Genomic DNA, 115,343 nt, shown 5'->3' on the forward strand with positions numbered 1-115,343 from the left:
CGTTGATGGAGTTGGTGCCGGCTTCGGTGGTGCCCATTTCCTTGGCCATGGCGTCCATGTCGATGTTCTTGCCTTGGACGGAGAGGGCGTTGCGGGCGGCGGCGGGGCCGCAGTAGTAGAAGTTGGGTTGGGCTTCGTAGCGGACGTCGAGCTGCCGCTCGCCGTTGCCCTTGCGGTCGGCCTGCACCGAGGCGGTGACGTGCTGCGCCGGTGCGGCGTAGGCGGTGGTGATGGGGCCGGCGATGGCGCCGCCGGTGAAGGCGAGGCCGGCAGCGGTCAGGGCGGTCTTGCGCAGAATGTCGGTACGCATGATGATCTGAGCCTTTCGTTCGGGGATGCGCGGCGCGGGCCGCGATGGGGGATGCGGCCGGCCGTGCGAAAGGGGATGTGGACCAGGGGCCGGGAAGGCCACTCACGATGTCCGGGGAGATGTAACGCCGGGCGGCGCGGAGTCATTCCGGCCGGACCCGGGGTGCGGCGCCGGGGGAGGCGTCGCGCGGTCAGCCAGCGAGGCGTCGCGCGGTGAGCCATGTACAACGACCGGGGGCGAGCCGTCATTCCGGCGCCAGCGTGACCCGGGCCACCCGGCAAATCACCACATATCCGGCATGGTGTCGCACTCTCGTACCAACGTCTCTGTCCCGGACCCGTGCGGTGGCGTTTTCGGGCACCGGGAGCGGGAAGGCTCGGCGGGCAGGCAGCCGACGACCCGAGGGAGGGCCCGTGGGGCAGCAGGCCCGGTCCATCGCCATCCGCGAGCACCTGACCCCGGTCGCCGGGGCACCGCTGTGGTGCGACGCGCGGGAGTTCGGACTGCAAGGCGACGGAAGAACCAACGATCAGCCCGCGCTGGCCGCCCTGGTGGACCGCCTCGGTGAGGGGTACGTGGCCGACGGACGCGCCCGGGTCATCTACTGCCCACCCGGCATCTACTCGATCCGGGACGCGGGCACCATCTGGCGCAGCGGAGTGTCCCTGATCGGTGCGGGTTCGGGAGCGACCCGGTTCCTGTTGAGTAACGAGGGCAACCGGGCCGAGCCGACCCCGTTGGCCTACTGGACCACCCTCCAGCACGGCGCGGACCGCGACCGGCACATCGCCGACTGCACCTTCGCGGACTTCGAGATCGACGGCTCCGGCGTGGCCATGGCGCAGTACAACTACCTCGCCAAGGGCCTGGGACTGCAGTACGTGGTCCGGGGGGTGTTCCGCAACCTCTACATCCACCACACCGGCGCCACCGGCCTGGGCTGCGACTTCCTCCAGGACTGCCTGATCGACGGGGTGGTCGTGGTGGGCTGCGGCCGGCTGGACAACGGCGAGCAGATGGGCGGCGCGGGGATCGGCATCGGGATCGGCGGTTGGGGCGAGGTGGAACGCTGCACCATCACCAACTGCACCACCCTCGGCAACGGCACCAACGGCATCTTCCTGGAGTTGCAGAAGTCGTACTGGTCGTCGCCACGCGGGTACCGCATCATCGGCTGTCACAGTCAGGCCAACCGGTTCGGCATCTCCGACTGGGGAGCCGACGGGCTGATCGTGTCGGCCTGCACCATCACCGGCAACCTGGAGGCGGGCTTCGACGTGTCCGCCAACGGTACGGCCGGCGTCGCCGGACGCGGCGGCATCCTCACCGACTGTGTCATCGACCGTAACGTCCGCGACGGGATCAGCATGGGCAACACCCCCGGCCCCTACACCATCCGGGGCAACCGGATCAGCGGTAACGGACGCCACGGTTATCACCAGCACGACCTCGGTGCCGGCTACCAGGGAGCCGCCTCGGACGTCGTCATCGACGGCAACGAGTTCTGGGAAAACGGCCTGGACGCGATCCGGATCGACCGGCCGATGGTCGACGCCATGGTGGTGGACAACCGGATCCGCAACAACGGCCGGCAGTGCGCCCCGGCGGCCACCGGGTCCGGCGAGTCGGTGCGCTACGCCCGCCGCTCCATGACGGACCGGTCGGTCCAGTGGCGGACCGACGGGCACCGGGGCAAGGTGTTGCGGGTCGGCTCCCGGTACGCGGTGGTGGTCGGCAACAGCGACACCGACCTGGCCCTGGCCGACCTACGTCCCGATGCCGACAACGCGTGGAACGAGGACATCCCGGCGCCCGGCACGGCGTACGAACTACCGGCCTCGGCGCCGGTACGCGCGGGCATCACCGTCAATGCCGAACTGCACTCGGCGTCGGTGCGCGGCAACCGGATCTGGGACAACCGCGACGACCCGACGCAGACCTACGGCCTGTGGATCACCGAGCGGGGCCGCTGTGTGTCCTGCCGGGTCGAGGAGAACGATCTCGCCGGCAACGCCGAGGGCCCGCTGCGCCTGGACACTCCGCCGGTGGGTGGCCGCTGGGACCGCAACCACACCGAAGTGGACTGAGCACTCCGGTGGGCAGCGCTCACTCGTTCTCGCCGGCCGGCGAGAACGAGGTCGCCTCCGCGTGCCGGTTGCGCAACCGGTCCCGGATCTCCTCCGGGGTGTACGCGCGCCGCCGTCGCTCGGCCCGCGCGATCACCACCCCGGTGGCCGCGACACCGGCCAGACCGGCGAGACCGAGGACCTTCCACCACCGCACAGGTCGCCGCATCCGCTTAGGGTAGACCCTCATGAGCATCAGCCTGGACGAGGCGGTGGAGCTGACCCGTACCGGCGACGTGTGGGTCTTCCGTGGGCGGAGCGTGCCCGACCGGGCCATCCAGCTGACCACCAACAGCCCGGTCAACCACGTCGGCATGGCGGTCGTGCTGGACGACATGCCACCGCTGATGTGGCACGCCGAACTCGGCCGGTCGCTGCCCGACATGTGGACCGGCGGCCACCAGCGCGGTGTGCAACTGCACGACCTGCGGGACGCGGTCTGCGTCTGGGCCAACCGGTACGGGCAGCGGGCCTGGCTGCGGCAGCTCGATCCGCCGGCGGACCCGGAGATGGAACGGGCGGTGTTGCAGACCGTCGCCCGGCTGGACGGCACGCCCTTCCCGTCCACGGCCCAACTGGCCTGGCGGTGGTTGCGGGGGCGGGTGCCGACGCCGCGCCTGCCGGTGCCGCCCGCCCGGCGGCGCGCCACTGCCAACGCCGAGCGGACCCTGGAGACCGCGTACTGCGCGGAGGTCGTCGCGGTCACCTACGAGGCGATGGGGTTGCTGCCCGCCGGCCGCCGTCCGAACTGGTACGACCCCGGACGGTTCTGGAGCGGCGACGATCTCGGTCTGCACGGCGGCGCCCGGCTGGGCAGCGAGATCGAGGTACGGATGCCGGCCCGTTGAGGTTTGGTCGACCGGCCGGCCGGCAACTTCCTGCGGCGTGACTGCCTCCACCGACCTCGACACCCTGACCGACTTCTTCGACCGGTACGGCGTGGCCCTGACCGCCGGCGACCTGCCGGCCATCGCCGGCTGTTACGCCCTGCCAGGGCTGGTGGTGGCCGACACCTACAGCTTCTCGTTCACCTCGCCCGCCGCGGTGGCACTGTCCTTCGTGGGCGCCGCACCGGACTACACCGAGCGGGAGTTGATCGCCGCACACGCCGACCTCGAACAGATCCAGCAGGTCTCCGCCCTGCTCACCATGGTGGCCGTCCGGTGGGAGTTCCTGGACAGTCAGGGGCGACAGGTCGCCGGTGAGCGTTACCGTTACCTGTTGCGGGCAACCGACGACGGACCGCTGATCTGCACCGTCATCCGGACCGGCTGAGTCGGTCGCCGCGCCCCCTCTGGGCAGGCAAAAGGCGGCGATTCGGCCGCTCCGGGCGGACCGGTCGGCCGGGCCCGCACCGCCCGTTGGTCGCCGTGCCGGCGTGACTAGGCTGGCGCGTCGGTGACCATGAGGGGGGCCTCCATGCCAGTGCGACCGGCGGGCGACGAGTCCAGCGAGGAGTCCGGCCGGCCGGCGATGCCCAAGGTGATCGCGTCGGCGCCGTGGGTGGTCGTCCTGGTCGGTATCGCGGTGCTGGCCGTGTTGCTGGTGGTGGCGACGTTGTCGTTCCGCAAGCCGGAGCAGCCTGCGGCCTGGACCCCCGGTCCGTCGATGGTCCTGCCGACACTGGACGGCACCGACGCACCGCCCACGCCCACGCCCATTCCCACGCCGACACCGGCGGTGGCCCCGACGGCCTCGGCGGCCACGCCCACCGCCTCGTCGGCGCAGCCGGTGCTGCCGTCGCGAACCGCGTCGGCGGCCGGGCGGGCGGAGGCCGACCGCTCCCCGGACAATCCGGCCCCGCCCGAACCGTCGGCGACGGCCGACACCGGGCTACTGTCGGCCGACTACCGGGTCAAGACCAGCGACCCGGGCTCGTTCCAGGCGCAGTTGGTGGTCCGTAACGGCACCGGCCTCCCGGTCGGTTGGGTGGTGGAACTGCGGTTCACTGGCGACGTCACCGCGGTGCGGGCCTCCAGTGGCCCAGGCGTTTCGGTGAGCATCAAGGGCGCCGGTTGGTATCTGCTCAGTGGCGCCGGTCTGCTCGACGCCGGGGGGCAGCAGACGGTGCAGCTACGGATCAGCCGTACCGGTGACGGAGAGTACCCGGCACAGTGCACGATCAACGGTTCGCCATGCGCGTTGGTCTGACCGTACTGTTAGGACAACTGGTGATTCGGCGGGTGCTTTCCGGAATTGCTCTTGATCGTTACGCTTGCCGGGCTGCCCGCTGAGGAGAGACATGTCCGGTATGCGTCGCGCTCCGCGTCAGATCCCGCCCCCCAGTGCCACCGCCGTGGCGTCCTCGCCCTGGATCCTGGTGTCGTTCGGCGTGGGCGCGATGGTGGTGCTGCTCATCATCGCCGTGGGGGCGTACCGTGGCCCCGGGCCGAACTACGATCCGGCGCCCCCGGCGGGCGCCCTGCCGCTGCCGGAACGCGCGTCGTCGGCCGGCCGGGAGGCGTCGGCGTTGCCGTCGCAGGCGGTACCGGGGCTCTCCCCACGCCGCACCGACCCGCCCAGCCCGGCCGCCACCGGGTCGGCCGCCACCGGGTCCGCCGCCACCGGGTCGGCCACGCCGAAGCCGTCGGCGTCCGCCGCAGCTCCGACGTACGCGACCCGCCCAGCGCCGCCGGCCAGCAGTGCGCCAGCGCCCCCGCCCCCGCCTGCGCCGCCGCCACCGTTGGAGGCGCGGTACCGGGTGACGGACACCTTTCCGGGGGGCTTCATCGCCGAGGTGCTGATCCGCAACGCCTCTCGCGGAGATCTGGGCTGGGTGGCGCGGGTCGAGTACCCGGGCGGCCGGGTGGTGACGGCCTGGTTGGAGGGTGTCCCGCAGGGGACGTTCAGCGGTGCCGGTGGCACCCTGACCTATCGCAGCGGCCCGGACCTGGCGGCGGGCTCGGCCGTCGCGCTGCGCTTCCACATCGAATCCGCCTCGCCGCGCCCGGCGAACTGCGCCGTCTCCGGCCGGACCTGCACCGTTCGGTAGGGACGGTCCGCTTCGACGGGCGGCTGGTTTCCAACTTTGCGCAAGGTGTCGACAGTATTGCCGGTTCGTTTGCAAGGTATTGCAGAATGTTTCGGCAAGAGCTAGCGTGCGGGCCAATCAGCGACCAGAGGAAGGCCGTCGATGAATCCCCCGCCGATACCGCGCAAGGCCCTGCTCGCCCTCGTCTTCCTGCTCATCCTCACCCTGCTCGGCACGCCGGTCGCGGTGCAGCCGACCGCTGCCGTCGCGGCCGCCGCCGGCACCGGCCCACCGAGCCCCACCGGCGCCGTGACCTGGAACGCCGAACCCACCGCCAAGGCCCTGCTCGACGCGGGGACCAGCCGGGCCCGCGCCGAGCAGTTCTACTTCGTACTGCCCGACCGGTTCGCCAACGGCGACCCGCGTAACGACCGGGGTGGCCTGACCGGCGACCGGCTGCGCACCGGCTACGACCCCACCGACAAGGGGTTCTACCAGGGTGGCGACCTCAAAGGGCTGATCGATCGGCTCGACTACATCGAGGGCCTCGGCACCACCGCCATCTGGCTGGCTCCGGTCTTCAAGAACCGGCCCGTGCAGGGTGAGGGTGACGACGTCTCGGCCGGCTACCACGGCTACTGGATCACCGACTTCACCCAGGTGGATCCGCACTTCGGCAGCACCGCCGACCTCAAGAAGCTGGTCCAGTCGGCGCACCGGCGCGGGATCAAGGTCTACCTCGACGTGATCGTGAACCACACCGCCGACGTCATCACCTACGCCGAGGACCGGTACAACTACGTGGACAAGGCGACCGCGCCGTACCGCGACGCGCAGGGCCGGCCGTTCGAGGACCGCAACTACGCCGACGGCAGCCGCGGCTTCCCGAAGGTGAACACCGACTCCTTCCCGTACACGCCGACCTTCGCGAGCCCGGCCGACGCGAAGGTCAAGGTTCCGGCGTGGCTGAACGACCCGACCATGTACCACAACCGGGGTGACTCCACCTTCGTCGGCGAGAACAGCGAGTACGGCGACTTCTTCGGCCTCGACGACCTGTGGACCGAGCGGCCCGAAGTGGTCCGGGGGATGACGAAGATCTACGCCGACTGGGTGCAGGCCACCGGCGTGGACGGTTTCCGGCTGGACACCGTCAAGCACGTCAACATGGACTTCTGGCCGCAGTTCAGCCAGGGCATCGACCAGGCCGCCGCCCGCGCCGGCAAGCAGGACTTCTTCATGTTCGGCGAGGTCTACAGCGCCGACCCGGAGATCACCTCCGACTACGTACGCCAGGGCGCCCTGCCCGCCACCCTGGACTTCGCCTTCCAGGAGGCGGCCCGGGGCTACACCGCGAACGACGGTTCCGCCAAGGCACTGGCGAACGTGTACGCCCGCGACGACCTGTACGCCGCCCGGGACACCCACGCCGGCCGGCTGCCCACCTTCCTCGGCAACCACGACATGGGCCGGATCGGCTCCTTCATCGCCGGCGGATCCACCGATCCGGCCACCCACCTGCGCCGCGACCAGCTCGCCCACGAGCTGATGTTCCTCACCCGGGGTCAGCCGGTGATCTACTCCGGTGACGAGCAGGGCTTCACCGGTGCCGGCGGCGACAAGGACGCCCGGCAGCCGATGTTCGCCGCGCAGACCCCGGACTACCTCGACGACGACCTGCTCGGCACCGACCGCACCCACGCCCAGGACCAGTTCGACCGGACCCACCCGCTGTACCGGACCATCGCCGGGCTGGGTGAACTGCGCCAGGCCCACCCGGCGTTGCGCGACGGCGTGCAGGTGACCCGGTACGCGGCCGACGGCCCCGGCGTCTTCGCCTTCTCCCGGTTCGACCCGGACCAGCGCACCGAGTACCTGGTGGCGGTCAACAACGCCCCGACCGCGCAGACTGTCACCGTGGACACCTGGTCGCCCGGCGCCACCTTCACCGGCATCTACGGCGCCACCGGCCGTCCCGCCGCTGCCGGCGACGGCAAGCTCACCCTGACCGTGCCGCCGCTGTCGGCCGTGGTGCACCGGGCCGGCAAGCCGGTCGCCCTGCCGTCGGCCAAGCCGGGCATCACCATCACCACCCCCGACGCGCCGCCGGCCACCCGGGCCGAGGTCACCGCCCAGGTCACCGGGGATCCGCTGGCCACCGTCACGATGGCCGCCCGGGTCGCTGGCGGCCGGTGGACCCTGCTCGGCACCGCCCACCGGGCGCCGTACACCGTGCACCACGACCTGACCGGCCTGGCCGCCGGCACGAAGGTCGAGTACCTGGCGGTGGTCCGCGACGGCCGGGGCCGTACCGCCACCGCCCGCTCCGCCACCACCGTCGACACTCCCGAGCAGGCCGGTTCGTCCCGCGACTGGCTGGTGGTGCACTACCAGCGGCCCGACGGCGAGTACCCCGACTGGGGCCTCTACACCTGGGGCGACATCGACCCGGCGTACGCCACGCAGTGGCCGCAGGGGCAGCCGTTCGCCGGCACCGACGCGTACGGGCGGTTCGCCTGGGTGAAACTCAAGCCGGGCGCGAAGTCCGTCGGATTCCTGGTGGTCGACGCCGACGGGAACAAGGACGTCGAGAACGACCGGACCGTGGACGTGACGCAGACCGGCGAGGTCTGGGTCAAGCAGGGCGACCCGGCCACGTACCAGAGCCGGGAGGAGGCTGCTGGTGAGCCGGCGCCGCCGGTCGAGGAGGGTACGGCGGTGATCCACTACCGCCGCCCCGACGGCAACTACGACGGTTGGGGCCTGCACCTCTGGGACGGCGCGGCGAACCCCACCGACTGGTCCCGGCCGATGCCGCCGACCCGGATCGATTCGTTCGGCGCCGAGTTCCGGGTGCCGCTGGCCGAGGGCGCGACCGGGCTGAGCTACATCGTCCACTCCGGCGACGAGAAGGACCTGCCGCAGGATCAGCGGCTCGACTTCGCCGAGGCCGGCCGCGAGGTGTGGTTGCTCGCCGCGACGCCCGGCCGGCTGTTGCCGTCGACGGCCACCGGCACCGGTACGGACACCGACATCGGCAAGCAGCGGGCGCACTGGATCGACCGCTCCACCGTGGCCTGGCGTACCGGACCCACCGACGGCCGGGCGTACGCGCTGGTGACCGCCCCCGCCGGTGGGGTGCGCGTGGTGGACGGCGAGCTGACCGGCGCGTACACCTCGTTGCCGTTGACCGCGCAGCGCAACGGGCTCACCGAGGCCCAGCGCGCGGCCTTCCCGCACCTGTGGGACCACCGGGCCTTCACCCTGGACCGGCGGGACCTGGCAAAAGTGCCGGCGGCGCTGCGTGGGCAGCTGCTGGTGACCGAGCGGGCCGCCGACGGCACCCTGCTCGGTGCCACCGGCGTGCAGATCCCCGGCGTGCTCGACGACGTGTACGCCCCGGCCACCTCCGCCCAACTCGGGGCGACCTTCACCGGTGGCGTACCGACGCTGGCGGTCTGGGCACCGACCGCCCGGACCGTGTCGCTGGACCTGTTCGACTCGCCCACGGCCACGCCCCGCACCCTGGCCATGCGCCGCGACGACCGCACCGGCGTCTGGTCGGTACGCGGCGCGCGGGACTGGACCGGCAAGTACTACCGCTACCGGGTGCAGACCTGGCAACCGGCCGCACAGCAGATGGTCACCGCCGCGGTGACCGACCCGTACTCGGTGGCGCTCGCGGCGAACTCCACGCACAGCCAGATCGCCGACCTCACCGACCCGAAGCTGGCCCCGCCCGGTTGGGCCACGCTCCGCAAGCCGGCCGGGGTGCCGGCGGCCAAGGTGCAGATCACCGAGCTGTCGGTGCGGGACTTCTCCATCGCCGACAGCACCGTGCCGGCCGACCGGCGCGGCACCTTCCTGGCCTTCACCGACCCGGCCACCGCCGGCATGAAGCACCTCAGGGCGATCAGCGACGCCGGGGTGAACCACCTGCACCTGCTGCCCGCGTTCGACTTCGCCACCATTCCCGAGCGGCGGGCCGACCAGCGGCAGCCGGACTGCGACCTGGCCGCCCTGCCACCGGACTCCGACCGGCAACAGGAGTGCATCGCCGCGGTGCGCGACACCGACGGCTACAACTGGGGGTACGACCCGCTGCACTACACCGTCCCGGAGGGCGGGTACGCCGTCGACCCGGACGGCGCGCGGCGCACCACCGAGTTCCGGCAGATGGTCGCCGGGGTCAACGGGGCCGGCCTGCGGGTGGTCATGGACGTGGTCTACAACCACACCTCGGCGGCCGGCACCGACCCGCGCTCGGTGCTCGACCAGATCGTCCCCGGCTACTACCACCGGCTGCTCGACGACGGGGCGGTGGCCACCTCCACCTGCTGCGCCAACACCGCACCGGAACACGCGATGATGGGCAAGCTGGTGGTCGACTCGCTGGTCACCTGGGCCAAGGCGTACAAGGTGGACGGGTTCCGGTTCGACCTGATGGGCCACCACCCGAAGGCGAACATCCTGGCCGTGCGTACGGCGCTGGACAAGCTGACCGTGGCCCGCGACGGCGTGGACGGCAAGCGGATCCTGCTCTACGGCGAGGGGTGGAACTTCGGCGAGGTCGCCGACGACGCCCGGTTCGTGCAGGCCACCCAGGCCAACATGGCCGGCACCGGGATCGGCACCTTCAACGACCGGCTGCGCGACGCGGTACGCGGCGGTGGGCCGTTCGACGACAACCCGCGCCAGCAGGGCTTCGCGTCCGGGCTGTTCACCGACCCGAACGGCGACCCGGTCAACGGCTCCGCCGCCGAACAGCGGGCCCGGCTGCTGCACCAGCACGACCTGATCAAGGTCGGGTTGGCCGGCAACCTGCGTGGCTACCGGTTCACCGACTCGGCGGGCCGGACGGTGACCGGTGACCAGGTCGACTACAACGGCTCGCCCGCCGGCTACACGGACGCCCCTGGTGAGGCGATCACCTACGTCGACGCGCACGACAACGAGATCCTGTACGACGCGCTGGCCTACAAGTTGCCGCAGGCCACCTCGGCCACCGACCGCGCCCGGATGCAGGTGCTCGCGCTGAGCACGGTGGTGATGGGTCAGGGCGCCGGCTTCGTCACCACCGGCACCGAGCGGCTGCGGTCGAAGTCGCTGGACCGCAACTCGTACAACTCGGGGGACTGGTTCAACCAGATCCGCTGGGACTGCACCCAGGGCAACGGCTTCGGCATCGGCCTGCCGGCCGCCGAGGACAACCGCGACAAGTGGCCGTACGCCCGGCCGCTGCTGGCCGACCCGAAGCTGGTGCCGGACTGCGCGGCGGTCGAGTTGGCCGACGCCCGGTACGCCGAGCTGCTGCGGATCCGGGACTCCGCACCGGTGTTCGGGCTGCCCACCGCGCGCGAGGTGCAGCGGCGGGTCGGGTTCCCGCTGTCCGGCCCGGACGAGACGCCCGGGGTGCTCACCATGACCCTCGACGCGCGGGGCCTGGGCGGGGCGTGGAAGTCGGTGACGGTGGTCTTCAACAGCACCCCGGAGTCGGCGACCCAGCGGATCACCGGGCTACGTGGGGCGGACGTCGCGTTGCACCCGGTGCTGCGTTCGTCGGCCGACCCGGTGCTGCGTACGGCGGCGTTCGACGCGTCGACCGGCACGTTCACCGTACCGGCGCGCAGCGTGGCCGTCTTCGTCCAGCGGTGACGCGAAGCGGGGCTGGCCGATAATCGGCCAGCCCCGCCCGCGTGCCATGTACGGGTGATCGGTCAGCCGCCGATCGCGATCGCGAAGATGTGCATGGTGGCGACGCCGACGGCCGCCCGGGCGCTGATGTTCGGCAGGTCGACCCGGGCCACCTCCTTGTCCTCCAGTGGCAGCCCGACCACGTAGACCGTCGCCTGGGTGTTGGCCCGCTGGTTGTTGGGCCGGTTCTGGTAGGGCGCGACGATCGCCCCGACCCCGCCGGGGCGCGGCGGGCCGGCCCAGTCCGGGCAGCCGAGGGTGTGGGTCGTGCGGGTGCCGTCGGCGTAGACGACGGTGGCCGGCCCGGACACCGCGCCGTAGGTGCCGGTCAGCAGGAAGCCGAGGGTCTTACCCTTGCCGGTCACCTTGACGGACTGCCCGGAGGCGATGACGTTGTCGGGGCTGCCGATGGCGCCACCGGGCCAGGTGAAGTCCACCCCGCCGGCGTTGACCGTGGCGCCCGGGGTGACCCCGACCTGAGCCAGCGCCTGGGCGGAGATGGTGCCGCCGTTGCCGTCGAAGTTGCCGGCGTTGGTGTTGGTGTCGGCGGTGACACCAACGTTGGTGAAGCTCTCCTCGACCGGGGCCTCCCGGCCGTCCCAGACCCGGACCCGGGCCGTGGCGGACGCGGTCCAGTCCCGGCCGCTGACCTCGGCGACCAGGTCGGCGGTGCCGCTCTGCGCGGACTCGGCGGCGGTCACCGTGAACTCGACGGTGCGTTCCGAGTCGGGCGGCAGCGGACGCAGGTCGAGGTGCGCCGGTGTGACGCTCCACCCCGACGGGACCTTGAGCGAGACCCGCGCCGAGGGCGCGATCGGCATGTCCACCGCCCGGACCGTCACGGCGACCGTCGCCGCCGCCCCCCCGCCCACCTCGTACGGCGCGCTCATGCTGACCTTCTGCAGGGCGTACGCGCGGTAGGTGTGCCCGGCCCTGCCGGCGAGTTCGACCAGATCGGCCTCGATCTTTCTGGGCCTGACCACCCCGTTGCCGCGGGTGATGTCCCGCACGGTGTAGCGCCCGGCGAACAGTTGGCCGCGCAGCTTGACCCGGCCGTCGCGGTCCGCCTTGACGAGGATCTCGTCGGCCTGGCCGCCGCTCCACGTCACGCCCACGGTGTAGCCGCCGCGCCCGCGCAGACCCTTGACCTTCCCGTCCGGCCAGGCCGCCGGTAGTGCCGGTAGCAGGTGCAGTTCGTTGGCGTGGCTTTGCAGCAGCATTTCGGCGATGCCGGCGGTGGCGCCGAAGTTGCCGTCGATCTGGAACGGTGGGTGCAGGTCGAACATGTTGGGGGCGAGGCGGGCGGGGGTGGCGAGGTAGCGGATCAGGTCGTGGGCGCGGTTGCCCTCTTCCATCCGGGCCCAGAAGTTGATTTTCCAGGCCAGGGACCAGCCGGTGCCGTCGTCGCCACGGATGTCCAGGGTCCGTCGGGCCGCTTCGAACAACTCCGGGGTGCCGCGTTTGGTGATCTGGTTGCTGGGGGCCAGGCCGTAGAGGTGGGAGATGTGCCGGTGGGTGCGTTCGGTTTCCACCCAGTCGTACAGCCACTCCATGATGTTGCCGCGCGAGCCGATCTGCATCGGTGCGAGCCGGTCCCGGGTCGCCAGGACCTGGGACCGGAAGTCGGCGTCGATCCCCAACAGCCTGCTCGCCTGGGCGCAGCCGTTGAACAGGTCGACCAGGATCTGGTTGTCCATGGTCGGCCCGGCGCAGACGCTGGCGTTGGCGTGGTGGCCGATCTCCGGCGAGTTGGAGGGGTTGGTGACCAGGTAGCCGAGATTGGGTTCGGTGACGAGGGTGTCGAGGAAGAACTGGGCGGCGCCCTTCATCGCGGGGTAGTTGGCCCGGAGGAATTCGAGGTCGCCGGTGAACAGGTAGTGGTCCCAGATCATGGTGGCCAGCCAGGCGCCGCCGGTCTGCCACATCCCCCAGAACGCGCCGTCGACCACCGACGAGCCGCGCCAGGCATCGGTGTTGTGGTGGGTGACCCAGCCGCCAGCGCCGTACTGCACCTGGGCGGTGCGGGCGCCGCTGACCGTCAGATCCTGGATCATCCCGAACACCGGCTCGTAACACTCCGACAGGTTCGTGCTGTCGGCCGGCCAGTAGTTCATCGGCAGGTTGGCGTTGATGGTGTACTTCGAGTCCCAGGCCGGGGTCAGCGAGTCGTTCCAGATGCCCTGGAGGTTCGCCGGCTGGGTACCGGGCCGGGAGGACGCGATCAGCAGGTACCGGCCGAACTGGAACAACAGCGCGGAGAACTGCGGATCGTCGAGGCTGTTGTGCTGGGCGATCCGTACGTCGGTCGGCTGGTCGGCCGCCTCCGTACGCCCCAGGTCCAGCTCCAGCCGCCCGAACAGCTTCTGGTAGTCGGCCACGTGCCGGCGGCGCAGTACGTCGTAGGAGCGCTCCTCGGCCGCGTTCAGGTGGCCCCACGCGACGCCCGTGTAGTCGCCGCCGACGTTGCGGTAGTTGACGTAGCTGGAGCCGATCGAGATCAGTAGCGTCACGCTGTCGGCGGCGGTGACCTCGAGCGTGCCGGCGGAGCTGGCGACGCTACCGCCCTCGACGATCGCCCGGGCCAGGGCCAGGAACCTGACCTGACCGCTGACCCCCTCCTGGTTGCTGGAGACACCGTCGATGGCCACCGTCGCGCTGTCCGGGCTGGAGACCGTCGTCCGCTGTGGACTGTCGAACCGCGCCGTGAAGGTGATGGCGCCGGGTCGGTCGGCGGTCAGCCGCATGGCGATCACCTGGTCCGGCGCGCTCGCGAGCATTTCGCGCCGGTACCGTACGCCGTCCCGGACGAACGTGACGGACGTGGTGGCCGTGGTGAGGTCCAACTGCCGGTGGTACTCGGAGAACCCGGCGGGGCCGGGGAAGGTCAGCCGCAGATTGCCGACGGTCTGGTAGGCCAGTTGGCCGGGCGGGTTCCCCATCATCGTCTGGTTGATCAGGTTCTGGGCCTGGACCCACTGGTTCTCGAAGACCAGACGTTGGATCTCGGGCAGCGCCTCGGCGCCCCGGGGATTGCTGGAGTCGTACGGGCCGCCGGCCCAGACGGTGTCCTCGTTGAGCTGGATCCGTTCGGCGTCCACATTGCCGAACACCATGGCACCGAGCCGGCCGTTGCCAATGGGCAGCGCCCGCAGCCAGTCCGTGCCGGCCGCCTCGTCGTACCAGAGCGCGAGGTCGCCGGCGGCGCGTACCTCCGGGGGTGCGGTCGACCCGGCTCGGGCGGTCGCCGTCCAGGTGAATGGGAACAGTGTCGCGCCGGCTCCGGCGGCGCCGAACCTGAGCAGTTGCCTTCGGGAGAGATCTGGCATGTCGGTCCTCCAGTGGGGGGACGGGTTGTCCTTGCAGGAGGCCGGTCCCACTCCGGGGCGACTGGGGGTGCGGCGTCGGCGATGGGTGGCAGGGCTCGGTGCGGGGCGGCGGCGGTGAGGGGCTCGCTGCAAGATGACGGCAAGGCTACAAACATGTGATGTATCGAGTCAATGACTGTAACGAAAGATATTGATGTTGCGCTGTTGCCCAGGCTGGGCCGGGTCTGTCAGGTCCGCAACGGTCGGTGTGGAGTGGAACCGCTCACGGCTGCGTTCCGTAATCATCAGACCTTTGATGGGGGTGAGGTGAACCCGCCGGACGCGCGACGCGGACCGGCCCCCTTCCGCTTTCGGAAGAGGGCCGGTCCCGGTCGAAGCCGGTGTCAACACCGGACAACCAGATGGATCAGCCGAAGCAGCCGTCCGGAATCACCGGGCTGCCGAGGCAGTTGGTGGGGCGGTTGTCGGTGATGACGGACTTGTCGTCCAGCACCACGCCGTCGTTGGTGGTGAAGACACCACCCGGCTTGTTGGTGGCGGTGTTGTGAGCCACCTTGGTCTTGGTCAGGTAGACCCAGCCGCCCTTGTTGAAGATGCCGGCACCGGTGGCGTGCGGGCCGACGGCACGGTTGCCCGTGACCTCGGTGTTCCGCAGCGTGGTCTTGCTGTCGTCGTTGAACAGGCCGGCACCGAAGAACCCGGCGACGTTGTCCTTGATGACGCTGTCGTCGACCGTGGCGGTGCTCCAGTCGACCACCGCCAGGCCGCCGCCGACACCCGCGGTGGTGTTCTTCGCGACCGTGGTGTGTGCCAGGGTGAGCTGGCTCTTCTTGGCCGCGAGGATGCCGCCACCGGCGATCAGCGCGGTGTTGTCGGAGACCTTCGAGTGCTTGACGGAGGTCTGACCGCCGATGTCGAGGATGCCACCGCCGAAGCCGGTGGTCTCGTTCCCCTCGATCTCGGACTTCTTGACGTACAGCGTGCCGTTGTCGATGCCGGCGTGGTGCAGCTTGCCCTGGTACGGCTTGAACTTGACCAGGCCGTTGGAGATACCGGCACCGCCGATGATCGCCTGGTTGTTCTTCACCACCGACTTCTCGATCTCGAGGACGCCGACGTTGAGGATGCCGCCGCCGAAGAGGAAGGCGGTGTTGTCGGCGACCTTGCTCTCGTCGATCCTGGTCTGGCCGTAGTTGGCCACGGCACCACCGCTGGCGCCGGACTGGTTGTCGACGAACTCGGTGTCGAATACATCGGCCCGGCCGCCCGGCTGCACCAGCAGGCCCGCGCCGTCGAAGCGGCCCGGCTCCCAGTTGCCATCGGCCTCGACCTGCTCGTCGGACTGCCACTCCTGCTCGCCGTCGACCTGGGCGGTGGCCGGCGTCGCCGGCGCATCGATCTTGGCCGGCGGCTCAGCCGCTGCCGTCGGCCCGGCCTGCAGCGCGGTGGCCAGCGGCTTGCCGCCCTGGACCGCGTCCGTCGCCGCACCCGAGCCGGAGAACTGCGACCACGTCTCGCGCGGCTCCGGCGCCGACACCTTCTTGGCCGGCGCGGTCTGGCCGCCCTTGATCGTCAGGCCCTTGAGGGTGAGTTCCCCACCGGGGCCGACGTTGAGGATGCGGAACGGCTTGGCCGTGGCATCCCGCTCGATCTTGGTCTTCTCACCCTTGAGGGTGATCGGCTGGGTGATCTTCGGTAGGCCGTTGCCCCACTTGTCGTGCCGGGTCAGCTTGTAGGTGCAGTGCTCGGCCAGCTTCAGCGTGGCACCGTTCCTGTTGTTGGCGAGGGTGATCGCCTCGATCAGCTTGTCGGTGTCGCAGGGCACCTCCTTCGCCCGCTCGTCGTGTCGATCGCGGTCCTTCTTCTTGCCGTCGTGTCCCGTGTCGCCCTGGTCGCCGTCCCGGCTGACCTGCTGAGCGGTCGACCACTTCAGGCCGTCCGTACCGCCGACCGCCCCGGCGCCTGCGACGCCGACCGCAGCGATGCTCACCACGCCGGTCAATCCGGCCACGCCGCTGGCCACCCAGAGCTTGCGGCGACGCTTCGGCGCCGTCGGCCGATCATCGTTGTTCGCTAGGTAGTTGGACATCGGAGCTCTCTGCCCTCTCCTCGTACCAGACAGGGTCGTTCCGCCATAGACGGACGTCCCCTGCTACAAATCGGTTGTAGCTCCCGAAACCCACGGTATGAGAATCTTCCTCACCTCGCGGGCAAATGCGAAACAGCCCCACATTAGGTCCATTCCCCGCGCCCCCCACCCCACCCACCCACACACCCCCACCCCGCCCACACCCCGCCCTTCCACCCCACCCCACCCCACCCTCGTCCCCGCCCCACCCCGCGCCCTGGCCCCGCCCCCGGCCCCCGTCCCGGCCCGCGCCCCGCCCCCGGCCCGCGTCCTGGCCCCGTCCTGGCCCGGGTTGATCAAGAGCTTTGCGTCGCGCTCCTCGCCGTTCCAGGACGCAAACCCCTTGATCAACCCGGGCCAGGGTCCGCGCCCTGGCCCTCGTCCCGGCCCGCGCCCAAGCCCGGGTTCTGACCCGAGTTGATCAAGGGGTTTGCGTCGCGCGACTCGGTGGTTCGGGACGCAAAGCTCTTGATCAACGCGGGCGAGGGGCAGGGGGAGGGGGGAGGGGGGAAGGGGGAGGGCTCCGCCGGGGCGCCGGGGGCGGCCCGGAGGAGCCCTCCGGTTATGTGGTCTGGCTTCTGGTGTGTCAGCCGAAGCAGCGGTCCGGGATGACCGGGCTGCCGAGGCAGTTGGTGGGGCGGTTGTCGACGACCGTGGACTTGCTGTCGATGTCGACGCGGTCGTTGTTGGTGAAGATGCCGCCCGGCTTCTTGGTGGAGAAGTTGAAGGCCACCTTCGACCGGATCAGGCTGACCTCGCCGCCGTCGTTGAAGATCCCGCCGGCCTGTGCGTACTTGCCGACCGCCTGGTTGGCGAGTACGTCGGTGTCCCGCAGCACCGTGGAGCCGAAGTTGTAGATCCCGCCACCGTTGCCGTCGGAGACGTTCTCCTTGATGGTGCTGTGCTCGATGACGGCCTTGGTGCCCTCGCCGATGCCGATGCCACCGGCCCGGCCCTGGGTGCTGTTCCTCGCGACGACGACGTCCTTGAGGGTCAGTTGGCTGTCCTCGTTGGCGAGTACGCCACCGACGTCGGAACCGGCGGTGTTGTCGGTGAACTCGCTGTGGCTGGCCGAGGTGGTCCCGCGGTTGTCCGCCAGGCCGCCACCGTCACCTGCGGTCCGGTTCTGACTGATTTTGCTCTTGAAGATGTAGACGGTGCCGCCCTCGACCCCGTACGGCTTGTCGGGTGTGCCGTTGGCGACGCCGCCACCGCCGTCCTCGGCGCTGTTCTGCGACACCTTGGACCGTTCGAGGTTGAGCACCCCGGCGTTGAAGATGCCGCCGCCGACGCCGCCGGCACTGTTGCGCTCGATCAGGGTCTCGTCGATGCGCGTGGCGCCGAAGTTGGCGATGGCGCCCCCGTCGCCGGCCGCGTGGTTCTGCACGAAGGTGCTGTCCACGACGACGGCGCGACCACCCTGGTGTACCAGTAGGCCCGCGCCCTCGGTGGGCGTGTGCCCGTGCGGTCCGGTGGGTGTGGCTTGCGCGCCGGCTTCGGTGCCCGGCGTCACTGCCGTGGTGGCGGCCGGTCCGGTCGCGGCAACCGTCGCCTCGGCAGCCGCGGCATTCGACGTGACACCGGCAGCCGCGGCATTCGGCGTGGCGCCGGCAGCCGCGGCATTCGGGGCGGCCGGGGCGACCTCGGCCCCGTTCGGTGCCGACCCCCACCGCACGCGGGGCTTCGAGTAGTCCTTCTTCTTGTCGTCCTTGAGCTGACCGCCCTTGATGGTCAGGCCCTTGAGGGTGAGTTCCCCGCCGGGACCGACGTTGAGGATGCGGAACGGCTTCGCCGTCGGGTCCCGCTCGATCCTGGTCTTGTCGCCCTTGAGGGTGATCGGCTGGTTGATCCGTGGCAGACCGTTACCCCACTCGTCGTGCCGGGTCAGGGTGTAGGTGCAGTGCTCGGCCAGCTTCAGGGTCGCGCCGTCGGTCCGGTTGGCCACGGTGATCGCGTCGATCAGCTTGTCGGTGTCGCAGGGCACCTCCTTCACCCGTTCTCGGCCGCCGGAGCCCTTGCCTTTGCCGCTCCGGTCGTCCCGGTCGCTCTGGTCGCCCTTGCCGGACTCTTCGCCACCGGTCTCCTCGGCCTCGCCCGCGTCACTGACGTTCTGTTTCGGCGCCGACGCCTGCGTGTTCGACGCCTGGTGCCGCTCGCCGGACTTCTGGTTGCGGGCGGCCAGGCCGCCCACGGCGGCCAGGCCGACGACACCGGTCAAGCCGGCCACCCCGGCGGCCACCCAAAGTTTCCGTCGTCCTCGTCTCGGTGGGGCCATGGGGGCCTCACCGGAGGGAGTCGTTAGGTCATTGGACATCAGAGCTTTCCGCCCTTTCCTGCTACCAAACGGGCTCGCACCACCCGAAGGAGGCGCGGGCAGCTACAAATCGGTTGCAGCCTCCGATGACCACCGTATGAGAGGGATCCTCACGACAAGGGCGTATACGAAAAAACCCCGCATTCATTGCACTACGGGCATCCCCCGGTCAAGCCGCCGGCCCGGGCAGAAAGGGGTTGGCCAGGGCAAACACGGACGGGCCCCGCCCGGGGGTGTGCAGGACGTACGAAACGTCGCACACCGCCGGACGGGGCCCGTCGTGCGGTCGTAGCGCGGTCAGCCGGGCAGGCGCAGGCCCGCCTCGCGCTGCTCGGCCAACCAGGTCTCCACCTCGTCGGCCTGGCGGGGCAGATCCGCCGACATGTTCACCGCCCCGGAACTGGTCACCAGCACGTCGTCCTCGATCCGGATGCCGACGCCGCGCAACTCCTCGGGGACCAGCTCGTCCTCCGGCTGGAAGTACAGCCCCGGCTCGACGGTGAGCACGTATCCCTCGCCCAGGGCGCCGTCGCGGTAGGTCTCCTTGCGGGCGTTGGAGCAGTCGTGCACGTCGATGCCGAGCATGTGCCCGAACCCGTGCAGCGTCCACCGGCGGTAGACGGTGGACTTCTCGTCCATCGCCTCGTCCACGCTCACCGGCAGCAGCCCCAGCTCGGCCAGCCCTTCGGCGAGCACCCGCATGCAGGTCAGGTGGACGTCCTTGAACGTCACGCCCGGCTTGATGAACTCGATGCCGGCCTGCTGCGAGGCGTACACGATGTCGTACACCTGCCGCTGGAGGGCGGTGAACCGGCCGTTCACCGGCAGCACCCGGGTCACGTCGGCGGTGTAGAGATTCTGCCCCTCCACGCCCATGTCCATCAGCAGCAGCTCACCCGGCCGGGTGACGCCGTGGTTGTGCACCCAGTGCAGGATCGTGGCGTGCTCGCCGGCGCCGACGATCGAGCCGTAGCCGACGTCGTTGCCGTCGTGCCGGGCCCGCAACGCGAAGATCCCCTCCAGCAGCCGCTCCGAGACGCCCCGGTCGGCCGGCAGCACCCGGGCCACGTCCTCGAAGCCGCGTACGGTGGCGTCGATCGCGTCCTGCAACTGGCCGATCTCCCACTCGTCCTTGACCAGCTTCAGCTCCGACACGGCACTTGCCAACTCGCGGTCCCGGGCCGGCTGGCCCTCGTCCCGAGGGCCGTCGTACACGCGTACCGCGGCGTCCACCCGAGCGTCGAAGCCGCGTAGCACCCGGGTCCGGGCCGGGGCCAACTCGGCCAGCGCCGCGTCCAGTTCGGTCAGGTCCACGGTGGGCAGGCCCAGCTCGGTCGACTTCTCGGTCAGCGTGTGCCGCCGGCCCACCCACAGCTCACCGTGCCGGCTGCGGAAAAACTCGTCGTTCTCCCGCGAGGAACGCGGCCGCATGTACAGGATGGCGTCGTGTCCCGAACCGTTGGGCCGCAGCACCAGGACGCTGTCCGGATCATGATCACCCGTCAGGTACGCGAAGTCACTGCCGGGGCGGAACCGGTACTCGGTGTCGTTGGCGCGTACCTTCTCCCCGCCGGTGGGGATCACCAGCGTCTCGCCCGGGAAGGCGGCCGAGAGGGCGGCCCGGCGCTTGGCGTAGTTGGGCACCTCCGGTCGGGGGCCGACCGGCAGCGTCGTGTCCCGCCAGCCCTGCCGCATGAACGCCAGGAACGCCGGTGGAAAGTCCGGGTCGTGCGACTCGGTGCCGTCGGCCGGTTTGCCGTCGGTGCGTTCCTCGGTCATGCCCCGCTCCCTTCATGTCGTTGCTGGCCCCGACGGTACCGCGAAACCGGTTCGCCCCGGCGGCGGCGGTTGCCGCCACCAGCGCCGCGAACCGAGGCGAACCCCATCGAGCAGGCGCTACGCGGCGTGCCGCGCGACCGGTCCGGGCGAGCCCGCCCGTGCCGCGACGGCCGATCCGTACGCGTGGAAAGATGACCACCATGTGCGGACTCCTGGCTTTTTTCAGTGCGCGCGGCGATGCCGCCGCTCACCGCGACAGCATCGCCGGGGCGTTGGAATGCCTGCACCACCGCGGCCCGGACGAGACCGGTGTCGAGGTGGTCGGGGACGCCTCCGGCCAGTACGCGGACGGGGTGTTCGCCCACAAGCGGTTGGCGATCATCGACGTCGCGCTCAGCCACGAGCCGCTGCCCTACGCCGACGGGCGCTACCTGCTGACCTTCAACGGCGAGATCTACAACTACATCGAGCTGCGTGAGGAGCTGATCCGCGAGCACGGTGCGCGGTTCGCCACCAACGGTGACGGCGAGGTGATCGTCGCCGGCTACCACTACTGGGGCGAGCAGGTGCTCACCCGGCTGCGCGGCATGTTCGCCTTCGTCATCTGGGACCGGCAGGCACGTCGCGCGTTCGGCGCCCGCGACTACTACGGCATCAAGCCGCTGCACTACCTGGAGACCGCCGACGGGCTCTACCTCGCCTCCGAGAAGAAGGCCCTGCTGCCCTTCGCTCAGTCCGCCCACGTCGGCGACGCCGGGGTCGACACGGCGAACCTCAGCCACTACCTGACCCTGCAGTACGTCCCCGAGCCGGGCACGCTGCACCAGCAGATCAGCCGGATCGGGTCGGGGGAGTACCTCACCTGGGCGCCGGGCAGCCGGATCGACGTGCGCCGCTGGTACCGCCCGGTGTTCCGGCCCGCCCCGGTGCCCGACGAGCAGAAGCTCTACCACGAGATCCGGGAGACGCTGCGCGAGAGCGTACGCATGCACATGCGCTCGGACGTGCCGGTCGGTTCGTTCCTGTCCAGCGGGATCGACTCCACCGCCGTGGTGGCGCTGGCCCGGGAGTTCAACCCGAACATCCTCACCTTCACCGTCGGCTACGACGTGCCGGGCTACTCGGAGATCGACGTGGCCCAGGAGTCGGCCCGCCATCTCGACGTGACCACCATCCCGACCAAGATCGGGCCGCAGGACATGATCGACGCGCTGCCGAAGATCGTCTGGCACCTGGACGACCCGGTGGCCGACCCGGCGCTGGTGCCGCTCTACTTCGTCGCCAAGAAGGCCGCCGAACACGTCACCGTGGTGCTCTCCGGTGAGGGCGCCGACGAGTTCTTCGGCGGCTACACGATCTACCGGGAACCGCTCTCGCTCAGCGGCGTCAACGGGTTGCCCGGCGGCGTGCAGAAGGGCCTGCGGGCGGTCTCGAAGGCGATCCCGCAGGGGGTCAAGGGCAAGAGCTTCCTGGAGCGCGGCACCACGCCGATCGAGGAGCGCTACTACGGCAACGCGCGGATGTTCACCGAGGAGGAGAAGCAGCACCTGCTGCGCCGCTACGACCCCTCGGTGCGCTACACCGACGTCACCGCGCCGATCTACGCCGAGTGCACCGAGCTGGACGACGTCACCAAGATGCAGTACGTCGACCTCTACACCTGGCTGCGCGGCGACATCCTGGTCAAGGCCGACCGGATCTCGATGGCGCACTCGCTGGAGGTGCGGGTGCCGTTCCTCGACCGCGAGGTCTTCGAGGTGGCGGCGAAGATCCCCGTCGAGCTGAAGCTGCCGCCGCGCTCGGACGCCACCAAGTACGCCATGCGCCAGGCGTTGCAGGGCGTGGTGCCGCCGGCCATCGTCAACCGCAAGAAGCTGGGCTTCCCGACCCCGACCCGGGTCTGGCTGCGCGGCGAGATGTACGAGTGGGCCCGGCACGTGCTGACCACCTCCGGCGCCGGTGACCTGCTCGACCTGTCGTACGCGCTGCGGCTGCTGGAGGAGCACAAGCGGGAGGAGTTCGACCACTCCCGCAAGGTCTGGACGGTGCTGATCTTCTGCATCTGGCACGCCATCTTCGTGGCGAAGACGCTGGATCCGGGCATCCAGCGCAACCAGTCCGCCCTGCTCACCAAGCCCGTCGTCGGGTCGATGGTGCGCTGAGCCGCCAGCGGACAAGCGCAAGCGGAAGGGGGCCCGGTCGGGGCCCCCTTCCTGGTGCTGGTGGTCAGCTGGCGGTGCAGGTGATCGTGGGAGACGAGCTGCTGCCGCTGGCAAGGAAGCCGAAGCTCGTACTGCCGTTGGCTCCGATGTTGCCGTTGTACGACACGTTGCGGGCCGTCACCGACGATCCGGACGTGGTGTGAGTCGCGTTCCAGACCTGGCTGATCTGCTGGCCACTGGACAAGGTCCAGCTCGCGGCCCAACCGCTCAACGGCGCGGTGCCGGTGTTCCTGATCTCCACCTCGCCCTGGAATCCACCGGACCAGCTGTTGGTCACCTTGAAGGTGGCCGTGCAGCCGCCGTTGCCGGGCGGCGGGGTGGTCGGCGGCGGCGTGGTGGGCGGCGGGGTGGTCGGCGGAGGAGTGGTGGGCGGCGGGTTGGTGCCCCCACCGATACCGGTCACCTCACCGTTGCCACCGTCGAAGACCACATCGGAGCAGCCGAAGAAGTTCTCCTGGCTGTCCGAGCGGACCCACCGGGAGTAGATGATGTGCCGGCCGCTCTTGTTCGCCGGGAGGGTGCCGGTGAAGTAGTAGTGGCCGTCGTTGGTGCCCACCGCGCCGCGCTGCGGCGGGTTGGTCACCGTCAGGAACGGCTGCGCCTCCAGGTCGCTCCAGGCCAGCGCCCGGGTCGGGCTCCAGCTGTCCCTGGTCACGTAGAAGTAGAACGTGCCCGGGTGATGCGCCCAGTTGCTGTACCGGAACTCCATGCTCCGGCCCGCCGTCAGGTGGGTCAACGGCCAGTCGTTGCGGGCCAGGTCGTAGCCGCGGAAGCCGGTGGCGCCGCCGCTGCACAGCTGACCGTCGGGGATGAAGCCGGTGGTACGACCGTTGGCGTCGGAGCGCAGCACGCTGAACCAGTTGTACAGGGAGTTCGCCCCGCTCTGCGCGACCGCCGCCGCACAGGCCGGGTTCTGCGGACGGATCTCGCCGGTGGGGGAGAGCCCGTCGCGCCAACAGAGGAAGGTACGGGCACCCGGCGTCATCGCCGCGCCGTGCGCGGCGGCCGGGTCAGGGCTGGCGGTCACGGCAACGACCGCGCTCGCAGCGAGGGTGACGGCCGCGAAGAAGATCGCGGCCAGACGAGGACGGTGCACAGGTTCTCCTGACTCGCGGGGCACACCGGTCCGGTGGCCCCGCCGGAACGCGCGGGGTGGCGAGTTACGCCCGCCCCGCTGCGGTGGGCGGATGCGACGATGCGGCAACCTGCGCCCAGGGCGGATGGCCTCACGGGCAGGTGCCGTCAGCATTCGGTCGACGCGTAGATGCCCTCGCGTGCGGTGAACCCGGCGCCGGTGACGCGCAGCCCCACGTCACCTGACATCCCTATCCCAGCATGCCGGGCGCATCGGCGCAATAGTCATCTCTCGATGCCTGTCGGGGGCGCGGCTCGCGTGCTGCGCGACGGGCCCAATACCGTGGCTTCGGCGCCCGGCACGCTCGCGCTGTGCCAGCCTGGGCATCACGACGGCCGACGGAGGGAACCGGCAGATGGGATACGCGGTGGTGTTCGGCGAGGCGCTCGTCGACCTGCTCGACACGGAGTGCGACGGCGTGCCGGTCTACCGGCAGGCGATCGGCGGCGGCCCACTCAACGTCGCGGTGGGCATCGCCCGGCTCGGCGGTGCGGCGCAGTTCGTCGGCTCCCTCGGCGACGACGCGCTCGCCGACCGCGTCCGCGCCTTCCTCACCACTGCCGGCGTCGGACTGACCGGGACGGTCACCGCCGCCGTACCGACCACGTTGGCCGTGGCCACCTTCTCCGGCGCCGAGCCGGACTTCCGCTTCTACGGCGAACCGCCGTCGTACGCCCTGCTGAACCCCGAGGACCTCGACGTCACGCTGGTCGAGGGCGCGGACGTGCTCTACTGCGGCTCGATCGTGCTGCTGTCACCGGCAACTCTGGCCGCCGCGCGACGGGCCTGGTCACTGGCACCAGGTCTGCGGGTGTTCGACCCCAACGTCCGGCCCCGGCTGCTGTCCGGCCCGGCGGCGCTGGCCGGGCTGCGTGCGGTGGTCGCCGAGTTCGCCGCCGGGGCGCACCTGGTCAAGCTGAGCACCGCCGACGCGGAGCTGCTCTATCCAGGTGAGCCGGTCGAGTCGGTGGCGGCCTACCTACGGGAGTTGGGCGCGGGCACCGTCGTGGTCACCCTGGGCGCCGCCGGTGCGGTGGTCGCCGCCGCCGGCACCGATCCGGTACGGGTACCCGCGCCGAAGGTGGTCGCGGTCGACGCCACCGGCGCGGGCGACTCGGTGATGGCCGCCCTCGTCGCCGACCTGCTCGGCGCCGGTGAGCCGGCCGACCCGACGGGCTGGCACGAGCGGGTCGCCTTCGCGCTGCGCGTCGCCGGGCTGGTCTGCGAACGTGCCGGTGGCGCCGTTGCCATGCCCACCCGGGCCGAGGTGGCCGAGCGGTTCACCAGCTGACCGAGGCTGCCGGGAACGCCGCCAGATCAACACCGTTCCGGCGCGACGGAGGTGACCAGTCCCACCGGATACCGCCACCACGCCGTAACGGAGTCGATCACCGCACGGCGGCTCAGGCGGTGCCGTCCAGCTCGGCATAGCCTCGGCGGGCGGCGATCAGCGCGGGCCGGGCCGGGAACGGTGCGTCGGCGGCGACCCGCTCCGGCGGAGCCGAGCCGGTGTGCCCGGCCCGGATCAGCCAGGCCAGCTCGACCAGTTGGGCGTGCTGTGCCCGGACGAACTCGGTGTCCACCGGCTCGCCGTGACCGGGCACCACGACCGTGGCGGGAGTCGCGGAGCGCAGTAGTTCGGCCACCGCGTCGGGCCACTGCAACGGGTAGGAATCCTCGAACGCCGGTGGGCCGGCCTGCTCGACCAGGTCACCGACGATCAGCACGTCGGCGTCGGGCACCTGGACCACGAGGTCGGCGTCGGTGTGCCCGCGGCCGGGGTGGCGCAGCACCACCCGCCGGCCCCCGATGTCGAGGGTGGCCTCGGTGTGGACGGTGTGGGTGGGCGCCAGCACGGTGACGTCGGCCAGCTCGTCGGCCAGCTCGGGGTGGTCGGCGCGGAGTTCCGCGTACGCCTCCCGGCGCAGCCGTTCCGGGTCGTCGCGCAACGCCGCCGCGGCCAGTTCGTGTGCCCAGACCGGGCGCGGCGGGTCGACGGCGAGCGTGGCGTTGCCGAAGCAGTGGTCGAAGTGGTGATGGGTGTTGACCAGGGTGAGCGGATCTCCGGTGACCGCGCGTACGGCGGCAGCCAGCTCGACCGCCTGCCCGGCGGTGGACAACGTGTCGACCAGCAGCGCCTCGCCGTCGCCCAGCACCAGCGTGACGTTGACCGCGAGCAGCGGCTCCCGCAGCACCAGCACCCGGTCGGCGACCTCGACGAAACCGCCGCTCATGACGGCACGCCCGCCCGCTCGACGAACGTGTGCCGGTCGACCATCACCCGCTCCACCCGCCCCTCGGCCACGGTCTGCCCGCCCTCGGTGACGGTCACCTCGAACGTCAGCCGACGCCGGTCGACCGTGGTCAGCTGCGCCTGCGCCACCACCGTGCGGCCCACCGGCGTCGCGGCCCGGTGCGCCAACTCGACCCGGGTGCCGACGGTGGTCGTGCCGACCGGCAGGTGTCGGGCGGTCGCCGCCACCGTCGCCGCCTCGGCCAGCGCGAGCACCCGTGGGGTGCCGAGCACCGGTACGTCGCCGGACCCGACGGCCTCGGCGGTGTCGGCGTCGGTCACGGTCAACTCGACCCGGGCCGTCAAACCCGGCGTCAGGGCATGATCCGGCTGCTCCTGCATGGCCACAGCGTAGGGGTTCGCACCGGCCGGGGGCACGCAGGCGGTCACCAGCCCGCTCGATCAGGGATCGAGTGGCCGGGCCGCCGGTCCAGCCGACGCGGATGCCCGGCAGCCCGGAGTGCGACACCTGTCACTGCCCCGGCGTGGCAGGCGGTCCTGCGTGGGGCGGTCGTTGATCCGCCGTTAACCTTGTCCGCGATGTCTGCCGTGACCGACCCCCAGCCTGCCGCCCCCACCGAGTCACCCGCCCCGCCCGACGGTGGCCGCCGCCGCGTGATCGCGATGTCGGTGTGGGCTGTCGCGTTCGTGGTGGGCTGGCTCGCCATCGGCCTGCCCACCGATCCGCTGTACGCCTTCTTCTGGATCTGGGCCGGCACCATCGCCTGGAACTCCGACCGCCCGTGGCGCAGCCACCTGCGTTTCGCGCGGGACTGGGTGCCGGTGGTGCTGTTGCTGGTGATCTACAACCTCTCCCGTGGCTTCGCCTACCACGACGGGACGGTCCCGCACGCGTACGAGTTGATCCTGGCGGACCGGGTGATGTTCGGCTGGGCCACCGGCGGTGAGGTGCCGACGGTCTGGTTGCAGCAGCATCTCTACCACCCCGACGTGCGCTGGTACGACGTACTGATCAGCTGGGTGTACTTCTCCCACTTCGTGGCGGCGCTGGGCGCCGCAGCGGTGCTCTGGATGCGCGAACGCAGTCGCTGGGCGGCCTTCATGCGCCGCTGGTTCTTCCTCTGCGCGACCGGCCTGGTCACCTACTTCCTCTACCCGGCCGCGCCGCCCTGGTGGGCCGCGCAGAACGGGCTCCTGGACGAGGTGGCCCGGATCTCCACCCGGGGCTGGCGGGAGTTCGGCATGCACGGCGCCGGCAACATGCTCAACGCCGGACAGTTGGCCGCCAACCCGGTAGCCGCCATGCCGTCGCTGCACACCGCGTTCGCGTTGTTCGTGGTTGTGTTCTTCCTGCGCGGCGTGCGGCGCCGCTGGTGGCCGCTGCTGCTGGCGTACCCGCTGGCGATGACCTTCACGTTGGTCTACAGCGGCGAGCACTACGTGATCGACGTGCTGGTCGGCTGGGCGTACGTCGGGATGACCTTCCTCGTGGTCGGGCTGGCCGAACGCTGGTGGGCCCGCCGTAGGTCCCGCCGCACCCCGACCGACCCACCCGCCACCACCACCGCCGACCCATCCGCCACCCCGGCCGACCCACCCACCGTCCCGGCAACCCGCTGACCGGCCCGATCCGTCCTGATCGTCTGCGGCTCAGTGACCCGACACGCCGGTGTCGCAGTCGCTGAGCCGCAAACGATCGAGGTCTCGCGGCGGAGCTGTCACTCCTGACGACGGGCGGCGTGGCCGCGCGCGGACAACTCCGCCGCGAGCGCCCACGCCTCGGCGACATCCCGGTCCACCGCCGCCGCGCCGGCCCCACCCGCCGTGTCGGCGTGCACCGTGGCCAGCCGCAACAGCCGCTGCAACGGCCCCTGCACCACCCGGACGCTCTGCAGTCGGGCGTACGGCACGACGGTCACCTGGCGGGTGAGCAGGCCGGCGCGTACCGCGAAGACCTGCTCGGTCAGGCCGGCGCCGAGCACCTGACGGCTCAACGGACTGAGCCAGCGGGCCCGGGTCGGCGGTGCGGTCAGCGGCAGCGCCGACAGGCTGACCCCCGGCAGCACCTCGGCCACGATCATCTCGGCGGTGGGCAGGTCACCCACCGGCAGCAGGCGATCCGGCCGGTTGCGCTGGTCCGACTCGCCGGACGCGTAGCCCGCCACCTCCAGCCGCAGCCGCAGCCAGCCCTTGACCCGCCAGAGCAGCGGCCAGGTCACCCCGATGGTCTGCACCCGGTGCAGCGGTACGGTCTGCACCCTGGTCTCCAACAGCCCGTTGCGGATACGCAACCGGTCGTCGTCGCGAGCCAGCTGGAACCGCCAGTCGTCGAGGACCCGGCGCACGGGTTGCAGCAGGATCCCGGCCATCGCGGTCAGCGTGCTCGCCACCGCGATGAACGACCAGGAGCCCTCCGAGAGGAACTGGGCGGCGACGAAGACCACGCCGAACGGCAGCAGGAACGCCTGCGGAGTCAGCAACTGGCTGACCAGCAGATCGTGGTTGCGTACCGCGTGCAGTGGGCGGCCAGCCGGCGGCTCGGGCCCGATCGGCGTCGGCACCGGTCCGGGCGCGGCAGCCTGCCCGGCGGCGGGCGGTCGGCCCGCCAGCGCCAGCAGGCGCTGCCGCAGCGCCGACGCCTCCGCGACGCTGAGGAACGCCAGCGGCGCCTCGGTCTTGCCCCCGCCGACCACCTCCAGCCGCAACTCGGCCAGCCCGGTGAGCTGGGCGAGCAGCGGTCGTACGACCTCGACGGCCTGGAGCCGTTCCAGCGGGATCGCCCGGGTCCGGCGCCACAGCAGCCCTTCGTGAATCCGCAGCTCCCGGCCCACGACCTGATAGCCGGTGTTGTACCAGCTCACCACGGCCAGCACCGCGGCGCCCAGGACGATCACGATGACCATCGCCACGAACCAGCCGAACCCGACCCGGGACAGCGTCGACCAGGACAGCCCGGCGATGACCACCACCAACGACCTGGCGCTGTGCAGCACCGGACTCAGCGGGTGCAGCCGCTGCCGTACCTGCGGTGCGCCCGGCTGCCCCGGCCACCCACCGGGCGGGTACCCCGGCGGCAGCGCACCCGGCAGGTATCCGAGCGGATACCCCGCCGGCGGATAACCGGCGGGCGGATAACCGGCGGGCGGATGACCGGCGGGCGGATAACCGGGCGGTGGGTAACCGGGCGGTGGGTAACCGGGCGGTGGGTAACCGGGCGGTGGGTAACCGGGCGGTGGATACCCCGCCGGTGGATACCCCGCCGGTGGATAGCCGGGCGGTGGATGACCGGCGGGCGGATACCCCGCCGGTGGGTAACCGGGCGGTGGATAGCCGGGCGGGTGGGCGGTTGGGGAGGTGTCCGGCGCGTGGTCCGGCGGAGGCTGGCCGCCGGCCGGCGGCGGCGATCCGGGGGGTGGTGCGGCGCCGGGCGAGGGGACGGACCGCTCCGGGTCCCAGCCGGCGGGGTCGCTCACAGGCCTTCCGCCCGGTCCTCGCCCAGTGCGGTGAGTCGGTCACGTAACCGGGACGCCTCCGCCGGCCGCAGACCTGGCACCCGGGCATCGCTCGCCGCGGCGGCGGTGTGCAACTGCACGGTCGCCAGGTCGAAGGCCCGCTCCAGCGGGCCCGCGCTGACGTCGACGAACTGCATGCGGGAGTACGGCACGATGGAGAGTCGGCGGACCAGCAGCCCGTGCCGCACCAGCAGGTCGTTCTCACGTTCGGCGTACCCCCAGGCGCGGACCGCCCGGACGATGGTCACCGCGCGCCACAGGCCGAACAGCAGGACCACGCCGAGCGCCAGGCCGAAGGGCCAGGCACCGCTGAGCACCCAGCCGACACCGGTCATGATCGTGAATACGGCCACCGCGGCGGACAGTCGCAGCAACTCCACCCAGATCAGGTCGGACGAGATCGTCTGCCATCGGACGGTGTCCGGCCACGGTTCGAGCGGACCCGGCTGCCCGATGCCCGAGACCGGCGGTTCCCCGCCCAGTTCGTCACCGCTCATGGGGTGGAGGTTTCGTTGTACGCGTTCACTCTTCGAGCGTAGGCGATTCGGCCAGCGGGGCGACCTCACGCAGAAAGCCCCGAGCGGTGAGGAAATCGCCGAGATGGCTGCGGTGCGCGTCGCAGGCGAGCCAGGTCTTACGGCGTTCGGGCTGGTGCAGCCGCGGATTGTTCCACCGCAGTGACCATCCGGCCGGGGCCTGACATCCACGGGCCGAACAGACCAGGGCCTCGGTGGAGGTGTCGGGGTCGCTCATCCCGGCCAGTCTAGGGCGATGGGAGAGGGTGAGCGCCGGGCGGCCACGGGGGAAGCCGCCCGGCGACGGATGAATGGTACACACGCCGGGGCGGGATCTGTCCACTGGTGATCGGCGATTCGGTGTCGCCGGCCGGCGTGGCGAAAATCGGTCGCTCCCGCCGTCCGTACTCAGCCGGGCATGCGAGGCTTGGTAGCGCACAAGCCGCGACGACCGATTCATGCTGTGGAGGACCGGTGGCCCAGCCGACCACGCCCGACGCCCCGACGCCGAACGGGACGCAGCCGCAGGCGCCCGCCGCGCCGACCACGCCGGCGCAGGACGCCGGCCTGCTGGAGCGGGCCCTGTTCGAGATCAAACGGGTGATCGTCGGACAGGACCGGATGGTGGAGCGGATGTTCGTGGCGCTGCTCGCCCGGGGGCACTGCCTGCTGGAGGGCGTGCCGGGGGTGGCCAAGACGCTCGCGGTGGAGACCCTGGCCAAGGTCGTCGGCGGGTCGTTCGCCCGGGTCCAGTTCACCCCGGACCTGGTGCCGGCCGACATCATGGGTACCCGGATCTACCGGCAGTCCAGCGAGAAGTTCGACGTGGAGCTGGGGCCGGTCTTCGTCAACTTCCTGCTCGCCGACGAGATCAACCGGGCCCCGGCCAAGGTGCAGTCGGCGCTGCTGGAGGTGATGAGCGAGCGGCAGGTCTCCATCGGCGGGGAGAGCCACCGGGTGCCGAACCCGTTCCTGGTGATGGCGACGCAGAACCCGATCGAACAGGAGGGCGTCTACCCGTTGCCGGAGGCGCAGCGGGACCGCTTCCTGATGAAGATCGTCGTGGGTTATCCGACCGACGCCGAGGAACGCGAGATCGTCTACCGGATGGGGGTGGCCGCACCGGAGCCCACCACCGTGTTCGACACCGACGACCTGATCGCCCTGCAACACAAGGCCGATCAGGTCTTCGTACACAATGCGTTGGTCGACTACGCGGTGCGGCTGGTGCTGGCCACGCGTACCCCGGCGGAGCACGGCATGCCCGACGTGGCGCAACTGATCCAGTACGGTGCCAGCCCTCGGGCCTCGCTCGGCCTGGTCCGGGCCACCCGGGCGCTGGCGCTGCTGCGCGGCCGGGACTACGCCCTGCCGCAGGACGTGCAGGACATCGCGCCGGACATCCTGCGGCACCGGCTGGTGCTCAGCTACGACGCGCTCGCCGACGACGTGCCGGCCGACCATGTGGTGCACCGGGTGATGTCGACCATCCCGCTGCCGTCGGTGGCGCCCCGGCAGCAGGCGACCCCCACGCCCCCGGGTGCGGTGGCGCCGACCTCGGGGTGGCCCGGGCCGCGGCCGTGACCCCGAGCACCCCTGGGCATCAGCAGCCACCGAACGGGGCGGACAACCGCTCGGGCGCGGTGCTGTCCCGGTTGCAGCTGCTGGTCACCCGCAAGCTCGACGGCCTGCTCCAGGGCGACTACGCCGGTCTGCTGCCCGGACCGGGCAGCGAGGCGGGCGAGTCGCGGGAGTACCGCCCCGGTGACGACGTGCGCCGGATGGACTGGCCGGTCACCGCCCGCACCACCACCGCACACGTGCGGCGTACGGTGGCCGATCGTGAGCTGGAGACGTGGCTGGCGGTGGACCTGTCGGCGAGCCTGGACTTCGGCACCGGCCGGTGGCTCAAGCGGGACGTGGTGATCGCGGCGGCGGCGGCCGTCACGCACCTGACCGTACGCGGCGGCAACCGGATCGGGGCGGTGGTGGGCAGCGGCGGTGACCTGCCCGCGCCACGGCGGGGCCGGCGGGCGGCGCCCGCGCCGGTGGGGCCGGGGCGGCTGGTCCGGCTGCCGGCCCGGTCCGGGCGCAAGGAGGCGCAGGGCATGCTGCGCGCCATCGCCGGCACCGAGATCCGGCCCGGCCGCAGTGACCTCGGCGCGCTCGTCGACATGCTCAACCGCCCGCCCCGGCGGCGCGGCGTCGCGGTGGTCGTCTCCGACTTCCTCGCCCCGCCGGACCAGTGGGCCCGTCCGCTGCGCAAGCTGCGGGTCCGGCACGACCTGCTGGCGATCGAGGTGGTCGACCCACGGGAACTGGAGCTGCCCGACGTCGGGGTGCTCCCGGTGGTCGACCCGGAGACCGGCGAACTGCACGAGGTGCAGACCGCCGACCCGAGCCTGCGGCACCGCTACGCGGCGGCGGCCGCCGCCCAGCGCGCGGAGATCTCCGCCGCGCTGCGCGCCGCCGGTGCCGCACACCTACGACTGCGTACGGACCGAGACTGGCTGCTGGACATGGTGCGCTTCGTGGCCGCGCAACGGCACGCGCGTACCCGGGGGACGACACGATGATTCGACTGCTGCAACCGTGGTGGCTGCTGGCCGTGCTGCCGGTGCTCGCCCTCGCCGCGCTGTACGTCTGGCGGCAGCTGCGCCGCCGGGAGTACGCGATGCGGTTCACCAACGTGGACCTGCTGCGTACGGTGGCGCCGAAGGGCCTGGGCTGGCGCCGGCACGTGCCGGCGACCGCGTTCCTACTCGCCCTGCTGGTGCTGGCCGGCGCGCTGGCCCGGCCGGCGACGGACACCCGGGAACCGCTGGAACGCGCCACCATCATGCTGGCCATCGACGTCTCGCTGTCCATGCAGGCCGACGACGTGCCACCGACCCGGTTGGAGGGCGCCCAGGAGGCGGCCAAACAGTTCGTCCGGGAACTGCCCGAGACGTACAACGTGGGGCTGGTCTCGTTCGCGAAGTCGGCAAACGTGCTGGTGCCGCCGACCAAGGACCGCCCGGCGGTGACCAGCGCGATCGACGGGCTGGTGCTGGCCGAGGCCACCGCGACCGGGGAGGCGGTCTTCACCTGTTTGGAGGCGATCCGGACGGTCCCGGCCGACGGCGCGGCCGGCATTCCGCCGGCCCGGATCGTGCTGCTCTCCGACGGCTACCGTACGGCCGGCCGGTCGGTGGAGGAGGCCGCCGCGGCGGCGCAGGCGGCGAACGTACCGGTCTCCACGATCGCGTTCGGCACCGACGGCGGGCACGTCGACATCGGCGGGCAGTTGCAACGGGTGCCGGTGGACCGGTTGGCGCTGGCCGCGCTCGCCGAGACGACCGAGGGCTACTTCTACGAGGCCGCCTCGGTCAGCGAGCTGAAGCAGGTGTACCAGGACATGGGCAGCTCGATCGGCTTCCGTACCGAACCCCGTGAGATCACCCAGTGGTACGCGGGCATCGCCCTGCTGTTGGCCCTCTGCGCGGGCGCCACCAGCCTGCTCTGGTCCTCCCGGATGCTCTGAACCCGCTGCCGCGCCGGCCCACCCGCTGCCGCGCCTGTCGGCGCGGGGGCGGGGCGGGTGGTCAGTGGGTGCCGCTGGCCAGGACGAAGAGGACGGCCACCCAGACGGCGGCGAGGGTGAAGCCCAACGGGGCGACGTAGCGGCTCATGACAGGCTCCGGGGTGGGCGGCTCGCCGGTCGAGGGCACGGTGGACCGGCGAGGAGAGGATCAGGACGCACACACACGAAGTCGTGACCGGACTGCTTCCGGTTCGCACCCGCAGGCTCTGCCGCCCCGGTTGCAGGGCGGGTGGCGCAGTGGGTGCGCGGGCAGCGGTGCCAGCTCAGGCGGAGCGGGGCTCAGCGTGGCTGGCGATCGGCCCGGCCACGACTGGGAGGATCGCTATCTGGCACAGCGATCACCTCCTGCGGTCGGGGTCCGGGGCGATACGGGCCGCCGTGCGGCCCGCAAACGGGGATCAGCGTACACCGGGGGTGTGGGATCGGCGTACTCGGCCGACCGGCTGAGGACGGTCGGCACGACGGTTCCGCGTTGGCGGACCAGAACCGCCAGTACGACGGCGAGCGGGTACGACGTGGGGCTGGTTAGTGATTACCGTGCGGTAGCGCCTAGTCTCCAAGCCGCAGCGATCTTTGGAGGGGACGCACCGTGTCTCGAACTGTGCTGGTTACCGGCGGCAACCGTGGCATCGGTCTGGCCATCGCCCAGGCTTTCGCCAAGCAGGGTGACCGGGTGGCGATCACCCACCGGGGCAGCGGGGCGCCCGACGGGCTGTTCGGCGTGCAGTGCGACATCACCGACAGTGAATCCGTCGACGCGGCCTTCGCGGCGGTGGAGGCGGAACTCGGTCCGGTGCAGGTGCTGGTCGCCAACGCCGGCGTCACCGACGACACACTGCTGCTGCGGATGTCCGAGGAGCAGTTCACCCGGGTGCTGGACACCAACCTGACCGGGGCGTACCGCTGCGCCAAGCGGGCGTCGGCGAAGATGCTGCGGGCCAAGTGGGGCCGGATGATCTTCATCTCCTCGGTGGTCGGTCTCTCCGGCGGTGCCGGTCAGGTCAACTACGCGGCCAGCAAGGCCGGCCTGGTCGGGGTGGCCCGTTCGATCACTCGCGAGTTGGGCACCCGCAACATCACCGCGAACGTGGTCGCGCCCGGTTTCATCGAGACCGACATGACCGCCGTACTCTCCGAGGAGCGCAAGGCGGAGATCCTCAAGTCGATCCCGGCGGGCCGGATGGCCAGCCCGGACGAGGTCGCCTCGGTCGTCACCTGGCTGGCCGGCGACAGTGCCGGCTACGTCTCCGGCGCGGTCATCCCGGTCGACGGCGGCCTCGGCATGGGCCACTGACACTGAGCACGGAGGAATGAGCGCAATGTCCGGACTGCTGGCCGGTAAGCGGCTGCTCGTCACCGGCGTCATCACCGACGCCTCCATCGCCTTCTCGGTGGCCAAGCTGGCCCAGGAGAACGGCGCCCAGGTCGTGCTGACCGGGTACGGCCGGCTCTCGCTGGTGGAGCGGATCGCCAAGCGGCTGCCCGAGCCGGCGCCCGTGATCGAGCTGGACGTGACCAACCCCGAGCAACTGGCCGGGCTGGGCGACAAGGTGCGCGAGCACGTCGACGGCCTGGACGGGGTGGTGCACTCGATCGGGTTCGCCCCGCAGAGCTGCCTCGGCGGCGGGTTCCTCGACGCCTCCTGGGAGGACGTGGCGACCGCCCTGCACGTCTCCACGTACTCCTACAAGTCCCTGGCCGTCGCGGCGCTGCCGCTGATGTCGCCGGGCGGCGCGGTGGTCGGGCTGACCTTCGACGCCACCCAGGCCTGGCCGGTCTACGACTGGATGGGCGTGGCCAAGGCCGGCCTGGAGTCCGCCTCCCGCTACCTCGCCCTGCACCTCGGCAAGCAGGGCATCCGCAGCAACCTGGTCTCCGCCGGGCCGCTGCGCACCATGGCCGCCAAGTCCATTCCCGGCTTCGAGCAGTTCGAGGACGCCTGGTCCGAGCGGGCCCCGCTGGGCTGGAACCTGACCGACCAGGAGCCGGCCGCCCGCGCCTGCCTGGCGCTGCTGTCGGACTGGTTCCCGGCCACCACCGGCGAGATCGTCCACGTCGACGGCGGCTACCACGCCATCGGCGCCTAGGTGAAAGGAAGGGCCCCCTCTTAACGCCTGCGGTATAGCAGGGGGCCCCTGTTAACGGCTGGGACCCGGGGGCGTTGCCGGCTCGCCGCGCGTCACCGGCAAGAATGGAGCCATGTCGTACGACGCGGTGGTGCTGGTGTCCTTCGGTGGTCCGGAGGGCCCGGACGACGTGCTGCCGTTCCTCCAGAACGTGACCCGGGGACGGGGCATCCCGCCGCAGCGGCTGGCCGAGGTCGCCGAGCACTACCAGCACTTCGGCGGGATCTCCCCGATCAACCAGCAGTGCCGGGACCTGCTCGCCGCGATCCGCGCCGACTTCGCCGCCCACGGCCTCGACCTGCCGGTCTACTGGGGCAACCGGAACTGGCACCCGATGCTGGCCGACACCGTGGCGCAGCTGCGCGACGACGGCGTACGACGGGCGTTGGGTTTCGTCACCAGCGCCTTCGGTGGCTACTCCTCCTGCCGGCAGTACCAGGAGGACATCACCGCCGCCCGGGCCGCCGTCGGTCCGGACGCGCCGGTGATCGAGAAGCTGCGCCAGTTCTGGGACCATCCCGGCTTCGTCGAGCCGCACGCCGACGCGGTACGGGCGGCGCTGGACCAACTCGACCCGGCCCAGCGGGACAGCACCCGGTTGGTCTTCACCGCACACTCCGTACCCGTGTCGATGGCCGACACCGCCGGCCCGCACGGCGGCCGGTACACCGCGCAGCTCGCCGAGACCGCGCGGCTGGTGCATGCGGCGGCCGCTCCGGACCTGTCGTACGACCTGGTGTGGCAGAGCCGCTCCGGCCCACCGCACGTGCCGTGGCTGGCGCCGGACATCAACGACCACCTGGCCGACCTCGCCGGTCAGGGGGTCACCGGCGTGGTGGTCAGCCCGATCGGTTTCGTCTCCGACCACCTTGAGGTGATCTGGGACCTCGACACCGAGGCACGGGACACGGCCAAACAGCTCGGCCTGGACTACGTCCGCGCCGCCACCCCCGGCACCGACCCCCGCTTCGTGACCATGGTGCGGGAACTGGTGCGTGAGCGCATCGACCCGGCCGGCGCCGACCTGCGCCGCCGCCTCGGCGAGCTGCCGATCTGGGACACCTGCCCCACGGTCTGCTGCGTTCCGCCCCGGCGTCCGTCCTGACCGCTCTGGCGATCCCGACACCCCTGCGGAGACCAGCATGCATGACCGTAAACCCGTCGAGAGTTGGCTCACCGACATGGATGGCGTGCTGGTGCACGAGGGCCAGCCGGTGCCGGGTGCGCCGGAGTTCATCAAGCGGCTGCGCGCCTCCGGCAAGCCGTTCCTGGTGCTGACCAACAACTCGATCTACACCCCGCGTGACCTGCAGGCCCGGCTTGCGCGGATGGGACTGGACGTGCCGGAGCCGGCGATCTGGTCCTCCGCGTTGGCCACCGCCCAGTTCCTGGCCGACCAGCGGCCGGGCGGCACGGCGTACGTGATCGGGGAGGCCGGGCTGACCACGGCGCTACACGCGGTGGGCTACGTGCTCAGCGACTTCGCGCCCGACTACGTGGTGCTGGGGGAGACCCGCACCTACAGCTTCGAGGCGATCACCAAGGCGATCCGGCTGATCAACGACGGGGCCCGGTTCATCTGTACCAACCCCGACGCCACCGGCCCGTCCGTGGAAGGCGCCCTGCCGGCGGCGGGCTCGGTGGCCGCGATGATCTCGAAGGCGACCGGGGTGGAGCCGTACTTCGTCGGCAAGCCCAATCCGATGATGATGCGTTCGGCGCTGAACACGATCGACGCGCACTCGGAGAGCACCGCGATGATCGGCGACCGGATGGACACCGACATCCTCTGCGGTCTGGAGGCCGGCCTGGAGACCATCCTGGTCCTGACCGGCATCAGCACCCGTACCGAGGCCGAACGCTACCCGTACCGCCCGTCCCGAATCGTCAACTCGGTGGCCGACCTGATCGACGAGATCTGACCCGGCGGCCCCCACCCCCACCCCCACCCCGCAGCGTCGATCTTGCACTTTCGGTCTCCACATAACGGGCCTATCCGCACAAAACAGCGACCGAAAGTGCAAGATCGCGGAGGAGGGGCGGCGCGGAGGAGGTGCGGCGGGGTGCGGGCGTGTGGTGGTGTGGTGGTGTGGTGGTGGGTTAGGGGCGGAGGGGGGCGTTGCAGGCGGCTACCAGGGCTTGGCGGCAGGCGGCGGTGAGGGGGCGCAGGGCGGCGTCGCGTTGCTGGGCCTCGTAGTTGTTGACCGCGCCGCCGGGTGCGGCGTGCCCGGCCAGGGCGAGCACCCGGTCCAGTACGGCGGCGCGGGCGAACAGCCGGCGGGCCCGTGGGTCGAAGCCGGGCGGCAGGTCGGTGGTGCCGTCCGGGCGGCGCAGCGCTTCCAGGGCACCGGCCAACTCGGGGCGCCACTGGGCGATGTCCAGTCGGGTCAACGCCGCCGTCGTGTCGGCCAGCGCGGCGGCCAGCTCCGCCTCCGCCTCGGCGGCGCCGGGCAGGGTGAGCGAGGCGGCCGGGGCGTTCGCCGGCAGCGGGTACACCCGCCAGAGCACGGTCTCGAAGGTGTCGCCGGAGCCCGAGGTGTGCACCCGTACCTCGGGGATCAGGCCCAGCGCACCGGCGATCACCGCCTCACCGGCGAGCAGCGCGGCGCCGGCGAAGTCACCCGGGCCGGGCAGGCCACGCGGGTCGCCCGGCGCCGGCAGCACCAGCCGGATCTCGTCCGGTGAGAGCTTGGCCAGGGTGGGTAGCCCCTCCCGCAGCGGCACGTCCGTCCAGGTGCCGGGCGCGTCAGCGACCAGGTGCTCCTCGTCGCCGGCGACCGCGTCGGCAACCTCGTCGAAGGGCACCAGCCCGGCGCGCCATGCGCGCACCCAGGCAACGAACCGGCTCGACCGGCGCGGCGCGAGGATGGCCGCACCCGCAGCGGGGGTGGACATGCCGAAAGAGTACGTGTTCACGACGGCCTGTGTCTCGACTGCCGCACCCCCACTCCGCTCCGCTCGCGTTTCCGCCGCACCGCCGCGCCGATCATGAAGTTCTGGTCTGCGAATAAACCGCTTATGCAGCTTTTGTGACGACCAAAACTCCATGATCGACGGGAGTTGGGGTGGGGGCGGCGAGTCGGGGTGTGGTGCGGGAGTGCGGGAACTAGCCTGCGTGGGATGGGACGGCGGTATGGCGAGGACGTGCTGGCGGGGGACTGGCGGCGGCGGAAGGTGATCCCTGAGGTCGACGCCGAGGCGGATCTGGTGGTCGAGGACGCCGACTCGGGTTTCTGTGGTGCGGTGGTCGGGTTCGAGTCCGGCGCGGTCGTGCTGGAGGACCGGCACGGCAAACGACGCAACTTCCCACTGCTTCCCGCCGCGTTCCTGCTCGACGGTCGACCGGTCACCCTGCGCCGCCCCGCGCGGGCACCGGTGCCGGCCGCGCGGCGGCGCACCGCCTCCGGCTCGATCGCCGTCGACGGGGTACGCGCCCGGGTCGCGCGGGCCAGCCGGATCTGGGTGGAGGGGGTGCACGACGCTGCCCTGGTCGAGCGGATCTGGGGCGACGACCTGCGCATCGAGGGCGTGGTGGTGGAGCCGCTGGAGGGCATCGACGCCCTCGTCGCGGAGGTACGCGAGTTCGAGCCGGGCCCGCACCGGCGGCTCGGCGTACTGGTCGACCATCTCGTGCCGGGCTCGAAGGAGAGCCGGATCGTGGCGGGGGTGACCTCACCGTACGTGCTCGTCACCGGGCACCCGTACGTCGACGTGTGGCAGGCGGTGAAGCCGGCGGCGCTGGGCATCCGGGCGTGGCCGGTGGTGCCACCGGGACGGCCCTGGAAGGAGGGCGTCTGCGCGGCGCTCGGCGTGGCCGAGCCGGCGGACATGTGGCGGCACATCCTGTCCCGGGTGAACACCTACGCCGACGTGGAGACACCGTTGATCAACGCCATGGAGCGGTTGATCGACTTCGTCGCGGAGCCGGGGTGATCCGGGCGGATCACACGCGTGCGGGCAGCGCGGACGTGAGGCGCTACGGTGGACGGCCTGATCCCTACCATCCCGGGGGTGCCGTTTGAGCCGGTTCGAGCAGTCGCGGCGGCGGCTGCGCCAGGCGTACGAGACGGGCCGCGAGTCGGTACGCGCGGCCCGCGAGCGACAGCGGGAACGGGCGGCGATCCGTGCGGAGGAGCCCGCTCCCGGCTACCTCGCACCGGTGCCCCGGCGCCTCGATCCGCCCGCCGAGGCTGGTTCGACGACCAGCCGCGACGACTCCGACGTGCCGAAGGCGCTGCGGATCGCCGCCGCCTGGTCGTGGCGTCTGATCGTCATCGGGGTCGTCGGGTGGGCGTTGCTGCGCTTCATGGGCGCCGTCCGCATCGTCATCGTCCCGTTGCTGGTGGCGCTGCTGCTCGCCGCGTTGTTGGCGCCGGCCGTCGGCTGGCTGCTGCGCGCCCGCTTCCCCCGTACCCTGGCCACCGCCCTGGTGCTGATCAGCGGGCTCGCCGCGGTGGTCGGCACGCTGACCCTGGTGGTCAACCAGTTCATCATCGGCCTGCCCGACCTGAGCGTCCGGGCCGCGGCCGGCATCGGGCAGATCCAGGACTGGTTGCGCGACGGGCCACTCGGGCTTTCCGACGGGCAGCTCAACCGGTACGTCGAGGCCGGGCAGAACTGGATCAACGAGAACAGCCAGACGTTGACCACCGGCGCGCTCAGCACCGCCGGCACGGTGGTCGAGGTGCTCACCGGCACCCTGCTGGTGCTGTTCGCCACCTTCTTCTTCCTGCGTGACGGTGACCGGATCTGGCGCTTCCTGGTCGGCATGCTGCCGGCCGCCGCCCGCTGGCGGGCCGACGACGCCGGTCGTGCCTCCTGGCTGACCCTGGTGGCCTACGTCCGGGCCACCGTGCTGGTGGCGTTCATCGACGCGGTGGGCATCGGGGTCGCGCTCGTGCTGTTCGATGTGCCGTTCGCCTTCCCGCTGGCCGCGTTGGTGTTCCTCGGCGCGTTCATCCCGATCGTCGGAGCCACCCTCTCCGGCGCGGTGGCGGTCCTGGTCGCCCTGGTCGACAGCGGCTGGGTCACCGCGCTGGCCATCCTCGGCGCGGTGATCGTGGTCCAGCAGGTCGAGGGGAACGTCCTCCAGCCGTGGATCATGGGCCGCGCGGTGGCCCTGCACCCGCTGCCGGTGGTGCTGGCGGTGACCGCTGGCGTGGTGCTCGACGGCATCGTCGGCGCGCTGGTGGCCGTACCGCTGATCGCCGTGCTCAACACCGCCGTGCGCCGGCTGGCCCAACGCCCGCCGGAGCCGGCGGCACCGGTCCCCGACGCGGTGGTGGTCAGGTCGACACCGCCGTGAGCCGGTTCCCGGCGCCGGTCAGGGCACGTCGTCGGGGGAGCGGGTGAAGACGAAGGTGGCGATGTCCAGGGCGACCGGGCTGCCGGCGTCGTCGCGGAGTACGGCCAGCACCTCGCCGTGTTCCTCGCCGCTGACGCCGCGCCAGCGGTCGGGGCCCTCCGGGGTGTAGCGGCTGGCCGGATCGCCCGGCGTGGTCCCGACCAGCTCGGCGCGGGCGGCATCCCAGCTGACGTCGAGCGGGATGCCCATCCACCACCAACGGCCGGTGAGGGGGGCCACGTCGGCCGGGGGCGGTGCGTCGGCCGGGAGCCACGGCGGGGCCGGCGCCGGTTCGGCGTCCAGCAGCCGGGTGAGCAGCTGTCGGCCGAGTGCGCCGAGGCCACCGCTGCGGAAGCTGTACGAGTTGGCGAAGCCGACGATCCCGGTACGGCTGGTCCGGTGCACGTCCAGCACGGCGAGGTAACCGGGCATCGAACCACTGTGCCCGACGTACACCCGCTCGCCCTCGCGGTGCAGGCCCAGTCCGAGGCCGCGCCCGGCCCGCCAGGAGTCCCGGTCGGTCATCGTCACCGGGGCGCACATCTCGTCGAGGGTGTCGGGGGCGAGCACGGCCGGATCGGGGTCGGCGAGGAAGGCCGCCCAGCGGGCCAGGTCCGTGACGGTGGACCAGAGCTGCCCGGCCGGTGCCATGGCCCCGGTGTCCGTACGTGGTTCCTCCCGCAGCGTGTCGTGCCGGGGGTGCACCACGTAGCCGGGGGCGAACGGCTCGGTGGCCGGGTACGTGGTGCGGTCCATGCCGAGCGGGGCGAGGATCCGCTCCCGTAGCAGCTGCGCCCACGGCGTCTTCGTGATCCGTTCCAGCGCCCCGCCGAGCAGCCCGTACGCCAGGTTCGAGTAGTGGAACGTGCGGTGCGGCGGGTAGGCGATCTTGGCGGTGGAGAACCCGGTAAGCAGGGTGGTCAGGTCGACGCCTTCGTTGCGCTCCCACCACGGGCCGTCCGGCTCCCGTTGCAGGCCGCCGACGTGCCCGAGCAACTGCCGCAGGGTGACCGGGCCGGCCGCGGCGGCCTCCGGCAGGTGCCGCCGCAGCGGGTCGTCCAGGGCCAGCCGGCCGGCGTCGCGTTCCTGCATCACCAGCACCGCGGTCATCGTCTTGGTGATCGAGCCGATCCGGTACTGGAGGTCGGCATCGGGGACCGGGCGGGCACCGGCGGCGGCGACGTGGGCCAGCGCGCCGTCGCGGACCACGCCGACGATCAACGACGGAATGTGACCGGCGGCCTGGGCGTTGGTAACCAGGGCGTCGATCTGCCGAGCGGTGTCGGGACGCAGGGACACGACCCTCCCTTACTAGTGGTACCCGCGAGCCTACGATCATGACAGTTCGATGACACGTGCTTTGCCATGTCACGATCGTGATATGGATGCCGTGTTGTGGATCGTGCTGGGCGTGGTGCTGGCGGTCGCTGAGATCTTCACGGCGACCCTGTTCCTGATCATGTTCGCGGTCGGTGCGTTCGCCGCTGCCGGCGCCGCCGCGCTCGGTGCCCCGGTGGCGGTGCAGGCGGTGGTCTTCGCCGCCGTGTCTGCGCTGACCGTGCTGGCCGCCCGGCCGGTCATCCAGCGGCACAAGCAGAGCGCCATGGAGTCCGGCGACACCGCGTTCGGGATCGAGGCGATCGAGGGCTCCACCGCCCTGGTGCTGGAGCAGGTCGACTCCGATCAGGGCATGGTGAAGATCGACGGCGAGGTGTGGAGTGCCCGCGCCTACGACGCCACCCAGGTTTTGGCACCCGGCGAACGGGTGCAGGTTATCCAGGTCAAGGGAGCGGTAGCCCTGGTCTGGCGGGATGTTGCGACGCCCAGTGAGCTACCCGAAGCGGAAAGGTGAACGGATGGAATTCGTGTTCCCCGTCCTATTGATAGGTATTGCCCTGATCTCGGTGATCACCCTGGCCAAGGCGTTGCGGATCGTGCCGCAGCAGCGGCAGGACGTGGTCGAGCGGCTCGGTCGGTACAAGCGCACGTTGAACCCGGGGCTGAACCTGCTCGTGCCCTTCATCGACTCGGTGCGTACCAAGGTCGACATGCGGGAGCAGGTGGTCAGCTTCCCGCCCCAGCCGGTGATCACCTCGGACAACCTGGTGGTGTCGATCGACACCGTGCTCTACTTCAAGGTCGTGGACTCGGTCCGGGCCACCTACGAGATCTCCAACTTCCTCCAGGCGATCGAGCAGCTCACCGTCACCACGCTGCGTAACGTGATCGGCTCGCTGGATCTGGAGCGCGCCCTGACCAGCCGCGAGGAGATCAACCGGCACCTGTCCGGCGTGCTGGACGAGACCACCGGCCGGTGGGGCATCAAGGTGACCCGGGTGGAGATCAAGGCGATCGAGCCGCCGCCGAGCATCCGTGACTCGATGGAGAAGCAGATGCGCGCCGAGCGGGACCGCCGGGCGGCGATCCTCAACGCCGAGGGCCACAAGCAGTCGCAGATCCTCTCCGCCGAGGGTGAGAAGCAGGCGGCGGTGCTGCGCGCCGACGGTGACCGGCAGGCCCGCATCCTCCAGGCCGAGGGTCAGGCCAAGGCGATCCGTACCGTGTTCGACGCCATCCACCAGGCCAACCCGAGCCAGAAGGTGCTCGCCTACCAGTACCTCCAGGCGCTGCCGCAGATCGCCAACGGCACCGCCAACAAGGTCTGGATCGTGCCGGCCGAGCTGACCAAGGCCCTGGAGGGCATGGGCGGTGCGCTGGGCGGGCTCAGCCAGATGGTCGGTGACGTGCCGAGCAAGGCGGCGTCCGACGACGCCAGCGCGGTCGAGCGGGAGGCCGCCGAGGCCGCGCAGGCTGCCGCCGCGGCGGCAGCCGAGATCCACGACGAGGTACGCGTGGCCGAGGCGCAGGCCACCGGCGGTAAGGGTCCGCAGGGCCTGCCCGCGCCGGAGCCGGTCTCCCCGGCGAGCCTGCTCAACGACCCCGCCGACCAGCGCGAGCGCGGCTGACCCACGGGCGTGCCCACCGTTATGCCGTAACGGTGGGCACGTCCGCCGTTACGCCGTAACGGCGCTATCCGGCCGGCCACGATCCCGCCGTTCCGGAGGAACGGAGTTCGGCCGGCCACGATCCCGCCGTTCCGGAGGAACGGAGTCGATCGCCGGTCGGGCGGTAATGCGAGAAAGCCTCATGAAGCGCCCCGGTGTTTGCCACCATCGGTCCTAGGGCCGGTCTGGCCAGGCATCGGGGCGCTTATTGCGCGCGTCCCGCGCCACGTCGGTGGATGAGCGAGGTGAGGCATGGAACCGCTGCGGCGCTTGTGGTCCACCCCGGAGGTGCCGGGGATGCACGATCCCCAGGCCCCGCTGGGCACCCGGCGCACCGGCGGCGGCTTCGGCGTACTGCCGTTCATCGACGAGCCCGCGCCACCCGGGCCCGCCACCAACGCCAGCTGGGCGTGGTCGCTGCGCCGGCTGGCCCGCGCCGCGGTCTGGCTGCTGCCCGCGTACGCGATCCTCTACGGCGTGGTCGCGATGGCCAGCGACGGCGGCGTCGGCAACGACCCGTACCCGGCCGACGGCCGCGCCCTGTACCTGATCGGCTGGGTGGCGGCGGTCTGGCTCGGTCTGCTGGCCCTGCTCGGCCTGACCGGGCTGCTCGCCGCCACCCGCAGCCGCCACCCCGCCGTCGCCGGTCTGTTGGTCAGCATCGCCGGCACGGTGCTGATGCTGCCGTTCGCCGGCCTGGCCGAGCAGACCCCGGTCTTCGGCACCACCGCGCGGACCCTGGTGCTGGTCGGTGCCGGCTGCTACAGCGTGGGTTGGCTGCTCACCGGCTGGGCGGTAGCCCGATCGGGCATGTTCAGCATCGGTGACGGCACCATGCTGATGATCGCCAGTCCGTTGCTCGGTCTCGGCGGGGCGTTGATCGGCTCGTTGCAGACCTTCGGCGCGATCTTCGTCCTGATCGCCGGCATCGGCATCGCGTACCGCTCCGGCCGGCTGCTGCCCCGGGAGATCCTGCGCGACGCCACCAGCGCCAGCGTCGCCACCGCCGGCCCATCCGGCCCCGTCGGCCCACCCGGCGCCGGTCCCCTGGGCGCCGCCTAACCAATCCCGCCCCAGCAGATCTTGGAAGGAAATCGCCCCCATCGGGGCAGTTTCCGTCCGAGATCTGCTGTGAGCAGCGCAAAGAGCGCTGGCAAGTTGTGGTGAATTGGCTGACAAACGGGGAGCCGGGGTGGTCGGAAGGTGGCTTTCGCGGCAATCCTGGTGACCATGGCCACCCCTACGCCCCTGTCGCGGCTGTTCACCGTGCTGCTGACCGGCGTGCTCGCCGGCCTCGTGCTGGCGGTCGCCGCGCTGCCGGTCAACCTGGTGTTCGGCTTCGCCGCCCAGGCCGCACTCGGTAACTACGCCGCGCTTCCGGACGCCCTGCGGACCCCGGCCACCCCGCAGCGCTCCTACCTCTACGCCAACGACGGCAAGACGTTGATCACCACGTTCTACGACGTCAACCGCACCGACGTGGCGCTGGCGGAGATCGCGCCGGTGATGCGGCAGGCGATCGTCGCCGCCGAGGACCGCCGCTTCTACGACCACGGCGGGGTGGACCTGCGCGGCATGCTGCGGGCGCTGGTCACCAACGTCACCGAGGGCGGTACCGAGCAGGGTGGCTCGACGCTGACCATGCAGTACGTGCGCAACGTGCTCAAGACCGACCCGAACCGCACCGCCGAGGAACGGGCCGCGGCCACCGCCCAGACGGTCGGGCGCAAGGTCCAGGAGATCCGGTACGCCAACGCCCTGGAAGAGCGCCTCGGCAAGGACGAGATCCTCAACCGCTACCTCAACATCGCGTACTTCGGATCCGGCGCGTACGGCGTTGCCGCCGCCAGCCAGCGCTACTTCTCCAAGGCACCCGCCGACCTGACCCTCGCCGAGGCGGCCCTGCTCGCCGGCCTGGTGCAGGCGCCGGAGGCGTACAGCCCGATCGACGGTGACGCCGACGCGGCGCTGGCCCGGCGGGCGTACGTGCTGGACTCCATGGTCGCCACCGGGGCGATCACCGCCGAGCAGGCGGCCCAGGCGAAGGCCGAGAAGGTGAAGTTGCGGCCCAGCGAGCAGCCCAACGGCTGCGCCGCCACCGCCAGTTCCCGCGACGGGTGGGGCTTCTTCTGCGACTATCTGCGCCGCTGGTGGGTCACCCAGCCGGCGTTCGGCGACACCGTCGCCGAGCGCGAGCAGGCGTTGCGCCGGGGCGGCTACACCGTGGTCACCACGCTCGACCCGAAGGTCCAGGCCACCGCGCAGAAGCAGGCCACCAGCGTGTACGGGTACGACAACCCGCGCGCCCTGCCGATCGCCGCGGTCGAGCCCGGCACCGGCCAGGTGCTCGCGATGGCGGTCAACCGGCACTACAGCGTCGACGCCAACCCCGACGGGCAGGCCAACTACCCGAACACCGTCAACCCGCTGATCTCCGGTGGTGGCAGCGTCGCCGGTTACCAGGCCGGTTCGACGTTCAAGCTGTTCACCATGCTCGCCGCGTTGGAATCCGGCCGCACCCTGTCGACCGGCTTCGACGCGCCCAGCCGGCTACCCACCCGGTACCCGGCCGGCAGCGACGAGAGCAGCTGCGGCGGGCAGTGGTGCCCGGCCAACGCCAACCCGCAGTGGATGGACGGCTACCGGATGATGTGGGACGGCTTCGGCCGCTCGGTCAACACGTACTTCGTCTGGCTGGCCGAGCAGGTCGGCCAGGACAAGGTGGTCGAGATGGCCCAGCGGCTGGGCATCACCTTCCGGGCCGACGCCGACGCCCGGTTCGCCGACGACAACGCGGCCAACTGGGGGGCGTTCACCCTCGGCGTAGCCGCCACCACCCCGCTCGACCTGGCCAACGCGTACGCCACCGTGGCGGCGGAGGGGACATACTGCACCCCCGTACCGGTGCTGTCGGTGACCGCGCCGGACGGGCAGCGACTGCCGGTCGGCGACCCGTCCTGCCGGCAGGTGCTCGACCCCGACGTGGCCCGGGCCGCCACCGACGCGGCGCGCTGCCCGGTGGGCCAGCAGTCCGCCTTCGGGCAGTGCAACGGTGGTACCGCCACCGCAGTGGACCGGATCCTCGACGGGCGCCCGGTGGCCGGCAAGACCGGTAGCTCGGAGAACGCCGCCACCGAGACCTTCGTCGGCTTCACCCAGCAGGTGGCGGTCGCCGGCATCGCCGCCAACCCGGACGACCCGAGCGACCTGGTCGGCAGCGCCGTGCAGGCCCGGGTGATCGAGGCGGTCGCCCGCATCATCGACACCGCCGTCGACGGCCAACCGGAGCAGTCCTTCACCGCACCCACCCGCGCCCTCGCCGGCACCCCCCGTCGCCCGGTGGAGCGTGATCCCCAAACCACCCGCCCCGCACCCGACAACCCCCTGTCCGACCTCCGCCGCTGGCTCCAGAACCGAGGCTGACCCCACCCCACCCCACCCGCGCCTCACCCCGCCTCGCCCGCACCCCTCCCGCCTCCGCGGACCTTGGTGCGAGGCGGCCCTCATGGGGGCCGTTTCGTACCAAGATCCGCGAGACAGAACCTGGGCGGGTGAGGTTAGGGGGTGGTGCGGCGGGGGCGGTAGGTGGTGACGACGCTGGGTAGGCCGCGGCGGATGATGCCGGCCCAGTCGGTGTCGCCGCGCAGGATGGCGGCGGCGGTCTTGCGGGCCTGTTCGGCGGTGAAGTGTGGGGGCATCATCAGCTCGGCGGGGTCGACCAGGGCGTTGATCACCGTCGGGCGGTCGGCGCTCAGCGCCCGGTCCCAGGCGTCGGAGACCTGGTCCGGGTGGTCGACCAGCTCGCCGCGTAGGCCGAGTACGTCGGCCCACCGGTGGTAGGCGATGTCGGGCAGCTGCTGGCTGTCGGGGAACATCGGGGTGCCCTCGGTGGAGCGTTGTTCCCAGCTCACGAAGGCCAGGTCCCGGTTGTTGAGCACCAGCACCACGAAGCGTGGGTCGGCCCAGCCGCGCCAGTACTTCGCCACCGTGATCAGCTCGTTGACCCCGTTCATCTGCATCGCGCCGTCGCCGATCAGGGCCACCAGTGGCCGGTCCGGGTGGGCGAACTTGGCGGCCAGGGCGTACGGCATGGCGCCGCCCATGGACAGCAGGGTGCCGGAGAGGCTGGCCAGCATCCCGGGCCGGACCTTGACGTGCCGCGCGTACCAGGCGGTGGTGGTGCCGCAGTCCACGGCGAGCATCACGTCGTCGGGCAGCCGGTCGTTGAGGCTGGCGAACAGTCGTTGCGGGTTCACCGGCTCGGCGTCCTGCGCGGCGAGTTCGTGCTGGGCCTGCCGCCACGCGGCGGTGGCCCCGGCGATGGTCTGCCGCCAGCGGGTCGGCCCCGGCCCCGGGCCCAGCTCGCGCAGCAGGGCGCGCAGGGTGGGTGCGGCGTCGCCGGTCAGGTTCACCTCGGTCGGGTACCGCAGACCCAACTGGGTGCCGTCGTGGTCGATCTGGACCGCCCGAGCCTGCCCGGCGGGCGGATAGAACTCCGAGTACGGCATGTTGCTGCCGACGATCAGCAGCCGGTCGCACTCGTCCATCAGCTGCCAGCTCGGGCGGGTGCCGAGCAGACCGATCGCGCCGGTCACCCACGGCTCCCGGTGATCCACCACGGTGAACCCGAGCAGGGCCGTGGCCACCCCCGCGCCGAGCCGGTGGGCGACCTCGCGTACCTCGTTCTCGGCGCCGATCGCGCCCTGGCCGACCAGCATCGCCACCCGCTCGCCGCCGCGCAGCACCTCGGCGGCCTGGCGGACGTCGGCCTCCGGTGGCACGGTCGGACCGCTGCTCGGCACGCTGCTGGTGTGGTAGTAGCCGTGCGCGTGCGGCGGGTTCGGCATGGCGGCCAGGTCCTGCACGTCGAGGGGGAGGACCAGCGCGGTCACGGTACGCCGGGCCAGCGCCGTCCGGCAGGCCCGGTCGACCAGGTGCCGGACCTGGGACGGGTGGTCCAGTTGGGCCAGGAACGCCGCCGCGACGTCCTTGTAGAGGGCGAGCAGGTCCACCTCCTGGTAGTAGCCACCCCCTTCGGCGGTGAGCGCGGTGTGCCCGACCAGCGCCACCACCGGCTGGTGGTCGAGTTTGGCGTCGTAGAGGCCGTTGAGCGCGTGGATGGCCCCCGGACCGCTGGTGACCAGTACGGCGCCGAGCGGCCCGCCGCCGTACTTGACGTGGGCCGAGGCGGCGAAGCCGGCGGTTTCCTCGTGTCGTACCTGGATGAACTGCGCCTGCTGGTACGTGCGTTGCAGGGCGGAGGTCATGCCGTTGATGCCGTCGCCGGGATAGCCGAAGTACCGGCGTACGCCCCAGCAGGCGAGTCGCTGCACGATGTGGTCCGCGACGGTGGCGTTGCGGGGCAGGGGCCACGGGTCGGCCGGCACGAGACTGCCGGCGTGGTCTGCGCTCACCTGGCTTGCCTTTCGGGTAGTGCGGCTGAACGAGCGCGACCGCATTCCCGTTCTTACCCGGACAAAACAACCAGGCGGCGCCGTCAGCTCAGGCGCGGATGGTCGGCGAAGAACGCCCAGATCAGGTCGGTGGCGCGCAGGTCGACCTCGGGCGCACCCAGCCGATCACCCGAGGCGCCGGGCCAGGCGTGCCCCATGTTGTCGATCAGGTACACCTCGACGTCGCTGCGGTCGGCGCAGCGGGCCCGGGTGAGCGTGGCACCCTCGGCCGGGGCGGCCGGTGGTGGGTTGACCGGGGTGCAAGCCAGCCGCTGCTGCCAACGGTCGACCCCGGTACGGAACTGTGCGGCGTACCGGTCCTGTTCGCCGATGAACGTGATCACCGAGACGGGGTGCCTCGGTGCGTAGTCGCCGGCGGCGGCCCGCTCGCCGATGAACCCGCCGCTGACCACCCCGATCGCGGCGAACGTGCCGCTGGCCTCCACGGCCGCCCGGAAGCTCAGGTCACCGCCGTTGGAGATGCCGGTCAGGTAGACCCGGTCGGGATCGACCTGCCAGCCGTCCACCAGATGGCCGGTGAGCGCGGCGAGGAAACCGACGTCGTCCGCGTCGCCGCAGCAGACCAGGGCGTTGAATCCACCACTGATCCCGTCCGGGTAGGCGACCAGGAAGCCCTTCCGCTCGGCCAGCTCGTCCCAGCCGAACAGCCCGCTCATCGCCAGCCCGTCGCCCGGGTACGGGTGCAGCGCGATCACCAGCGGCACCGGCCGGGTCGGGACGTAGCCGGGCGGCGCGTGCACCCGGTAGCGGCGGCTCACCCCGTCATGCTCCAGGGTCAACTCGTGCTGCCCCGGGCTGGGCGAGACGATGGGACCCGACCCCGACGGCCTGGACAGTGGTCCGACATCCCCACCACACGCCGCGGCCCCCATCAGCACACCGACTGCCACGCACCACCCGACCAACCGACGCATGCCGCCCCCTCCCGGCCGTTGGTCCGCCCACCCTCGCCGGTGGGTCGCCGCCGGAACAACCCTTTCGGCGTACGCCGAAAAGCTGGCAACCTTGAGCCTGTGATCACCCTGCGGCTCGACGCGGCGGATCTGACCCGGATCCGGTTCGGTAGCCGGCCGCACCCGGTCGGCACCGCGATCCTGGCCAGCCAGGCACTACGGGACCCGGCACTGGCGGCGCGGATGCCCGACCTGGCCGCCCGTGCCGAGGCGGCCTCGGCGGGCACCGCCGCACTACGACACCTGCTGCCAGCGCGGGGCCTGCTGCCGGACTTCCTCACCCCGTACCAGGGGATCGAGTCGGTGACCGCCGGCATCGAGTCGATCCGGGCCACCCCGCGCCGCCAGATCGTCGCCGAACTCACCGAGACGTACGCCAACCTGCCGTCCAGCCCGTGGCGGCGGCGTTTCGTGGCGGCCGACCCACAGATGCTGGAGGTGCTGGTGGCGGCGCTGCGTCGCTACTTCGACGCGGTCCTGGCCCCGGCCTGGTCGCACCTGACGCTGACCCACCGGGGCCACGTCGAACAGCGGGCCCGCACGTACGCGCGATCCGGAGTGGAGGGGTTGTTCGCCGAGCTGCATCCGGCGATCCGGTGGCGACCACCGCTACTGGAGATCGACAGCTGGTGGAGTGCGGAGCTGTCCGCCGGCGGCGAGGGAGTGGTCCTCGTTCCCAGCCCGCTGGCCGGATTCCGCCCGCGCGTGCTGGCCCGACCGGGACAGCCGGTGCTGCTGGTGTACCCGGTCCCGGCGCCGCCCGGATCGCCCACGACCGGCCCCGACCCGCTCGCCCAACTTCTCGGCGCCACCCGGGCGGCGGTGCTGCGACGCCTCGCCGAACCTGGCCGCCACACCACCACGACACTCGGCCGGCAGGTCGGGATCAGCGTCTCGTCCGCCTCCGAACACGCCGCCGCGTTGCGGGCCGCCGGACTGGTCGGCAGCGAGCGTGTCGGCGGCGCCAAGGTGCACCGACTCACCCCGCTCGGCGTCCACCTGCTCGCCGGTGACGTCCGCCCGCCCACGGGGTAGCCGGTCGGCGCTCGCGCGCGTGGTCGACACTCGAACCATGTCGCTCAGCGCGCACGACGTCGACCTGTTCGAGCAGTCCCGGGCCCGGCTGGCGGCGGTGGCCTACCGCCTGCTCGGCTCCGCCAGCGACGCCGAGGACATGGTCCAGGACACGTTCCTGCGCTGGCAGGCCGCCGACCGGGAGCGGATCGAGCAGCCGGCGGCGTGGCTGACGAAGGTGCTCACCAACCTGTGCCTCAACCAGCTCACCTCGGCGCGGGCCCGGCGGGAGAGCTACGTGGGCATGTGGTTGCCCGAGCCGTTGCTCGCCGGGGACCCGATGCTCGGCCCGGTCGACACCGTCGAGCAACGCGAATCGGTGTCGATGGCGGTGCTCACCCTGATGGAGCGGCTCTCGGCCAACGAGCGCGCGGTGTACGTCCTGCGCGAGGCGTTCGGCTACCCGCACGGTGAGATCGCCGAGATCCTCGATCTCACCGAGTCGAACAGCCAGCAGCTCTACCGGCGGGCCAAGCAGCACCTCGCCGCCGGTCGGGCCCGCGTCCAGGTCGACGAGGACACCGCCCGCACCATCGTGGCGGAGTTTTTCGCCGCGGCCGACAGCGGCGAGACCCGACGGCTCGTCGAACTGCTCACCGACGACGCGATGAGCCTCGGCGACGGCGGCGGCAAGGTCCCCGCCCTGGCCAGGCCGATCGTCGGCGCGCTGGCGGTGGCGAGGTTCCTGCGCGGCCTGCTCAAGCCCAACAACCTGAAGCGGGTAACGCTGGGCGGCAGCGCGGCCCTGTACGCGGAGATCGTCAACGGTGGGCCGGCGTTGGTGATCGTCGTCGGCGATCGGGTCGTGGGCGTGCTGTGCCTGGAGGTGACCGCCGAGGGCGTGGCCGCCCTGCGCGCTCAGGTGAACCCCGACAAGCTCGCCCGCGCCACCCGCCAATGGTCCGCATCGGCGCACCCGGAGCCCGCTCTCGACAGGTGGTGACCCAGGTCATAGCCGACTCCTGTCAGCAATCGCGGTGCTGCCCGGTTCAGGAGGCGTACGCACCGAGACAAGGAGTGGGAGCAATGACGCATCGCATTGTCGTCCTCGGAGCCGGCTACGCGGGGGCCAGCGCCGCCGGCCGCCTCGCCCGACGACTGCACCCCGACCACACCGAGATCACCGTCGTCAACGCCGCCCCCGAGTTCGTCGAGCGGGTCCGCCTGCACCAGCTCGCCACCGGGCAGCACCTCACGCGTCGTACGCTGCGCGACATCTTCGCCGGCAGCGGCGTGCGGGTACGGGTGGCGCGGGTGACCGGCGTCGACGTGGAGCGCAGAACCGTCGCGCTCGACGCCGACGAGATCGGCTACGACACGCTCGTCTACGCCCTCGGCAGCACCGCCGCCGACCAGGGCGTACCCGGCGTCGCCGAGCACGCCCACGACGTCGCCGGCAGCGCCTCCGCGCTGCGGTTGCGGGAACGCCTGGCCGACCTCGATGCCGGCGGGACCGTGCTGATCGTCGGTGGCGGGCTCACCGGTCTCGAAGCGGCCACCGAGATCGCCGAGGCCCGACCCGACCTCGACGTCGCGATCGCCAGCCGGGGCGGGCTCGGCGACTGGCTCGACGCGGGGGCCCAGCAGCACCTGGCGGAGGTGTTCGACCGGCTCGGCATCGCCGTGCACGCGCACACCGACGTGGCCCGGGTCGAGGCGACCGGCGTCGTCACCGGCGACGGCCGGCGCATCCCGGCCGAGGTGACCGTGTGGTCGGCCGGCTTCGCCGTACACCCGATCGCCGCCGCGACGACCCTGACGGTGGCGCCGAGCGGCCAGATCGTGGTCGATGCCACGATGCGCTCGGTGTCGCACCCCGACGTGTACGCCATCGGGGACGCCGCGCTCGCCGAGGGCCCCGGCGGCAAGCCGCTGCGGATGGCCTGCGCCTCGGGGGTCCCGATGGCCTGGCAGGCGGCCGACGCCATCGCCGCCCGGCTGACCGGCCGGCCGGTCCCCAAGGTGCTGCTGCGCTACTTCAACCAGTGCGTCAGCCTCGGCCGTCGGGACGGTCTCATCCAGTTCGTGACCGCCGACGACCGGACCAAGGCGTTCCACGTGCGGGGCAGGCTGGCAGCTCGCTACAAGGAGTTGGTCTGCCGGGGCGCGGCGTGGCTCGTCTCCCACCCGACGCTTCTGCTGCCGACCCGGCGCCGTCGCATCGACGCGCTCGCCGCGGACGGCACCGCCCGCCCGTCGACCTCTGGTGTCTAGGACTCCACCTCGGGGCGAGGTGGAATCCAGTTGGCTGCCCGGCCGTACCCCGCCGGTCCGGTCAGGGCCGGAAGCTGGCCTGGTACTCGGTGGGGGTACGGCCGGTCAGCTCCCGAAAGGCGGCGTTGAACGCCGACAGCGAGCGGTAGCCGACCAGGAAGGCGATCCGGGTCACCGGGGCGTCGCCCGTGGACAGTTCCTCGATGGCGCGCAGCACCCGCATCCGGCGCAGCGCCGCCCGCCAGGTCATGCCGGTCTCGTCGGCGAAGCGGCGGGCCAGCGACCGGGGCGCCAGCCCCACCTCGTACGCCAGGTCCTCGAAGCGGACCTCCTCGCCGAGTCGCTGCTCGGTCAGCCGGAGGACGCGTCGCAACTGCGGAGACCGGCCGACCGGCACCACCACCGGGCTCGGCTGCTCGGCCAGCCGCCAGGTCACCGCCGCGAGCGCGGCGAACAGCGTCTCGGCGTACGTGGGGAGTGGCTCGTCGCTCTCGCCCCACTCGCCGCACTCGGCGACCAGGGCCCGCGCCAACGGGCTGAGGTCGAACACGGTCAGCGGTGCCGGTGGCGGTGCGGTGAACGCGGTGTCGAACAACACCGACGCGGTGGTGACCGGCTGCGGGATGCTCACCCGGATACGCTGCCCCGCTTCGATCAGGGCGGCTCGGGCCGGCGGTAACAACCACACCCGGTCCTGCGCCTCCAGCCGGAGGGCACCGACGGAGGCGCAGAGCAGGTAGTGGCGGTCCACGCAGAGGTCACGCGCCGGCTCCGCCCGGAACGTCCGGACGAAGCTGTACGCCTTGCGGCTCACCGGGGCCCTCGCACCGGCCGATGGTAGGGGTGCCCGCCGTGGCCGGTCAGCCGACCGTCTCCCACAGTTCGGCGCGGAACCGTCGGCTCACCGGAGCCTCGATCATCATGGGCCGCAGCGCCGTGCCCGAGCGCGCGAAGGAGTCCGACGCCAGGTACCCGGCGAACGAGGTCTCGTCCGCCCACTCGTGCACGATGCTGACCCGGGTGTCGTCCTCCCGGCAGGCGTGGACCCGGAAGGCCAGGTTGCCGGGCATCGCCCGGACCTGGTCACGCTCGCCGTCGAGCCGGGCCAGGGCGGTCGGGCGGTCGACGGCGGCGGTCCTGAAATCGACCATGGCGATGATCACGGGGTACCTCCGGAGGCGGGCGGCGGCTGCCGCAGGCGAACGCTCCGATCCTCGCCCCGCAGCCGGCCGTCCCGCCGCCGTCAGTCGGACAGGTTCCCGCTCCCACCGGCCACCCGAGAGCCGGACCTCAGTGGCGCTTTGCGTGTTCGAGGAAGGCGCGCCAGGCGGTCGGGTCGATGGCGAGGACCGGGCCGCTAGGGTCCTTGCTGTCCCGCACGGCGACCACGCCGCCCAGGTCGTCAGCCACCTCGACACACTCGCCGCCGCTGGTGCCGCTGCGGGTGGCCTTTCTCCACCGAGCGTTACTGAGGTCCATGCTGGCCTCCTGGAGTCAGTGTTGCTTGGTGTGTTGGAGGGAATCGCCAAGATCGCCAACGGTCACCGATCGGCTGCCAAGATCCACCGAGGGTCACCGTGGTCAGGCTCGATGCATTCCGGGCGTAGCGGTGTCCTCAGCAGACTGTCACGCATGCGGATCCGCTCCCATCCACGCCGGGACGGGGTGGGTTCTGCGCCGGGGCCACCCCACGCCTTCCCCCGCGTCGGGTGGCCCCGGGTCCATCGGTCGACGTGGGTACGTTTCTTGTCGCCAGAGCGACAAGAAACGTACCCACGGATGTCTTTCCTGGGAGGTCGACCGTGCGGGTCGCCTGGTTCCTCTGCCCGACCACGCTGCTGCCCCGCCGCCGCGCCCGCCGCCGCGCCCGCCACCGCGCCCGCCGGCACCATCCGGCGCCGCCACCGCGAGGATCCGCGCCGGACGAGCGGGCCACCGGGGGACCTGCCCCGGCGCGAGCCGGGGGCCGGGCTGCCGGCGTGGAGCGGTGAGTCGACCCGGCCGCTGCCGGTGCGGCAGCCTGGGCGGCCCGGCTGGTTGATGCCGGGTCAGCGGTGGCGGGCCAACGGTGGTCACTGGTGATCACGACACGGCTGCCCACGCCCGGCGACGGTCCTGACCCGAAGGCCCTGTTCGACCGCTTCCTCAGCTGGGCCGCACCCCGCCGCCGGGCGAGCGGGCCGCCGACGTGAGACGGACCGGGGCGGACGCCGTTCGTCACCGGCTCGACGGGGCCGCCGTTGGCAGGGTGGCGATCACGAGGCGTTCCACGTCGGCCCAGGTGGGCGTGGATCGACCGTAGCCGGGTACCGGGCGTTGGGGGCCGAAGAAGTACTGGTGTGCGACCGTGCCACGGATCGCGGCGTGCACCTCGGGATGGTCGTCCACGAAGTGGGTGAGGGCCAGGTCCAGGCAGTGCAGCCGCTTGTCGGACCGGGCCCGGCAGAACCGGACCCGGGCGGGGTCGACGCCGCTGCGCCGGTGGAAGTCGTGGGCGGCCAGCCAGCGCAGGGTACGGGCCTGGACGCGTGGGCCGCACTTGGAGACCAGCCAGACCTGGCCGCCGAAGCGGGGGACCAGCCGGGCGATGGTCTCGACGGCGCCGGGCACCTCCGGGGTGGCCAGCATGGTCGCCTCGTCGCCACTGAAGAAGGCGGTGTCACCGCCGCCCGGATGGGCGGGACCGTCGATGATGACCCGGCCGATGTCGATGCCGAGCCGGGGAGTTTCCTCGTTCATGTCGCTCAGCATCGATCCTGAAGGGCGTACGCAGAACTATTGATTTGTCGACCATCTATAGTCCTGGGCTATGGCTGGGCGGGATCTGTTGGAGGCCGACGCGCTGCGGTCGTTCGCGGTCTTCGCCGAGCACCGCAACTTCACCCTGGCTGCGGCGGCGCTGCACATCAGCCAACCCGCCCTGCACGTCAAGATCCGGAAGCTGGCCGAGGCGCTCGGCGTCGAACTGTACGAGCGCGACGGGCGCCGACTGACGCTGACCGCCGCCGGTGTACAACTCGCCGCGTACGCGCAGGACTCGCGGCGGCGGGCCGACGAGTTTCTGCGGGAGCTGCACCATGATCCGGCGCCCACGCTCACCATCGCCGCCGGTCGGGGCGCGCTGCGCTGGGTGATCGGCGAGGCGATCCGCCAGGTCGGCCGGCGCGGGCGTCGGGTGCAGGTGATCACCGCCGACCGCGACGCCGCGCTCTCCGCGCTCTCCGCCGGCCGGGCCGACCTGGCCGTCATCGCGCACGATCCGCCGAGCCGGCAGGTCGAGGCGCGGCAGATCGCCGCGTACCGGCAGGTGCTCGTGCTCGCCGAGGCGCACCCGCTGGCCGCCCGCCGGCAGGTCCGGCTGCGTGACCTCGACGGCCTGGACCTGGTGGTGCCCCCGGCCGGTCGGCCGCACCGGCGGGCACTGGACCGCGCGCTGCTCGACGCGGGCGTACGGTGGCAGGTCGCCGCCGAGGTCGACGGGTGGGACCTGCTGGTGCACCTGGCCGCGCTCGGTGTCGGCGCCACCGTCGTCAACGGCTGTGTCGGGCTGCCCGACGGCCTGCGCGCCGTGCCGGTCGACGGGCTGCCCGAGGTCCGCTACTGGGCCACCTGGCGGCCACCCCGCGCCCACCTGGTACGCGACCTGCTCGACCAGTTCCGGCCGGCCGGTGGTGCGGCCGAGCGTCGGCGCTCCGGCGCGCAGGAGCCGCCACGTTGACCGATCGAGCGACCTCGACCAGCAAGTTCCTGGCGTACGTGCTGCGGCACCGGCCGGACGCCGTCGGGCTCACCCTCGACGGGGCCGGCTGGGTGGAGGTGGACGTGCTGCTCGCCGCGCTGGCCCGGCACGGTCGACCGGTCACCGTCGAACTGCTCGACCAGGTGGCCGCCGGCACCGACAAGCGACGTTTCGAGGTACGCGACGGCTGGATCCGGGCCGCGCAGGGCCACAGCATCCAGGTCGACCTGCAACTGGCGCCGAGTGCACCCCCGGCGGTGCTCTACCACGGCACCGTGGCCCGGCACCTGCCCGGCATCCGTGTCGACGGGCTCCAGCCGCGCGGGCGTACCCACGTGCACCTGTCGGCCGACGCGGAGACCGCGGTGTCGGTCGGTGCCCGGCGCGGCACACCGGTGGTGCTGAGTATCGACGCGGCCGGCATGTACGCCGCCGGCCTCGTCTTCTACCGCGCCGCCAGCGGGGTCTGGCTCACCCCGCACGTGCCACCGCGTTTCGTCGCCCCGCCCGGGTGACGCCGGCAAGCCAGGGCATCCACATCCCTTGATATGTTATCGCTCACACGATACCTTCCGAGGCGGGAGCAGGGGCACGCTCGACCCGCCCTCGCCGGTCCGGGACCCCGGTGAGTGGCCGAGGCCGCGACGCCGACTGACGGGCGACGCCGGTTCCCGGGCGTGGTGTGCGCCTTCGCGCCGATGACCTCGGCCGGCTCGGGATCCGCAGTGGACGCCGTCCGTACCGGACGTGCCGCGCGGCAGCGCGAGACCACCGACCACCACCGACGGTGCGCAGCCCGCACCTCCCGCGCGTCCACGCGACGCGGAATGGAGCAACATGATGGTGAGATCCAGATCGCTCTTCGCGCCCGCCGCGCTGGCGGCGCTGCTGGTGCTGGCCGTGGGAGGGGTGGCGCTGGCCACCAGCCCCAGCGCCAGCGCCACGGCGTCGTCGGCCGACGTCGGCACCCTGGCGGCCACCGCCGGCTGCGGCCGGGCACCCGGGCTCAACAGCGGTACGCACACGATCCAGAGCAACGGCAAGAGCCGCAGCTACATCCTGCGGATACCGGCCAACTACAACAACAACAACCCGTACCGGTTGGTCATCGGCCTGCACTGGCGCGGCGGTACGGCCGTCGACGTGGACACCGGCCAGACGGTGCAGCGGGACACGTGGTCGTACTACGGGCTGCGGCAGTTGGCCAACAACAGCACGATCTTCGTGGCACCGCAGGGGCTCAACAACGGCTGGGCCAACTCCGGCGGCGAGGACGTGACCTTCATCGACGACCTGCTCCGGCAGGTCGAGGCGAACCTGTGCGTGGAGACGACGCAGCGGTTCGCGCTCGGCTTCAGCTGGGGCGGCGGGATGAGCTACGCGCTGGCCTGTGCCCGCCCGAACGTGTTCCGGGCCGTCGCGGTGTACGCCGGCGGTCAGATCAGCGGATGCAGCGGCGGCACCGGTCGGATCGCCTACTTCGGCGCGCACGGCATCCGCGACGGCGTCCTCGGCATCTCCGGCGGCAGGTCGCTGCGCGACCGGTTCGTGAACAACAACGGCTGCACCCCGCAGAACCCGCCGGAGCCGGCACAGGGCAGCCTGACCCACCGCACCACCACGTACTCCGGATGCACGGCGGGCTACCCGGTGGTGTGGGCCGCCTTCGACGAGGGCCACATCGCCGCACCGCAGGACGGCGCAACCGGTGACAGTGGCTCGCGTACCTGGCTGCCGGCCGAGACCTGGCGGTTCTTCACCCAGTTCGGCGGCAGCAACCCGCCGCCGACCAGCCCGCCGCCGAGCCCGACCACCCCGCCGCCGGGCGGCACCAGCGCGTGCCGGGTCGCGGTGACGGTCAACGCCTGGAACAACGGCCTGACCGAGGACCTCACCATCACCAACACCGGCAGCAGCACGATCAACGGCTGGTCCCTGGTGTTCACCCTGCCCGGCGGGCAGAACATCACCGGCGGCTGGAACGCCAGCTACTCGCCGACCTCGGGGCAGGTAACCGCCCGTAACGTCTCGTACAACGGCACCATCGCCCCGGGTGCCTCCGTCGGGATCGGCTTCCAGGCCACCCACACCGGCAACTCCGGCAGACCGTCGTCGTTCACCCTCAACGGCGCCACCTGCACGCTCGCCTGAGCACCCCACGGCACCCCGAGCCGTCCCGTCTCGGGGTGCCGTGGGTCTCGCGGTCGTGCTGGAGCGCCGACCAACCCGTGGCACCCCGAGCCGCTCCGTTCGGGGTGCCACGGAGCGTTATCCGGTCAGGATGCGCAGCGGTGCTTCGAGGAGGGCGAGGAAGGTGCGCATCCACTCGGCGGCCACCGCGCCGTCGACCGGGCGGTGGTCGACGGAGAGGGTGACCCGTAGCACGGTGCCCACCTCGATCCGGCCCTCCTGGACGACCGGTTCCGCCCGGGCCGCACCCACCGCCAGGATCGCCGCCTGCGGCGGATTGATGATGGCCGCGAATTCCTCGGTGCCGTAGCCGCCCAGGTTGGAGAGGCTGACCGTGCCGCCGACCAGGTCGTCCGGCTGGATCCGGCCGGCGCGGGCCCGGGCCGCGAGGTCCCGTACGCCGGCGGACACCTGGGCGAGGCTCATCGAGTCGACGCCGCGCAGCACCGGCGCGACCAGCCCGTGGTCGGTCGCGACGGCGACCGAGACATCGACCGAGCGGTACTGGCGTACCGCCTCGTCGGTCCAGGTGACGTTCATGGCGGGCACCGCGACATGCGCCAGGGCGACCGCCTTGAGCAGCAGGTCGGTGACCGAGACGCGGTCGGTGCGGCCCTGGTTGATCTGCTCCCGCAGCGCCAGCAGGTCGTCCACCCGAGCGCTGCCGCGCAGGTAGAAGTGCGGCGTCTGCTGCTTGCTCGCCACCAGCCGGCTGGCGATGGTCCGCCGGATCCGCGAGTGCGGGATCTCGGTGTACCCGACACCCGACGGCGCGCTGACCGCCGATCGTGAGGTCGGCGTGGGTACGGACGACGCGACGCCCGCGCCGTCCGGCGTCGCGGCGGCCGTCTCGCGCGGCGTCGGGACGGGATTCGGCGGGCTGGCCACGGCGAGCGTCGCGCCGGCCGCCGACGGGCCGCCGACGACGGGCGGGGGAGGGGTGGTCGACCGGGCCGCGCGGGCGGCCTCGACGTCACGTCGGGTGATCCGGCCGTTGCTGCCGGTGCCGGCGATCCGGGCAAGGTCGAGTCCGGCCTCCCGGGCCAGCCGACGCGCGATCGGACTCGCGAACAGCCGGGCCCGGCTCTCCCCGGGCCCCACCGGCGCCGCCGCGTCGGTCGCTGGCGCCACAGCGGCCGGCACCGCCGCCGCGTCGGTCGCCGCCGGTACGCCGGTCGCCGCCGTCAGGTCGGTCACCGGCGCCGGAGTTGCCGGCGCTGCGGCTGTCGGCGGCGAAGCGGTGGCCGCGTCCGGGCCGTTGAGGATCGTGGTCACGTCGACCGTCTCGCCGGGTGCGCCGAGTACCGCCAGGGCGCCGGCCGTCTCGACGTGCCGGCCCTCCTCGACCAGGATCTTGACCAGGACGCCGTCGGCCTCCGCGTCGATGTCCAGGACGGCCTTGTCCGTCTCCAGGCTGACCAGGGTGTCGCCGGCGGCGAAGCTGGCGTTCTCGGCCACGAACCAGGTGAGCAGCGCCGCTTCGGCGCCGGCCGTCTCGGGCACCCGCAGGATGTGGGCCATCGTCAGCTCCCCAGGATCTTCTTGACCGCGGTCACGACCTCCGCCGACTGGGCGATGGCCGCGCGTTCCAGCACCCGGCTGATGCTCGGCGACGCCTCGCCACCGGTCACCCGGTGGACGGGCTCGTCGAGCCAGTCGAAGTACCGGCGTTGGATCTCGTCGGCGAGCCAGCCGCCGTACGAGGTGCCCCGGGCGCCCTGCTCGGCGATGAGTACCCGGTTGGTCTTGCGGATGCTCTGCCCGATGGCGTCCCAGTCCAGCGATGCCCGGTCCAGCCAGCGCAGGTCGATCACGTCGGCCGCGACGCCGTCGAGGGTGTCCAGCGCGTCGAGCACGTACCGGGTCATCGCCAGGTACGTGATGATGGTGAGGTCGTCGCCGGTACGCCGGAGCGCGGCCTTGCCGACCGGCAGGTGGTAGTCCAGGTCGTCCACCGGGCCGTCACCGGTCGAGCCGTAGAGGTCGACGTGTTCGAGGACGATCACCGGGTCCGCGCACCGCAGCGCGCTGTTCATCAGGCCCACGTAGTCGTACGGGTCGGACGGGGCCACGATCCGCCAGCCCGGTTGGGTGGCGAAGACGCCGGCCGGGTCCATCGAGTGCTGGGAGCCGTAGCCGGTGCCCATCGCGACCTTGCTGCGCAGCACGAACGGCACCGCACCGGCCCCGCCGAACATGTGCCGGGCCTTACCGATCTGGTTGAACAACTGGTCCGCCGCGACCCACATGAAGTCCGCGTACATCAGCTCCACCACCGGCTTGAAACGGCCGTCCAGGGCCATCCCGCCGCCGAGGCCGACGAACGCGTTCTCGCTGATCGGGGTGCCCAGCACCCGGTCGGGGTGGGCGGCGGCCAACCCTCGGGTGGCGCCGTTGGTGCCGCCGTTGAGTCGGTGCACGTCCTCGCCGAGGATCATGATCGAGTCGTCCTCGGCCATCCGCCGGGCCATCACCCCGGCGACCGCGTTGATGAACTTCACCTGCTCGACGGCGCCGGTGAAGGTGTCCCGGTCGGCGACGTACGCGCCGTCGAACTCGCTGAGGTCACCCCGTACGCCCACGTCGGCGAAGGCCGGGTCGGGCCACTCCGCCGGCCGGATCCGGCGGGCGCCGGGCTTGCCACCGGCCACCGGCTCGGTGATCTCGGCGGCGATCTCGGCCAGCAGCGCGTCGGCCCGGGCGTACGCCTCGTCGACCTGCGCCTGGGTCAGGATCCCGCGCCGGATCAGGTGCCCGGCGGTGCGGTCGATCGGGTCCCGGCCCCGCCACTGCTGCTCCTCCTCCTTGCTCCGGTACCGGAAGGCGCTGCCCGGCAGGGCACCGTTCTGGTGGTAGTAGCGGTAGAGGTCGGCCTCGATCACGGTCGGTCCGCCGCCGGCCCGCATGTGCGCCACGGCCTCGCCGGTGGCGAGGTACACCGCGAGTGGATCCATCCCGTCCACCCGCCAGCTGCGGATGCCGAATCCGGGGCCGCGACCGGAGAGTCGCGGCTCGGCGGTCGCCTCGGCGACCGTGGTCGACACCGCGTACTGGTTGTTCTCGATGAAGAAGCAGATCGGCAGATCCCAGGCGGCGGCCAGGTTCAGCGTCTCCAGTGTGGAGCCGATGTTCACCGCGCCGTCGCCGAAGTAGGTGACCGCCACGGCGCCGGTGCCGGCCCGCTGGTGGGCGAAGGCGGAGCCGGCCGCCAGGGGGACGCCGCCGCCGACGATGGCGTTGGTACCGATGGCGCCGGCTTCCTTCCACTGCAGGTGCATGGAACCGCCCCGGCCGTGGGAGAAGCCGAGGTCCAGGCCGCAGATCTCGCGCAGGGTACGCAGCGCGAGGGCGCGTACCTCGGCGCTGTACGGGCGGGTCGGGTCGATGCCGTCCGGCTCGACGTGGCTCAGGGCCTTGGCGAGGAACTGGTGGTGGCCGCGGTGGGATCCGTTGACCGTGTCGCCGGGGCGCAACGCCAGCACGGAACCGACCGCGCCGCCCTCCTGCCCCACGCTGGAGTGGGCCGGGCCGTGCACGAGGCCCTCGGTGGCCAGTTGGAGCACGCAGTGCTCGAAGGCCCGGATCAGGATCTGCTGGCTGAACATCGTGGTCAGCAGGCTGGGTGCCGCGGCGTCCCAGTCGGTTTCGGTGGCGGTGAGCTCGACCCAGTCGACGGCGGGTCGCAGCGTGGTGCGCTCTGTCATGTGTGCCGTTCCGCTCTTGTCGGGATACCCGAGCCTGGCACAGAATGGATCCATCATCAAGAGCTGGGGCGAGTCAGGTCCGGCGAATTGCGGGCATAATTGGCCCGTCTGGATCCAAAGGGGGAGTTGTGGGGTTGCCCGGAGTACGTCGGTTCGACCATGTCGGGTTCACCGTCCCGGACCTCGACGAGGCCACCCGGTTCCTCGTCGACGTACTCGGGATGGAATACCTCTACTCGCTCGGCCCGTTCCGCTCCGACGACTCCGACTGGATGGCCGAGCACCTCGACGTCCACCCCCGGGCGGTGATGGTGCGTAACAGCTTCTTCCGGCTCGGTGGCCACACCGTCTTCGAGGTCTTCCACTACTCGGCCCCGGACCAGCGCACGGTCCCGCCCCGCAACAGCGACATCGGCGGTCACCACGTGGCGATCTACGTGGACGACCTGGACGCGGCCGTGGCCCACCTACGCGCCCACGGCGTACGCGTACTCGGCGAGCCGACCGCCAGCCGGGGCGCCAACGAGGGACAACGGTGGGTCTACTTCCTCGCGCCGTGGGGCATGCAGTTCGAGCTGGTCTCGTACCCTGATGGCCGCGCGTACGACCGAAATCCGCTTGGCCGCTGGAGGTAGCAGACGTGAGCACCCCGCCGTCCGGCCCGGATCCCACGGCCGGGCCGCAGTCCTCGGTGGCCAGCCAACGGATCGCGGCCGAGCTGCGCGAGGCGATCCTGGCCGGGCAGATCCCGCCCGGCACCCGCCTCTACCAGGAGGAGATCGCCGAGCGACTCGGGGCGAGCCGGCTGCCGGTCCGAGAGGCACTGCGCATCCTGGAGGCGGAGGGTCTCACCGAGTCACAGGCCAACCGGGGTGCCCGGGTGCCGCTGCGGACCATGCGCGAGGTCGAGGTGCTCTACCGGATGCGCGAGCGACTCGAACCGCTCGCCCTCCACGAGAGCCTCGCCGACCTGCCCGACAGCACGGTCGACCGGCTGACCGAGATCCAGGAGCAGATCGAGGCGAACGACGACGTCACCGGCTTCGTCACCCTGGACCGGGAGTTCCACCTGCTCACCTACTCCGCCTGCCCGATCGACACGCTGCTGGCCACAGTGGTGACGCTGTGGAACTCGACGCAGTACTACCGGCGGGCGTTCATGCTGTACCGCGGTCAGGGCGAGCGCTGGATCATCAATGCCGAGCACCGGTTGCTGCTCGACGCGATCCGTCGGCGGGACCGGATCGACACCGAACGGTACCTCGCCGGCCACATCCGCCGGACCCGACAGGAACTGGTCCGGCATCCGGAGTTGTTCGCGCCTTCGGCGCCGTGACCGCTGCCGCCCCGAGCGCCGTGACCGCTGCCGCCGGCCGGCGCTGACCGCTGCCGCCCCTGGCGCTGACCGCTGCCGCCCCTGGCGCTGACCGTTGCCGGCGCCGGCTCCGGCGCCACCGCTGGCAGCGCCGGAGCAGGAGCGTGGCTCAGAGGTCGACGGCGAGGTACTGGGTCTCCAGGAACTCGTGTATCCCGGCGAAGCCGCCCTCCCGTCCCAGGCCCGACTCCTTCATCCCGCCGAACGGGGCCGCCGGATCGGAGGCGACGCCCCGGTTCACCGCCACCATGCCCGACTCCAACTGCCGCGCCACCCGGATGCCCGCACCGTGGTCGCGGGCGTAGACGTAGGAGATCAGGCCGTACTCGGTGTCGTTGGCCATCCGGATCGCCTCGGCCTCGTCGGTCACGCTGACGATCGGTGCCACCGGCCCGAAGATCTCGGTCCGGGTGAGCACCGAGCCGTGCTCGACGTTGCGGACGACGCGCGGCGCGACGAACGCCCCGCCCGGCGGCGCCGCGCCGACCTCGACCGCCTCGGCCCCCTCCGCCTCGGCCTGGTCGACCAACGCGAGGATCTTGTCGCGTTCCTTGACGCTGACCATCGCGCCCAGGTCGGTCGCCGGGTCGATGCCGGGCCCGACCCGGACCGCCGCCAGGGCCGCCTGGAACCGCTCGGTGAACGCCTCGACCAGTGACTCGTGCACGTAGAACCGGTTCGCGGCGGTGCAGGCCGAGCCGCCGTTGCGCAGCTTCGCCACCATCGCCCCGGCGACCGCCCGGGACACGTCCGCCCCTTCCAGCACCAGGAACGGGGCGTTACCGCCCAGTTCCATCGAGGAGGGCAGCACCCGCTTGGCGGTCTGCGCCAGCAGGATCTTGCCGACCGGAGTGGAGCCGGTGAACGAGAGGGTGGCCACCCGGGGGTCGGCGAGCACCGCCGTGGACACCTCGCCCGCCCTCGCGGTCGTGACCACGTTGACCACGCCGGCCGGGGCACCCGCCCGGTGCAGCAGGTCGGCGACCCAGAGTGCGGTGAGCGGTGTCTCGGCGGCCGGCTTCAGCACGGTGGTGCAACCCGCCGCGAGCGCCGGGGCGAGCTTGCGGGTGGCCATCGCCGCCGGGAAGTTCCAGGGCGTGATCAGGTACGCCACGCCCATCGGGCGGTGGTCCACCACGATCGTCTTGTCCCGGCCCGGTGCGTACCGGAAGTCACCGGCGATCCGGCACGCCTCCTCGGAGAACCAGCGGAAGAACTCGGCCGCGTAGCTGACCTCGCCGACCGCGTCCCGCCAGGCTTTGCCGTTCTCCAGCGCGATCAGCCGGGCGCCCGTTTCGGCCTCGGCGGTCATCAGCTCGTACGCCCGGCGCAGGATCTCCGCCCGCTCGCGCGGGGCGGTGCCCGCCCAGGCGGGAAAGGCGTCGTACGCCGCGCCGACCGCCGCCAGCGCCTCGTCGGCACTGGCGTCGGCCACCGTGGACAGCACCTCGCCCGTGGCCGGATTCCACACCTCGATCCGGTCGGCGGTGTCCTGCCACTCGCCGCCGACGAGCAGCCCGGAGCCCAGCTCCGGCAGCGGCCCGCCGGCACCACTCGTGCGTGTCGGGCTCACTGGATGACCATGCCGCCGTCGATCATGATGAGCTGGCCGGTCATGTAGTCGCTGTCCGAGCTGGCCAGGAAGGCGGCGGTGCCGACCACGTCCTCCGGGTAGGAGTAGCGCTTCATCAGGATCATGTTCTCGGCCAGGGTGTCCATCGACTCGCCGAGCTTGTCGAACTTGCCGATCGCGACCAGGTCGCGGTCCAACTGCTCCCACAGCTCGGTCCGGACCACGCCGGGGCCGTACCCGTTGACGGTGATGTTGTGCTCGATGAGCGACTTGGCCCCGCCCTTGATCATGGCCAGTACCGCGTGCTTGCTGGCCGAGTAGACCACCACGTCGTCGAAGACCTCCCGGGACAGGATCGACCCGACGTTGATGATCTTGTACGGGTAGTCCTGCCGGCCCTGCGCCTTCATCTGCCGCGCGGCGGCCTGCATGCAGTTCAGCGTGCCCCAGGCGTTGACGTCCATGATGCGCTGCCAGTTCTCCCGGGTGATGTCCAGGAAGAACAGCGGCTTGTTGATGCCCGCGTTGTTCAGCAGCACGTTGATGCTGCCGAACTCCTCGACCGTGTGCGCCACGGCGGCGGTCGCGTCGGCCTCGCTGGTGACGTCGAGCCGTACGTGGGTGGCCACCCCACCGGCGGCGCGGATCTCCTCGGCCACCTCGGCCGCACCGTCGACGTTGACGTCACCGAGACAGACCTTGGCGCCCTGGGCCGCGTAGTGCCGGGCGACCGCCGCGCCCATGCCCTGGGCGGCGCCGGTGACCAGAATGTGCTTACCTGCGAGACGGGTCGTGTCCATTACTGCTGTTTCCCTTCGAAAGTGGACCAGGCTGGTCAGTACTCGTTGGCGACGAACAACTGCTGGGCGGGGAAGCGGGTGAGCACCTCGGCACCGCGGGCGGTCACCACGACCTCCTCCTCGATCCGCGCGGCGGAGACCCCGTCGCTGGCCGGGCAGTAGGTCTCCAGCGCGAAGACCATCCCGGCCTTGATCTCGACCGGGTTGGTCAGGCTGTTCAGCCGGGAGATGATCGGCCGCTCGTGCAGCCCCAGGCCGAGACCGTGGCCGAACTGGAGACCGAAGGCGTCCATCTCGTTGGCGAACCCGAGTTCGGTCGCGCGCGGCCACAACCGGGCGACCTCGTCGGTACCCACCCCGTCGGCGACCTTGTCGATCGCGGCGTCCATCCATTCCCGGGCCCGGAAGTACGCGTCGCGCTGCGGTGCGGTCGCCCAGCCCACCGAGAAGGTCCGGTAGTAGCAGGTGCGGTACCCGTTGAACGAGTGGATGATGTCGAAGAACGCCTGGTCGCCCGGGCGGATGATGCGGTCGGTGAAGTTGTGCGGGTGCGGGTTGCAGCGCTCACCGGAGACCGCGTTGATCGCCTCGACCTGGTCGGAGCCCAACTCGTAGAGCCGCTTGCTGGCCAGCGCGACGATCTCGTTCTCCCGGATGCCGGGGCGCAGCACGTCCACGATCTCCTGGTAGACGCCGTCGACCATGGCGGCGGCCTGACTCAGCAGCATGATCTCGTCCACCGACTTGATCGACCGCGCGTCGAGCATGTGCTGCTGGATGTCGACCACCCGCAGCCCCTGGGCCTGCATCTCGAAGAGGAACGCCGGCTCGACGATGTCCACCCCGATCGGCTCGTCGGCCACCCCCGCGTCGATCAGCAGACCCTTGATGGTGGCGACCGCCTCCTTCATCAGCCCCACCTCCGGGCTGATCGCCCCCCGCAGGCCGAGCATGCCGGCCCGACAGCGGTCCTGTTCCAGCCAGGGCGCGTAGAGCTTGTGGTGCTTGGCGGCCGAGCCGAAATCCCACAGGTACGGCTTTGCGTCCCGGGTGAGCAGGGCGTACCGGGACATCTTGTCGCCGAGCGCGCCGCCGATCCAGGTCTGCGTGGTGTACCGGATGTTGTAGAAGTCGAACAGGAGGAACGCCCCGCAGCCGCTGGTCTCCAGCGCGCCCAGCGCGCGACCCAGCCGGTACTCCCGGAGCCGGTCGAAGTCGACCCGAGCCTCGTAGTCGACGGACATGTGCCCGGGGGCGGGAATCGCCCGGTTGGCGAAGTCCAGTGCGGGAACGAGCGGCGGTGGGTCCTGCGTCAGCGTCATGGTGCCTTCTCTCGATGGGGAACCGGCGGTCCACCGGGCCCCGGCGTTGCCGGAGCGTCCCCCGGAACCCGGTGAACCGTTGCGACCTGCACTCACCACTCGGGCGCGACCTCGGGGCTGTCGGCGTTGGCGGCGGTCACCTTGACCGAGGGCATGAAGAGGTTCTCGTCGACCGACTCGCCCTTGAGCACCTTCTCGGCCACCACGACGGCGTTCTGCCCGTCCCAGGACGAGGACTGGAAGATGGTGCCGTCCAGCTCACCGGACTTGATCAACGGGTTGCCCAGCTTGGTGTTGCCGATCGAGGTGATCAGCAGCGGCTTCGGGTCGATGCCCTGGGCCTTGAGCGCGTCGATCGCGCCGGCGACCATGGTGTCGTCGGCCGCGTAGATGCCCTGCACCTTGGCCGCGCCGACCGAGGTCAGCATCTCGCTGGTGACGGTCTGCGAGGTGTCCTTGTTCCAGTTGCCCGGCTGCTCGGCCAGCACCGTGACGTTCGGGCAGTTCTTCTGGATGGTGTCCAGGAAGCCCTGGCGACGGTTGATCGCGGTGGTGTTGCCGGTGAGGCCGTTGACCATCAGGATGCCGGTCGGCTTGCCGTCGGCGAGCTCGCACATGATCTCGGCCGAGGCGGCGCCCTGGCCGTAGGTGTCCGGACCGGAGTACGCCTTGATCAGGCTCTTGTCCGCCGGGATCACGTCGGAGTTGGTCACCGTGACCGGGATGTCGGCGGCCTTGGCCGCCTCCAGGCAGGGCCGGACGGTGTCCGCGACGGCCGGCCACAGGATGATCAGGTCCGGGCGGGCGGCCACCGCGACCTCACACTCGCTGGCCTGCTTGTCCGCGTCGTACTGCGAGTTGGTGATGGTCAGCTTGATGCCGGCCTTCGCCGCGGCCTCCTGCATGGGCGGCAGGTAGGTGGTGCCGTACGGCTGGTCGTTGCCCTGCGGGAGCAGGGCGTAGACGGTGTAACCGTCGGAGCCGTCGCTGGCGGCGCCGGACCCGCATCCGGCGAGCAGCATTCCGGTGGCGACCAGCAGCCCGGTGGCCGCCAGGGTCCCACGAGTACGGAGGATCATGTCTTTCCCCTTTTCTGTACCTGCCACCGCTGGGGGTGGGGGTGGTGGATTCACGCTGGGGTCTCGCCGCGCCGGCCGGACAGGAACGACCGGGCGTTCCCCACGACCGCGCGGAAGCTGGCGGGATCGGTGATGACGGCGAGCAGGAGTACGCCGCCGATGAAGATCTGCTGCACGTCGACCTGGACCCCGGAGAGGGTCAGTCCGACTTCGATGATTCCGAGCGACAACGCTCCGACGAGCGTGCCGACGATGGAGCCGCGACCGCCGGTCAGCGCGACCCCGCCGATGATGGCGGCGGCGATGCTGGCCAGCAGGACGGTCGACCCGGCGGTGGGGTCCGCGGCGGTCCGTTCCATGGTGTTGATGACTCCGGCGAGAGCCGCGACGAAGCCGGAGAGCATGAAGCCGGTGACGAGGCGTCGGGACACCGGGATCCCGGCGTCGCGGGCCGCCTGGCGGTTCCCGCCGACGGCGTAGAACTCGCGGCCGGCCCGGACCTTGGTCACGAAGATCTGTAGACCGATGAAGACCAGGACGAAGATCAGGACCCGGGGGGTGATCGGGCCGATGATCGGTGCGCCGAAGGCGATGCCGGCCTCGATGTCCGCCATCCGTACCGGCTTCTCGCCGGAGAGGACGAAGGCCAGGCCGCGCAGCACGAAGAGCATGCCGAGGGTGGCGATGAACGAGTTGATGCCGACCTTGACGACGAAGAACGCGTTGACGAGCCCGATCAGGAGCCCGGCGCAGAGCGCGACCACGATGCCGAGGGCGACGTTCGGGATGCTCGCCATGACCACACCGGCCACGGCGAGGGTGCTGGCGACGCTCAGGTCCAGCTCACCCATGAGGATCACGGCGGTGAGCCCGAGCGCGACCAGGCCGATGAGGGCGACCCGGCCCAGGGTCACCGGATAGGCGGTGAAGACCAGCGGTTCGAAGCTGAGGGTGGCGACCACCACCACGGCGAGCAGGGCGAGACCCCGCCATTCGGTACGACGAGCCAGTGCGGCCCGCAGCCGGGCCGACCGGTCGGTGGTGGCCGGGCCGAGACTCAGGGTGGGGGTGCTGTTCATCGCCGGGCCGCCTTCCGCGCCAGGGTGTCCACGGAAACGGCGAGCACGATCAGCGCGCCGATGGCCATCTGCTGCCAGCCGAACCCGATCTTCGACAGCACGAGGATGTTCGTCAGGACGCTGACGAAGATGACGCCCAGCAGGGTCCGCAGGACGCTGCCCTTGCCACCGAAGACGCTGGTGCCGCCGATGATGATCGCTGCCAGCGCGCCGAAGTCGAACCCCTGCGCCATGGTGGAGACGGCGGTGTTGGAGAACGCGGCGAGTACGAAGCCCGCCACCATGGCGGAGAGCGAGGTGATCAGGAAGGCGCCGACCACGACGCGGGAGGTGTCGACCCCGGCGAGTCTGGTCGCGGTCCGGTTCGAGCCGAAGGAGCGGATCAGGAAGCCGAAGTTGGTCCGGCCGAGCAGGAACGCCAGGGCGGCGGTCATCACCACGAGCACCAGCGCGGACAACGGCAGCCCGACGACCTTGACCTGACCGAGCGCCCGGATCGGCCCGTCGGGCGGACCGAAGAAGATGCTGCCACCGGAGAGCCAGCGCAGGATGCCCAGGCCGACGAAGGTGGTGGAGAGCGTGACGATCACGGCGTTGGCCCGCAGGTAACCGACGGCCACCCCGTTGACCACGCCGTACAGCAGCGCGATCGCCAGGGCGGCGAGTACCGCCAACCCGAGGCCGGCGGAGTTGCTCACCGCGATCAGCACCACGGCGGCGGTGGCCACCTGGGCGACGACCGACAGGTCGAGATAGTTTCCGCTGATCACCACGAAGGTCATCCCGACCGCGACGATCCCGATCGGTGCCGCGCGGTGGAAGACGTCGGTGATGTTGACGATCGACACGAAGTTGTCGATGAACAGGGCGGCGAAGGCGACAAGCGCCGCCGTGAAGAAGAAGATGCCCCGTTCGGAGACCCACTGCAGGGTCTGGGCGCCGGAGGGCCGCGTACCGCGCTTCATGCCTTACCCACCATTCCGCCGCCGGCCGCCAGTGACATGACGGACCGCTCATCGGCCTCGGGGCCGGACAGCGTGCCGGCGATCCGGCCGTCCCGGATCACGTGGATCACGTCCGACAGTTCCAGCAACTCGGGCAGGTCGGAGCTGACCACGAGCACGGCGGTGCCCTGGTCGGCCAGCTCACGGATCAGCCGGTGGATCTCCGCCTTGGCGCCGACGTCCACCCCGCGGGTGGGTTCGTCGAGGACGATGACCTTCGGGTTACGGCCCAGCCACTTCGCGATGACGATCTTCTGCTGGTTGCCGCCGCTGTAGTCGCCGGCGTCCTTGCGGATGTCCGGTGGACGCAGTCCGACGCTGTCGGCGAGCCGCTGGGCGAAGGCACTGACCCGCGACCGGCGAAGCACCCCGCCGGTCGCCAGCCGGCGACGGTTCGGCAGGGCGATGTTCTCGGCGACGGACATGGTCAGCGCCAGGCCGTCGGTGCGGCGTTCCTCCGGAACGTAGGCGACGCCGTTGCGTACCGCCGACTGGTAGCTGGAGATCGACCTGGTCCGGCCGTGTGCGGTGACCGTGACCCGGCCCGCCGTACGGATGTCCGCGCCGATCATGGCTCGCACCAGCTCGGTGCGGCCGGCACCGACCAGGCCGCCGAGTCCGACGATCTCACCGGCCCGGACGTCGAGGTCGACGCCGTGGACGCGGTGCGCCCGTACGCCCCGGGCGGCCAGGACCACCTCACCGGGCGTGCTCTCCCGGCGGATCTGGAGATCGAGCTTGTACTCCCGGCCGACCATCTGGTCGACCAGCGCGGCCGGCGTCGTCGCGCGGATCGGCGTGGTGCCGATGAGTTGCCCGTCCCGCAGCACGGTGACCCGGTCGCAGATCCGGAAGATCTCCGGGATGCGGTGCGAGATGTAGATGATGGCGAGCCCGCCCTCGGCGAGCCGCTGCAACATCGTCAGCAGGTAGTCGGTCTCGGCGGGGGTCAGCGTCGCGGTCGGCTCGTCCAGGATGAGCACCCGCGGCTTGCGGGCCACCGCGCGGGCGATCTCGACGAACTGGCGCAGCGCGACGGAGAGGCGGCCGACCCGTTCGTCCAGGTCGACGGAGACGCCGATCTCCCGCAGCGCCGTCGCGGCGACACCGCGCAGCTGCCGGGCGTTGGTGAAGCCGAGCCGGGTGGGGAAGGCCCCGAGCATGATGTTCTCGGCGGTGGTCAACTCCGGTACCAGGCTGAGTTCCTGGTGGACCAGGGCGATGCCCGCGTCGAGCGCGGCCCGGGTGCCGCCGGTGAGCGGTCGACCGTCGACGCGTACCTCACCCTGGTCCGGGGTGAGGATCCCGGCGAGGATCCGCATCAGGGTCGACTTGCCGGCCCCGTTCTCGCCGACGAGCCCGTGGATCTCCCCCGACCGGACGGCGATGCTCACGTCGTCCACCGCCGTGGCCCCGCCGAATCGTTTGACGATCGACTCGGCCTCGATGACGACCGGACCCGGTGCCTCGGGCGTGGTCTGGTCAGCGGTCATGGTCTCCCTCTTCGCGGCCGGTGATGGCTGTCGCCATCCGGAGTGCTCTCTCTCACAGAGCGGCGTGGAGGGAGCGTAAATTCAGAGCAAGCACCTAGGAAGTGAGAGGTGGCGAAGGTTACAAAGCCGTTACATGAGACTGCGCACCGGGCTGTGTCGGCAGCTAGCGTAGCCGGTCATATCCCGATATTGCCGACTACTCGTTCACTACCAGTGGACACAGAGAGGCAGTCGGTGGGATGAATCGGGCAGGACGTCAGCCGTCACGCATCAGGGGTGCGGACGCGGGTCGGCCCGGTCAGGGAAAAAGTGGCCGGCGGCGGGCTGCGCCCAGCGCGACCAGCGGCGCGCCGTGCTCAGTCGTGCGCGTGGTTGCTCTCGCCGCCGCCGCGCGGGTCGTCCCGAATGAACCAGATCGCCCGCACCTCCTCGGCGGTGGCGTTCCAGAAGCGATGCGGGATGTGCGAGTCGAAGGCGATGGAGTCACCGGCGTGCAGCACGGTCTGGTCGAAGCCCACCTGAACCGTCAGGGAGCCCTGGACCACGATGCCGTACTCCCGGCTGGAGTGCCGGATGTAGTCCTTCGGCGGCGGCACGGCCTGCGGGTTCGGGGGGTAGACCACCTCGATGAACTCCGCGTTCACCTCGGGCTTCGGGGTCAACCGTTCCCAGCGGGTGCCGCCGGTCAGCGCGATGGTGGGGCGGGCCGCCCGACGCAGCACGATGCCCCCGTCGTCCAGCGGCCCGTCCGGCGTCGGCGGCGCCGGGTCCGCGGCGGTGCTCGCCGCCGGGCTGCCGGCGACCGAGGGCACGTCCTCGAAGAGGCTGTCCATCGAGATGCCGAGAACACTCACCACGTTGTAGAGCGCCCGGACGCTGAACGAGGCCAGGCCCCGCTCGACCTGGGAGACGTGGCTGGACGACACCTCGACGCGGCGGGCGAGTTCCCGAACGCTCAGCTTGGCGGCCTCGCGGGCGACGCGGATGCGTTCGCCGACCCGGACCCATTCGGCTGAAGCATCGCTCTCGCCCACGCCAACCTTCCCCAAGCGCTCATTGTGACAGAACACTATCGCGCTGCGAGTGTAGTTGTGAAGCGCGGGCCGGCCCCGCCCGGGGCCGCGCGGCCATGATCCCCGAATCGGGCAGAATCGGCGGGTGCCCGTCCACCTGATCACCGACCCCGACGACGAGCGGATCGCCGACTACCGCGCCCTGACCGACGTGGAGCTGCGCACCCGCTGGGAGCCGCCGCACGGGCTGTTCATCGCCGAAGGGGAGTTGGTGCTGCGCCGGGCACTGCGGGCCGGCTACCCGGCCCGGTCGTACCTGGTCGACGCCAAGCGGGTCGACCAGCTCGCCGACCTGGACACCGGTGACACCCCGGTGTACGCGGCCACCCCCGACGTGCTGCGCGAGGCCACCGGCTTCCACGTGCACCGGGGAGTGCTCGCCTCGTTCCGGCGCCAGCCACTGCCGAGCGCCGCCGAGGTGCTGGCCACCGCCCGCCGGGTGGTCATCCTGGAGGACGTCAACAACCACACCAACCTGGGCGCGATTTTCCGGGCGGTCGCCGCCCTCGGGGTGGACGCGGTGCTGCTCTCGCCGTCCTGCGCCGACCCGCTCTACCGGCGCAGCGTACGGGTCAGCATGGGCGAGGTGTTCGCCGTGCCGTACGCCAAACTGGATCCGTGGCCGGCGGCGCTGGCCGACGTACGCGATGCCGGCTTCACCGTGCTCGCGATGACCCCGGCGCCGGACGCGGTGCCCATCCAGCGGTTGACGCCGGCCCAGCGGTCCCGGGCCGCACTGCTGCTCGGCGCCGAGGGCGCCGGGCTGACCCCGGCGGCGATGGCGGCCAGTGACGTGCGGGTGGTGATCCCGATGCGCCGTGGCGTCGACTCGCTCAACGTCGCCGCCGCCACCGCCGTCGCCTGCTGGGAACTGGGCCGTGACGACCCGACGCTGAGCTGACCGGCGGTTACCGGAAGCAGGGTCACGGACGGTAGCGTGTCGCGCGTGTTCCCCACCGTCCGTGAGGTCCTCGCGCTGGATCCGGTCCGCCACGGCGCCCCGCGCCTGGTCGCCGGGGAGGCGGGGCTGGACCGGCCGGTTCGCTGGGTGCACGCCGCCGAGGTACCGGACATCGCCACCCTGCTCGGCGGTGGTGAACTGGTGCTGACCACCGGTATCGGGCTGCCCGGCGACGACGCCGGGCTGCGGGCCTTCATCGGCGACCTGGCCGGTGTGGGCGTCTCCGGACTGGTGGTCGAACTGGGCCGCCGCTACCTCACCGGAGTACCGAGGGTGATGGCCGCCGCCGCCCAGCGGCACGGCCTGCCGCTGGTGGAGCTGCGCCGGGCCACCCCGTTCGTACGGATCACCGAGGCGGTGCACGCCCTGATCGTGGACGCCCAGCTCACCGAGCTACGCGCCACCGAGGAGATCCACCAGCGGTTCACCGAGCTGTCCGTGGAGGGCGCCGAACCCGACGAGGTGGTCCGGTGGGCCGCCGAGCTGTCCGGTTGCCCGGTGGTGCTGGAGAACCTGTCCCGCCAGGTCCTCGCCTACGATCCGGCCGGGGAGAACGCCGAACTGCTCCTGGACGGCTGGGAGCAGCACTCGCGGCGGATCCGGCCGGGCGGGCGTACGGCGTACGACCCGGACAGCGGCTGGCTGGTGACGATGGTCGGCGCCCGGGGTGAGGACTGGGGACGGCTGCTGCTGCGCTGGCCCACCGGGGACACCCTGAGCGGCACCGACGGTGGCGCCCCGCCGCACGGTGATGCGTCGGCCCGGGTGGGCGCCGTGCCCGCGCCACCGACCCGGCTGACCATCCTGGTGGAGCGGGCCGCCTCGACCCTGGCGTTGGGCCGGCTGATCCGGCGCGACGCCGAGGGGCTGGAACGGCAGATCCACCGCACCCTGCTCACCGCGCTGCTGGACCGCTCCCGCCCGGTGGACGAGGTGGCCCTGCGGGCCCGGGCGTTGGGGCTGATGCTGGACCGCCGGCACCTGGTCGGGGTGGTGGTCCGGCACCGTGGCGACGACGTCGGCGGGGAGCACAGCCCGGCCGGGGAGCCCGCTTCCGGAGCCGAACCTGGGCTGGCGGGTGCCGGCGCGGCCCGGCTGCGCGACCTCGCCGAGACGGTGGGCCAGGCGCTGCGCGAGGCGAACCTGACCGGCCTGACCAGCGCCGTCGACGACCAGGCCGTCGGCGTCCTGCTGGCGCTCGCCGACCCGGCGGGGGAGGAGCGGGCGCTGGGCGCCTTCGCCGCCGCGCTGCGCCGCACCCGTGGCTCGACACCCGGCGCACTGATCATCGCGGCCGGTTCCGGAGTCGGCAGCCTGCGGGAGGCGGGCCGCTCGCTGATCGAGGCCCGGCAGGTCGCCGAGGCGGCCCGGCGGGACCGCCGGGACCTACCGATCTTCCGGCTGCCGCACGTCGGGCTCGCCGGACTGCTGCACCTGCTGCGTGACGAGCCGCGCCTGCAGACGTTCGTCGAACGCGAGCTGGGCGCCCTGCTGGCGTACGACGCCCGGCATCCGCGCGAACAACTGCTCGGCACCCTGCGCGCGTACCTGGAACAGGGCCGGAACAAATCGGCGGCGGCCGGCGCGGCACACCTGTCCCGACCGGCGTTCTACGAGCGGCTGGCCCGCATCGGCCGGATCCTCGACGTCGACCTGGACTCCGTCGACGCCTGCCTCTCCCTGCACGTCGCCCTGCTCGCCCTCGACGCCATCCGCACTCCCTGACCGGCGACGGTCAGCTCCACCCCACAGGGAGGTGGGGTTACGTGGTAAGGGAGTGCAGGGCCTTGGTGTAGGTGGGGGGGACGTAGGACAGGGCGCCGCTGGGGGTGAAGGCGTCGGAGGCGGCGGCGGTGGTCCAGGCGGTGTCGGGGACGGCGGCGACCAGGGCGGTCACCACCGGGGCGTCCCGCCACTCCGGTTGCTGGGCGAGGAGGCTGAGCGCCACCACCGACTCCTCGACCTCGCCGACGCACTCGAACGGCTTGTGCCCGTCCACGCCGAGCAGCTCCCGGTAGCCCGGAATCTGCGTGGCGTCGGCCAGCAGGTCACCGCCGAAGATGTGGGTGATCCGCTCGCGGGACATGAACGGGGCCAGCGCCAGGAAGACGAACCGGCACTTGGGGCAGTCGCGGCACCAGCGCTCGCTGGCGTCGCGCAGCTTGAACGCCGCGTTGCAGCTGGTCACCACGTCGTCGTAGCGGTCGATGGTGGCGAACAGTCGGGCGATGTGCAGCTCCGACAGCGGACGCAGCAGGGAGAAGTACGGCTCGGCCAGCCCGGCGTGCTCGGCCAGGGCCGCCCGCAGCAGCCCCTCGGCCTCCACCCCCTTGGACCACTGGTGGTTGATCTCGTGACCGTTCCAGATCAGGTTCGGGTCGGACGCCGAACGCTCGTTGGACATCACCACCGGGCCCAGCCCGTGCAGTACCGCGGTGGCGACCGCGATCAGCGAGTTGATCGCGGTGACCGGGATGTGTCCGTTCCGGGCGCCGGCCGCGTTCAGCTCGAACAGCACCGGGTCGAGGCGGCGCCGGGCGGCGAGCGGGGTGAGCCCGGACGCGGCGTTCACCGCGTTGATCACGTGGTTCGGGTTGACCGAGAAGGGCACCGGGTCGAGGCCGGCACGGCGCAACGCCTCCAGGCTGACGATCGAGTCCTTGCCGCCGCCGACCGCCGACAACGGGCGCCGGTCGGAGTTGTCGTACTCGGCGGCCGGCTGCACCCGACCGTCCGGGATGCGCGGAGTCAGCTCCAACACGTACGGCAGTTGGTTGCGGTAGGCGTACTCGGCCAGGCCCTTGGTGTAGACGGCGGTGACGAACTCGGCGGCGGCCGGACCGAGCGGGGCCGGCAGCACCAGCTGCCCCGGCGCGGCGGCCTTGTAGTAGCTGACCCCAGCCACCACGTGCAGCAGCTCCAGCACCCGGCCGAGGGCGGCCACGGCCGCGTCCGACGGTGACTCCTCGGGCACCGGCAACGTGATCACCTCGGTGAACCGTTGCTCGCCGTCGGGGCCGGTCAGGGCGTAGTCGAACAACGCCTCGCCGGTGGAGAGGTCGATCGAGTAGGACGGGAAGGTGAAGGCGTCCATCCGCGCCAGCTGCGTGTTGGGCACACGCCATACTAGGCCCTGGTTCGTCCGGCCGTGCCCGGCTCCGCCGGACCATGTTGCTGCCCTGCCGCCGTCGCATCCGAGGAGAAGCTGTGCGCCTGTCTGACCTGCGCGGACGTACCGTCGCCGTCTGGGGGGCCGGCCGGGAGGGCCGGGCCGCGGTGATCGCGATCGCCGCACACGGGCCGGCGGACCTGGTCGCGGTGGACGACAGCGCGAACTTCCTCACCCTGCCCTGGGAGGGGCCGCTGGCGGAGGCCGCCCCGCTGGTCACCGGCGAGGCCGGCTTCGACCGGCTGGCCGCCGCCGACGTGGTGGTCCGCTCGCCGGGCGTGCCGCAGACCCACCCGTGGCTGGTGGAGCTACGCCGCCGGGGCGCCACGATCACCCAGGGCACCGCGTTGTGGATGGCCGACCACGGCGAGCGCACCGTCGGGGTGACCGGCAGCAAGGGCAAGAGCACCACGTCCAGTCTGATCAGTCACCTGTTGGCGGCGGTGGACCGGCCCAACGTCTTCGGCGGCAACATCGGCGTACCGACGCTGGACCTGCCGGAGGCGGAGCTGTACGTGCTGGAGCTGTCCAGCTACCAGTGCAGCGACCTGACCGACTCGCCCCGGGTGGCGGTGGTCACCGCGTTGTTCCCCGAGCACCTCGACGCGCACGGCGGCGAGCGGGAGTACTACCGCGACAAGCTCAACCTGCTCGCGTACGGGCCACGCACCGTCGTGGTCAACGGTGCGGACCCACGGCTGGCCTTCGAGTTGGGGGACCGGGCGGCGGTTCGCGCCGGCACGGCGGACTCGGTGAACGTGGCCGGCGGACCGGACGGTACGCCGTGGTTCCACCTGGTCGACCGGCCGCTGTTCCCCCGGGCGGTGTTGCCGCTGGTCGGGCGGCACAACGAGGGCAACCTCTGCGTGGCCCTGGCGGTGCTCGACGCGCTCGGCGTGGACGTGGTCGACCGTAAAGACACCCTGGCGCTGGCGGTGGCCGAGTTCCAGGGGTTGGCCCACCGGCTGACCGAGATTCCCGACCCGTCCGGGCTGACCTTCGTCGACGACACCCTGGCCACCAGCCCGTACGCGGCCATCCACGCCATCGACGCGTACGACGGGCGGCCGTTGACCGTGATCGTCGGCGGCAACGACCGGGGCGTCGACTACACCCCGCTGCGCGAGCACCTGGCCGAGCGGGAACTCACCGTGATCGGCATTCCGGACAGCGGCCCGCGCATCGTCGAGGTGCTCGGTGGCCTGCCGAAGGTGCGTACCGAACTGGTCGAGGACCTGACCGACGCCGTGCAGTTGGCCCGCCAGCTCACGCCGGCCGGCGGCGTGGTCCTGCTCTCCCCGGCCGCCCCGAGTTACGGCCGCTTCCGCAACTTCGAGCACCGCTCCGAGGTCTTCGCCGAAGCCGTCCGCACCACCTCTCCCGCCTGACCACCCACCCGTCGATCATGAAGTTGGCCGAGAACTCGGCCCGGCTCGCTCATCATCGGCGAGGGTGGTGTGCAGGGCGCGCATGGAGCGGATCGCCGAGCGGATCTCCTGTAGGTAGCGGCCCGGGGTGAGGGTCGGCTCGGGCAACCGGGTCAGGTCGGCCAGCGTGGGGTCGACGCCGACCGTGTCGATCTCGCAGCGGTACGGCACGGCGAGGGTGCGCAGCGCGTCGCAGTGCTGGAACGGCACGTAGATCGGTGCGGTGACCAGCAGGACCTCGTCGTGCCGGGCGAGTTGCGCGTGTTCGGCCCAGAAACGCTGGGTGTCGGCGGTGTGGGCGCGGCGGCGCTGCGGCTCGCTCGACGGGGCGGCCAACACCCGCACCGGCGGGGTGCCGGCGGGCCGGTAGGTCCGTGACGACCAGGAATGGTGCGGATGACCGGCGTCCAGACCGTCGTCGGCCGCCGGCGCGGACACGGCGAAGGTGTGGCGTACCGCCGCGTCCAGCGCGTCGACCTCCGTGTCGCAGCCGGTCACCCCGACGTCGGCCAGGGTCTGCCGTTCCACCTCGGACAGCGGGCGGAAGCTGCCCAGCACCGCCACCTCACCGCCGACCCCGACACCGGTACGCAGCAGGTGCGCGGCGTACGCCACCCGGCGCAGGCAGGCGTGCGCCAGACCGCCCAGCACCACCAGGTGGGCGTACCGGGGGCGGTGCGGTGGTCGGGAGCGGACCAGGCCGAGCGTGTCGGCGGCGGTGCGCACCAACTCGGCGGTGGGCGGGTCGAGGTCCGGTTCCCGGGCTTCGGGCCGTTCCCGGCCGGCCCGGAAATCCCAGCACCGGGCGGAGAAGTCGTCCAGCCCGGCGAGCACCGCGCCGAGGTCGCCGGCCGGCCATCGGCCGCCGAAGCGGGCGACCAGCGTGCGTAGCGGGGCGCTGCCGATCCAACCGGAGATGCCGTCGACGATCACGCCGTCACCGGTCGGTGTGGCGCTCGGCAGGGGCACGGTCGGGGCCGTGCCGCCGGCTGTCGACGTCGCCCGCACCGTCCGGGCCGGGTCGGCGGTCCCGGGCGGCGGGGCGGGACGCTCGGGCACGGGTCGGATCGTACCGGCCGGCGCAGGGGTACGGGTCGCAACGGGTCATCGCAGCGGCAACGAAAAACGCGGACCGGAGGTCGGTGCCCCGACCGAAAGTGCGGCGGCAGCAGGGAACGGCCCACGGATTGCGTTGACGTTCTGTCAGGGGGTGCGGGGCCTCGCGCGACACGTTGACACTTGTCCAGCCAACGACGGTGGTGAAAGCGTGCGGTTACCGCGAACCGAAGGGTGCGACGATGACCTCCGACGACCTGCTGGCCCGGCATCGGGCCGTGCTCCCGTCCTGGATGCCGCTCTACTACGCCGAGCCGATCGAACTCGTCTCCGGCGAAGGCCGTCGGGTCACCGACGCCCAGGGCCGCACCTACCTGGACTTCTTCGGCGGGGTGCTGACGAACATGCTCGGCTACGACATCGCCGAGGTTCGGGAGGCGGTGCAGCGGCAGCTCTCCACCGGGCTCGTGCACACCTCGACGCTCTACCTGATCCGTCAGCAGGTCGAGCTGGCCGAGAAGATCGCCCGGCTCTCCGGCATCCCCGACGCCCGGGTCTTCTTCACCAACTCCGGCACCGAGGCCAACGAGGCCGCGCTGCTGGTCGCCACCAACTACCGCCGCTCGCACCAGATCCTCGCGGTCCGCAACAGCTACCACGGCCGGTCGTACGCGACGATGGGCGTGACCGGAAACCGGGGCTGGTCGACCAGCCAGCTCAACCCGCTCCAGGTCGCCTGGCTGCACTCCGGCGAGCGGCTGCGCGGCCTGCTGGCCCGGCTGCCCGAGGCCGACCGGATCGACGCGGCGGTGGAGGACCTGCGGGAGGTGATCGCCACCCAGACCAGCGGGGACGTGTCCTGCCTGCTGGCCGAGCCGATCCAGGGCGTCGGCGGCTTCGTGCACGGGCCGGACGGCCTCTTCGCCGCCTGGAAGAAGGTCCTCGACGAGCACGGCATCCTGCTCGTCTCCGACGAGGTGCAGACCGGCTGGGGGCGTACCGGCGAACACTTCTGGGGCTACCAGGCGCACGGCGTCACCCCGGACCTGCTCACCTTCGCCAAGGGCATCGGCAACGGCTACGCGCTGGCCGGGGTGGTCGGCCGGGCCGAGGTGATGGAGTCGGTCTCCGGCATCAGCTTCTCCACCTTCGGCGGCAACCCGCTGTCCACCGCGGCCGGCAACGCCGTCCTGGACTATCTGCTCGACCACGACCTCCAGGCCAACGCCGCCCGGGTCGGTGCGATCCTCGGCGACGGGCTGCGCGCCGCCGTGGCCGACCTGGACCGGGTCGCCGAGGTGCGCGGCAAGGGTCTGATGCTCGGAGTCGAGTTCGTGCAGCCCGGCACCGGCGAGCCGGACCCGGGACTGACCACCCGGGTCTTCGAGGCGTGCAGGGAGGGCGGGCTGTTGACCGGCAAGGGCGGGCTCTACGGCAACGTGCTGCGGATGGGACCGCCGCTGACCCTCACCGAGGAGGAGGCCCGCGAGGGCCTGGCCGTCCTGGTCGACGCGATCCGTTCCTGCGTCGCCGAGGCGGTGACCGCGTGAGCGCGGGCAGCGAGTCGGCTCGGCGAGGCGTGCACCTCATCGGGCACTTCGTCGACGGCAAGCGGGTCGGCGGCAGTTCGACGCGACGTGGTGACGTCTTCGACCCGGCCACCGGTCGGCGTACCGGCGAGGTGGAGCTGGCCTCCGCCGCCGACGTCGCGGTCGCCGTGGAGGCCGCCGAGCGGGCGGCACGTAGCTGGCGGGACGCGTCGCTGGCGAAACGGACCGCGGTGCTGTTCGCCTTCCGTGAGCTGGTGCACGCCCGCCGTGACCAGCTCGCCGAGGTGATCACCGCCGAGCACGGCAAGGTGCTCGCCGACGCCGCCGGCGAGGTGCAGCGCGGGCTGGAGGTCATCGAGTACGCCTGCGGCATCCCCGCCGCGCTGCGCGGCGGCTTCAGCGAGAACGTCTCCACCGAGGTCGACTCGTACAGCCTGCGCCAGCCCCTCGGGGTGGTCGCGGTGATCAGCCCGTTCAACTTCCCGGTGATGGTGCCGCTGTGGTTCGTGCCGGTGGCGGTGGCCGCCGGCAACGCCGTGGTGCTCAAGCCGAGCGAGAAGGACCCGAGCGCGGCCCTGTTGCTGGCCGAGTGGTTCGCCGAGGCCGGCCTGCCCGACGGGGTCCTGAACGTGGTCAACGGCGACAAGGAGGCGGTCGACGCGCTGCTGGAGCACCCGGCGGTCAAGGCGGTGTCGTTCGTCGGCTCCACCCCGGTCGCCCGGTACGTCTACCAACGCGGCAGCATGGCCGGCAAGCGGGTGCAGGCGCTCGGCGGGGCGAAGAACCACATGGTGGTGCTGCCCGACGCCGACCTGGACCTGGCCGCCGACGCGGCGGTCAACGCCGGGTTCGGCTCGGCGGGGGAGCGGTGCATGGCGATCTCCGCGCTGGTGGCGGTGGAACCGGTCGCCGACGACCTGGTGGCCCGGATCGCGCAGCGGATGACCGGGCTGCGCACCGGGGACGGGCGGCGCGGCTGCGACATGGGTCCGCTGGTCACCGCCGCGCACGCGGACCGGGTGCGGTCGTACGTCGAGGCCGGGGTGGCCGCCGGGGCGGTGCCGGTGGTCGACGGCCGCGAGGTGACCCCGGACGGCGACCCGGACGGCTACTGGCTCGGCCCGACCCTGTTCGACCACGTCACCCCCGAGATGTCGATCTACACGGACGAGATCTTCGGGCCGGTGCTGTCGGTACTGCGGGTCGGCTCGTACGACGAGGCCGTGGCGCTGGTCAACGCCAGCCCGTACGGCAACGGCACGGCGATCTTCACCAACGACGGTGGCGCGGCCCGGCGCTACCAGCACGAGGTGGAGGTCGGCATGGTCGGCGTCAACGTGCCGATCCCGGTGCCGATGGCGTACTACTCGTTCGGCGGCTGGAAGTCGTCCCTCTTCGGTGACCTGCACGCGCACGGCGCCGACGGCGTCGCCTTTTTCACCCGGGGCAAGGTGGTCACCAGCCGTTGGCTGGATCCCCGCCACGGTGGGGTCAACCTCGGCTTCCCCACCCAGACCTGAGCAGCCGCAGGGTGCCCGCCCCGGCCAGGTACGCCACCAGGGCGTCGGCGGGCAGCCCGAGCATCTCGGGCGCGGTCTTCGCGGTGGTGCTGTTGGCCACCATGGCGTACACGATGGCGGCGTAACCGGCGACGACGAGCGTGCCCCGGACCGTCGCCCACCGGCGGCCCGACCGGCCGTCTCCCCGCGGCCGGTCGGCCCCGCCCGTCCGGCGGGTACCCGCCTCGATCGGGCCGAAGATCGTGACCAGCCCGGCCAACACCAGGCTCAGCAGCAGCAACCAGGGCAGCCGCCAGCCGAACCAGGCCGCGGTGCCGGCCGCCGGGGTGGGCAGCACGCCGAGCGCGTCCAGCGCGCCCACCAGCAGGATCACCGCGCTGAGGTGCCACAGGAAGGCGGTGAGGACGACCGCGTTGACCCCGATCACCGCCTTCCACGGGCGGCTGCGGCGCAGCCAACGTTCGGCCCGCTCGCGCAGCAGCAGGATCAGCCCGAGTTGGCCGGTGGCCACGGCGAGCAGCGCCAGGCTGGGCGGGGCGGCGTTGTCCAGCCGCTCACCAGGCATGCTGATCATGCTCACCGGGTACGGGCCGGGCCCGGTCAGCAGCACTGCGACCCCCAGCCCCGCCGCCATCATCAGCAGCGCCGCCCGGCGGGACATCGGCAGGCACCGGGTGCGGATCAGGGCGAGTCCATCGGCTGGTCGGCTCCGGTCGCGGTCGGCGTCGGGCCGGTCGCCGTCGGCCGGGTGGCAGTTGCGTCGGCGGGCGTCGTACCAGGCGAAACCGAGTTGGTGGATGGCCAACCAGCCGAGCAGGTAGTTGGGCAGGGCCAACTCGGCCGGGCCGACCGCGCGGCCCAGGTCGCCCAGGGCGACCAGCAGCACCAGGCCCGCCGGCACGGCCAGGCCGAAGCGACGGTGCAGCGCGTACATGACCGGGGTCAGCGGCACCACCGCGAAGTAGGCGGCGAGGAACCACAGCGGGATGGTGGCGAACCAGACGACCGTACGCACCTGGCTCGGCTCGGCACCGACCAGCCGGGCGATCACCGCGCTACCGGCGAGCACCACCACCAGTGCGGTGGTCGGACGCAACAGCCGGGCGCTGCGGCCGAGCAGCCAACCGATCGCGTCCGCGCCCCGGTTCCGCTGGGACGCCAGGGAGGCGGCGTTGGCGTACCCGCCGACCAGGAAGAACACCGGCATGACCTGGACCGCCCAGGTCAGTGGAAAGGCCCAGGGCATCGCCGGCAGGGCCGAGTGGCCGTCGGGTCGGCCCTGCTGGTCGTAGTAGATCGTCGCGATCATCCAGTGGCCGAGGACGACCAGCACGATCGCCAGGGCCCGGAGCAGATCGAGGTAGCGCTCGCGGTCGGCCGGCGTCCGTGCGGCAAGTCGGGCCAACCGGCGCATGGTCCGAAAATATGCCAGCGACAGCGGAGCCACCCGGACTATTCCACCAATTGCTGCGCCTGCGGCGGGGCCGTCAACGCCGCGAGCAGCGCCGCCGTGTCCCGCAGCGCCGTGTCGCGCAGGTCGAGATGCGGTTCGGCAATGCGCCACCGGGGAATCCAGTGATGTAGCCGGACCAGCACGTCGACCGCGTCCTGGTGGGCGTACCGCCCGGCCCAGACCAGCGAGAGGGCGCGACTCGCCGCCTCGCTGAACTGAGAGCCCTTCGGACAGTTCGGGTTTAGCGCGGCCGGATGGGCCAGCCAGCGCAGGACGATGTCGTCGAGGCGGGCCCCGGCGAGTCCGCAGCGCAGCGCCTGACGCCGGCAGAGCGCCTGGATGAGGCCGTCCAGTTCACCGTGCCCGTTCACTTCGACCGTCTCGTGCTCGACGGCGTCCAGGTAGCCCTCGACAGACCGCAGTAGCCGATCGCCCAGGTGCGGATAGCGGCCGATAATTCTGGCGATGCCGGTCAGGCGCCAAGGGATGTCGACATCCTCCGGGTGCGCGCTGGCCCACTCCAACACCACATCGGCAGTGACCTCGGTCAGCACCCTTTGCCGAGTGAGCTGCTTGCTGACGAAGGCGACGTGCGGCGTCGAACGGTGTTGGTTAGCCCAACGGTCCACGAGCGGCGACATCCACTGCGGCAGGTCGGTCAGCTTGCGTATGGCCAGCAATGGTGGCAGGACGAACCCGGCGTGTGCCGTATCGCCGTGTTCTCGAAGCCAGGTTAGCGCGGCGTCCACGCCATGAGCCACGGCCTCCTCCGCCATATCGCTTCGTTCGAGCAGCGGACGTAGCACGAACGGGGCTTCGGTGGAGGTGCCGTGTTGGTCGAGCCAGTGCAGGGCGTGTTGGATCGCGGGTGGTGCGTCCTGGGGTGTCAGGTCGTCACGTTCGAGCAGCGGACGTAGCACGAACGGGGCTTCGGTGGAGGTGCCGTGTTGGTCGAGCCAGTGCAGGGCGTGTTGGATGGCGGGTGGTGTGTCCTGGGGTGGTAGGTCGTCCCGGTCGAGCAGCGGACGTAGCACGAACGGGGCTTCGGTGGAGGTGCCGTGTCGGTCGAGCCAGTGCAGGGCGTGTTGGATCGCGGGTGGTGCGTCCTGGGGTGTCAGGTCGTGACGTTCGAGCAGCGGACGTAGCACGAACTGAGCCTTTTCGGTGGAGGTGCCGTGTTGGTCGAGCCAGTACAGGGCGTGTTGGATCGCGGGTGGTGCGTCCTGGGGTGTCAGGTCGTCACGGTCGAGCAGCGGATGCAGCACGAACCGGGCTTGGGCGAGGGTGCCGTGTTGGTCGAGCCACTGCAGGGCGTGTTGGATCGCGGGTGGTGCGTCCTGGGGTGTCAGGTCGTCACGTCCGAGCAGCGGATGCACCACGAACTGGGCTTCGGTGAGGGTGCCGTGTTGGTCGAGCCAGTGCAGGGCGGCGTCGATGCCGTGGCGGGCATCCTCCGGTAGCAGGTCGTTTCGATTCAACAAGGTTGCGACGACGAAGCTGGCCTCCACTGCCGTCCGGTGCAGCGTCAGCCAGGCGGTGGCCACCTCGATCAGTGGCGCGGCCTGTGCGGTGGCGACCGTGCGTAGTCCCTTGTAGAGGATGTGTCGCGCGGGCAGCGACGTGCCGTGTGCGGTCAGCCAGGGGGCCCCGAGTTGCGGCCAGTGGTGGAACAGGGCCTGCGCCCAGGGGGAGTTGTCCAGCACCGCGCCGAGGGCGTAGGCACCCTCGTCCTGCTGGCTGGCCAGCAGCGCGCCGGCGGTGGTCGCGTTGGCGGCCAGCCAGGCGGTGCACTGCGCGGCGAGCGGCCCGTCGCGGTGCTGGAGTGCCATGTCGCGCAGCAGCCGGTCCAGGTTCATGGCGTACCGGCCGATGGTCCGGGCGCTGGTTAGGCTGGCGTCGAGGATCCGGTCGGCGACCTTGGTGCGGACCGTGTCGAGTCCGGCCCGCACGGTGGTGTGTTCGAGCAGTTGGTCGACCACGATGTCGTGGACCGGTGCCAGGCCGTCCGGCGTGTAGATCATCCAGCCCATCGCGAGCAGGACGTCGAGCAGGTGCTCGGCGCGCGACTCGTCGCTGTGCTCGACCCGGCTGCCGCAGGCGATCAGGGCCGGGCGGGGCTGGGGGGTGGCGGCGGCGATCGCGGCGTAGATCTGGAGCCGCACGTCGGGGTCGCGCTCGTCGTCCAGCCGTTCGGCGTGGTGCAGCAGGTCGTCCTCGTTGAGCCGGCGGACCAGCCAGTCCAGGAGGTTCTCCGGCCGTAGGTCGCCGGTTGCCGCCGACAGTCGACCCCGATCCGCCTGGGCCTCGGCGGCGGCGGCGATCAGGGTCGCGATGACCGGGCGTCGGCCGCACAGCTGCAACAGCCGTTCGTCGCCGAGGATCGCCCGGGCCTGTGGTGCCAGGGTGGTGACGATCTGGTGACGGATCCGGTCGAGGTGCTCGTCGTCGGGTCGTAGCTCGACGGGCCGGAACACCTCGGTGAGGGTGCTGTTGTCCTTCTGGTGGAACCAGCCGGGGCGGGCCGAGCCGAGCAGAGCGAGGCGGATGCCGCGGGCCCGCGCGGCGGGCAGCAGCCGGTGCCGGATCGCGGGATAGTCCAGGCCGCTGAGGTTCAGGTAGTCGATGATGATCAGCAGGCGTTCGTCGGTGGTGCTGGTCACCACCTCGATGAGCTGTTCGGTGGTGACCAGCGGCTCACCGGGGCGCACGTGCAGCACGCCCCAGCCGGCGTCGACCGCGCGGCCGGCGACCTCCAGGCAGGTGCGGGTCTTGCCGATGCCGGCCTGACCGACCAGGAGCAGACCGGACTGGCCGGCCAGTTCGTCGAGGCGCCCCAGCAGCCGTACCGGATGGGTGGCGGCGTGGCCGTCGGCCGGCGACACGTACGGCAGCCGGTCTTCGCGCAGGTTGTCGGCCAGTTCGGTGAGCGCCTCGGCGTGCTCGATGATCCCGGTCGGCAGCAGCTGCGGCGGTTCCCGTTCGACCTGGTCGAGCGAGGTGCCGACCAGGCCGGCGAAGGCCGGGTCGGCGAGGAGCCGGGTGACCCGTACCGCGTCGAGTCGCCCCGGACCGTACCGGGACGGCACCGCCAGTACGACCCCCAGCAGGAGTTGCCGGTCACCGGCGGTCAGCAGCGGCGCGCCCGAGAAGCCGCTGTGCGGGTGCGGCTCCAGCACGACGTCATCGTTGGCGTCGCGGACCACCGCGCCGGTCGCGTCCCGCTCCGGTTGTGGTGGGTTCGGCGCGATCCGGGTGGAGTCCAGCGCGTACCGGTGGTCCTCGAAGCCGAGGCTGGGCATGACCTGACCAGGAAGCTCGTCGAGGCGGCGACCGTCGTGGCTGACCTGGACCCACGGGTAGCCGACGCTGAGGCAGGGCACCGGCTGGTGTCCGCGCAGCTCGCCGTAGCGGGTGTGGGTCTGTTCGGCGGTCCAGCGCGGCACGTCCAACCGGATCAGGGCCGCGTCGGCGTCGATGCCGTCGCCCCGCCAGATCACCGTCGCCCGGTGCTCCGGTTCGACGGGGCTGTCGCTGCGGGAGACCCAGGCCGGTTCGCCGCGTCCGCCCACGACATGACCGGCGGTCAGGACCAGGTCCTCCCCGACGGCGTACCCGGAGCCCAGCAGCCGGCCGCGGACCTTCACCACTCGTTGGACGTGCGGCTCAAGTCCGGTCACGACAGGTGGCCGGCGCAGGTGTGGCGGTTGTCGTCGCTGTTGGTGCCGTCGGGGCAGGTGGTGTTCCGCCAGACGACTCCGTTGATCGAGGCGCCGGTCAGGTCCGCGCCGGTCAGGTCGGCGTTGGTGAGGTCGGCGTGGTCGAGCTTGGCGTTGCGTAGGTCGGCGTCGCGCAGGTACGCGTCGACAAGGCGGGCGCCGCGCAGGTCGGCGGTGGGCTGGACGGCCGGCGGGTTGGCGGCCCAGGCGAAGGCCACGATGCCGACGGCGGCGACGGCGGTGGCCAGCATCAGTTTGTGCAGTGCCCGGGTGAACTGGTGCTTGAGCGCCTCGTGGGTGGCGGTGTCCTCGATCGCGGTGATCCGCTCGTCGAGGTCGGCGATCGCGGCGGCGAGCTGCGTCCGTACGTCGTCGTCGGTCGACGGCTCGCGCTGCGCGGCGATCAGTTCCTCCCGGGCGCCGATGACGTCGGCCGGGGTGGAGAAGCCCTGGAGATACTTGGGGTTGCGGCGGAAAAGGTCGGCCACGGTCGCCAGGTCGGATCGTCGTTGGGCCCACGCCTGGTCGAGGTCGCTGATCAGCACCAGCTTCGGGAGCAGAATCCGTACGGCGGTCCAGATGGCGTACACCACTGCGGAGAGTCCGGCGACCGCGCCCAGAACCGCGATCCACAACCGGGCGTTCGCCACGGAGTCGGGTACGCCGAGCGGGAGTTCGCCGATGCTCGACAGTTGACTGCCGGCCAGCATCGCCGCACCCACCGCGGCGGCGCTGGCCACCAGCCACTTGGCCGCGTCCCGAATGCGATCGTTGGCCCGTTCCAGGGCGTCGGCGCTGCCGCCGGCGTCGTCAGTGATCATCGCGGTCGATGTCCACGCCGGGCTTGGGGCGGACGATCGGCGGCAACTGTGCGCTGCCGAGACGGCTCGGGTCGAGGCCCACCAGGGTCTCGTCCACGCCACGTATGGTCCGGTCGGTGCGTCCGGGCACATTCTCGCCGGGCTGCCGGTGCCCGGGCACCGCCAGTTCCTGCCGTGGCTGCCGCCATGGATATACCGTCAACCGGATCCGATGTGCGTGGGCGTTCTCGGCCGGCGCGAGATGCCACGTGACGCCGCTGTCATTCGCTCGGGTGATCAGGTTCAGCTCCACGTCGACACCGTCGTCGGCATCGCCGGACGTCGAACGTTGCAGGTCCCGGATCAGCGCGGCCAGTGCGTCGGTCAGGGGGATATCCGGCACCACGCCTCCAACATGGACTTCGACTGGCAGCTACTCGCGTATGAACGTTAACCGACCGGCCACGTCGACGAATCCGCCGGTAGGGGTATCGACGGTGACCTTCCGAAGGGAACAAAACAGCGAGTCGGCAATACGACTTTCCGGGTGCGGCCCGGCGCGATTCTGCTAGCCATTGCGCGACGTTTATCGGCGACCGATGCGGACGAGAGTCCAGTGCTCCGAGGGCCTCAGGGGCGAGTTGCGGCCAGGCGGGCGTGCAGGGCGGTCGGGTCGGTCACTCCGGGCAGGTCGCGGGCGGCCAGCCAGGCCGCGCCGGCGGCGCCGTCGCCGGCCGGGAGGATCGGTGCGTCCGGCCAGTGTCGGCGGGTCTCGGCGCGGACCACGGCGGCCAGCGCGGTGTCGCCGGTGAGCAGCCCGCCGCCGAGGACCAGCGGGCTGACGTCGCCGGGCGGGCGGATCCGGCGCAGCGTGGCGGCCAGCAGGGCGGCGGCCTCGGCGATCAGCGTGCCGGCGGTCGGGTCACCGGTGGCGGCGGCGTCGACCACGAGCGGCGCGAGCCGGGCCAACTCCACCGGTGGGCGGCGGGTGACGGTCTGCACGAGCGCGCCCACGGTGTCCCGGGGGCGGGCCGCCACCTCGGCGGAGCCGGCGAGTTCGGTGAGTACCCGTCGACCCAACTCGCCCGGGTCGTGGCCGGCGTCGAGGGCGGCGAGCAGTCGGCGTACCGCCTGCTGACCGAGCCAGAAGCCGGAGCCGGCGTCGCCGAGCAGCCAGCCGTGGCCGTCGGCGACGCGGTCCAGCCGCAGGTCGTGTACCTGCGCGGCGATGGCTCCGGTGCCGGCGACGAGGATGCTGCCGGTCGAGCGGGCGGTGCCCGAGGCGTACGCGACGAGCGCGTCGCTGTGCACCGCGTACGGGCAGCGCAGCCCGGCGGTGTGCCAGGCGCGGTCGAAGGCGGCCCGGCCGGCGGGGTCGGCGCGCAGTCGACCGGCGCCGGCCAGCCCGACCGCGCCGGCCCGCACCCGGGTCGGGTCGACGTCGGTGAGGGCCGACCGCAGGGCGGTCAGCAGTTCGTCGGCGGCGGGTGCGGCGCCGTGGCTGGTGGGGTTGCCGCCGCCGGCTCGGCCGGTGCCGAGGCGTACGCCGTCGAGGGTCACCGCGAGCGCGCGGGTGGACGTACCGCCGACATCGAGGCCGACCACGACGGTGCCGGACAACCCTCCCACCTCCTTGATCGATATGCGTTCATGCTGGTCGCGGCGGGTGGTCGAGGCAAGGTGCGGCGCTGGAGCGTGCCGTGTGCCCCAGGTAACAGTTTGAAAACTTCGCCCACGGTCTTGACATGGAGGTGCCTTCAGTAAGAACTTTTACCACTAACAGTTAACACTCTTTTCCGAAAGGCGTCCGATGGTTGATCACGAGGCGGACACCTCCGCGGGCGCCGCGGTGGCCGATGCCGACGGGGTCGACCGGCGGGGCGCTGGCGTCGTCTCCGATGGCGTGCTGGCCCGGGTGCGGGCCGGCGCCGACGAGCTGACCGGCGCGCTGCGCCGGGTCGCCGAGCACGTGCTCAGCGACCCGGAGGCGGCGGCCCGGGCCACCATCGTGGAGCTGGCCGAACGCAGCGGCACCTCGCCGGCCACGGTCACCCGGTTCTGCCGCGCGATGGGCTTCGAGGGCTACGCCGACCTGCGGCTGGGCATCGCCGCCGAGACCGGCCGGGCCCGCTCGGCCGGCTGGACCGTCGACATCGGACGGGAGATCCAGCCCGGCGACCCCCTCGAACGGGTGCTGGAACAGATCATCGCCGCCGACACCCGGGCCATGCACGACACCGCCGCCCTGCTCGACCTCGGTGAGGTGGAACGGGCCGCGGTGGCCATCGCCGGAGCCAGCCGGGTCAACATCTTCGGTGCCAGTGGCAGCGCCCTGGTCGGCGAGGAGATGCAGTTCAGCCTGCACCGCATCGGGGTGGCCGCCTGGGCGTGGAACGACGTGCACTCCGGGCTCGCCGCCGCCGCGCTGCTGCGGCCGGGCGACGTCGCACTGGGCATCTCGCACAGCGGCCAGACCCGGGAGGCCATCGAGATGCTCGCCGAGGGCGGCAGCCGGGGCGCGACCACCATCGCGCTGACCGGGTTCCGTCGCTCCCCGCTGGCCGAGCTGGCGGACATCGTGCTGCTCACCGCCAGTCAGGCCACCACCTTCCGCCCGGACGCGCTCTCCGCCCGGCATCCCCAGCTGGTCGTGTTGGACCTGCTCTACATCGCCGTCGCCCAGCGCACCCACGACCGTGCCCACGCGGCCTTCCGGCGTACCGCGCAGGCCGTCGACGGGCACAAGGCCGCGAGGGGAGTCACCGCATGATCAGCGCACAGGGGTACGCCGCAGCCGTCCGGCCGGTGCTCGACCGCATCGTCGACCAGGGCGCCGAGCCGCTCGGCCGGGCCGCCGACCTGATCGCCGCCAGCCTGCGGGCCGGTGGGGTGCTCCAGGCGTTCGGCGCCGGCCACTCCGAGGCGTTCGCCGCCGAACTGGTGGCCCGGGCCGGCGGGCTGGTCCCCACCAACCGGATCACCCTGCACGACCTGGTGCTGCACGGCGACGCCCCGCGTGACGTGCTCGCCGACCCCAAGCTGGAGCGCGATCCGGCCATCGCCCACCAGCTCTACCAGATCGCCGCACCGCAGCCGCAGGACGTGTTCGTGGTGGCGTCCCAGTCCGGCATCAACGGTTCGGTGGTCGAACTGGCCCTGCTGGCCACCGAGCGCGGTCACCCGTTGATCGCGGTCACCTCGGTCGAGCACACCGGACGGGTCGCTCCGCGCCACCCGTCCGGCCGGCGGCTCGTCGATCTCGCCGACGTCGTGCTGGACAACGGCGCGCCGTACGGCGACGCACTGCTGCCGCTCGAGGGCGGCGGCGCGGTCTGTGCGGTCTCCTCGGTCACCTCGGCGCTGCTGGCGCAGCTGTTGACCGCGGAGGTCGTACGACGGTTCCACCAGGTCGGAGAGGTGCCCCCTATCTACCTCTCCGCCAACGTCCCCGGTGGGGACGAGCACAACCTCGCCCTCGAGTCGCGGTACGCCGGACGTCTCCGGCGCACCGCCTGACCCGACACCACAAGGAGAGCGAACGATGTCCGTTAACCCCGATCTCAACCGCCGGACCCTGCTGCGCCGCGCGGCGGCCGCGGGTCTCCTGGTGACCCCGGCCGCAGGTCTGCTCAGTGCCTGTGCCGGCAGCACGCCGAGCCCGAGCAACGACAACGCCGGGGAGAAGAGCAACGACAACCCCTTCGGCGTGCAGGAGAACAGCGCCGTGAAGGTGGTCATCTTCAACGGCGGTCTGGGTGACGCCTGGGCGAAGGAGGACCAGGCGGTCTTCAGCGCCAAGCACCCGAACGTCACGGTCAACATGAGCAGCACCCAGAAGATCAAGACCGAAGAACAGCCCAAGATGGCGACCACGCCCAGTGACCTGATCATGAACTCGGGCGCCGACCTGATGGACCTGAGCACGCTGGTCAACGAGGGTGCCATCGAGCCGCTGGACGACCTGCTCGCCGCCCCGGCCTGGGAGGGTGGCGGCACCGTCGCCGACACCCTGCTGCCCGGCACCGTCAGCGACGGCACCTTCCAGGGCAAGTTCTTCGTGGTGTACGTGGCCTTCACGGTGTGGGGCAACTGGTACAACGGCGCGCTGTTCAGCAAGGAGGGCTGGGAGCCGCCGAAGAGCTTCGAGGAGTTCTTCGCCCTGGCCCCGAAGATCAAGGCCAAGGGCATCGCGCCGTACGTCTACGACGCCGTGCACGGCTACTACCCGCGCTGGGCGCTGATGGCCTCGATCTGGAAGTCCGCCGGCAAGCAGGCGGTCGTCGACATCGACAACCTGAAGGAGAACGCCTGGCGGGCCGAGGGCGTGCTGCCCGCCCTGGAGCAGTGGGAGAAGGTGGTCAAGGACAAGCTGGTGCTGCCCGGCCGGCTCGACCACACCCAGTCGCAGCAGGCGTGGCTGGACGGCAAGGCCGCCTTCATCCAGGTCGGCACCTGGCTGAAGAACGAGATGGCGTCGACCATCCCGCCGGGCTTCGAGATGAAGCTCTCCGACTACTGGACGGTCAGCGCCGCCGACAAGGCGCCCAAGGACGTCTTCGCCGGTGCCGGCGAGGGCTTCGTGGTGCCGAGCAAGGCCCCGAACAAGGCGGCGGCCAAGGAGTTCCTGCGGGCCGTGCTCTCCAAGGCCGGTTCGGCGAAGTTCGCCGAGCTGACCAAGTCCCTGGCGTCGACCAAGGGCTCCGGCGACAACGTGGACGACCCGGCGCTGGCGACGGCCAACGAGCTGATGAAGAACGCCGGTCAGGATCTGGTCTCGGTCAAGCTCTGGGACTTCTACGCCGACCTGGACAAGGAGAGCCAGAACCTGTCCCAGGAGCTGATGGCCGGCCGGCTGACCGCCGCGCAGTTCGTGGACAAGATGCAGGCCGCCGCCGACAAGGTCGCCAAGGACTCGTCGATCACCAAGCAGACCCGCAACGCGTGACACCCCGGATCTGACCGAACGAGGAAGTGAGAGAAATGCGGCACGGTGTTGCGCGTTTCGTCACGGGTTTCCTGGCCCTGCCGGTCGGGCTCTACCTCTTCTACGTGGTGTGGCCCTTCCTGCAGGCGGCCGGGTACTCGCTGACCGACTGGGGAGGCTACTCCGACCGGCAGCAGTTCGTCGGGCTGGAGAACTACTTCCGGCTGTTCACCGACGAGCTGATCAGGAAGGCGTTCTGGCACAACGTCTTCTTCCTGGTCACCGTGCCGCTGTTCACCATCGCGCTGGCCTTGTTCCTCGCCTTCCTGCTCAACGTGGGCGGACGCGAGGACAAGGCCGGCATCCGGGGCGTCTTCGGCTCCGGCCTGTACAAGGTGATCTTCTTCTTCCCCCAGGTGCTCTCCCTGGTCGTCATCGCGGTGATGTGGCAACAGATCTACCGCGCGGACGGCCAGGGCCTGATCAACGGCGTACTGATGAAGATCGGGCTGGTCGACGAGAACGACCCGATCACCTTCATGTACGACCCGGAGCCGTTCCTCGGCGTACCGGCGGTGCTCTGGTGGCTGCTGGTGATCGCGGTCTGGAGTGGGGCCGGCTTCTACATGGTGCTCTTCTCGGCGGCCATGCAGTCCATTCCGAAGGACATCTACGAGGCGGCCATCCTCGACGGGGCGGGACGCTTGCACACCTTCTTCCGGATCACCCTGCCACTGCTGCGGGACACCGTCTCGGTGGCCTGGGTCTACCTGGGCTTCATCGCGCTGGACATGTTCGCGCTGGTCTACATCATGACCCCGAGCCAGGGCGGCCCGAACCACGCCAGCGAGATCTTCGCCTCGGTGATCAACTTCAACGCGTTCCAGAAGGGCCAGTTCGGCTACGCCTGCGCGATCGCGGTGGCCCTGGCGATCTTCACGATCCTGCTGGCCGCGTTGCAGCTGAGGATCACCCGTCGTGAGCGCATCGAGTACTGAGGAGACACCGACGATGAGCACGGTGACCCACACCCCGGGTCAGGCCGGGGCCGGCCAGGCCCCGCCGCCGGATCGTACGCCCGGCCCACGTGCCGCCGTTGGTGGCAGCCGCGCCGGCGCGAGGTTCTTCAACGGCTTCTCGCACCTGTTCCTCGCCGTCTGGGCGATCATGGTGGTCTACCCGCTGGTGTGGGTGGTGATGTCGGCGCTCAAGACCGACTCGGAGGTCATCCGCAAGCCGCTGTCGCTGTTTCCGAAGACGTTGCAGTGGGGCAACTTCGCCCGGGCCTGGACCGAGGGACACATCGGGGACTTCTTCCTCAACACCGTCCTGGTGCTGACCGGCAGCGTCTTCCTCACCATGCTGCTCGGCTCGATGGCCGCCTACGTGCTGGCCCGCTACGAGTTCCCCGGTAACCGGCTGATCTACTACATGTTCCTGTCCGGGTTGACCCTGCCGATCTATCTGGCCGCGGTGCCGCTGTTCAAGGGCGTCTACAACATGGGCGTGACGCTGCCCTTCCTCGGCCCGAACCAGCACCTCATGCTGATCCTGGTCTACGTGGCCTGGTCGCTGGCGTTCACCGTCTTCTTCATGCACTCGTTCTTCCGGACCCTGCCCACCGCGATCGCCGAGGCGGCCATGGTGGACGGGGCGTCACACAGTCGGCTGTTCTTCAGCGTCATGCTGCCGATGGCCAAGCCGGGCCTGATCAGCATCGGCATCTTCAACGTCCTCGGCCAGTGGAACCAGTGGTACCTGCCGACCCTGCTGATGCAGTCGGTGGCCGGCGAGCCGAAGAACCAGGTCATCTCCCAGGGCCTGATCGAACTCTCGGTCAACCAGGGCTACCGCTCCGACTGGTCCGGCCTGTTCGCCGGGGTCACGATGGCCATGTTGCCGGTGCTCATCGTCTACATCGTCTTCCAACGCCAGGTCCAGTCCGGCCTCACCGCCGGCGTCGGCAAGTAGCCGCCAGCGCGCCCGCCCGCCCGACTGGCGCCAGCCCGGCGGGCGGCTGTGCTGTCGGGGCCTGGCGGGCAGGTGCCACCCGCCGGCCCGGGTCGGGTCGCGCAGCCAACGTGGACGACGTGAGTATCTAGCAGGAGGTTCACGCTGTCGTTCCGAAGTCGTCCGCGATGGTTTCGTTGATCTCGGGGGCGTCCCAGTCGTCCGAGAGCACCAACTTGCCGCGTAGGGATCCCCGTGCGGTGCGGTTGACCCGGCGCACGAGTGGGATCACCTTCGCGACCGGCTGGCCGGCCCGGCTGATCACGATCTCTTCGCCATGTTCGACGCGTTCGATGATGCGTGACAGGTTCGTCTTGGCCTCGTGGATGTTGAACTGGGCGGCAGCCTCACTTCCCATCTGACCTCCTTGGCTAAGAGCGGCCGGCAATTGGTGGTGGTGACGCAGCGGGAGGTCGAGCGGCCGGGCACATGCCCAGGGGCCCGTCATTGACCCCAGGCAACCATCTGGCAGGCTCGCTGCCACGCCAAGGCATCCGAGATCTTGGTACGAGTGCGCCCCTCAAGGGGCAGATTCGTACCAAGATCTTCCCCGCCCAGGGTGGCGGGCTGGCTATCAGGACGTGTCGGCCTATTGCCGGTCGCTCTAAGAGGTTGGTCCACCTGTCTGCACCCGGTCGAGAAACTTGACCTCGCCGGGCCTGTCGTACGTGCGCGGCAGAATCGTGTTCGTGCTGGTGGCGGTGGTCTCGGACGAGCAGGGCGGGGGAGTGCTGCAACCCCTCGGCCCGGCCGGCACCCCGACCGGCCCGCCGGAGGCGGTGACCGACCTGGCCGCCGCGGTGGCCGCCCGGGAGCGTGCCGCGCAGCCGCGCTGGGTGTGGGCCAGCGGGGCCACCGGCTATCCCGCGCTGCTGCGCGCCGGGGTCCGGGTCGAGCGCTGCCACGACGTGGAGCTGACCGAGGCGCTGCTGCTCGGGCACGCCGGTCGCTGGGGCGAGCCCCGGTCGCTGGCGGCGGCGTGGGCGCGGCTCACCGGCACGCCGGTGCCGGCCGATCCGCCGCCGCGCGCTGTCGCCCCACCCGGTGCCGGTCAGGCCGCGCTCTTCGATGCCGTGCCCGGCCCGCCGGGTCCCGGCATCGCGGCCTTGGTCCGGGTGTACGCCGACCAGCTCACCCGCGTCGCGTCGACCGAGCAGCCGGGCCGGTTCCGGCTGCTGGTGGCCGCCGAGTCGGCCGGTGCGCTGATCGCGGCCGAGATGGGGGCCGCCGGCCTGCCCTGGCGGGCCGACGTGCACGACGCGGTCCTGGCCGAGCTGCTGGGGGAGCCGTCCCCGGTGGGCGGGCCACCCCGCCGGCTGGCCGAGTTGGCCGCGCGGATCGCCGAGGCGTTCGGTGTCCGGCAGTTGCACGCCGACAGCCCGGCGGAACTGTTGAGGGCGTTCGCCCGAGCCGGCGTGGAACTGCCCAACACCCGGGCCTGGGTGCTGCGCGGGGTGGACCATCCGGCGGTGCCGCTGGTGCTGGAATACAAGGAGCTGTACCGGATCTGGACGGCACACGGGCGCAGCTGGCGGGACGCCTGGGTCCGCGACGGCCGGTTCCAACCGGAGTACGTCCCCGGCGGGGTGGTGTCGGGGCGGTGGGCCACCCGGGGCGGTGGTGCGTTGCAGATCCCGAAGGTGATCCGCCGGGCGGCGGTCGCGGACCCGGGCTGGCGGTTCGTGGTGGCCGACGCGGGGCAGTTGGAGCCTCGGGTGCTGGCGGCCGTCTCCGACGACGCCCGGCTGGCCGCCGCCGGCGGGACCGGTGACCTCTACCAGGCTCTGGCGCGTGACGCGTTCGGCGGTGACCGGGGCCGGGCCAAGCTGGCCCTGCTCGGTGCGATGTACGGGCAGACCGGTGGCGAGGCGGTGCCGGCCCTGGCGGTGCTGCGGCGCAGTTACCCGACGGCGTTCGGTTACGTCGAGGCGGCGGCGCGTACCGGTGAGGCCGGCGGGTTGGTGCGTTCCTGGCTGGGGCGTACCTGCCCGCCCGGCACGGCGGTCTTCGCCGCCGACGACGGGGTGGCGGATCCGGATGCGGCTGGCGACCCGCAGTCGCCCCGGGCCCGGGCTGCCCGGTCCCGGGGCCGGTTCACCCGCAACTTCGTCATCCAGGCCACCGCCGCCGAGTGGGCCTCGACGTTGCTGGCGGTGCTTCGCGGCGAGCTCGCCGGCACCGGCGCCGAGCTGGTCTTCTTCCAGCACGACGAGGTGATCGTGCACTGCCCGGCCGAGCAGGCCGAGCGGGTCGCCGAGGCGGTGGAGCGGGCCGGGCGGCGGGCCACCGCGCTGCTGTTCGGTGACACCCCGGTGCGCTTCCCGCTGGACCTGTCGATCGTCGAGTGCTACGCCGACGCGCTCTGAGGCGATTCGGAGCAGCCGGCGAGAACCCCGACCAAGAGCACCTGAAGAATCCTACTATGAGCGTTATGTCGATTCTGGGCTGCGCGCCTCCCGTCCGGATGCGGTCATGAGTCCGGCGGTGGGGCAGCCGTACGCCCGGCTGGAGGGCCACGACAAGGTCACCGGTACCGCCCGATACGCGGTGGAGTACCCGGCCGACGGCCTGGCGTACGCCCAGATGGTGCCGGCCACGATCGTGCGTGGCGTGATCACCGGAGTGGACAGCCGGGCCGCGTCGGCCATCGACGGCGTCCTGGCGGTGCTGCACCACGGCAACGCGCCCCGGCTGGCCGCCGACGTCGACGCGGAGCTGTACCGGTTGCAGGAACCGACGGTGCACTTCCGGGGTCAGCCCGTCGCGGTGGTGGTCGCCGAGACCATCGAGGCGGCCCGGGAGGCGGCCGGTCTGGTCCGCCTCGACTACGACGTGCGACCGCACCGCACCGAGCTGTCCGCCCAGGACCCGCAGTTGTACCAGCCGGGCCATGTCAACCCGAACTACCCCACCGACGTGGTCGCCGGTGACTTCGACACCGGGTTCGCCGCCGCCGAGGTCCGGCTGGACCTCGCCTACCGCACGCCGTCCTACCACAACAGCCCGATGGAGCCGCACGCGTCCACGGCCCAGTGGCGTGACGGGCAGCTCCTGGTGCACGACTCCAGCCAGGGGACCACACCCGCCCAGGAGATCCTGGCCCGGCTGTTCGGGCTGCCCGTGGCCGCCGTCCGAGTGGTCAACCGCCACGTGGGCGGTGGCTTCGGCGGCAAGCTCTACCTGAAGGTCCAGACGGTGTTGGCGGCGATGGCGTCCCAGGTGGTCGACCGGCCGGTCCGGCTGGCGTTGACCCGCCACCAGATGTTCGGGCCGGTGGGCTACCGCACCCCGACCATCCAGCGGGTCCGGCTCGGCGCCGGCCCGGACGGGCGGATCACCGCCGTCGCCCACGACGCGATCAGCCAGACCTCGACGGTGACCGAGTTCGCCGAACAGACCGCCCTGTACACCCGCAACATGTACGCCGCACCCCACCGGCGCACCACCCACCGGATTGCCCGACTCGACGTACCCACCCCGTTCTGGATGCGGGCACCCGGACACACCCCGGGCTCGTTCGCCCTGGAGTCCGCACTGGACGAACTGGCCCTGGCCTGCCAGGTCGATCCGGTCGAGCTGCGGCTGCGCAACGACACCGCCATCGACCCCGAGAGCGGGCACCCGTTCACCAGCCGCAACCTGGCCGCCTGCCTCACCGACGGGGCGCACCGCTTCGGCTGGGCCGACCGGGACCCGACGCCACGCGCCCGACGGACCGGCCGGTGGCTGTCCGGCACCGGGATGGCCGGCTCCAGCTATCCGGCCCGGATCCGACCGGCCAGCGCATCAGCCACCGCGTACGCCGACGGCAGCTTCGAGGTGCGGATCAACGCGGCGGACATCGGCACCGGCGCGCGTACCGCGTTGTGGCAGGTGGCCGCCGACGCGCTGGACGCGCCACCGCAACGGGTACGCGTCCAGATGGGCGACACCGCGCTGCCCGCCGCGGACCCGGCCGGCGGATCGACCGGGTTGGCCTCGTGGAGCTGGGCGGTCGTGCGCGCCTGCGAACGGCTCTGCGAGCAGCTCGTCGGGCTGCGTGGCCGGGTGCCGGCGGAGGGACTGCTGGTCGAGGTGAGCATCGACGACGAGGTGGCCGCACAGGCCACGCTGCCGCGCTACGCGTACGGGGCACAGTTCGCCGAGGTGCGGGTGGACGCGGACACCGGCGAGACCCAGGTACGCCGACTGCTGGGCGTCTTCGCCGTCGGCCGGGTGGTCAACCCGACCACCCTGCGCAGCCAGCTCGTCGGTGGCATGACCATGGGCTTGTCGATGGCGCTGCACGAGCAGGGCGCCTTCGACAACCGATACGGCACCTGGGCCAACCACGATCTGGCCAGCTATCACATCAGCAGCAACGCCGACGTGCCGGCGGTCGAGGCGCACTGGGTCACCGACGAGGACAGCCAGCTCAACCCGCTCGGCATCAAGGGGGCCGGCGAGATCGGCATCGTCGGTGCCGCGGCGGCCATCGCCAACGCGGTGCACCACGCCACCGGCGTACGCGTCCGTGAGTTGCCGATCACCCTGGACAAACTCCTGCCGGCCTGACCCGCTTTGCGTGTTGTTCATGTTCGACTGCCATCCTGCCGCCAAACCCGACCGCTTCGGTCGACGTGGTGAGAATTCCCCGGGGGGTGGCATGGCCAGACGCGTCTACCTGCACATCGGTGCGCCGAAGACGGGCAGCACCTATGTGCAGAACGTGCTCTGGCACAACCGGGACCGGCTGGCGGAGTCGGGCATCCTGTTGCCGGGCAGCGCGGTGGCGCACGACCAGGCGATGGCCGACCTGCGTGCCGCGTCCTGGCGGGACGCCGAGGTGTACTGGACCTGGGACCGGCTGGCCGGCAGGGCCCGGGATTGGTCCGGCGACGTGATCATCAGCAACGAGGGGTTGGGCGCGGCCACCGCCGAGCAGGCGGCCCGCGCGGTGCGGAGCCTCGGCTCCGCCGAGATCCACGTCATCGTGGTGGGACGTGACCTGTGGCGTACCTTCCCGTCGTTCTGGCAGCAGAGCGTCCGGGCCCGCGGCGGCTGGCGCTTCGAGGAGTTCCTGCGCGCCGTCGAAGAGGGCCGGTGCGAGGTGTTCTGGGAGAACCACACGGCGGGTCGGATGCTGCGCCGCTGGGGTGAGCTGGTGCCCGCGCCGCGCCGGCACCTGGTGACGGTGCCGGCGCCCGGCAGCCCGCACGAGGTGCTGTGGCACCGCTTCGCCGGCATCGTCGGCATCACCGAGGGGCGGTACGAACTGCCCGAGCCCACCCCGAACCCCTCCCTCGGCGCCGCCGAGATCGAACTGCTCCGGCGGGTCAACCGGAAGCTCGGCGACCGCTATCCGCTCCGGACGCCGTACCGGCGCGTGGTCCACCGGCACCTGGTCGACGCCGTGCTCCGGCGACGGCCCAACGAGCTGCGCTTCGGCATCGGCCCGGACCGGGCCGACTGGGTGCGGGACCTCGCCGAACGGCAGATCAGCGAACTCCGCGAGTTCCCCTGCCAGGTCGTCGGCGACCTCGACGAACTGCGGCCCGCGCGATCGACACCGGGCGGCAGCCCCGGCGCCGTCGACGACGCCCACCTGCTCGACGTCGCGATCGAGACGATCGTCGACATGCTCGGGCACGCCGAGGCGCTCAGCGACGCGGGGGAGCACCAGCCGCCGGACGCCTTCACCCGACTGCGGCACCGGGCGGCCGGCGGCGTCACCCGCCGACTACGACGGGCCATCCGACGCGAGCAGCGCTGACCGCCTAGGGCAGCAGCTTGTCGCAGGTGATCGGCAGCTCACGGACACGTACGCCGGTGGCGTGGTGCACCGCGTTGGCGATCGCCGCGGCGGCACCCACGATGCCGATCTCACCGATCCCCTTGGTGCCCATCGGGTTGACGTACGGGTCGTCCTCCTCGATCCAGTACGCCTCGACGGCCCCGACGTCGGCGTTGCTGCTGATGTGGTAGCTGGCCAGATCGTGGTTGACCACGTGGCCGTAACGGGGGTCGAGGACGCTGGCCTCGTGCAACGCCATCGACAGGCCCATGGTCATCCCGCCGATCAACTGGGAGCGGGCGGTCTTCGGGTTGACCACCCGACCGACCGCGTACACGCCGAGTTGGCGGGGCACCCGGATCTCGCCGGTCTCCTCGTGCACGCGTACCTCGGCGAACTGCGCACCGAAGCTGTGCATGACGTACCGGCCCAGGTACTGGTTCTCCGGCATGTCGACGGTGACCTCCAGGCCGTCCGCCGGCACCGTGTCGCCGTACTCGGTGCTGAGCCGTCGGCGCAGTTCGTCGGCGCCCGCGCAGATGGTGGCACCCCAGCTGGAGATGCCGGCCGACCCGCCCTCCTGCGCTGCCGGCGGATAGGCCGTGTCGCCGAGGCGCAGCTCGACCCGGTCGAGGTCGACCCGCAGCGCGTCGGCGGCGACCTGGGCCAGCGCGGTACGGGTGCCGGTGCCGATGTCCACCGCCGCCAGCGACACGATGTGCCGGCCGTCGGGGGTGGCCCGGATGGTGACCTTCGTGCCGGGCAGCTGCATCGCCGGGTAGGTCGACGCGGCCATTCCGGTGCCCACCAGCCAGCCGTTGTCCCGGCGGGCCCGGGGGGTGGCGTCCCGCGGCTGCCAGCCGAAGCGGCGCGCCCCCTCGCGCAGGCAGCCGACCAGGCCCCGGCTGGAGAACGGCAGCCCGTCCAGCGGATGCTCGGCCGGCTCGTTGCGGACGCGCAGCTCGACCGGATCCACGCCGCAGGCGATGGCGAGTTCGTCCAGCGCCGATTCGAGGGCGAACAGGCCGGTCGACTCACCCGGCGCCCGCATGATCGTCGGACTCGGCAGGTCCAGGGCGGCCAACCGCTGCCGGGTACGCAGATGAGGCGTGGCGTACATGGTCGGGGTGGCGCGGGTCGCGTGCTCGGCGAACTCCCTGAGCCGGGAGGTCTGCTCGACCGACTCGTGGGCGACCGCGACCAGCCGCCCGTCGGTGTCGGCGCCGAGGCGTACCCGCTGGATGGTCGGCGACCGGTAGCCGGTCTGGGAGAACATCTGGTGCCGGGTGAGCGCGAAGCGCACCGGCCGACCCGCGACGAGCTGTGCGGCCATCACGGCGAGGATGACATCCGAGTGCCGGGGCAGCTTCGCGCCGAACCCGCCGCCGACGTGCGGCGACCGCACCCGGACCTGCGCCGGTTCGAGCCGGAACGCCTCGGCCACGGTGTGCTGCACCCCGGCGGGATACTGCGTGGACACGTACAGGGTGACCCCCTCGGTGGTCCAGCAGGCGATGGTGGTGTGCGGCTCCAGCGGGTTGTGGTGGTACCAGGGGGTGCGGTAGGTCTCGTCCAACTGGATCGCCGCCGACGCGAGCCCGGCGTCCACATCGCCCTTGTCGGTCTCGATCGGGAACAGCGGCCAGATCTGCTGCGGCACCCGCAGTTGGTCCGGTCCGTGTGCGTCGGCCAGCTCGACGTCGTGCGGTCGGGGCCGGTAGTCGACCCGGACCAGGCCGGCGGCGTGCCGGGCGATCTCCGAGGTCTCCGCGATCACCGCCGCGACGAACTGGCCCCGGAAGGCGACCTGGTCGGACTGGAGGATGCGCAGCTCACCGTCGTCGGTGCCGACCCGGGGCGCGTTCAGGTAGGTCAGCACCGCGAGCACGCCCGACTGGGCACTGGCCCGGCTACAGTCGATCCCGGTGATCTGCCCGGCGGCCACCGTGCTGCGCACCGCGGACAGGTACGCCGGCTCCGGCACCGGGTGTTCGAAGGCGTACGGCGCGAGTCCGCGTACCTTGTCCGCGCCCTCGACCCGGTCGAGCGCCTGCCCCATCACGCGGGCCGCGATGGTGCTCACGGCGCCGCCTCGACCAGATCCAGCACGGTCCGGACGATCGCGTTACGGGCCAGCGGGATCTTGAAGGCGTTGTCCGCCTGCGGTCGGGCGTCGGCAAGTTCGGCCTCGGCGGCGCGCCGCAGCCGTTCCTCGTCGACCGGGCCGCCGCGCAGCAGGTCCTCGGCCCGGGTGGCCCGCCACGGCTTGGGTGCCACCCCACCCAGCGCGATGCGGACGTCCCGGACCTGGCCGTCGACCAGGTCGATCGCGGCGGCGACGGAGACCAGGGCGAACGCGTACGAGGCCCGGTCGCGGATCTTGCGGTAGTAGGAGCGGGTGGCGAAGGGCAGCGGCGGCAGGACGACCGCCATGATCAGCTCGCCGTGGGTCAGCACGTTGTCGTGCTGCGGCTCGGACCCGGGCAGCCGGTGCAACTCGGTCAGCGGGATGGCGCGGCTGCCGTCCGGCCCGATGGTCTGCACCGTGGCGTCCATCGCGGCCAGCGCGACGGCCAGGTCCGACGGGTTGGTGGCGATGCAGTCCGGCGAGGTACCGAGGATGGCCAGATCCCGGTTGTGCCCCTCGATGGCAGAGCAGCCGGTCCCGGGCTCCCGCTTGTTGCAGGCGGTGGTGATGTCCTGGAAGTACAGGCACCGGGTGCGTTGCAGCAGGTTGCCGCCGACCGTGGCGAGGTTGCGCAACTGGGTGGAGGCGCCGTTGAGCACCGCCTGGGCGACCACCGGGTAGCGGCGTCGGATGAGCGGGTCGGCGGCCAGGTCGCTGTTTGTCACGCCGGCCCCGATGCGTACCCCGCCGTCGGGTAGTTGCTCGATCGTCCGAGGGGTCACGCGTCGGACGTCGACCAGCAACTCGGGCCGGGCGACGTCGAGTTTCATCAGGTCGACCAGGTTGGTGCCGCCGCCGAGGAACGCCGCCTGCGGTGCGCGGGCGAGCAGGGCGACCGCGTTGGCCGCGTCGGTGGCGCGCTCGTACCGGAAGGGCCTCATGACCGGGCGACCTCCTGGATTGCGGGGATCATGTTCGCGTACGCCGCGCAGCGGCACAGGTTGCCGCTCATCCGCTCGCGGATCTCGTCGGGGTTCGCCGCCAGGTCGACCGGCCCGGTGTCGGTGCCGTCGGTGCCGTCGGGGTGGCGGTACGTCACCGCGCTGGGCCAACCCGTGGCCGCCTCCTCGACCATGGCGACCGCGGAGACGATCTGCCCGGGGGTGCAGTAGCCACATTGGAAGGCGTCGTGCTCGATGAAGCTGCGCTGCATGGGGTGCAGTTGACCGTCGGCGGCCAGGCCGGCGGCGGTGACGATGTCGGCGCCGTCGTGCGCGACCGCCAGCGCGAGGCAACTGTTGGCCCGGCGCCCGTCGAGCAGGATCGTGCAGGCGCCGCACTGGCCGTGGTCACAGCCCTTCTTGGGGCTGGTGTTGCCCAGCCGTTCGCGTAGCGCGTCGAGCAGGGTGGTCCGGGTGTCGACGGTCAGCCGGTGGTCGGCTCCGTCCACCCGCAGGGCGATTTCGGTGTCCATGGTGTCCAGCTCCTGGCGCTCGTGACTTGCCGACCAAGTTATCGGTGTAAAACGGCTCTTTGCCGCTAACCGCGATAAAAACGAGAAAGATGGACGCAGCAGCGCGGTCCTGGGAGGGCGGATGTTGGCGGAGGTGTGGCCGTTCGTCGAGCGGCGGCACGCGGCCGGTCAGCGGGTGGTGCTGGCCCGGCTGGTCCGCCGGTCCGGCCCGGGCTCGCGTCCGCTGGGGGCCACCATGGCGGTGGCCTCGGACGGCGGCTGGACCGGATCGATCTCCGGTGGCTGCGTGGAGGGGCTTCTGCTCGACGAGGCACGGGCGGTGCTCGACGGCGCCGAACCCCGGCTCACCTCGGTCAGCCCCGGCGCGGACCTGATGCCCTGGGAACCCGCCCCGGCCTGCTCCGGCGAGCTGGGCGTGCTGATCTGCCCGGTACCGGGCGGTCGGGTGTTCGCGGCGATCGCCGCAGCCCTCGCCAACCGTCGACCGTTGGCGCTGGCCACCGAACTGACCCCACCCTTTCGCTGGTCGACCGCGGCCGAACGGCTCGGGCTGCCGCAGGACGAGAGCCACTTCGTCGAGGAACTGCGCCCCGGACCGGTGCTGGTGCTGGTCGGCGCGACGGACCTCGCGGCGGCGCTGGCCACCCTCGCCGTCCCGCTCGGCCACCGGGTGGTCGTCGTCGACCCACGGCCCGCCTACGCCCAGCCGGAACGGGTGCCGGCCGGCGCCGACGTGGTCTGCACCTGGCCCGACGAATGGCTGGCGGCCACCGAGTTGGGCGCCTCGGACGCCGTACTGGTGGTGACCCACGATCCCCGCATCGACGATCGGGCGATCCGGGCCGCACTCGCCGGGCCGGTCGGGTACGTCGGCGTACTGGGCAGTCGGGACACCCACGCCCGGCGGCTCGCCCGGCTGGCCGGCCTTCCCGGTCTGGATCGGCTCTGTGGCCCGGCCGGGTTGGATCTCGGCGCTGCCTCGCTCGCCCAGACCGCACTGTCGATGCTCGCGGAAGTGGTGGCGGTCGGCAACGGGCGCACCGGCGGCCGGCTGCGCGACCTGAGTGGCAGCATCCGGACGGTCTCTCCGCAACCGGTGGCGTGAGCGCCTGCTCACCCGGGACTGGACGTTGGCCGAGGACCTGTTGCAGACCGCGCTGGCCCGGGGCTGGGAGGCGTGGCGGCGCATCGACGGCGACCCTGAGCCGGCCGGGTCGGGAAACGGGTTCGGTTCGACAGTAAGGACGTCCTGCTGGCCGGTGGTGTCGAGGTGCGGGCGTTGCGGTATCAGCGGGCCAGTCAGGACAAGAGGGAGCAGGGTAAGAGCGTCGGCGATCAGGGGAAGCTGAACCTTGCGGAGGTGACGAAGCGGTCGTGGTCGGATGCGGGTTCGTTCACCGACAACGACCGGTCGGCCAGCCGGCACGCCACGAAGGATCGGCCGCAGTTCGAGTTGTTGATCGAGCAGATCCGCGCCGGTAAGGGTGATGTGTTGGTGATCTGGGAGATCTCCCGCAAGGAGCGGGGCCGGGGTTCCGCTGATCACGATCGAGAACGAGTTGAACGCCAAGGGCGTCCCGTCCCCTCGGGGGACCAAGTGGCGGCGCACGATCATCCGCCAGCAGGTACTCAACCCGGCCTACATCGGCAAGCGGGTGTTCCGCGGCGAGGTGATCGGGGACGGCATCTGGCCCGCTCTGTTGGACGACGAGGATACGTATTGGGCGTGTGTGCGGCTGTTGCAGGACCCGTCCCGGACGACGACCCGGGCGGGACGGGCCGTCCACCTGTTGTCCTACATCGTCCGCTGCGCCGTCTGCGACGGCCCGGTCTCCTCGCATCTGGTGAGCCGGCGGGGGTGGGAGGGGCAGGTGTACTCCTGCCTGTACAAGCGGTGCGCGGCGGTGAAAGCCGAGTTCCTGGACGAGTACGCGCAGCGCGTCGTGGTGCTATAGGCGGCTCGTTGCGCGTCGTATCGTTGCGTATCGTGCCGTCCGCGACCGGTAGCGCCTCAACGGTGACGACTTCGGGTGGTTCGGGTCGGCTACTGGCAGCCTCGCGTATTCGACTGTTGCGAGTTCTACAGGTTCGGGACTGGGTTCGTAGCGGTCGGTGATCAATCCTCGTCCTGGCTCTGGGCAGAGTGAGCCGGCCAGGTCGACCGAAGTGTCGCGGGCGTACCGCTGCGGAAAGCCTTTCAGCTGACCCGGCCCAAGGTCACGGTGCGGGATCCGGGTGCGAAGTCACTGAAGGACTGTTGCCAGGACTCGCCAGGCCAGTAATACGTCACGCGGCCCTCGATGGGCTGGTAGCGGGCTGTGTAGAGCGTTCTCGATCCCTGCTCGTCGACGGATCGATACAGCGGCGGCTTCAGCATCGCCGCCACGTCGTCCGCGCCTGCGGCGCGGATGGCTCGCAGCCGCTCCTGCGTGCGCATGGCCCGTTCCTGCTCGTCGGTGACCGGCAGGTGCTGGTGATTGGCGGCACAGGCGTCCGGTGCCACCGTCGGCGGCATATCCGGTCCCATGAACACCGTCATCGCCTTCTCGGGATCGACAAGGGTGAGGTTCTGGGGGACGGCGACCGGCAGGGACCGCAGCCTGTCGACCGCCTCATCGACGGTGTCGCACGTCTCCAGCAGGTAGCGCACGAGGATGAGAATGGCGAAGCCGCGTCCGTAGACGGAACGTCCGCCCCAGGTGAGCGAGACCGCCAGACCGGCATCGTTCATCCCGTCCAGCAAGCCCCACAGCATGTCCTGCATCCCGATCACGGGACGCAGGAAGCACGAGGAGACGATGGTCCCCTCGCACTGATCGGGCCGTAGGTCATAGTTGCGCAGCAGAGTGCCGCTCTGGCCGATCTGGGTGCATGCCTGGGAGAACGGCCGCAGTGCCGCGTGGGTGAGGAAGACTTCCGCCTCGGGCCGGTCGAGTTGGCCGACCAGGCGGTCCAGAACCGGAACCAGTTCCGGCATGTGCGCACGGAACAGCGCCCGAACACGATCCGCGCCCTCCGGAGTCCGGCCCTCCTCGGTCAGCAGGCCCTCCATCTCCTGCCACAGGCCCCGGGCGTAGGCGGCCCACCGCCCGTCGCCGCCGTCGCCGATCTCGATCGCCTGGAAGGTCTTGTGCTGTTGCCGCACAGGCTGCCACTCCCCCTGCGAGGATCGGATGAAGTGAGGGCAACCTAGCTAATTGGGCAGGTATTTACCAGGTCGCCGCCGTGGGCGACGGCCAGGCGCTGGACCTGATGAAGCGGTTGAACGTGAGCGTGGCCGATTCCAAGTTGGCGAGCATGTCCCGGGTTGGAGGAGCCGGGGATCAAGAAAGCTATGACTCGTCCACGGCCACGTCCCTGCCTTGAAGCGGTGGGAGCAAGTTGTAGTACGGGTTACCAGATCTGCGTACGCGCCTTTCGGCCCCGTAGCAAGATTTGGCCTTTGGCCGCCAATCTTGCGGAGCAAGATATGGCTTGTGCTTATCATTCTCGACCGGGCGCGGTCGAGAATCCGGTCGCGCTGCCTGGTGGTCACGGGTGGTCGGCTGTCTTGGCGAGCAGCGCCGTGATGAGGTCGGCCAGCGGGGTGATGGTGTGGCGTTGGTGGTGGGGTAGGCGTTCGTGGTGGTGGCAGCCGTTGGGGTCGTTGGTGGGGATGGTGAGTCGGCAGCGGGCGCAGGCGGTGAGGTGTTCGTTGTCGAAGGCGGTGAGCGCGCAGGGTGAACGCCGCGCCGCGACACCCCCCGGCCAGCGCCTCGCAAGCCGGTCAGGCCCTCGGGCCGCGCGCACCGCGCAACTGAGTCGCACGGTGGGGCGAACGTCGGGCCGCCGTCGGCCGCCTCGGCCGGCGGGCACCCTCACCCCGCTGGACCAGGCAGCGCTGCCGGCCGGCTGCACCGAGGCGCGGTGCCAGAGCGCCATCATCGTCCGATCGGATCCTGACGACCCGGGGCGGCCGGTGCGCAAGGAGTTGGAGTGGCCGACGTTGACCTCGATCGACATGTTTCCCAGACGCCCGGACTGCTGCACGTGCGGGTCGCCGGTGTCGAGGTGGTCACCGGCGAGTGGTGGGACTACCAGTTGGCCGGCCACGGCATGTTCGGTGACGCGGACGGTCAGTGGAGGCGGGATTTCGGCGTCGACCTGCGTCGGGGTGACCCGGTGCTGGTCGAGGTCGTGCCCGAGCACGTCACCGGAGCCTGGCAGGTGGTGCTCACCCCGGCCCCGGGCGGTGCGGGCGGGTAGGGGCGGATCCCGGGGGTGTGCCGCCGCTTGCGAACGTGTTGAGTCGGACTCGGACGATGCGCACGGCCTGGGACAACCGGCGGCGCGTAAGCTGAGCTTGCTTCAACGTGAAGCCGGGAACTTGTAAAGGGGCACTCAACGTGGCCGAGTTGGACGCCGTCGGCAGCCGGATCCGCGCTGCCCGCCAGGCCCGGGGGATGTCCCTGCGTGCGCTCGCCGAGAAGGTCGGCGTCTCGGCGAGCATGCTCTCGCTGCTGGAGAACGGCCGGTCCCGCTCCTCCATCCCCACCCTGTACGCGGTGGTGGAAGCCCTGGACATGTCGATGGACGAGCTGTTCTCCGGCGCCCAGCCACCGGCTCCCCGGGCGACGGAGCGTGCCTCGGCGCCGGTCGGGACGGTGCCTTCCGAGGGGGGCCCGGAGTTGACCGTGGTCCGGGCCGACCATCGCCGCCGGATCGAGATGGAGACCGGTGTGGTCTGGGAGCAGCTCGGGCACGCCGAGGCGGGCGGCGTGGAGTTCATGCTGGTCACGTACCCGCCGGGGGCGAGTTCCAGCGACTCGGGACGCTACCAGCGACACAGCGGTCTGGAGTGCGCCCACGTGATGCAGGGCGAGCTGACCTGCAAGGTGGGTTTCGAGGAGGTCACCCTGGGGCCGGGCGACAGCCTGACGTTTGATTCGTCCCGTCCGCACCTTTTTCAGAACGACGGCAGCGTGGCGATGAGGGCGGTGTGGCTGGTGTTGCGCCAGCGTGGCGCCGCCGAGGCCGCCCAGTAGCGATCACGTTGATAAACAATCTTCAACGCCTGTTAAACGACACTTGACAAGGCTGTGACACGGCTCGCATTATTGCGACGCCGATCCGCCGTCCCGCCAGTCCTGGATCGGAGCACACCACCCCCTGGCGGCGTCTGTGGAGGTTCAGCCTTACATGACCACCAACCTGCTACTGGCCGGCGGAATCGTCGTCACCTGCGCCGGCCACGACGATGTGCTGTGGCCCGGCGACGTCCTCATCCGCAACGGGCGGATCGCCGCGATCGGCCGTGACCTCGACGTGGCCGACGCCGAACGGATCGACGTCAGCGGCCGGATCGTGATGCCCGGCCTGGTGGACACCCACCGGCACACCTGGCAGTCCGTGGTACGCAACATCGCCTCGGACTGGACCCTCGACCAGTACCTGGTCGGCCTGCACGCCGGCCTCAGCCGGTACTTCCGCCCCGAGGACACCTACGCCGGCAACCTCATCGGCGCGCTGGAGGCGCTCGACTCCGGCATCACCACGCTGCTCGACTGGTCGCACAACCTCTTCACCCCCGACCACACCGACGCGGCGATCGACGCCCTGACCGAGGCGGGCCTGCGGGCCGTCTTCTCGCACGGCGGCGGTGCCCCGCAGTGGGGCGGGGTGATGCCCTCGCCGGTGCCGCACCCGGCGGACGACGTCCGGCGGCTGCGCAACGGCCGGTTCGCCGCCAACGACGGCCTGGTCACCCTGGGCCTGGCGCTTCGCGGGCCGCAGTTCTCGACGATGGCGGTCACCAGCGGCGACTTCCAGCTCGCCCGGGAACTCGACCTGCGGGTGTCGGTGCACGTCGGCGACGGGCACTGGGGCAAGACCAAGCCGATCCACCAGCTGAACGCGGCCGGGCTGCTCGCACCGACCACCACGTACGTGCACTGCAACACCATCGCCGAGGACGAGTTGCAGTTGATCGCCGACACCGGCGGCAGCGCTTCCGTCGCCACCGACGTCGAGATGCAGATGGGGCACGGCTGGCCGGCCACCGGCCGGCTGCTGGCGGTGGGCATCCAGCCCTCGCTCTCGGTCGACGTGTGCAGCTCGATCGGCGGCGACATGTTCACCACCATGCGCACCACGCTCGCCGTCCAGCGGGCCACCGACAACCACGCCGCGGTCGAGGCCGGGGAGGCACCCGAGCGGGTCAAGCTCGCCTGCTCCGACGTGCTGCGCTTCGCCACCATCGAGGGCGCCCGGGCCAACGGGCTCGGCGACGTCACCGGCTCGCTGGAGGTCGGCAAGGCCGCCGACATCGTCATCCTCTCCAACGACACCCTCGCCACCACGCCGATCAACAACCCGTTCGGCACCGTCGTCTACGCCGCCCACCCGGGTCTGGTGCGGGACGTGCTGGTCGACGGCCGGTTCGTCAAGCGGGACGGCAAGCTCGTCGGCGTCGACATCGACCGGCTGCGGACGCTCGCCGAGGCGTCCCGCGACCACGTGATCGGCTCCATGGCGGGCGCGGAGATCGGCGGCCGGTGGCAGCCCGAGCCGAAGCTGAACCTGGCATGAGCACCGCCGTCGTCGACGCCACTGCGCGCGTCCCGCTGGTGAGCGCGGCCGATCCACTCCGGCTGCGGCTGCTCGGCTGGCCGACGAGCCGGGCCCTGGCGGCGGTGGTCGTGCTGTTCGCGGTGAGCGCGGTGCTCTCCGGCGCGAGTGTCAGCCGTACCGCCCTGCTGGCGATGCTGCCGTTCGCGGCGCTCACCGCGATCGTGGCCGCCGGCCAGACGCTTGTCGTCCAGCAGGCCGGGCTCGACCTCTCGGTGGCCGGCGGCATCTCCTTCGGCGCGCTCATGGTGGCCAAGTACGGCGGACCCGGCCAACTGGGCATCGGCCTGGCGGTGACCCTGGCGCTCGCCGCCGCGCTGGCCGCCGGGCTGGTCAGTGGCCTGGTCATCACCGCCTTCGGGCTGCCGCCCCTGGTCGTCACGATCGCGGTGAACGCGATTCTGATCGGCCTGGTGCAGTTCCTCTCCGGCGGCTACAGCGCCCAGGCGCCGGAGGCGCTCACCGGATTCGCGGTCGGGCGCACCCTCGGCGTACCGAATCTCGTCCTGGTCGCCGCCGCCGTCATCGGCCTCGCCCAGCTCGTGCTGAAGTGCACCGTCCTCGGCCGGCGCTTCGAACTGGTCGGGGCCAACCGGCGGGCGGCGCACGCCGCCGGCCTGCACACCCGCCGGTACACGATCGCGGCGTACGCGCTCTCCGCATTGCTGGCCGGCGGCACCGGCGTGTTGCTCGCGGGCTTCCTGAGCACCACCACCCTCACGGCCGGGGACGCCTACCTGCTGCCCTCGGTGGCCGCCGTGGTGCTCGGCGGCACCGCGCTGACCGGCGGGCGCGGCAGCCTCACCGGCACCGCGCTCGGCGCGCTCTTCCTCGGCCAGCTCAACCAGCTGGTGCAGACCTACACCCAGACCACCGCCGTACAGAACATCGTGCAGGCCGTGATCATCGGCGTCGGGATCGTGGTGCAGCTCAGCATCGCCACCCGTTTGCGACGCCAGGCGATCCGCCGCAACCCCACCTGAGCAGAAACCCGGAACGACCCGCCGCGGAACGGCCCCCGCCGTCCCGCCGGTACCCCACACCCACACACCCACCCCTGGAGTCCGTCATGTCCCCTCTGTACCGTTCGCGGAGAACAGCGATAGCCTTCGGCGCCGCCGCCGCGCTCGCGGTCACCGGCTGCTCCACCACCAACCAGACCGGCTCGGCCGCCGGTGCCGACCCGAGCGCCGCCGCCCAGGTCGCGGTCGGCAACACCGGGCCGCTCTCGGCCGCCGCCGCGATGGCCTCCGTCTGCGGCGACAAGCCGATCAAGGTCGGCCTGGTCGACGGACTCGGCACCAACTCGTGGTCCAAGATCGTGCGGGCCGAGGTCGAGGACGAGGCGAAACAGTGCCCCAACATCACCGGCGTGGAGTACGTCGCCGGCCGAGGCAACCTCCAGAGCACCCTGGCCGGCATCACCAGCATGGCCAGCAAGGGCGTCAACGTGCTGCTGGTGATCCCCACCGCCGGTCCCGGCCCCGCACACCTGTCGGCGCTGCGCACCGCGGCCAACGCCGGAGTGACCGTCATCCCCATCGCCGCGGACCCCGAGGGCAAGCCCGGCAGTGACTACTTCGACTACGTCGACTGGGACACCGAGTACCTGGGTCAGGTCTGGGCCAAGTGGATGGTCGACCGGCTCGGCCCGGCCGGCGGCAACATCGTGATGCTCGGCGGGCCCGCCGGCAACCCGGTCTCGCAGGCCCACCTCACCGGGATCAAGCAGGTGCTGGCCGGTGCGCCGCAGGTGAAACTGCTGACCGACGAGCCGGTGACCACCAACTGGGACCCGGCGATGGAACAGCAGGCGATGAGCGGCCTGCTCGCCAAGTACCCGAAGATCGACGGCGTCATCAGCGACTACGGCGCCGCCGCCACCGGCGTGCTGCGGGCGTACCAGTCCGCCGGACGGCCCCTGGTGCCGATCGCCACCACCGACGACAACGAACTCAGCTGCGGCTTCGCCGCGTTGAAGGCGAGCAACGGCGAGTACGAACTGGCCACCGTCTCCTCCCGCACCTGGATCGGGCGGGCCGGCCTGCGCAAGGGCGTGGCCGTGGTCAACGGCAAGGCCAACCCGGAGCCGTCCCGGGTGCAGCTCGAAATCTTCGAGGACTCGACCAGCAGCGTCTCCGGTGCGCTGGCGCCAGCCGAGGCGTGCGGCGCCGGCCTGCCCAACGACGCGCCGCCGTCCTCGCAGCTCTCCGCCGACCAACTCGCCGCGCTCTTCAAGGGCTGATTGGACGTCCACGACATGACGACCGTACGGGACCCCCTGCT

At 71.5% G+C, this 115,343-nt stretch carries 96 protein-coding genes and 1 pseudogene (1 of these 97 running past the window's edge); 53 read left to right on the forward strand and 44 right to left on the reverse strand.

The genetic code is table 11. From position 1 onward, the window contains the following. A partial coding sequence (locus E0H26_RS07715; RefSeq protein WP_206024942.1) for a C39 family peptidase occupies positions 1-310 on the reverse strand: 310 nt, incomplete at its 3' end. Positions 311-723: 413 nt separating this feature from the next. Between E0H26_RS07715 and E0H26_RS07720 the strand changes: the two genes are divergently transcribed. Continuing rightward, the gene (locus E0H26_RS07720) at positions 724-2,397 is read left to right on the forward strand and encodes a right-handed parallel beta-helix repeat-containing protein (protein WP_131302653.1); all 1,674 of its coding nucleotides are present in this window, start codon (positions 724-726) and stop codon (positions 2,395-2,397) included. 19 nt (positions 2,398-2,416) lie between these two features. Here the strand turns inward: E0H26_RS07720 and E0H26_RS07725 are convergent, their stop codons facing one another. Further along, entirely contained in the window at positions 2,417-2,605 is a 189-nt protein-coding gene (locus E0H26_RS07725) for a hypothetical protein (protein WP_206024995.1), read from the reverse strand. 19 nt (positions 2,606-2,624) lie between these two features. Between E0H26_RS07725 and E0H26_RS07730 the strand changes: the two genes are divergently transcribed. The 5 genes from E0H26_RS07730 (at position 2,625) to pulA (ending at position 11,062) form a co-directional block, all read left to right on the forward strand. Continuing rightward, on the forward strand, positions 2,625-3,284 hold the full coding sequence (locus E0H26_RS07730; RefSeq protein ID WP_131302657.1) for a hypothetical protein: 660 nt from the start codon (positions 2,625-2,627) through the stop codon (positions 3,282-3,284). Positions 3,285-3,321: 37 nt separating this feature from the next. After that, positions 3,322-3,711: a hypothetical protein gene (locus E0H26_RS07735; RefSeq protein ID WP_131302659.1), complete on the forward strand. Its 390-nt coding sequence runs from the start codon at positions 3,322-3,324 to the stop codon at positions 3,709-3,711. A 144-nt stretch (positions 3,712-3,855) separates the two neighbouring features. After that, on the forward strand, positions 3,856-4,587 hold the full coding sequence (locus E0H26_RS07740) for a cellulose binding domain-containing protein (protein WP_131302661.1): 732 nt from the start codon (positions 3,856-3,858) through the stop codon (positions 4,585-4,587). A gap of 91 nt (positions 4,588-4,678) precedes the next feature. Continuing rightward, positions 4,679-5,428: a cellulose binding domain-containing protein gene (locus E0H26_RS07745; RefSeq protein ID WP_131302663.1), complete on the forward strand. Its 750-nt coding sequence runs from the start codon at positions 4,679-4,681 to the stop codon at positions 5,426-5,428. 141 nt (positions 5,429-5,569) lie between these two features. Continuing rightward, positions 5,570-11,062: a pullulanase-type alpha-1,6-glucosidase gene (pulA, locus tag E0H26_RS07750; protein ID WP_131302665.1), complete on the forward strand. Its 5,493-nt coding sequence runs from the start codon at positions 5,570-5,572 to the stop codon at positions 11,060-11,062. Positions 11,063-11,124: 62 nt separating this feature from the next. On the opposite strand, the gene E0H26_RS07755 is transcribed toward pulA, so the two are convergent. The 4 genes from E0H26_RS07755 to E0H26_RS07770 form a co-directional block, all read right to left on the reverse strand. Further along, the gene (locus tag E0H26_RS07755; RefSeq protein ID WP_131302667.1) at positions 11,125-14,427 is read right to left on the reverse strand and encodes a glycosyl hydrolase family 95 catalytic domain-containing protein; all 3,303 of its coding nucleotides are present in this window, start codon (positions 14,425-14,427) and stop codon (positions 11,125-11,127) included. Positions 14,428-14,833: 406 nt separating this feature from the next. Next, entirely contained in the window at positions 14,834-16,516 is a 1,683-nt protein-coding gene (locus tag E0H26_RS07760) for a right-handed parallel beta-helix repeat-containing protein (RefSeq protein ID WP_131302669.1), read from the reverse strand. Positions 16,517-17,141: 625 nt separating this feature from the next. Then, entirely contained in the window at positions 17,142-18,782 is a 1,641-nt protein-coding gene (locus tag E0H26_RS07765; protein ID WP_420812809.1) for a right-handed parallel beta-helix repeat-containing protein, read from the reverse strand. A 384-nt stretch (positions 18,783-19,166) separates the two neighbouring features. Continuing rightward, positions 19,167-20,648: an aminopeptidase P family protein gene (locus tag E0H26_RS07770; protein ID WP_131302673.1), complete on the reverse strand. Its 1,482-nt coding sequence runs from the start codon at positions 20,646-20,648 to the stop codon at positions 19,167-19,169. Positions 20,649-20,848: 200 nt separating this feature from the next. Here E0H26_RS07770 and asnB point away from each other — a divergent pair, with 200 nt between their 5' ends. After that, the gene (gene asnB, locus E0H26_RS07775; RefSeq protein ID WP_131303172.1) at positions 20,849-22,810 is read left to right on the forward strand and encodes an asparagine synthase (glutamine-hydrolyzing); all 1,962 of its coding nucleotides are present in this window, start codon (positions 20,849-20,851) and stop codon (positions 22,808-22,810) included. 64 nt (positions 22,811-22,874) lie between these two features. Here the strand turns inward: asnB and E0H26_RS07780 are convergent, their stop codons facing one another. Next, positions 22,875-23,966 (reverse strand): lytic polysaccharide monooxygenase auxiliary activity family 9 protein, encoded by a 1,092-nt coding sequence (locus E0H26_RS07780; RefSeq protein ID WP_131302675.1) that lies wholly within the window; start codon positions 23,964-23,966, stop codon positions 22,875-22,877. Between the two features lie 394 nt (positions 23,967-24,360). Between E0H26_RS07780 and E0H26_RS07785 the strand changes: the two genes are divergently transcribed. Continuing rightward, entirely contained in the window at positions 24,361-25,296 is a 936-nt protein-coding gene (locus tag E0H26_RS07785; RefSeq protein WP_131302677.1) for a PfkB family carbohydrate kinase, read from the forward strand. Between the two features lie 112 nt (positions 25,297-25,408). On the opposite strand, the gene E0H26_RS07790 is transcribed toward E0H26_RS07785, so the two are convergent. Continuing rightward, positions 25,409-26,239: an MBL fold metallo-hydrolase gene (locus tag E0H26_RS07790; protein WP_131302679.1), complete on the reverse strand. Its 831-nt coding sequence runs from the start codon at positions 26,237-26,239 to the stop codon at positions 25,409-25,411. Further along, positions 26,236-26,640: a thioesterase family protein gene (locus E0H26_RS07795; RefSeq protein ID WP_131302681.1), complete on the reverse strand. Its 405-nt coding sequence runs from the start codon at positions 26,638-26,640 to the stop codon at positions 26,236-26,238. The genes E0H26_RS07790 and E0H26_RS07795 overlap by 4 nt, the downstream gene beginning before the upstream one ends. A 198-nt stretch (positions 26,641-26,838) precedes the next feature. Between E0H26_RS07795 and E0H26_RS07800 the strand changes: the two genes are divergently transcribed. Further along, the gene (locus E0H26_RS07800; RefSeq protein ID WP_131302683.1) at positions 26,839-27,879 is read left to right on the forward strand and encodes a phosphatase PAP2 family protein; all 1,041 of its coding nucleotides are present in this window, start codon (positions 26,839-26,841) and stop codon (positions 27,877-27,879) included. Positions 27,880-27,977: 98 nt separating this feature from the next. Here E0H26_RS07800 and E0H26_RS07805 read toward each other — a convergent pair whose 3' ends face one another. The 3 genes from E0H26_RS07805 to E0H26_RS07815 form a co-directional block, all read right to left on the reverse strand. Next, positions 27,978-29,336 (reverse strand): PH domain-containing protein, encoded by a 1,359-nt coding sequence (locus tag E0H26_RS07805; RefSeq protein ID WP_131303173.1) that lies wholly within the window; start codon positions 29,334-29,336, stop codon positions 27,978-27,980. Between the two features lie 392 nt (positions 29,337-29,728). After that, entirely contained in the window at positions 29,729-30,268 is a 540-nt protein-coding gene (locus E0H26_RS07810; protein WP_131302685.1) for a PH domain-containing protein, read from the reverse strand. Between the two features lie 25 nt (positions 30,269-30,293). Next, positions 30,294-30,524, reverse strand: coding sequence for a hypothetical protein (locus E0H26_RS07815; protein ID WP_131302687.1), 231 nt, complete (start codon positions 30,522-30,524; stop codon positions 30,294-30,296). Positions 30,525-30,760: 236 nt separating this feature from the next. Here E0H26_RS07815 and E0H26_RS07820 point away from each other — a divergent pair, with 236 nt between their 5' ends. The 3 genes from E0H26_RS07820 to E0H26_RS07830 are packed head-to-tail and all read left to right on the forward strand — an operon-like array spanning position 30,761 to position 33,809. After that, complete coding sequence (locus E0H26_RS07820; protein ID WP_131302689.1) at positions 30,761-31,870, forward strand: AAA family ATPase; 1,110 nt, start codon at positions 30,761-30,763, stop codon at positions 31,868-31,870. Then, positions 31,849-32,862: a DUF58 domain-containing protein gene (locus tag E0H26_RS07825; protein WP_131302691.1), complete on the forward strand. Its 1,014-nt coding sequence runs from the start codon at positions 31,849-31,851 to the stop codon at positions 32,860-32,862. The genes E0H26_RS07820 and E0H26_RS07825 overlap by 22 nt, the downstream gene beginning before the upstream one ends. Then, on the forward strand, positions 32,859-33,809 hold the full coding sequence (locus E0H26_RS07830; RefSeq protein WP_131302693.1) for a VWA domain-containing protein: 951 nt from the start codon (positions 32,859-32,861) through the stop codon (positions 33,807-33,809). Before E0H26_RS07825 ends, E0H26_RS07830 begins: the two co-directional genes overlap by 4 nt. 61 nt (positions 33,810-33,870) lie before the next feature. Here the strand turns inward: E0H26_RS07830 and E0H26_RS30280 are convergent, their stop codons facing one another. Next, positions 33,871-33,996 carry a hypothetical protein gene (locus tag E0H26_RS30280; RefSeq protein ID WP_276320380.1) on the reverse strand — a complete coding sequence of 42 codons (126 nt, stop codon included), beginning with the start codon at positions 33,994-33,996 and terminating at the stop codon, positions 33,871-33,873. Positions 33,997-34,458: 462 nt separating this feature from the next. Between E0H26_RS30280 and fabG the strand changes: the two genes are divergently transcribed. From fabG to E0H26_RS07850, 4 genes are all read left to right on the forward strand, one after another. Next, positions 34,459-35,163, forward strand: a complete 705-nt coding sequence (gene fabG / locus E0H26_RS07835) for a 3-oxoacyl-ACP reductase FabG (RefSeq protein ID WP_131302695.1) — start codon at positions 34,459-34,461, stop codon at positions 35,161-35,163. Positions 35,164-35,188: 25 nt separating this feature from the next. Next, entirely contained in the window at positions 35,189-35,956 is a 768-nt protein-coding gene (gene fabI / locus E0H26_RS07840; protein WP_131302697.1) for an enoyl-ACP reductase FabI, read from the forward strand. A gap of 112 nt (positions 35,957-36,068) precedes the next feature. Next, positions 36,069-37,100, forward strand: coding sequence for a ferrochelatase (locus tag E0H26_RS07845; protein ID WP_131302699.1), 1,032 nt, complete (start codon positions 36,069-36,071; stop codon positions 37,098-37,100). A gap of 37 nt (positions 37,101-37,137) precedes the next feature. Further along, on the forward strand, positions 37,138-37,917 hold the full coding sequence (locus E0H26_RS07850) for an HAD-IIA family hydrolase (RefSeq protein WP_131302701.1): 780 nt from the start codon (positions 37,138-37,140) through the stop codon (positions 37,915-37,917). A 178-nt stretch (positions 37,918-38,095) separates the two neighbouring features. Here E0H26_RS07850 and E0H26_RS07855 read toward each other — a convergent pair whose 3' ends face one another. Further along, positions 38,096-38,890 (reverse strand): hypothetical protein, encoded by a 795-nt coding sequence (locus tag E0H26_RS07855; protein ID WP_131302703.1) that lies wholly within the window; start codon positions 38,888-38,890, stop codon positions 38,096-38,098. Between the two features lie 225 nt (positions 38,891-39,115). Between E0H26_RS07855 and E0H26_RS07860 the strand changes: the two genes are divergently transcribed. Together E0H26_RS07860 and E0H26_RS07865 are read left to right on the forward strand one after the other, a co-directional pair. Then, positions 39,116-39,928 (forward strand): DUF3097 domain-containing protein, encoded by an 813-nt coding sequence (locus E0H26_RS07860; RefSeq protein WP_131302705.1) that lies wholly within the window; start codon positions 39,116-39,118, stop codon positions 39,926-39,928. A gap of 85 nt (positions 39,929-40,013) precedes the next feature. Further along, on the forward strand, positions 40,014-41,300 hold the full coding sequence (locus E0H26_RS07865) for an AI-2E family transporter (RefSeq protein WP_165521779.1): 1,287 nt from the start codon (positions 40,014-40,016) through the stop codon (positions 41,298-41,300). Positions 41,301-41,318: 18 nt separating this feature from the next. On the opposite strand, the gene E0H26_RS07870 is transcribed toward E0H26_RS07865, so the two are convergent. Next, positions 41,319-42,638 (reverse strand): serine hydrolase domain-containing protein, encoded by a 1,320-nt coding sequence (locus E0H26_RS07870; protein ID WP_131302707.1) that lies wholly within the window; start codon positions 42,636-42,638, stop codon positions 41,319-41,321. An 82-nt stretch (positions 42,639-42,720) separates the two neighbouring features. Between E0H26_RS07870 and E0H26_RS07875 the strand changes: the two genes are divergently transcribed. The 4 genes from E0H26_RS07875 (at position 42,721) to E0H26_RS07890 (ending at position 47,767) form a co-directional block, all read left to right on the forward strand. Continuing rightward, positions 42,721-43,191 (forward strand): NfeD family protein, encoded by a 471-nt coding sequence (locus E0H26_RS07875; protein WP_131302709.1) that lies wholly within the window; start codon positions 42,721-42,723, stop codon positions 43,189-43,191. Between the two features lie 4 nt (positions 43,192-43,195). Then, positions 43,196-44,305 carry an SPFH domain-containing protein gene (locus E0H26_RS07880; RefSeq protein ID WP_131302712.1) on the forward strand — a complete coding sequence of 370 codons (1,110 nt, stop codon included), beginning with the start codon at positions 43,196-43,198 and terminating at the stop codon, positions 44,303-44,305. Between the two features lie 291 nt (positions 44,306-44,596). Continuing rightward, positions 44,597-45,406 (forward strand): hypothetical protein, encoded by an 810-nt coding sequence (locus E0H26_RS07885; RefSeq protein ID WP_131302714.1) that lies wholly within the window; start codon positions 44,597-44,599, stop codon positions 45,404-45,406. A gap of 168 nt (positions 45,407-45,574) precedes the next feature. Then, positions 45,575-47,767 (forward strand): transglycosylase domain-containing protein, encoded by a 2,193-nt coding sequence (locus E0H26_RS07890; RefSeq protein WP_131303175.1) that lies wholly within the window; start codon positions 45,575-45,577, stop codon positions 47,765-47,767. Positions 47,768-47,901: 134 nt separating this feature from the next. Here E0H26_RS07890 and E0H26_RS07895 read toward each other — a convergent pair whose 3' ends face one another. Further along, complete coding sequence (locus tag E0H26_RS07895; protein WP_240742056.1) at positions 47,902-49,758, reverse strand: thiamine pyrophosphate-requiring protein; 1,857 nt, start codon at positions 49,756-49,758, stop codon at positions 47,902-47,904. An 83-nt stretch (positions 49,759-49,841) separates the two neighbouring features. After that, a complete protein-coding gene (locus tag E0H26_RS07900; protein WP_131302716.1) occupies positions 49,842-50,597 on the reverse strand; it encodes a CE1 family esterase in 756 nt (251 codons plus the stop codon). Positions 50,598-50,831: 234 nt separating this feature from the next. On the opposite strand from E0H26_RS07900, the gene E0H26_RS07905 reads away from it, so the two are divergent. From E0H26_RS07905 to E0H26_RS07915, 3 genes are all read left to right on the forward strand, one after another. Then, a complete protein-coding gene (locus E0H26_RS07905; RefSeq protein WP_131302718.1) occupies positions 50,832-51,806 on the forward strand; it encodes an ArsR/SmtB family transcription factor in 975 nt (324 codons plus the stop codon). A 37-nt stretch (positions 51,807-51,843) separates the two neighbouring features. Next, complete coding sequence (locus E0H26_RS07910) at positions 51,844-52,788, forward strand: RNA polymerase sigma-70 factor (RefSeq protein WP_131302720.1); 945 nt, start codon at positions 51,844-51,846, stop codon at positions 52,786-52,788. An 83-nt stretch (positions 52,789-52,871) separates the two neighbouring features. Beyond that, on the forward strand, positions 52,872-54,059 hold the full coding sequence (locus E0H26_RS07915) for an NAD(P)/FAD-dependent oxidoreductase (RefSeq protein ID WP_131302722.1): 1,188 nt from the start codon (positions 52,872-52,874) through the stop codon (positions 54,057-54,059). A 61-nt stretch (positions 54,060-54,120) separates the two neighbouring features. On the opposite strand, the gene E0H26_RS07920 is transcribed toward E0H26_RS07915, so the two are convergent. The 3 genes from E0H26_RS07920 to E0H26_RS07930 all read right to left on the reverse strand — a co-directional run bounded on the left by E0H26_RS07920 (position 54,121) and on the right by E0H26_RS07930 (position 55,538). Further along, positions 54,121-54,873 carry a helix-turn-helix domain-containing protein gene (locus E0H26_RS07920; protein WP_131302724.1) on the reverse strand — a complete coding sequence of 251 codons (753 nt, stop codon included), beginning with the start codon at positions 54,871-54,873 and terminating at the stop codon, positions 54,121-54,123. 46 nt (positions 54,874-54,919) lie between these two features. After that, positions 54,920-55,210 (reverse strand): putative quinol monooxygenase, encoded by a 291-nt coding sequence (locus tag E0H26_RS07925; RefSeq protein ID WP_240742057.1) that lies wholly within the window; start codon positions 55,208-55,210, stop codon positions 54,920-54,922. A gap of 139 nt (positions 55,211-55,349) precedes the next feature. After that, entirely contained in the window at positions 55,350-55,538 is a 189-nt protein-coding gene (locus E0H26_RS07930; protein ID WP_131302728.1) for a DUF397 domain-containing protein, read from the reverse strand. Positions 55,539-55,861: 323 nt separating this feature from the next. Between E0H26_RS07930 and E0H26_RS29180 the strand changes: the two genes are divergently transcribed. After that, a complete protein-coding gene (locus E0H26_RS29180) occupies positions 55,862-56,050 on the forward strand; it encodes a hypothetical protein (protein ID WP_165521780.1) in 189 nt (62 codons plus the stop codon). A gap of 226 nt (positions 56,051-56,276) precedes the next feature. Here E0H26_RS29180 and E0H26_RS07940 read toward each other — a convergent pair whose 3' ends face one another. Continuing rightward, positions 56,277-56,798 (reverse strand): hypothetical protein, encoded by a 522-nt coding sequence (locus E0H26_RS07940; RefSeq protein ID WP_131302732.1) that lies wholly within the window; start codon positions 56,796-56,798, stop codon positions 56,277-56,279. 70 nt (positions 56,799-56,868) lie between these two features. On the opposite strand from E0H26_RS07940, the gene E0H26_RS07945 reads away from it, so the two are divergent. The 3 genes from E0H26_RS07945 to E0H26_RS07955 all read left to right on the forward strand — a co-directional run bounded on the left by E0H26_RS07945 (position 56,869) and on the right by E0H26_RS07955 (position 59,949). Next, complete coding sequence (locus E0H26_RS07945) at positions 56,869-57,777, forward strand: LysR family transcriptional regulator (protein WP_131302734.1); 909 nt, start codon at positions 56,869-56,871, stop codon at positions 57,775-57,777. Beyond that, positions 57,774-58,313, forward strand: coding sequence for an RNA 2'-phosphotransferase (locus E0H26_RS07950; RefSeq protein ID WP_131302737.1), 540 nt, complete (start codon positions 57,774-57,776; stop codon positions 58,311-58,313). Before E0H26_RS07945 ends, E0H26_RS07950 begins: the two co-directional genes overlap by 4 nt. Positions 58,314-58,638: 325 nt before the next feature. Next, complete coding sequence (locus tag E0H26_RS07955) at positions 58,639-59,949, forward strand: CE1 family esterase (RefSeq protein ID WP_240742058.1); 1,311 nt, start codon at positions 58,639-58,641, stop codon at positions 59,947-59,949. Between the two features lie 117 nt (positions 59,950-60,066). Here the strand turns inward: E0H26_RS07955 and E0H26_RS07960 are convergent, their stop codons facing one another. Both E0H26_RS07960 and E0H26_RS07965 read right to left on the reverse strand, forming a co-directional pair. Continuing rightward, entirely contained in the window at positions 60,067-61,509 is a 1,443-nt protein-coding gene (locus E0H26_RS07960; RefSeq protein WP_131302739.1) for a dihydrolipoamide acetyltransferase family protein, read from the reverse strand. Positions 61,510-61,511: 2 nt separating this feature from the next. Next, positions 61,512-63,692: an alpha-ketoacid dehydrogenase subunit alpha/beta gene (locus E0H26_RS07965; protein WP_131302741.1), complete on the reverse strand. Its 2,181-nt coding sequence runs from the start codon at positions 63,690-63,692 to the stop codon at positions 61,512-61,514. A 128-nt stretch (positions 63,693-63,820) separates the two neighbouring features. On the opposite strand from E0H26_RS07965, the gene E0H26_RS07970 reads away from it, so the two are divergent. Both E0H26_RS07970 and E0H26_RS07975 read left to right on the forward strand, forming a co-directional pair. After that, a complete protein-coding gene (locus E0H26_RS07970) occupies positions 63,821-64,327 on the forward strand; it encodes a VOC family protein (RefSeq protein WP_131302743.1) in 507 nt (168 codons plus the stop codon). 5 nt (positions 64,328-64,332) lie between these two features. Further along, positions 64,333-65,028 (forward strand): GntR family transcriptional regulator, encoded by a 696-nt coding sequence (locus E0H26_RS07975; RefSeq protein WP_131302745.1) that lies wholly within the window; start codon positions 64,333-64,335, stop codon positions 65,026-65,028. 148 nt (positions 65,029-65,176) lie between these two features. On the opposite strand, the gene E0H26_RS07980 is transcribed toward E0H26_RS07975, so the two are convergent. From E0H26_RS07980 to E0H26_RS08015, 8 genes are all read right to left on the reverse strand, one after another. Beyond that, positions 65,177-66,640, reverse strand: a complete 1,464-nt coding sequence (locus tag E0H26_RS07980; protein WP_240742059.1) for an NAD-dependent succinate-semialdehyde dehydrogenase — start codon at positions 66,638-66,640, stop codon at positions 65,177-65,179. Beyond that, the gene (locus E0H26_RS07985; RefSeq protein WP_131302747.1) at positions 66,637-67,440 is read right to left on the reverse strand and encodes an SDR family NAD(P)-dependent oxidoreductase; all 804 of its coding nucleotides are present in this window, start codon (positions 67,438-67,440) and stop codon (positions 66,637-66,639) included. Before E0H26_RS07985 ends, E0H26_RS07980 begins: the two co-directional genes overlap by 4 nt. Before the next feature lie 35 nt (positions 67,441-67,475). After that, positions 67,476-68,762 (reverse strand): M24 family metallopeptidase, encoded by a 1,287-nt coding sequence (locus E0H26_RS07990; protein ID WP_131302749.1) that lies wholly within the window; start codon positions 68,760-68,762, stop codon positions 67,476-67,478. A gap of 92 nt (positions 68,763-68,854) precedes the next feature. Further along, the gene (locus tag E0H26_RS07995) at positions 68,855-69,841 is read right to left on the reverse strand and encodes a sugar ABC transporter substrate-binding protein (RefSeq protein WP_131302751.1); all 987 of its coding nucleotides are present in this window, start codon (positions 69,839-69,841) and stop codon (positions 68,855-68,857) included. Positions 69,842-69,891: 50 nt separating this feature from the next. Beyond that, the gene (locus tag E0H26_RS08000; protein ID WP_131302753.1) at positions 69,892-70,920 is read right to left on the reverse strand and encodes an ABC transporter permease; all 1,029 of its coding nucleotides are present in this window, start codon (positions 70,918-70,920) and stop codon (positions 69,892-69,894) included. Continuing rightward, positions 70,917-71,885, reverse strand: coding sequence for an ABC transporter permease (locus E0H26_RS08005; protein ID WP_131302755.1), 969 nt, complete (start codon positions 71,883-71,885; stop codon positions 70,917-70,919). The genes E0H26_RS08000 and E0H26_RS08005 overlap by 4 nt, the downstream gene beginning before the upstream one ends. Beyond that, a complete protein-coding gene (locus E0H26_RS08010; RefSeq protein ID WP_131302758.1) occupies positions 71,882-73,417 on the reverse strand; it encodes a sugar ABC transporter ATP-binding protein in 1,536 nt (511 codons plus the stop codon). The genes E0H26_RS08005 and E0H26_RS08010 overlap by 4 nt, the downstream gene beginning before the upstream one ends. 356 nt (positions 73,418-73,773) lie before the next feature. Continuing rightward, the gene (locus E0H26_RS08015; RefSeq protein WP_206024944.1) at positions 73,774-74,451 is read right to left on the reverse strand and encodes a helix-turn-helix domain-containing protein; all 678 of its coding nucleotides are present in this window, start codon (positions 74,449-74,451) and stop codon (positions 73,774-73,776) included. 106 nt (positions 74,452-74,557) lie between these two features. Between E0H26_RS08015 and E0H26_RS08020 the strand changes: the two genes are divergently transcribed. Both E0H26_RS08020 and E0H26_RS08025 read left to right on the forward strand, forming a co-directional pair. Further along, positions 74,558-75,391: a TrmH family RNA methyltransferase gene (locus tag E0H26_RS08020; protein WP_240742085.1), complete on the forward strand. Its 834-nt coding sequence runs from the start codon at positions 74,558-74,560 to the stop codon at positions 75,389-75,391. 45 nt (positions 75,392-75,436) lie between these two features. Further along, positions 75,437-77,176, forward strand: a complete 1,740-nt coding sequence (locus E0H26_RS08025; protein ID WP_476703376.1) for a PucR family transcriptional regulator — start codon at positions 75,437-75,439, stop codon at positions 77,174-77,176. A 37-nt stretch (positions 77,177-77,213) separates the two neighbouring features. Here the strand turns inward: E0H26_RS08025 and E0H26_RS08030 are convergent, their stop codons facing one another. Beyond that, complete coding sequence (locus tag E0H26_RS08030) at positions 77,214-78,569, reverse strand: MurL-like N-terminal domain-containing (RefSeq protein ID WP_131302766.1); 1,356 nt, start codon at positions 78,567-78,569, stop codon at positions 77,214-77,216. A gap of 89 nt (positions 78,570-78,658) precedes the next feature. On the opposite strand from E0H26_RS08030, the gene murD reads away from it, so the two are divergent. Next, positions 78,659-80,008, forward strand: a complete 1,350-nt coding sequence (gene murD, locus E0H26_RS08035) for a UDP-N-acetylmuramoyl-L-alanine--D-glutamate ligase (protein ID WP_131302768.1) — start codon at positions 78,659-78,661, stop codon at positions 80,006-80,008. A gap of 15 nt (positions 80,009-80,023) precedes the next feature. Here murD and E0H26_RS08040 read toward each other — a convergent pair whose 3' ends face one another. Beyond that, positions 80,024-81,106 carry a hypothetical protein gene (locus E0H26_RS08040; RefSeq protein ID WP_240742060.1) on the reverse strand — a complete coding sequence of 361 codons (1,083 nt, stop codon included), beginning with the start codon at positions 81,104-81,106 and terminating at the stop codon, positions 80,024-80,026. A gap of 239 nt (positions 81,107-81,345) precedes the next feature. Between E0H26_RS08040 and E0H26_RS08045 the strand changes: the two genes are divergently transcribed. Then, complete coding sequence (locus E0H26_RS08045; protein ID WP_131302770.1) at positions 81,346-82,653, forward strand: aspartate aminotransferase family protein; 1,308 nt, start codon at positions 81,346-81,348, stop codon at positions 82,651-82,653. 29 nt (positions 82,654-82,682) lie between these two features. Next, a complete protein-coding gene (locus E0H26_RS08050; protein WP_131303180.1) occupies positions 82,683-84,173 on the forward strand; it encodes a CoA-acylating methylmalonate-semialdehyde dehydrogenase in 1,491 nt (496 codons plus the stop codon). On the opposite strand, the gene E0H26_RS08055 is transcribed toward E0H26_RS08050, so the two are convergent. The 5 genes from E0H26_RS08055 to E0H26_RS08075 form a co-directional block, all read right to left on the reverse strand. Beyond that, on the reverse strand, positions 84,145-85,587 hold the full coding sequence (locus E0H26_RS08055) for an acyltransferase family protein (protein ID WP_131303181.1): 1,443 nt from the start codon (positions 85,585-85,587) through the stop codon (positions 84,145-84,147). The genes E0H26_RS08050 and E0H26_RS08055 overlap by 29 nt on opposite strands. Positions 85,588-85,625: 38 nt before the next feature. Beyond that, positions 85,626-89,303 carry a trypsin-like serine peptidase gene (locus E0H26_RS08060; RefSeq protein ID WP_131302772.1) on the reverse strand — a complete coding sequence of 1,226 codons (3,678 nt, stop codon included), beginning with the start codon at positions 89,301-89,303 and terminating at the stop codon, positions 85,626-85,628. Further along, positions 89,300-90,163, reverse strand: a complete 864-nt coding sequence (locus E0H26_RS29765) for a pentapeptide repeat-containing protein (RefSeq protein ID WP_240742061.1) — start codon at positions 90,161-90,163, stop codon at positions 89,300-89,302. Before E0H26_RS29765 ends, E0H26_RS08060 begins: the two co-directional genes overlap by 4 nt. Next, complete coding sequence (locus E0H26_RS08070) at positions 90,153-90,545, reverse strand: hypothetical protein (protein ID WP_131302774.1); 393 nt, start codon at positions 90,543-90,545, stop codon at positions 90,153-90,155. The genes E0H26_RS29765 and E0H26_RS08070 overlap by 11 nt, the downstream gene beginning before the upstream one ends. Before the next feature lie 227 nt (positions 90,546-90,772). Beyond that, positions 90,773-91,762 carry an N-acetylglucosamine kinase gene (locus E0H26_RS08075; protein ID WP_131302776.1) on the reverse strand — a complete coding sequence of 330 codons (990 nt, stop codon included), beginning with the start codon at positions 91,760-91,762 and terminating at the stop codon, positions 90,773-90,775. 190 nt (positions 91,763-91,952) lie between these two features. Between E0H26_RS08075 and E0H26_RS08080 the strand changes: the two genes are divergently transcribed. From E0H26_RS08080 to E0H26_RS08100, 5 genes are read left to right on the forward strand one after another with little or no spacing between them, the layout of a single operon-like run. Then, positions 91,953-92,912 carry a MurR/RpiR family transcriptional regulator gene (locus tag E0H26_RS08080; RefSeq protein ID WP_131302778.1) on the forward strand — a complete coding sequence of 320 codons (960 nt, stop codon included), beginning with the start codon at positions 91,953-91,955 and terminating at the stop codon, positions 92,910-92,912. Next, entirely contained in the window at positions 92,909-93,658 is a 750-nt protein-coding gene (locus tag E0H26_RS08085; RefSeq protein WP_131302780.1) for a sugar isomerase domain-containing protein, read from the forward strand. Before E0H26_RS08080 ends, E0H26_RS08085 begins: the two co-directional genes overlap by 4 nt. Positions 93,659-93,683: 25 nt before the next feature. Continuing rightward, entirely contained in the window at positions 93,684-95,087 is a 1,404-nt protein-coding gene (gene ngcE / locus E0H26_RS08090) for an N-acetylglucosamine/diacetylchitobiose ABC transporter substrate-binding protein (protein ID WP_131302782.1), read from the forward strand. Positions 95,088-95,122: 35 nt separating this feature from the next. Next, entirely contained in the window at positions 95,123-96,064 is a 942-nt protein-coding gene (locus E0H26_RS08095) for a carbohydrate ABC transporter permease (RefSeq protein WP_131302784.1), read from the forward strand. A 13-nt stretch (positions 96,065-96,077) separates the two neighbouring features. Then, on the forward strand, positions 96,078-97,037 hold the full coding sequence (locus tag E0H26_RS08100) for a carbohydrate ABC transporter permease (protein ID WP_131302786.1): 960 nt from the start codon (positions 96,078-96,080) through the stop codon (positions 97,035-97,037). A gap of 139 nt (positions 97,038-97,176) precedes the next feature. Here the strand turns inward: E0H26_RS08100 and E0H26_RS08105 are convergent, their stop codons facing one another. Further along, entirely contained in the window at positions 97,177-97,434 is a 258-nt protein-coding gene (locus E0H26_RS08105; RefSeq protein WP_131302788.1) for a type II toxin-antitoxin system Phd/YefM family antitoxin, read from the reverse strand. 301 nt (positions 97,435-97,735) lie between these two features. Here E0H26_RS08105 and E0H26_RS08110 point away from each other — a divergent pair, with 301 nt between their 5' ends. The 3 genes from E0H26_RS08110 to E0H26_RS08120 all read left to right on the forward strand — a co-directional run bounded on the left by E0H26_RS08110 (position 97,736) and on the right by E0H26_RS08120 (position 102,828). After that, positions 97,736-99,442: a bifunctional 3'-5' exonuclease/DNA polymerase gene (locus E0H26_RS08110; protein ID WP_131303183.1), complete on the forward strand. Its 1,707-nt coding sequence runs from the start codon at positions 97,736-97,738 to the stop codon at positions 99,440-99,442. A gap of 106 nt (positions 99,443-99,548) precedes the next feature. Beyond that, complete coding sequence (locus E0H26_RS08115; RefSeq protein ID WP_131302790.1) at positions 99,549-101,630, forward strand: xanthine dehydrogenase family protein molybdopterin-binding subunit; 2,082 nt, start codon at positions 99,549-99,551, stop codon at positions 101,628-101,630. Between the two features lie 91 nt (positions 101,631-101,721). After that, positions 101,722-102,828, forward strand: a complete 1,107-nt coding sequence (locus E0H26_RS08120; RefSeq protein WP_131302792.1) for a hypothetical protein — start codon at positions 101,722-101,724, stop codon at positions 102,826-102,828. Between the two features lie 4 nt (positions 102,829-102,832). Here E0H26_RS08120 and E0H26_RS08125 read toward each other — a convergent pair whose 3' ends face one another. The 3 genes from E0H26_RS08125 to E0H26_RS08135 are packed head-to-tail and all read right to left on the reverse strand — an operon-like array spanning position 102,833 to position 106,451. Further along, on the reverse strand, positions 102,833-104,932 hold the full coding sequence (locus E0H26_RS08125) for a xanthine dehydrogenase family protein molybdopterin-binding subunit (protein ID WP_240742062.1): 2,100 nt from the start codon (positions 104,930-104,932) through the stop codon (positions 102,833-102,835). Continuing rightward, positions 104,929-105,918, reverse strand: a complete 990-nt coding sequence (locus E0H26_RS08130) for an FAD binding domain-containing protein (RefSeq protein ID WP_131302794.1) — start codon at positions 105,916-105,918, stop codon at positions 104,929-104,931. The genes E0H26_RS08125 and E0H26_RS08130 overlap by 4 nt, the downstream gene beginning before the upstream one ends. Further along, positions 105,915-106,451, reverse strand: coding sequence for a (2Fe-2S)-binding protein (locus E0H26_RS08135; protein WP_131302796.1), 537 nt, complete (start codon positions 106,449-106,451; stop codon positions 105,915-105,917). The genes E0H26_RS08130 and E0H26_RS08135 overlap by 4 nt, the downstream gene beginning before the upstream one ends. A 121-nt stretch (positions 106,452-106,572) precedes the next feature. Between E0H26_RS08135 and E0H26_RS08140 the strand changes: the two genes are divergently transcribed. The 3 genes and pseudogenes from E0H26_RS08140 (at position 106,573) to E0H26_RS29775 (ending at position 108,406) form a co-directional block, all read left to right on the forward strand. After that, positions 106,573-107,556 (forward strand): XdhC family protein, encoded by a 984-nt coding sequence (locus tag E0H26_RS08140; protein ID WP_131302798.1) that lies wholly within the window; start codon positions 106,573-106,575, stop codon positions 107,554-107,556. A 165-nt stretch (positions 107,557-107,721) separates the two neighbouring features. Further along, positions 107,722-107,916 (forward strand): annotated as a pseudogene (locus E0H26_RS29770) (recombinase family protein); the annotation flags it as partial. 94 nt (positions 107,917-108,010) lie between these two features. After that, positions 108,011-108,406 (forward strand): recombinase family protein, encoded by a 396-nt coding sequence (locus E0H26_RS29775; RefSeq protein ID WP_240742063.1) that lies wholly within the window; start codon positions 108,011-108,013, stop codon positions 108,404-108,406. Positions 108,407-108,648: 242 nt separating this feature from the next. Here the strand turns inward: E0H26_RS29775 and E0H26_RS08160 are convergent, their stop codons facing one another. Both E0H26_RS08160 and E0H26_RS08165 read right to left on the reverse strand, forming a co-directional pair. Continuing rightward, the gene (locus E0H26_RS08160) at positions 108,649-109,596 is read right to left on the reverse strand and encodes a C45 family autoproteolytic acyltransferase/hydrolase (RefSeq protein WP_131302800.1); all 948 of its coding nucleotides are present in this window, start codon (positions 109,594-109,596) and stop codon (positions 108,649-108,651) included. A 386-nt stretch (positions 109,597-109,982) separates the two neighbouring features. Continuing rightward, the gene (locus E0H26_RS08165; RefSeq protein ID WP_131302802.1) at positions 109,983-110,375 is read right to left on the reverse strand and encodes a hypothetical protein; all 393 of its coding nucleotides are present in this window, start codon (positions 110,373-110,375) and stop codon (positions 109,983-109,985) included. A gap of 51 nt (positions 110,376-110,426) precedes the next feature. Here E0H26_RS08165 and E0H26_RS08170 point away from each other — a divergent pair, with 51 nt between their 5' ends. The 6 genes from E0H26_RS08170 to E0H26_RS08195 form a co-directional block, all read left to right on the forward strand. Next, positions 110,427-110,696, forward strand: coding sequence for a hypothetical protein (locus E0H26_RS08170; protein ID WP_131302804.1), 270 nt, complete (start codon positions 110,427-110,429; stop codon positions 110,694-110,696). A gap of 140 nt (positions 110,697-110,836) precedes the next feature. After that, entirely contained in the window at positions 110,837-111,475 is a 639-nt protein-coding gene (locus E0H26_RS08175) for a helix-turn-helix domain-containing protein (protein WP_131302806.1), read from the forward strand. Between the two features lie 154 nt (positions 111,476-111,629). After that, positions 111,630-113,018, forward strand: coding sequence for an amidohydrolase family protein (locus E0H26_RS08180; protein WP_131302808.1), 1,389 nt, complete (start codon positions 111,630-111,632; stop codon positions 113,016-113,018). After that, positions 113,015-114,040 (forward strand): ABC transporter permease, encoded by a 1,026-nt coding sequence (locus E0H26_RS08185; RefSeq protein WP_131302811.1) that lies wholly within the window; start codon positions 113,015-113,017, stop codon positions 114,038-114,040. The genes E0H26_RS08180 and E0H26_RS08185 overlap by 4 nt, the downstream gene beginning before the upstream one ends. An 86-nt stretch (positions 114,041-114,126) precedes the next feature. After that, positions 114,127-115,302 carry a substrate-binding domain-containing protein gene (locus tag E0H26_RS08190; protein ID WP_131302813.1) on the forward strand — a complete coding sequence of 392 codons (1,176 nt, stop codon included), beginning with the start codon at positions 114,127-114,129 and terminating at the stop codon, positions 115,300-115,302. A 15-nt stretch (positions 115,303-115,317) separates the two neighbouring features. After that, positions 115,318-115,343, forward strand: partial view of an ATP-binding cassette domain-containing protein gene (locus E0H26_RS08195; protein WP_131302815.1) — the 5' portion only. 2,473 nt of this gene lie beyond the right edge of the window; only the first 26 of its 2,499 coding nucleotides appear in the window; it begins with the start codon at positions 115,318-115,320; its stop codon lies off the right edge, out of view.

Origin of the sequence: Micromonospora zingiberis, assembly GCF_004331455.1 — a bacterium.
GTDB lineage: Bacteria > Actinomycetota > Actinomycetes > Mycobacteriales > Micromonosporaceae > Micromonospora > Micromonospora zingiberis.

Bases quoted from the DNA above. Each gene is read 5' to 3' on its own strand.
- E0H26_RS07925 (WP_240742057.1), bottom strand. From the start codon at position 55,210: ATGGTCGATTTCAGGACCGCCGCCGTCGACCGCCCGACCGCCCTGGCC.
- E0H26_RS08140 (WP_131302798.1), top strand. From the start codon at position 106,573: ATGTTGGCGGAGGTGTGGCCGTTCGTCGAGCGGCGGCACGCGGCCGGT.
- fabI (WP_131302697.1), top strand. From the start codon at position 35,189: ATGTCCGGACTGCTGGCCGGTAAGCGGCTGCTCGTCACCGGCGTCATC.
- E0H26_RS07955 (WP_240742058.1), top strand. From the start codon at position 58,639: ATGGTGAGATCCAGATCGCTCTTCGCGCCCGCCGCGCTGGCGGCGCTG.
- E0H26_RS07985 (WP_131302747.1), bottom strand. From the start codon at position 67,440: ATGGACACGACCCGTCTCGCAGGTAAGCACATTCTGGTCACCGGCGCC.
- E0H26_RS08005 (WP_131302755.1), bottom strand. From the start codon at position 71,885: ATGAAGCGCGGTACGCGGCCCTCCGGCGCCCAGACCCTGCAGTGGGTC.
- E0H26_RS07725 (WP_206024995.1), bottom strand. From the start codon at position 2,605: ATGCGGCGACCTGTGCGGTGGTGGAAGGTCCTCGGTCTCGCCGGTCTG.
- E0H26_RS08080 (WP_131302778.1), top strand. From the start codon at position 91,953: ATGGTTGATCACGAGGCGGACACCTCCGCGGGCGCCGCGGTGGCCGAT.
- E0H26_RS07965 (WP_131302741.1), bottom strand. From the start codon at position 63,692: ATGACAGAGCGCACCACGCTGCGACCCGCCGTCGACTGGGTCGAGCTC.
- E0H26_RS08045 (WP_131302770.1), top strand. From the start codon at position 81,346: ATGACCTCCGACGACCTGCTGGCCCGGCATCGGGCCGTGCTCCCGTCC.
- E0H26_RS07960 (WP_131302739.1), bottom strand. From the start codon at position 61,509: ATGGCCCACATCCTGCGGGTGCCCGAGACGGCCGGCGCCGAAGCGGCG.
- E0H26_RS07890 (WP_131303175.1), top strand. From the start codon at position 45,575: ATGGCCACCCCTACGCCCCTGTCGCGGCTGTTCACCGTGCTGCTGACC.
- E0H26_RS07810 (WP_131302685.1), bottom strand. From the start codon at position 30,268: ATGAGCGGTGACGAACTGGGCGGGGAACCGCCGGTCTCGGGCATCGGG.
- E0H26_RS07845 (WP_131302699.1), top strand. From the start codon at position 36,069: ATGTCGTACGACGCGGTGGTGCTGGTGTCCTTCGGTGGTCCGGAGGGC.
- E0H26_RS07815 (WP_131302687.1), bottom strand. From the start codon at position 30,524: ATGAGCGACCCCGACACCTCCACCGAGGCCCTGGTCTGTTCGGCCCGT.
- E0H26_RS08120 (WP_131302792.1), top strand. From the start codon at position 101,722: ATGGCCAGACGCGTCTACCTGCACATCGGTGCGCCGAAGACGGGCAGC.
- E0H26_RS08185 (WP_131302811.1), top strand. From the start codon at position 113,015: ATGAGCACCGCCGTCGTCGACGCCACTGCGCGCGTCCCGCTGGTGAGC.
- ngcE (WP_131302782.1), top strand. From the start codon at position 93,684: ATGTCCGTTAACCCCGATCTCAACCGCCGGACCCTGCTGCGCCGCGCG.
- E0H26_RS08010 (WP_131302758.1), bottom strand. From the start codon at position 73,417: ATGACCGCTGACCAGACCACGCCCGAGGCACCGGGTCCGGTCGTCATC.
- E0H26_RS08095 (WP_131302784.1), top strand. From the start codon at position 95,123: ATGCGGCACGGTGTTGCGCGTTTCGTCACGGGTTTCCTGGCCCTGCCG.
- E0H26_RS07795 (WP_131302681.1), bottom strand. From the start codon at position 26,640: ATGCAGGAGCAGCCGGATCATGCCCTGACGCCGGGTTTGACGGCCCGG.
- E0H26_RS07910 (WP_131302720.1), top strand. From the start codon at position 51,844: ATGTCGCTCAGCGCGCACGACGTCGACCTGTTCGAGCAGTCCCGGGCC.
- E0H26_RS07830 (WP_131302693.1), top strand. From the start codon at position 32,859: ATGATTCGACTGCTGCAACCGTGGTGGCTGCTGGCCGTGCTGCCGGTG.
- asnB (WP_131303172.1), top strand. From the start codon at position 20,849: ATGTGCGGACTCCTGGCTTTTTTCAGTGCGCGCGGCGATGCCGCCGCT.
- E0H26_RS07790 (WP_131302679.1), bottom strand. From the start codon at position 26,239: ATGAGCGGCGGTTTCGTCGAGGTCGCCGACCGGGTGCTGGTGCTGCGG.
- E0H26_RS07785 (WP_131302677.1), top strand. From the start codon at position 24,361: ATGGGATACGCGGTGGTGTTCGGCGAGGCGCTCGTCGACCTGCTCGAC.
- E0H26_RS07995 (WP_131302751.1), bottom strand. From the start codon at position 69,841: ATGATCCTCCGTACTCGTGGGACCCTGGCGGCCACCGGGCTGCTGGTC.
- E0H26_RS07850 (WP_131302701.1), top strand. From the start codon at position 37,138: ATGCATGACCGTAAACCCGTCGAGAGTTGGCTCACCGACATGGATGGC.
- E0H26_RS07855 (WP_131302703.1), bottom strand. From the start codon at position 38,890: ATGTCCACCCCCGCTGCGGGTGCGGCCATCCTCGCGCCGCGCCGGTCG.
- E0H26_RS07880 (WP_131302712.1), top strand. From the start codon at position 43,196: ATGGAATTCGTGTTCCCCGTCCTATTGATAGGTATTGCCCTGATCTCG.
- E0H26_RS08130 (WP_131302794.1), bottom strand. From the start codon at position 105,918: ATGAGGCCCTTCCGGTACGAGCGCGCCACCGACGCGGCCAACGCGGTC.
- E0H26_RS08115 (WP_131302790.1), top strand. From the start codon at position 99,549: ATGAGTCCGGCGGTGGGGCAGCCGTACGCCCGGCTGGAGGGCCACGAC.
- E0H26_RS08105 (WP_131302788.1), bottom strand. From the start codon at position 97,434: ATGGGAAGTGAGGCTGCCGCCCAGTTCAACATCCACGAGGCCAAGACG.
- E0H26_RS08000 (WP_131302753.1), bottom strand. From the start codon at position 70,920: ATGAACAGCACCCCCACCCTGAGTCTCGGCCCGGCCACCACCGACCGG.
- E0H26_RS07990 (WP_131302749.1), bottom strand. From the start codon at position 68,762: ATGACGCTGACGCAGGACCCACCGCCGCTCGTTCCCGCACTGGACTTC.
- E0H26_RS08135 (WP_131302796.1), bottom strand. From the start codon at position 106,451: ATGGACACCGAAATCGCCCTGCGGGTGGACGGAGCCGACCACCGGCTG.
- E0H26_RS07945 (WP_131302734.1), top strand. From the start codon at position 56,869: ATGGCTGGGCGGGATCTGTTGGAGGCCGACGCGCTGCGGTCGTTCGCG.
- E0H26_RS08085 (WP_131302780.1), top strand. From the start codon at position 92,909: ATGATCAGCGCACAGGGGTACGCCGCAGCCGTCCGGCCGGTGCTCGAC.
- E0H26_RS07860 (WP_131302705.1), top strand. From the start codon at position 39,116: ATGGGACGGCGGTATGGCGAGGACGTGCTGGCGGGGGACTGGCGGCGG.
- E0H26_RS07730 (WP_131302657.1), top strand. From the start codon at position 2,625: ATGAGCATCAGCCTGGACGAGGCGGTGGAGCTGACCCGTACCGGCGAC.
- E0H26_RS08055 (WP_131303181.1), bottom strand. From the start codon at position 85,587: ATGCGCCGGTTGGCCCGACTTGCCGCACGGACGCCGGCCGACCGCGAG.
- pulA (WP_131302665.1), top strand. From the start codon at position 5,570: ATGAATCCCCCGCCGATACCGCGCAAGGCCCTGCTCGCCCTCGTCTTC.
- E0H26_RS07875 (WP_131302709.1), top strand. From the start codon at position 42,721: ATGGATGCCGTGTTGTGGATCGTGCTGGGCGTGGTGCTGGCGGTCGCT.
- E0H26_RS29765 (WP_240742061.1), bottom strand. From the start codon at position 90,163: ATGATCACTGACGACGCCGGCGGCAGCGCCGACGCCCTGGAACGGGCC.
- E0H26_RS07745 (WP_131302663.1), top strand. From the start codon at position 4,679: ATGTCCGGTATGCGTCGCGCTCCGCGTCAGATCCCGCCCCCCAGTGCC.
- E0H26_RS07885 (WP_131302714.1), top strand. From the start codon at position 44,597: ATGGAACCGCTGCGGCGCTTGTGGTCCACCCCGGAGGTGCCGGGGATG.
- E0H26_RS07770 (WP_131302673.1), bottom strand. From the start codon at position 20,648: ATGACCGAGGAACGCACCGACGGCAAACCGGCCGACGGCACCGAGTCG.
- E0H26_RS07940 (WP_131302732.1), bottom strand. From the start codon at position 56,798: ATGAACGAGGAAACTCCCCGGCTCGGCATCGACATCGGCCGGGTCATC.
- E0H26_RS08180 (WP_131302808.1), top strand. From the start codon at position 111,630: ATGACCACCAACCTGCTACTGGCCGGCGGAATCGTCGTCACCTGCGCC.
- E0H26_RS07915 (WP_131302722.1), top strand. From the start codon at position 52,872: ATGACGCATCGCATTGTCGTCCTCGGAGCCGGCTACGCGGGGGCCAGC.
- E0H26_RS07760 (WP_131302669.1), bottom strand. From the start codon at position 16,516: ATGTCCAACTACCTAGCGAACAACGATGATCGGCCGACGGCGCCGAAG.
- E0H26_RS07930 (WP_131302728.1), bottom strand. From the start codon at position 55,538: ATGGACCTCAGTAACGCTCGGTGGAGAAAGGCCACCCGCAGCGGCACC.
- E0H26_RS07740 (WP_131302661.1), top strand. From the start codon at position 3,856: ATGCCAGTGCGACCGGCGGGCGACGAGTCCAGCGAGGAGTCCGGCCGG.
- E0H26_RS08165 (WP_131302802.1), bottom strand. From the start codon at position 110,375: ATGATGGCGCTCTGGCACCGCGCCTCGGTGCAGCCGGCCGGCAGCGCT.
- E0H26_RS08100 (WP_131302786.1), top strand. From the start codon at position 96,078: ATGAGCACGGTGACCCACACCCCGGGTCAGGCCGGGGCCGGCCAGGCC.
- E0H26_RS07755 (WP_131302667.1), bottom strand. From the start codon at position 14,427: ATGCCAGATCTCTCCCGAAGGCAACTGCTCAGGTTCGGCGCCGCCGGA.
- E0H26_RS08190 (WP_131302813.1), top strand. From the start codon at position 114,127: ATGTCCCCTCTGTACCGTTCGCGGAGAACAGCGATAGCCTTCGGCGCC.
- E0H26_RS07800 (WP_131302683.1), top strand. From the start codon at position 26,839: ATGTCTGCCGTGACCGACCCCCAGCCTGCCGCCCCCACCGAGTCACCC.